Annotated in this window: 127 protein-coding genes (2 of these 127 running past the window's edge); 62 read left to right on the top strand and 65 right to left on the bottom strand. The window is 35.4% G+C overall.

Annotated elements, in window-relative coordinates:
• From ACKPCA_RS18540 to ACKPCA_RS18525, 4 genes are all read right to left on the bottom strand, one after another.
• On the bottom strand, positions 1-51 hold the 5' portion of the coding sequence (locus tag ACKPCA_RS18540) for an isoprenyl transferase (protein WP_321280370.1). Its footprint begins 696 nt before the window's first position; 51 of the gene's 747 nt are visible here — the first part of the coding sequence; the start codon lies at positions 49-51; its stop codon lies off the left edge, out of view.
• A 3-nt stretch (positions 52-54) separates the two neighbouring features.
• The gene (gene porG, locus ACKPCA_RS18535) at positions 55-720 is read right to left on the bottom strand and encodes a type IX secretion system protein PorG (protein WP_054714228.1); all 666 of its coding nucleotides are present in this window, start codon (positions 718-720) and stop codon (positions 55-57) included.
• Between the two features lie 208 nt (positions 721-928).
• Entirely contained in the window at positions 929-1,813 is an 885-nt protein-coding gene (locus ACKPCA_RS18530) for an NAD kinase (protein WP_054714225.1), read from the bottom strand.
• A 122-nt stretch (positions 1,814-1,935) separates the two neighbouring features.
• On the bottom strand, positions 1,936-2,601 hold the full coding sequence (locus ACKPCA_RS18525) for a CBS domain-containing protein (protein ID WP_306739919.1): 666 nt from the start codon (positions 2,599-2,601) through the stop codon (positions 1,936-1,938).
• Positions 2,602-2,707: 106 nt separating this feature from the next.
• Here ACKPCA_RS18525 and ACKPCA_RS18520 point away from each other — a divergent pair, with 106 nt between their 5' ends.
• A complete protein-coding gene (locus tag ACKPCA_RS18520) occupies positions 2,708-3,421 on the top strand; it encodes a pyridoxine 5'-phosphate synthase (protein ID WP_321280366.1) in 714 nt (237 codons plus the stop codon).
• Positions 3,422-3,504: 83 nt separating this feature from the next.
• The gene (locus ACKPCA_RS18515; RefSeq protein WP_321280364.1) at positions 3,505-4,314 is read left to right on the top strand and encodes an alpha/beta fold hydrolase; all 810 of its coding nucleotides are present in this window, start codon (positions 3,505-3,507) and stop codon (positions 4,312-4,314) included.
• Between the two features lie 242 nt (positions 4,315-4,556).
• Here ACKPCA_RS18515 and ACKPCA_RS18510 read toward each other — a convergent pair whose 3' ends face one another.
• The 3 genes from ACKPCA_RS18510 to udk all read right to left on the bottom strand — a co-directional run bounded on the left by ACKPCA_RS18510 (position 4,557) and on the right by udk (position 7,179).
• Positions 4,557-5,666 carry a hypothetical protein gene (locus ACKPCA_RS18510; RefSeq protein WP_321280363.1) on the bottom strand — a complete coding sequence of 370 codons (1,110 nt, stop codon included), beginning with the start codon at positions 5,664-5,666 and terminating at the stop codon, positions 4,557-4,559.
• Positions 5,667-5,755: 89 nt separating this feature from the next.
• Entirely contained in the window at positions 5,756-6,478 is a 723-nt protein-coding gene (locus ACKPCA_RS18505) for a 3'-5' exonuclease (RefSeq protein ID WP_321280361.1), read from the bottom strand.
• An 83-nt stretch (positions 6,479-6,561) separates the two neighbouring features.
• Entirely contained in the window at positions 6,562-7,179 is a 618-nt protein-coding gene (udk, locus tag ACKPCA_RS18500; RefSeq protein ID WP_054714207.1) for a uridine kinase, read from the bottom strand.
• An 88-nt stretch (positions 7,180-7,267) separates the two neighbouring features.
• On the opposite strand from udk, the gene ACKPCA_RS18495 reads away from it, so the two are divergent.
• The 14 genes from ACKPCA_RS18495 (at position 7,268) to ACKPCA_RS18430 (ending at position 18,828) form a co-directional block, all read left to right on the top strand.
• On the top strand, positions 7,268-7,570 hold the full coding sequence (locus ACKPCA_RS18495; RefSeq protein WP_321280360.1) for a Dabb family protein: 303 nt from the start codon (positions 7,268-7,270) through the stop codon (positions 7,568-7,570).
• Between the two features lie 50 nt (positions 7,571-7,620).
• Entirely contained in the window at positions 7,621-8,601 is a 981-nt protein-coding gene (locus ACKPCA_RS18490; RefSeq protein WP_321280359.1) for a type I phosphomannose isomerase catalytic subunit, read from the top strand.
• A 130-nt stretch (positions 8,602-8,731) separates the two neighbouring features.
• Positions 8,732-9,334, top strand: coding sequence for a ribosome biogenesis GTP-binding protein YihA/YsxC (gene yihA / locus ACKPCA_RS18485; RefSeq protein WP_321280357.1), 603 nt, complete (start codon positions 8,732-8,734; stop codon positions 9,332-9,334).
• 189 nt (positions 9,335-9,523) lie between these two features.
• Complete coding sequence (locus tag ACKPCA_RS18480) at positions 9,524-10,456, top strand: ribose-phosphate pyrophosphokinase (protein WP_054714198.1); 933 nt, start codon at positions 9,524-9,526, stop codon at positions 10,454-10,456.
• Between the two features lie 115 nt (positions 10,457-10,571).
• A complete protein-coding gene (locus tag ACKPCA_RS18475) occupies positions 10,572-11,150 on the top strand; it encodes a 50S ribosomal protein L25/general stress protein Ctc (RefSeq protein WP_054714195.1) in 579 nt (192 codons plus the stop codon).
• A gap of 192 nt (positions 11,151-11,342) precedes the next feature.
• Positions 11,343-11,918 carry an aminoacyl-tRNA hydrolase gene (pth, locus tag ACKPCA_RS18470; RefSeq protein WP_321280355.1) on the top strand — a complete coding sequence of 192 codons (576 nt, stop codon included), beginning with the start codon at positions 11,343-11,345 and terminating at the stop codon, positions 11,916-11,918.
• Between the two features lie 10 nt (positions 11,919-11,928).
• On the top strand, positions 11,929-12,306 hold the full coding sequence (locus ACKPCA_RS18465) for an RNA-binding S4 domain-containing protein (RefSeq protein WP_054714194.1): 378 nt from the start codon (positions 11,929-11,931) through the stop codon (positions 12,304-12,306).
• A gap of 56 nt (positions 12,307-12,362) precedes the next feature.
• Positions 12,363-12,902, top strand: a complete 540-nt coding sequence (locus ACKPCA_RS18460) for a DUF4924 family protein (protein ID WP_054714191.1) — start codon at positions 12,363-12,365, stop codon at positions 12,900-12,902.
• A 20-nt stretch (positions 12,903-12,922) separates the two neighbouring features.
• Positions 12,923-13,789 carry a DMT family transporter gene (locus ACKPCA_RS18455; protein WP_321280354.1) on the top strand — a complete coding sequence of 289 codons (867 nt, stop codon included), beginning with the start codon at positions 12,923-12,925 and terminating at the stop codon, positions 13,787-13,789.
• Between the two features lie 2 nt (positions 13,790-13,791).
• The gene (gene lnt / locus ACKPCA_RS18450) at positions 13,792-15,315 is read left to right on the top strand and encodes an apolipoprotein N-acyltransferase (protein WP_321280353.1); all 1,524 of its coding nucleotides are present in this window, start codon (positions 13,792-13,794) and stop codon (positions 15,313-15,315) included.
• 48 nt (positions 15,316-15,363) lie between these two features.
• Positions 15,364-16,407, top strand: a complete 1,044-nt coding sequence (locus ACKPCA_RS18445; RefSeq protein ID WP_321280352.1) for a hypothetical protein — start codon at positions 15,364-15,366, stop codon at positions 16,405-16,407.
• Between the two features lie 328 nt (positions 16,408-16,735).
• Complete coding sequence (locus ACKPCA_RS18440) at positions 16,736-17,305, top strand: hypothetical protein (protein ID WP_321280351.1); 570 nt, start codon at positions 16,736-16,738, stop codon at positions 17,303-17,305.
• Positions 17,306-17,455: 150 nt separating this feature from the next.
• Positions 17,456-18,415 carry a DUF4269 domain-containing protein gene (locus tag ACKPCA_RS18435; protein ID WP_321280350.1) on the top strand — a complete coding sequence of 320 codons (960 nt, stop codon included), beginning with the start codon at positions 17,456-17,458 and terminating at the stop codon, positions 18,413-18,415.
• A gap of 113 nt (positions 18,416-18,528) precedes the next feature.
• Positions 18,529-18,828 (top strand): two-CW domain-containing protein, encoded by a 300-nt coding sequence (locus ACKPCA_RS18430; RefSeq protein ID WP_321280349.1) that lies wholly within the window; start codon positions 18,529-18,531, stop codon positions 18,826-18,828.
• Positions 18,829-19,027: 199 nt separating this feature from the next.
• Here the strand turns inward: ACKPCA_RS18430 and ACKPCA_RS18425 are convergent, their stop codons facing one another.
• The 4 genes from ACKPCA_RS18425 to ACKPCA_RS18410 all read right to left on the bottom strand — a co-directional run bounded on the left by ACKPCA_RS18425 (position 19,028) and on the right by ACKPCA_RS18410 (position 24,800).
• Entirely contained in the window at positions 19,028-20,419 is a 1,392-nt protein-coding gene (locus ACKPCA_RS18425; RefSeq protein ID WP_054714172.1) for an NAD(P)/FAD-dependent oxidoreductase, read from the bottom strand.
• A gap of 180 nt (positions 20,420-20,599) precedes the next feature.
• The gene (locus ACKPCA_RS18420; RefSeq protein WP_321280348.1) at positions 20,600-22,597 is read right to left on the bottom strand and encodes a protein-disulfide reductase DsbD family protein; all 1,998 of its coding nucleotides are present in this window, start codon (positions 22,595-22,597) and stop codon (positions 20,600-20,602) included.
• 119 nt (positions 22,598-22,716) lie between these two features.
• Entirely contained in the window at positions 22,717-24,267 is a 1,551-nt protein-coding gene (locus tag ACKPCA_RS18415; protein ID WP_054714166.1) for an Rne/Rng family ribonuclease, read from the bottom strand.
• A gap of 248 nt (positions 24,268-24,515) precedes the next feature.
• Positions 24,516-24,800, bottom strand: a complete 285-nt coding sequence (locus ACKPCA_RS18410) for an HU family DNA-binding protein (protein ID WP_054714163.1) — start codon at positions 24,798-24,800, stop codon at positions 24,516-24,518.
• A gap of 150 nt (positions 24,801-24,950) precedes the next feature.
• Here ACKPCA_RS18410 and mutY point away from each other — a divergent pair, with 150 nt between their 5' ends.
• The 5 genes from mutY to ACKPCA_RS18385 all read left to right on the top strand — a co-directional run bounded on the left by mutY (position 24,951) and on the right by ACKPCA_RS18385 (position 29,122).
• A complete protein-coding gene (gene mutY, locus ACKPCA_RS18405; RefSeq protein ID WP_321280347.1) occupies positions 24,951-26,000 on the top strand; it encodes an A/G-specific adenine glycosylase in 1,050 nt (349 codons plus the stop codon).
• A 76-nt stretch (positions 26,001-26,076) separates the two neighbouring features.
• Positions 26,077-26,502, top strand: a complete 426-nt coding sequence (locus ACKPCA_RS18400; RefSeq protein WP_054714155.1) for a single-stranded DNA-binding protein — start codon at positions 26,077-26,079, stop codon at positions 26,500-26,502.
• Between the two features lie 125 nt (positions 26,503-26,627).
• The gene (gene gldE / locus ACKPCA_RS18395; protein WP_321280346.1) at positions 26,628-27,866 is read left to right on the top strand and encodes a gliding motility-associated protein GldE; all 1,239 of its coding nucleotides are present in this window, start codon (positions 26,628-26,630) and stop codon (positions 27,864-27,866) included.
• A 28-nt stretch (positions 27,867-27,894) separates the two neighbouring features.
• Positions 27,895-28,479, top strand: coding sequence for a gliding motility lipoprotein GldD (gldD, locus tag ACKPCA_RS18390; protein WP_054714148.1), 585 nt, complete (start codon positions 27,895-27,897; stop codon positions 28,477-28,479).
• Positions 28,480-28,492: 13 nt separating this feature from the next.
• Positions 28,493-29,122 carry a 4'-phosphopantetheinyl transferase family protein gene (locus ACKPCA_RS18385; RefSeq protein ID WP_321280345.1) on the top strand — a complete coding sequence of 210 codons (630 nt, stop codon included), beginning with the start codon at positions 28,493-28,495 and terminating at the stop codon, positions 29,120-29,122.
• Between the two features lie 467 nt (positions 29,123-29,589).
• Here the strand turns inward: ACKPCA_RS18385 and ACKPCA_RS18380 are convergent, their stop codons facing one another.
• The 4 genes from ACKPCA_RS18380 to ychF all read right to left on the bottom strand — a co-directional run bounded on the left by ACKPCA_RS18380 (position 29,590) and on the right by ychF (position 33,460).
• Positions 29,590-31,215, bottom strand: a complete 1,626-nt coding sequence (locus ACKPCA_RS18380) for an alkaline phosphatase family protein (RefSeq protein WP_321280344.1) — start codon at positions 31,213-31,215, stop codon at positions 29,590-29,592.
• A 198-nt stretch (positions 31,216-31,413) separates the two neighbouring features.
• Positions 31,414-31,764 (bottom strand): DUF190 domain-containing protein, encoded by a 351-nt coding sequence (locus ACKPCA_RS18375; RefSeq protein WP_054714137.1) that lies wholly within the window; start codon positions 31,762-31,764, stop codon positions 31,414-31,416.
• 57 nt (positions 31,765-31,821) lie between these two features.
• Complete coding sequence (gene crcB / locus ACKPCA_RS18370) at positions 31,822-32,199, bottom strand: fluoride efflux transporter CrcB (RefSeq protein ID WP_054714135.1); 378 nt, start codon at positions 32,197-32,199, stop codon at positions 31,822-31,824.
• 160 nt (positions 32,200-32,359) lie between these two features.
• Positions 32,360-33,460 (bottom strand): redox-regulated ATPase YchF, encoded by a 1,101-nt coding sequence (ychF, locus tag ACKPCA_RS18365; RefSeq protein WP_321280343.1) that lies wholly within the window; start codon positions 33,458-33,460, stop codon positions 32,360-32,362.
• A 183-nt stretch (positions 33,461-33,643) separates the two neighbouring features.
• On the opposite strand from ychF, the gene ACKPCA_RS18360 reads away from it, so the two are divergent.
• A complete protein-coding gene (locus ACKPCA_RS18360) occupies positions 33,644-34,687 on the top strand; it encodes a transglutaminase domain-containing protein (protein ID WP_321280342.1) in 1,044 nt (347 codons plus the stop codon).
• Here ACKPCA_RS18360 and ACKPCA_RS18355 read toward each other — a convergent pair.
• The gene (locus tag ACKPCA_RS18355; RefSeq protein ID WP_321280341.1) at positions 34,671-35,474 is read right to left on the bottom strand and encodes a DUF4412 domain-containing protein; all 804 of its coding nucleotides are present in this window, start codon (positions 35,472-35,474) and stop codon (positions 34,671-34,673) included. The genes ACKPCA_RS18360 and ACKPCA_RS18355 overlap by 17 nt on opposite strands.
• 129 nt (positions 35,475-35,603) lie before the next feature.
• Here ACKPCA_RS18355 and ACKPCA_RS18350 point away from each other — a divergent pair, with 129 nt between their 5' ends.
• From ACKPCA_RS18350 to ACKPCA_RS18330, 5 genes are all read left to right on the top strand, one after another.
• Positions 35,604-36,980 carry a vWA domain-containing protein gene (locus tag ACKPCA_RS18350; protein ID WP_321280340.1) on the top strand — a complete coding sequence of 459 codons (1,377 nt, stop codon included), beginning with the start codon at positions 35,604-35,606 and terminating at the stop codon, positions 36,978-36,980.
• Positions 36,981-37,138: 158 nt separating this feature from the next.
• Positions 37,139-39,202, top strand: coding sequence for a transketolase family protein (locus ACKPCA_RS18345; protein WP_321280339.1), 2,064 nt, complete (start codon positions 37,139-37,141; stop codon positions 39,200-39,202).
• A gap of 206 nt (positions 39,203-39,408) precedes the next feature.
• Complete coding sequence (locus tag ACKPCA_RS18340) at positions 39,409-39,963, top strand: RNA polymerase sigma factor (RefSeq protein ID WP_321280338.1); 555 nt, start codon at positions 39,409-39,411, stop codon at positions 39,961-39,963.
• Positions 39,964-40,031: 68 nt separating this feature from the next.
• Positions 40,032-40,421, top strand: a complete 390-nt coding sequence (locus ACKPCA_RS18335) for a hypothetical protein (RefSeq protein WP_321280337.1) — start codon at positions 40,032-40,034, stop codon at positions 40,419-40,421.
• A gap of 10 nt (positions 40,422-40,431) precedes the next feature.
• The gene (locus ACKPCA_RS18330; protein ID WP_321280336.1) at positions 40,432-40,917 is read left to right on the top strand and encodes a hypothetical protein; all 486 of its coding nucleotides are present in this window, start codon (positions 40,432-40,434) and stop codon (positions 40,915-40,917) included.
• A 58-nt stretch (positions 40,918-40,975) separates the two neighbouring features.
• Here ACKPCA_RS18330 and hisS read toward each other — a convergent pair whose 3' ends face one another.
• The 4 genes from hisS to ettA all read right to left on the bottom strand — a co-directional run bounded on the left by hisS (position 40,976) and on the right by ettA (position 45,207).
• Positions 40,976-42,337 (bottom strand): histidine--tRNA ligase, encoded by a 1,362-nt coding sequence (gene hisS / locus ACKPCA_RS18325; RefSeq protein ID WP_321280335.1) that lies wholly within the window; start codon positions 42,335-42,337, stop codon positions 40,976-40,978.
• 401 nt (positions 42,338-42,738) lie between these two features.
• Positions 42,739-43,080, bottom strand: a complete 342-nt coding sequence (locus tag ACKPCA_RS18320) for a hypothetical protein (protein WP_321280334.1) — start codon at positions 43,078-43,080, stop codon at positions 42,739-42,741.
• 4 nt (positions 43,081-43,084) lie between these two features.
• Positions 43,085-43,438 (bottom strand): DUF4870 domain-containing protein, encoded by a 354-nt coding sequence (locus tag ACKPCA_RS18315; RefSeq protein WP_054714111.1) that lies wholly within the window; start codon positions 43,436-43,438, stop codon positions 43,085-43,087.
• Between the two features lie 80 nt (positions 43,439-43,518).
• Positions 43,519-45,207, bottom strand: coding sequence for an energy-dependent translational throttle protein EttA (ettA, locus tag ACKPCA_RS18310; RefSeq protein WP_321280333.1), 1,689 nt, complete (start codon positions 45,205-45,207; stop codon positions 43,519-43,521).
• 209 nt (positions 45,208-45,416) lie between these two features.
• On the opposite strand from ettA, the gene ACKPCA_RS18305 reads away from it, so the two are divergent.
• Complete coding sequence (locus ACKPCA_RS18305; protein ID WP_321280332.1) at positions 45,417-45,932, top strand: response regulator; 516 nt, start codon at positions 45,417-45,419, stop codon at positions 45,930-45,932.
• A gap of 65 nt (positions 45,933-45,997) precedes the next feature.
• Here ACKPCA_RS18305 and eno read toward each other — a convergent pair whose 3' ends face one another.
• From eno to rpsL, 34 genes are all read right to left on the bottom strand, one after another.
• On the bottom strand, positions 45,998-47,281 hold the full coding sequence (gene eno, locus ACKPCA_RS18300; protein ID WP_054714105.1) for a phosphopyruvate hydratase: 1,284 nt from the start codon (positions 47,279-47,281) through the stop codon (positions 45,998-46,000).
• 202 nt (positions 47,282-47,483) lie between these two features.
• Positions 47,484-47,990 carry a 50S ribosomal protein L17 gene (gene rplQ / locus ACKPCA_RS18295; RefSeq protein ID WP_407660168.1) on the bottom strand — a complete coding sequence of 169 codons (507 nt, stop codon included), beginning with the start codon at positions 47,988-47,990 and terminating at the stop codon, positions 47,484-47,486.
• A gap of 6 nt (positions 47,991-47,996) precedes the next feature.
• Positions 47,997-48,989, bottom strand: coding sequence for a DNA-directed RNA polymerase subunit alpha (locus ACKPCA_RS18290; RefSeq protein WP_054714099.1), 993 nt, complete (start codon positions 48,987-48,989; stop codon positions 47,997-47,999).
• A 21-nt stretch (positions 48,990-49,010) separates the two neighbouring features.
• Positions 49,011-49,619 (bottom strand): 30S ribosomal protein S4, encoded by a 609-nt coding sequence (rpsD, locus tag ACKPCA_RS18285; RefSeq protein WP_054714097.1) that lies wholly within the window; start codon positions 49,617-49,619, stop codon positions 49,011-49,013.
• Between the two features lie 144 nt (positions 49,620-49,763).
• Positions 49,764-50,150 (bottom strand): 30S ribosomal protein S11, encoded by a 387-nt coding sequence (gene rpsK / locus ACKPCA_RS18280; protein WP_054714094.1) that lies wholly within the window; start codon positions 50,148-50,150, stop codon positions 49,764-49,766.
• Positions 50,151-50,160: 10 nt separating this feature from the next.
• Positions 50,161-50,538 carry a 30S ribosomal protein S13 gene (rpsM, locus tag ACKPCA_RS18275; protein WP_321280331.1) on the bottom strand — a complete coding sequence of 126 codons (378 nt, stop codon included), beginning with the start codon at positions 50,536-50,538 and terminating at the stop codon, positions 50,161-50,163.
• 36 nt (positions 50,539-50,574) lie between these two features.
• The gene (gene ykgO / locus ACKPCA_RS18270; RefSeq protein ID WP_054714088.1) at positions 50,575-50,691 is read right to left on the bottom strand and encodes a type B 50S ribosomal protein L36; all 117 of its coding nucleotides are present in this window, start codon (positions 50,689-50,691) and stop codon (positions 50,575-50,577) included.
• An 11-nt stretch (positions 50,692-50,702) separates the two neighbouring features.
• On the bottom strand, positions 50,703-50,924 hold the full coding sequence (gene infA / locus ACKPCA_RS18265) for a translation initiation factor IF-1 (RefSeq protein ID WP_054714084.1): 222 nt from the start codon (positions 50,922-50,924) through the stop codon (positions 50,703-50,705).
• Positions 50,925-50,946: 22 nt separating this feature from the next.
• Positions 50,947-51,708: a type I methionyl aminopeptidase gene (gene map / locus ACKPCA_RS18260; protein ID WP_321280330.1), complete on the bottom strand. Its 762-nt coding sequence runs from the start codon at positions 51,706-51,708 to the stop codon at positions 50,947-50,949.
• Between the two features lie 21 nt (positions 51,709-51,729).
• A complete protein-coding gene (gene secY / locus ACKPCA_RS18255) occupies positions 51,730-53,073 on the bottom strand; it encodes a preprotein translocase subunit SecY (protein WP_054714078.1) in 1,344 nt (447 codons plus the stop codon).
• A gap of 8 nt (positions 53,074-53,081) precedes the next feature.
• On the bottom strand, positions 53,082-53,528 hold the full coding sequence (gene rplO, locus ACKPCA_RS18250; RefSeq protein ID WP_054714075.1) for a 50S ribosomal protein L15: 447 nt from the start codon (positions 53,526-53,528) through the stop codon (positions 53,082-53,084).
• A gap of 29 nt (positions 53,529-53,557) precedes the next feature.
• Positions 53,558-53,734 (bottom strand): 50S ribosomal protein L30, encoded by a 177-nt coding sequence (gene rpmD / locus ACKPCA_RS18245; protein WP_054714072.1) that lies wholly within the window; start codon positions 53,732-53,734, stop codon positions 53,558-53,560.
• 10 nt (positions 53,735-53,744) lie between these two features.
• Positions 53,745-54,257 (bottom strand): 30S ribosomal protein S5, encoded by a 513-nt coding sequence (rpsE, locus tag ACKPCA_RS18240; RefSeq protein ID WP_054714068.1) that lies wholly within the window; start codon positions 54,255-54,257, stop codon positions 53,745-53,747.
• A gap of 5 nt (positions 54,258-54,262) precedes the next feature.
• Entirely contained in the window at positions 54,263-54,619 is a 357-nt protein-coding gene (gene rplR / locus ACKPCA_RS18235) for a 50S ribosomal protein L18 (protein WP_054714065.1), read from the bottom strand.
• Between the two features lie 18 nt (positions 54,620-54,637).
• Entirely contained in the window at positions 54,638-55,192 is a 555-nt protein-coding gene (gene rplF, locus ACKPCA_RS18230) for a 50S ribosomal protein L6 (protein WP_054714062.1), read from the bottom strand.
• A gap of 16 nt (positions 55,193-55,208) precedes the next feature.
• Positions 55,209-55,604: a 30S ribosomal protein S8 gene (gene rpsH, locus ACKPCA_RS18225; protein ID WP_054714057.1), complete on the bottom strand. Its 396-nt coding sequence runs from the start codon at positions 55,602-55,604 to the stop codon at positions 55,209-55,211.
• A 72-nt stretch (positions 55,605-55,676) separates the two neighbouring features.
• Positions 55,677-55,946, bottom strand: a complete 270-nt coding sequence (gene rpsN / locus ACKPCA_RS18220; RefSeq protein ID WP_054714054.1) for a 30S ribosomal protein S14 — start codon at positions 55,944-55,946, stop codon at positions 55,677-55,679.
• A gap of 4 nt (positions 55,947-55,950) precedes the next feature.
• Positions 55,951-56,505, bottom strand: a complete 555-nt coding sequence (gene rplE / locus ACKPCA_RS18215) for a 50S ribosomal protein L5 (protein WP_321280329.1) — start codon at positions 56,503-56,505, stop codon at positions 55,951-55,953.
• Positions 56,505-56,822, bottom strand: a complete 318-nt coding sequence (rplX, locus tag ACKPCA_RS18210; protein ID WP_054714048.1) for a 50S ribosomal protein L24 — start codon at positions 56,820-56,822, stop codon at positions 56,505-56,507. Before rplX ends, rplE begins: the two co-directional genes overlap by 1 nt.
• A 19-nt stretch (positions 56,823-56,841) precedes the next feature.
• Positions 56,842-57,207: a 50S ribosomal protein L14 gene (gene rplN / locus ACKPCA_RS18205; RefSeq protein ID WP_054714045.1), complete on the bottom strand. Its 366-nt coding sequence runs from the start codon at positions 57,205-57,207 to the stop codon at positions 56,842-56,844.
• 2 nt (positions 57,208-57,209) lie between these two features.
• The gene (gene rpsQ, locus ACKPCA_RS18200; protein ID WP_054714042.1) at positions 57,210-57,464 is read right to left on the bottom strand and encodes a 30S ribosomal protein S17; all 255 of its coding nucleotides are present in this window, start codon (positions 57,462-57,464) and stop codon (positions 57,210-57,212) included.
• Between the two features lie 7 nt (positions 57,465-57,471).
• Complete coding sequence (gene rpmC / locus ACKPCA_RS18195; RefSeq protein ID WP_054714037.1) at positions 57,472-57,669, bottom strand: 50S ribosomal protein L29; 198 nt, start codon at positions 57,667-57,669, stop codon at positions 57,472-57,474.
• Positions 57,670-57,671: 2 nt separating this feature from the next.
• A complete protein-coding gene (rplP, locus tag ACKPCA_RS18190; protein ID WP_054714034.1) occupies positions 57,672-58,103 on the bottom strand; it encodes a 50S ribosomal protein L16 in 432 nt (143 codons plus the stop codon).
• Between the two features lie 26 nt (positions 58,104-58,129).
• The gene (gene rpsC / locus ACKPCA_RS18185; RefSeq protein ID WP_054714031.1) at positions 58,130-58,840 is read right to left on the bottom strand and encodes a 30S ribosomal protein S3; all 711 of its coding nucleotides are present in this window, start codon (positions 58,838-58,840) and stop codon (positions 58,130-58,132) included.
• Between the two features lie 5 nt (positions 58,841-58,845).
• Positions 58,846-59,259 (bottom strand): 50S ribosomal protein L22, encoded by a 414-nt coding sequence (gene rplV, locus ACKPCA_RS18180; RefSeq protein ID WP_054714028.1) that lies wholly within the window; start codon positions 59,257-59,259, stop codon positions 58,846-58,848.
• Between the two features lie 37 nt (positions 59,260-59,296).
• Positions 59,297-59,566, bottom strand: coding sequence for a 30S ribosomal protein S19 (rpsS, locus tag ACKPCA_RS18175; RefSeq protein WP_054714025.1), 270 nt, complete (start codon positions 59,564-59,566; stop codon positions 59,297-59,299).
• A 19-nt stretch (positions 59,567-59,585) separates the two neighbouring features.
• Entirely contained in the window at positions 59,586-60,410 is an 825-nt protein-coding gene (gene rplB / locus ACKPCA_RS18170) for a 50S ribosomal protein L2 (protein ID WP_321280328.1), read from the bottom strand.
• A 6-nt stretch (positions 60,411-60,416) separates the two neighbouring features.
• Complete coding sequence (rplW, locus tag ACKPCA_RS18165) at positions 60,417-60,707, bottom strand: 50S ribosomal protein L23 (protein ID WP_054714020.1); 291 nt, start codon at positions 60,705-60,707, stop codon at positions 60,417-60,419.
• 10 nt (positions 60,708-60,717) lie between these two features.
• Positions 60,718-61,350, bottom strand: coding sequence for a 50S ribosomal protein L4 (gene rplD / locus ACKPCA_RS18160; RefSeq protein ID WP_054714017.1), 633 nt, complete (start codon positions 61,348-61,350; stop codon positions 60,718-60,720).
• A complete protein-coding gene (gene rplC, locus ACKPCA_RS18155; protein WP_321280327.1) occupies positions 61,350-61,967 on the bottom strand; it encodes a 50S ribosomal protein L3 in 618 nt (205 codons plus the stop codon). Before rplC ends, rplD begins: the two co-directional genes overlap by 1 nt.
• 39 nt (positions 61,968-62,006) lie before the next feature.
• The gene (rpsJ, locus tag ACKPCA_RS18150; protein ID WP_110361030.1) at positions 62,007-62,312 is read right to left on the bottom strand and encodes a 30S ribosomal protein S10; all 306 of its coding nucleotides are present in this window, start codon (positions 62,310-62,312) and stop codon (positions 62,007-62,009) included.
• Positions 62,313-62,340: 28 nt separating this feature from the next.
• The gene (gene fusA, locus ACKPCA_RS18145) at positions 62,341-64,455 is read right to left on the bottom strand and encodes an elongation factor G (RefSeq protein ID WP_321280326.1); all 2,115 of its coding nucleotides are present in this window, start codon (positions 64,453-64,455) and stop codon (positions 62,341-62,343) included.
• A gap of 31 nt (positions 64,456-64,486) precedes the next feature.
• On the bottom strand, positions 64,487-64,963 hold the full coding sequence (rpsG, locus tag ACKPCA_RS18140; RefSeq protein ID WP_054714007.1) for a 30S ribosomal protein S7: 477 nt from the start codon (positions 64,961-64,963) through the stop codon (positions 64,487-64,489).
• A gap of 126 nt (positions 64,964-65,089) precedes the next feature.
• Positions 65,090-65,467, bottom strand: a complete 378-nt coding sequence (rpsL, locus tag ACKPCA_RS18135; RefSeq protein ID WP_054714004.1) for a 30S ribosomal protein S12 — start codon at positions 65,465-65,467, stop codon at positions 65,090-65,092.
• Between the two features lie 408 nt (positions 65,468-65,875).
• Between rpsL and ACKPCA_RS18130 the strand changes: the two genes are divergently transcribed.
• Positions 65,876-68,032: an elongation factor G gene (locus ACKPCA_RS18130; protein WP_054714001.1), complete on the top strand. Its 2,157-nt coding sequence runs from the start codon at positions 65,876-65,878 to the stop codon at positions 68,030-68,032.
• A 468-nt stretch (positions 68,033-68,500) separates the two neighbouring features.
• On the opposite strand, the gene ACKPCA_RS18125 is transcribed toward ACKPCA_RS18130, so the two are convergent.
• The gene (locus ACKPCA_RS18125; RefSeq protein ID WP_321280325.1) at positions 68,501-69,859 is read right to left on the bottom strand and encodes a gliding motility-associated C-terminal domain-containing protein; all 1,359 of its coding nucleotides are present in this window, start codon (positions 69,857-69,859) and stop codon (positions 68,501-68,503) included.
• A 171-nt stretch (positions 69,860-70,030) separates the two neighbouring features.
• Between ACKPCA_RS18125 and ACKPCA_RS18120 the strand changes: the two genes are divergently transcribed.
• The 4 genes from ACKPCA_RS18120 to ACKPCA_RS18105 all read left to right on the top strand — a co-directional run bounded on the left by ACKPCA_RS18120 (position 70,031) and on the right by ACKPCA_RS18105 (position 75,281).
• On the top strand, positions 70,031-72,349 hold the full coding sequence (locus ACKPCA_RS18120; RefSeq protein ID WP_321280324.1) for an ATP-dependent helicase: 2,319 nt from the start codon (positions 70,031-70,033) through the stop codon (positions 72,347-72,349).
• 262 nt (positions 72,350-72,611) lie between these two features.
• Complete coding sequence (locus ACKPCA_RS18115) at positions 72,612-73,241, top strand: DUF4290 domain-containing protein (RefSeq protein ID WP_054713996.1); 630 nt, start codon at positions 72,612-72,614, stop codon at positions 73,239-73,241.
• A gap of 116 nt (positions 73,242-73,357) precedes the next feature.
• Positions 73,358-74,668 (top strand): UDP-N-acetylglucosamine 1-carboxyvinyltransferase, encoded by a 1,311-nt coding sequence (murA, locus tag ACKPCA_RS18110; protein WP_054713993.1) that lies wholly within the window; start codon positions 73,358-73,360, stop codon positions 74,666-74,668.
• A gap of 85 nt (positions 74,669-74,753) precedes the next feature.
• A complete protein-coding gene (locus ACKPCA_RS18105; protein WP_321280323.1) occupies positions 74,754-75,281 on the top strand; it encodes a TlpA family protein disulfide reductase in 528 nt (175 codons plus the stop codon).
• Between the two features lie 81 nt (positions 75,282-75,362).
• On the opposite strand, the gene ACKPCA_RS18100 is transcribed toward ACKPCA_RS18105, so the two are convergent.
• Entirely contained in the window at positions 75,363-75,806 is a 444-nt protein-coding gene (locus ACKPCA_RS18100; RefSeq protein WP_321280322.1) for a hypothetical protein, read from the bottom strand.
• A 347-nt stretch (positions 75,807-76,153) separates the two neighbouring features.
• Here ACKPCA_RS18100 and ACKPCA_RS18095 point away from each other — a divergent pair, with 347 nt between their 5' ends.
• The 8 genes from ACKPCA_RS18095 to hydF all read left to right on the top strand — a co-directional run bounded on the left by ACKPCA_RS18095 (position 76,154) and on the right by hydF (position 85,546).
• Positions 76,154-76,756 carry a nucleotide exchange factor GrpE gene (locus ACKPCA_RS18095; protein ID WP_054713985.1) on the top strand — a complete coding sequence of 201 codons (603 nt, stop codon included), beginning with the start codon at positions 76,154-76,156 and terminating at the stop codon, positions 76,754-76,756.
• Positions 76,757-76,788: 32 nt separating this feature from the next.
• Positions 76,789-77,937, top strand: coding sequence for a molecular chaperone DnaJ (dnaJ, locus tag ACKPCA_RS18090; RefSeq protein WP_321280321.1), 1,149 nt, complete (start codon positions 76,789-76,791; stop codon positions 77,935-77,937).
• 189 nt (positions 77,938-78,126) lie between these two features.
• Positions 78,127-79,050 carry an ABC transporter ATP-binding protein gene (locus ACKPCA_RS18085; RefSeq protein WP_054713978.1) on the top strand — a complete coding sequence of 308 codons (924 nt, stop codon included), beginning with the start codon at positions 78,127-78,129 and terminating at the stop codon, positions 79,048-79,050.
• A 16-nt stretch (positions 79,051-79,066) separates the two neighbouring features.
• A complete protein-coding gene (locus ACKPCA_RS18080) occupies positions 79,067-80,407 on the top strand; it encodes an ABC transporter permease (protein ID WP_321280320.1) in 1,341 nt (446 codons plus the stop codon).
• A 279-nt stretch (positions 80,408-80,686) separates the two neighbouring features.
• Positions 80,687-81,628 carry a Ppx/GppA phosphatase family protein gene (locus ACKPCA_RS18075; RefSeq protein ID WP_054713973.1) on the top strand — a complete coding sequence of 314 codons (942 nt, stop codon included), beginning with the start codon at positions 80,687-80,689 and terminating at the stop codon, positions 81,626-81,628.
• Positions 81,629-81,659: 31 nt separating this feature from the next.
• Positions 81,660-82,823 (top strand): sigma-54-dependent transcriptional regulator, encoded by a 1,164-nt coding sequence (locus ACKPCA_RS18070; RefSeq protein ID WP_054713970.1) that lies wholly within the window; start codon positions 81,660-81,662, stop codon positions 82,821-82,823.
• Positions 82,824-82,825: 2 nt separating this feature from the next.
• Entirely contained in the window at positions 82,826-84,274 is a 1,449-nt protein-coding gene (locus ACKPCA_RS18065) for a lyase family protein (protein WP_321280319.1), read from the top strand.
• A 51-nt stretch (positions 84,275-84,325) separates the two neighbouring features.
• Positions 84,326-85,546: a [FeFe] hydrogenase H-cluster maturation GTPase HydF gene (gene hydF / locus ACKPCA_RS18060; RefSeq protein WP_321280318.1), complete on the top strand. Its 1,221-nt coding sequence runs from the start codon at positions 84,326-84,328 to the stop codon at positions 85,544-85,546.
• 422 nt (positions 85,547-85,968) lie between these two features.
• On the opposite strand, the gene ACKPCA_RS18055 is transcribed toward hydF, so the two are convergent.
• Complete coding sequence (locus tag ACKPCA_RS18055) at positions 85,969-87,096, bottom strand: saccharopine dehydrogenase family protein (protein WP_321280317.1); 1,128 nt, start codon at positions 87,094-87,096, stop codon at positions 85,969-85,971.
• Between the two features lie 119 nt (positions 87,097-87,215).
• Positions 87,216-88,184 carry a hypothetical protein gene (locus ACKPCA_RS18050; RefSeq protein ID WP_321280316.1) on the bottom strand — a complete coding sequence of 323 codons (969 nt, stop codon included), beginning with the start codon at positions 88,182-88,184 and terminating at the stop codon, positions 87,216-87,218.
• 283 nt (positions 88,185-88,467) lie between these two features.
• On the opposite strand from ACKPCA_RS18050, the gene ACKPCA_RS18045 reads away from it, so the two are divergent.
• The 6 genes from ACKPCA_RS18045 (at position 88,468) to ACKPCA_RS18020 (ending at position 95,772) form a co-directional block, all read left to right on the top strand.
• A complete protein-coding gene (locus ACKPCA_RS18045) occupies positions 88,468-89,598 on the top strand; it encodes a DUF4369 domain-containing protein (RefSeq protein ID WP_321280315.1) in 1,131 nt (376 codons plus the stop codon).
• A 66-nt stretch (positions 89,599-89,664) separates the two neighbouring features.
• Positions 89,665-91,887 carry an APC family permease gene (locus ACKPCA_RS18040; protein WP_321280314.1) on the top strand — a complete coding sequence of 741 codons (2,223 nt, stop codon included), beginning with the start codon at positions 89,665-89,667 and terminating at the stop codon, positions 91,885-91,887.
• The gene (locus ACKPCA_RS18035) at positions 91,887-92,690 is read left to right on the top strand and encodes an ABC transporter substrate-binding protein (protein WP_321280313.1); all 804 of its coding nucleotides are present in this window, start codon (positions 91,887-91,889) and stop codon (positions 92,688-92,690) included. The genes ACKPCA_RS18040 and ACKPCA_RS18035 overlap by 1 nt, the downstream gene beginning before the upstream one ends.
• 34 nt (positions 92,691-92,724) lie before the next feature.
• Positions 92,725-93,204: a pantetheine-phosphate adenylyltransferase gene (gene coaD, locus ACKPCA_RS18030; protein ID WP_054713948.1), complete on the top strand. Its 480-nt coding sequence runs from the start codon at positions 92,725-92,727 to the stop codon at positions 93,202-93,204.
• A gap of 3 nt (positions 93,205-93,207) precedes the next feature.
• Entirely contained in the window at positions 93,208-94,344 is a 1,137-nt protein-coding gene (locus ACKPCA_RS18025; RefSeq protein WP_321280312.1) for a serine hydrolase domain-containing protein, read from the top strand.
• Between the two features lie 21 nt (positions 94,345-94,365).
• A complete protein-coding gene (locus ACKPCA_RS18020; protein WP_321280311.1) occupies positions 94,366-95,772 on the top strand; it encodes a TlpA family protein disulfide reductase in 1,407 nt (468 codons plus the stop codon).
• 36 nt (positions 95,773-95,808) lie between these two features.
• Here ACKPCA_RS18020 and ACKPCA_RS18015 read toward each other — a convergent pair whose 3' ends face one another.
• Positions 95,809-96,264 (bottom strand): OsmC family protein, encoded by a 456-nt coding sequence (locus ACKPCA_RS18015; protein ID WP_321280310.1) that lies wholly within the window; start codon positions 96,262-96,264, stop codon positions 95,809-95,811.
• Positions 96,265-96,399: 135 nt separating this feature from the next.
• Here ACKPCA_RS18015 and ACKPCA_RS18010 point away from each other — a divergent pair, with 135 nt between their 5' ends.
• Positions 96,400-97,098, top strand: coding sequence for a Crp/Fnr family transcriptional regulator (locus tag ACKPCA_RS18010; RefSeq protein WP_321280309.1), 699 nt, complete (start codon positions 96,400-96,402; stop codon positions 97,096-97,098).
• 457 nt (positions 97,099-97,555) lie between these two features.
• Here ACKPCA_RS18010 and ACKPCA_RS18005 read toward each other — a convergent pair whose 3' ends face one another.
• Positions 97,556-98,302, bottom strand: a complete 747-nt coding sequence (locus ACKPCA_RS18005; RefSeq protein WP_321280308.1) for a hypothetical protein — start codon at positions 98,300-98,302, stop codon at positions 97,556-97,558.
• Between the two features lie 439 nt (positions 98,303-98,741).
• On the opposite strand from ACKPCA_RS18005, the gene ACKPCA_RS18000 reads away from it, so the two are divergent.
• The 4 genes from ACKPCA_RS18000 to ACKPCA_RS17985 all read left to right on the top strand — a co-directional run bounded on the left by ACKPCA_RS18000 (position 98,742) and on the right by ACKPCA_RS17985 (position 102,598).
• Positions 98,742-99,878: a hypothetical protein gene (locus ACKPCA_RS18000; RefSeq protein ID WP_321280307.1), complete on the top strand. Its 1,137-nt coding sequence runs from the start codon at positions 98,742-98,744 to the stop codon at positions 99,876-99,878.
• 10 nt (positions 99,879-99,888) lie between these two features.
• Positions 99,889-100,662: a hypothetical protein gene (locus ACKPCA_RS17995; RefSeq protein ID WP_321280306.1), complete on the top strand. Its 774-nt coding sequence runs from the start codon at positions 99,889-99,891 to the stop codon at positions 100,660-100,662.
• Positions 100,663-100,762: 100 nt separating this feature from the next.
• Entirely contained in the window at positions 100,763-101,566 is an 804-nt protein-coding gene (locus tag ACKPCA_RS17990; RefSeq protein ID WP_321280305.1) for a hypothetical protein, read from the top strand.
• Positions 101,567-101,806: 240 nt separating this feature from the next.
• Positions 101,807-102,598, top strand: coding sequence for a hypothetical protein (locus ACKPCA_RS17985; protein WP_321280304.1), 792 nt, complete (start codon positions 101,807-101,809; stop codon positions 102,596-102,598).
• Positions 102,599-102,665: 67 nt separating this feature from the next.
• Here ACKPCA_RS17985 and ACKPCA_RS17980 read toward each other — a convergent pair whose 3' ends face one another.
• Together ACKPCA_RS17980 and ACKPCA_RS17975 are read right to left on the bottom strand one after the other, a co-directional pair.
• Positions 102,666-103,151, bottom strand: a complete 486-nt coding sequence (locus ACKPCA_RS17980; protein WP_321280303.1) for a hypothetical protein — start codon at positions 103,149-103,151, stop codon at positions 102,666-102,668.
• Positions 103,152-103,168: 17 nt separating this feature from the next.
• Positions 103,169-103,762 (bottom strand): NUDIX hydrolase, encoded by a 594-nt coding sequence (locus tag ACKPCA_RS17975; protein WP_321280302.1) that lies wholly within the window; start codon positions 103,760-103,762, stop codon positions 103,169-103,171.
• Between the two features lie 93 nt (positions 103,763-103,855).
• Between ACKPCA_RS17975 and pyrE the strand changes: the two genes are divergently transcribed.
• From pyrE to ACKPCA_RS17955, 4 genes are all read left to right on the top strand, one after another.
• Positions 103,856-104,488 (top strand): orotate phosphoribosyltransferase, encoded by a 633-nt coding sequence (gene pyrE / locus ACKPCA_RS17970; protein WP_054713928.1) that lies wholly within the window; start codon positions 103,856-103,858, stop codon positions 104,486-104,488.
• 86 nt (positions 104,489-104,574) lie between these two features.
• Positions 104,575-105,072, top strand: coding sequence for a hypothetical protein (locus ACKPCA_RS17965; protein WP_321280301.1), 498 nt, complete (start codon positions 104,575-104,577; stop codon positions 105,070-105,072).
• Between the two features lie 84 nt (positions 105,073-105,156).
• Positions 105,157-105,483, top strand: a complete 327-nt coding sequence (locus ACKPCA_RS17960; protein WP_321280300.1) for a hypothetical protein — start codon at positions 105,157-105,159, stop codon at positions 105,481-105,483.
• Positions 105,484-105,592: 109 nt separating this feature from the next.
• Positions 105,593-107,878, top strand: a complete 2,286-nt coding sequence (locus ACKPCA_RS17955) for a TonB-dependent receptor (protein ID WP_321280299.1) — start codon at positions 105,593-105,595, stop codon at positions 107,876-107,878.
• 74 nt (positions 107,879-107,952) lie between these two features.
• On the opposite strand, the gene ACKPCA_RS17950 is transcribed toward ACKPCA_RS17955, so the two are convergent.
• Positions 107,953-108,702 (bottom strand): biotin--[acetyl-CoA-carboxylase] ligase, encoded by a 750-nt coding sequence (locus ACKPCA_RS17950; protein WP_321280298.1) that lies wholly within the window; start codon positions 108,700-108,702, stop codon positions 107,953-107,955.
• Positions 108,703-108,916: 214 nt separating this feature from the next.
• Between ACKPCA_RS17950 and rsfS the strand changes: the two genes are divergently transcribed.
• The 5 genes from rsfS (at position 108,917) to ACKPCA_RS17925 (ending at position 113,596) form a co-directional block, all read left to right on the top strand.
• Positions 108,917-109,300: a ribosome silencing factor gene (gene rsfS, locus ACKPCA_RS17945; protein ID WP_054713913.1), complete on the top strand. Its 384-nt coding sequence runs from the start codon at positions 108,917-108,919 to the stop codon at positions 109,298-109,300.
• Positions 109,301-109,316: 16 nt separating this feature from the next.
• Complete coding sequence (ftsH, locus tag ACKPCA_RS17940) at positions 109,317-111,341, top strand: ATP-dependent zinc metalloprotease FtsH (RefSeq protein ID WP_321280297.1); 2,025 nt, start codon at positions 109,317-109,319, stop codon at positions 111,339-111,341.
• A gap of 224 nt (positions 111,342-111,565) precedes the next feature.
• Complete coding sequence (locus ACKPCA_RS17935; protein ID WP_321280296.1) at positions 111,566-112,390, top strand: phosphatidate cytidylyltransferase; 825 nt, start codon at positions 111,566-111,568, stop codon at positions 112,388-112,390.
• 85 nt (positions 112,391-112,475) lie between these two features.
• Complete coding sequence (locus ACKPCA_RS17930) at positions 112,476-113,252, top strand: SDR family oxidoreductase (protein WP_321280295.1); 777 nt, start codon at positions 112,476-112,478, stop codon at positions 113,250-113,252.
• 80 nt (positions 113,253-113,332) lie between these two features.
• The gene (locus ACKPCA_RS17925; RefSeq protein WP_321280294.1) at positions 113,333-113,596 is read left to right on the top strand and encodes an SEC-C metal-binding domain-containing protein; all 264 of its coding nucleotides are present in this window, start codon (positions 113,333-113,335) and stop codon (positions 113,594-113,596) included.
• An 82-nt stretch (positions 113,597-113,678) separates the two neighbouring features.
• Here the strand turns inward: ACKPCA_RS17925 and ACKPCA_RS17920 are convergent, their stop codons facing one another.
• Positions 113,679-114,233, bottom strand: coding sequence for a hypothetical protein (locus tag ACKPCA_RS17920; RefSeq protein ID WP_321280293.1), 555 nt, complete (start codon positions 114,231-114,233; stop codon positions 113,679-113,681).
• Positions 114,234-114,340: 107 nt separating this feature from the next.
• Positions 114,341-114,775, bottom strand: a complete 435-nt coding sequence (locus ACKPCA_RS17915) for a c-type cytochrome (RefSeq protein ID WP_321280292.1) — start codon at positions 114,773-114,775, stop codon at positions 114,341-114,343.
• A gap of 225 nt (positions 114,776-115,000) precedes the next feature.
• Between ACKPCA_RS17915 and ACKPCA_RS17910 the strand changes: the two genes are divergently transcribed.
• On the top strand, positions 115,001-115,343 hold the beginning of the coding sequence (locus tag ACKPCA_RS17910; protein ID WP_321280291.1) for an SCO family protein. It continues 440 nt past the right edge of the window; the window shows 343 of its 783 coding nt (coding positions 1-343); the start codon lies at positions 115,001-115,003; the stop codon falls past the right edge of the window.

Raw genomic sequence — 115,343 nt, 5'->3', positions numbered from 1 at the left:
TGCCAAATGAGAAGGCAACTTTTCTTTTATAATCTTTTCTTTGAATGACATATATTACTTAACAAATCGACCGTATGAATGACACTCTTCATTATCTGGAAATAGTTTGTAACTAAACATGATTCCAAAGAAGGATGCCCAATCGTTATTGTGCATTAAATTGCTTTCATTTAAACTATGGGGATCATCTAAATGATCCAAATTATCGGTAAATGTTTTCCTAAAACTCCACTCTAAGGCCGCAGTCCATCTTCCTCCCAGGTTATATTTAAATCCTGCTCCCATAGGAATAGTAAAAGATGATTCGGTACTACTTGGCGCAATATACCCGATACCTGCCGTTACATAGGGAACCAACTTTTTGGTTCTCGATTTTCCCGGTGCCCAAAATGGTTGAAAATTAAATTCTCCTTGCAAAGACAAATCAACCACATCAGTATCAAAAGAAGCACCTCTATTACGCTGATATTGATTCTTAAAATCACTATCCTCTCCTTTTAATCCGGAAAACAACATACTTGCTCTTAAAGAATATCTGGGATTAAAGTTATACCGATATATTCCCCCAATAGCAACAGAACTTGAATAAAAATGATAGGTATGATTAATATCCCCCATGTAATAGGCTGCTCCTCCAAAAAAACCTAATTCTGCTTTGGTTTGCGAAAATGCCGAATTACAAGCGACAAAAAAAAGTATACCAAAAATCAGTCTGCGCATAAAAACAAATTTGTTTTTCACCTGTAAATTTAATTTGAGAGCGTCACACATCGCTTTAATGCCCTGTTGAAACAGGATGTATTCTCCCAAATTTCATTCACAAGCTACAAAAGTAACATATAATCTTAAAAATCCTTATTTCAGGGGTAAAATATAATGCCTATCGAGTTAAATTTTGTTAAAATGAAAAACAGTACTACTTAGATTATTAATTACGTTTATCAACACCCCACATAAGCTTATTACGCAAGGTTCCGTAAAAGCTATGAGTTTTCAATTTTAAAACTCGAATTTTAAAATTTGATTTTTTTATTTTAAGTTCAATTGAAGAATCAAATGTACATGAGCGTGAATCCAAGGAAGCTAAATAGCTATCACTTCTCCCCTCTACCTTTAAAGTAATTTCATGATAATTTGGAACTACGATAGGACGAACCGTTAAGTTATGAGGAGAAATCGGAGAAATAATAAAATTCTGAGTATTAGGTATAAGTATTGGTCCTCCTACGCTTAATGAATATGCTGTCGAACCTGTTGGTGTAGCAATAATTAAACCATCAGCCCAATAAGAGTTCAAATACTCATTATTCAGGTAGGTATGAATGGTAATCATTGAAGCTGTATCCGTTTTATGCACAGTAAACTCGTTAAGTGCATAATTGAATTCTGGGAATAAACCATTTTTTGAGGTTTCTAATTGAAGCAAGCTCCTTTCTTCGATGGTATAATTCCCCTCAAAAATATCTGACAAGGCCTGCGGAATTTCATCCTGTGCAATATCTGCCATAAATCCCAATCTACCACTGTTGATCCCCACAATTGGAATTCCTGAATCCCGAACAATGGTTACAGCTTCTAGAAAAGTTCCATCTCCTCCAATAGAGAAAACAAAATCTACATCTTTATTCAAATCATCACACCCTTTGTAATATCCATTAACCGGTGGTTTAAAATTGATTTCACGAATTAAAAAATCGTAAAATGGTTCGTATATATCTACCTCCACATTGCGTTTGGCAAACTCGTCGAACATGAGTTTAAAGCTATCGGTGAAACTTTCATTAAAGAGTCGACCAAAAAGAGCTATTTTCATCTAGTTTGTTTTATTGATTTCCACAGATAATTGCACACATAAAATATTCAATATCTGTAAAAGCAAATATAAAAGTTTCTCCTATTCGGGAAACTCAAATCAATAAAGATTTGAAGATTTAATTAGATGTTCAGAAATCGCATGAAAGAATTGTAACGATCTTCCAACATGTCCTTCATATCATCTTCACGCACATAAGTAGTTTTTATCGTATAATCGTAACGCAAAAATGTTTGAATTATTGAGGTTAAATTACTACGGTTTATTTTTATGGTAAGTTCTATTTTCCTTGAATCAGTTGCAGACTTTACATACAAGCTTAATATTTTAGCATCATTACTCTCAACAATTCTTGAAATCTCGCTAAGAGAATAATCAATGGAATTAAGCTCCAACACAATAATTCCTCCTGGTTCTCTCACTGAAAAAATCCTTTCGATATACTGCATTAAATCATTAAGGGTAATTAGTCCTACATACGTTTTTTCGTCTTCCAAAACTGGAATTACAGTAAGTTTAAGTCGAGATATAATTTCAATAACATCATATATATGGTGATTTTCCATTACATATGGACTAAACAAAGACAGTTTCTGTTTTCCTATTGGCTCCTCAGCCTGATTTAGATCGTAGATATCATTATCCGAAATTAAGCCCAAAAACTCATCTCCTTTCACAATTGGCAAATGAGATACTCGAAAAATCTCCATCCAGTTTAGTGCCTGAATTCCAGTATCCGTTTCCCTTAAAACAGGAACTACATCAGAAATTAAATCTTTTGCGATCATAAATAGTTTTTCTAGGAATTACTTTTATTTTTGCCGATAGGTAAATGAGTTACGATTTTTAAACTGCGCTTACCTTACATTTTAATCAATTTAAGATTCTATTAAAATGACTAGACTTAGTGTAAATATAAACAAAATTGCGACATTACGAAATGCCCGCGGTGGCAATACTCCTAATGTTTGTGAAGCAGCAATTAACTGCGAACGTTTTGGTGCTGAAGGAATTACTGTTCATCCACGCCCAGATGAGAGACATATTCGCTACCAAGATGTTAGAGATTTAAAACCATTGGTAACTACCGAATTCAATATTGAAGGATATCCTTCGCAAGATTTTATTGATTTAGTTCTTGAGGTTAAACCAGAGCAGGTAACCTTGGTTCCTGATCCACCAGAAGCCATTACTTCAAACGCTGGCTGGGATACAGTAAAGAACAAGGATCTTTTAATTGATATTATTTCTCAATTTAAATCTGCAGGAATCAGAACCTCTATTTTTGTTGATACCAATTTAGATAATATTGAAGGTGCCGTGGCTACAGGAACTGATCGTATTGAATTGTATACAGAGCCTTACGCAACAGAATATCCAGAAGATAAAGAAGCAGCTATTCGTCCATTCGTTACTGCAGCAAAAAGAGCCCACGAGTTAGGTCTTGAAATTAATGCCGGTCACGATTTAAGTTTGGAAAATCTTCAATATTTCTATCAGGAAATTCCAAATTTGGCTGAAGTTTCAATTGGTCATGCTCTAATTTCTGATGCTTTGTACTTTGGATTAGAAAACACAGTACAGATGTATAAAAAATGTCTTAAATAATATTTCCAAGATATATTTTTAGAAGGGTGCCAACATGGTACCCTTTCTTTTTGCAATTTCAAGATCTGTTATATCTTTACTTTATGAAGTTGAATTATAGAAAAATCGGGAAAGGTTATCCATTAATCATTGTTCACGGATTATATGGCTCCTCGGATAACTGGTTGAGTGTTGCCAAAGAGTTAAGCGACAATTTCGAAGTATTTATTTTAGATCAAAGAAATCATGGTGCATCGCCTCATTCCGATTCTCATACCTACGAAAATCTTAAAGAAGATTTACTGGAGTTTATGGATGATCACAAAATTGAAAAGGCTAACCTTCTAGGTCATTCAATGGGTGGAAAAACCGTAATGTTTTTTGCTGCTGATTATCCTGAAAGAGTAAACAATTTAATCGTAGTAGATATTGCACCAAAAAACTACACGAAGATTTCTGATTACGCTCCACAAACAATCGATCATGAAAATATTGTTTCGGCAATGTTGAACTTCGATTTATCCAATTATAATAGCAGAACGGAAATCGATCAAAAATTAGCTGAAAGTATTTCCAGCGAACGGGTACGACAATTTCTTCTCAAAAATTTAAAACGAAACGATAATAAAGAGTTTGCCTGGAAACTAAACATCAAAACTATTAGTGAATATTTGCCGCAGATTATGGATGGTATGGATAAGGAGAAATTTCAGAAAGGGAAAGGGATTACAGGCTTTCCGGTTCTCTTTATAAAAGGTGACAACTCCAATTACATTACCGATGACGATCATCAGCTGATTCGAACCATATTTCCCTATGCTGAAATCACCTCAATTCCTAAGGCTGGTCACTGGGTTCATGCCGAACAACCTAAATTACTAGTAAAAACAATTGAGTATTTTGTATTGGATTAATTTTCCACAAAAAGATAAAATATACTATTAATCAATGATAGTCAGACATAAAATAAGCTCTTCCGTTAATGGGAGAGCTTATTTTATTTTTTGAAGACCTCTTACGCTGGCGGAACACGTAAATTATTTTTTCGATGATTCCGCACGCTGGCGGAAGAATTTATTTGCCAAAGAAGTATAAGAATCTAAAAATAGAAACCTCCACTAATAGCGAAGGCTTCATATCTAAAGTCTTTTTTATTCTACCAAACACCTGCCTTGAACACGTATCTGGTAACCGCCTGAATATTTATCTCTTTATTCGAGCTATTATCTGGATGAATATCATCTTCGTATTTAAAACCCGAAATCTTAACGTAGTAATCTTCTCCAACTTCCAATTCAGACAAAGCTTGTAATTCGTTGGCAGTTGTAGCATCAATTACAATTTCCTTCTCCTCACCTGCACTTGCAGTTTGTCTGGTACTTCTAAATTTTGGCAGATATTCATTTTTATTCTTGTCCAAGATTTCAACATAGTAGTAAATGTTATCCTCATCAATTGCTTTCCAGTTGATCGTTACAGTACCACTTTGACTTGCATGAGTTGCTGTAGTGGAAAAATTATTCAAAGCTTTAATTCCTGATTCGTAAAGCTGATCTTCCAATTTATAATTCTCTCCACCAGCCTTAACCACAAATTTCACAGTTTGATTTCCCGTAAAATTCTCAAGATAAGCTTCACGATCCGATTCTTTAAGGTAATAAACCTTCTCTCCTTTAAAGTCTGTAAATGCTTCCAAATCGAAACTTGTTGATTCATCAAGCAAAACCTTTGCTTGGCTTAATTGACCACCATAAACGGCATACTCCATTTTATAATCAGATTCATATGATCCATTAACCAATCTTAACTCATTCACCACATAGGCGTCAGCAGTAATATCATTAATCGCATCAATATCCGTATAAAACTCTCTAGAACCATTTGAACTGTTAAGTTTTAAATAATTACTTTTTGAGTTTGATTGAATGAACCATTCCTGACGATTATTTGGATCGATTGATTCATCTTCAATTATCAATTGATTATTTACTAGCGACCATTCTCCTACCACTTTATCACGACGCCCGCTAAATTCCTGTTTCTTCAAAACATTCCCACCTTCAAATCTGTAAACGATCAGCGCATCATCACGCTTATAGTCTCCCGATAAAAAAGGATTGGCATACCAATATTTATTGGTCAGGTCAGATGGTTTGAATTCAAATTCTTCCTCATCACCACCACTACTTCCACCACATGAACACAATGAAAGAGCCCCCAATAGAGCAAAGGCAAATGATAGTTTTTTATAAATTGAATGATTCATTCTATTAATATTTTTCAGGTTTAAATTATTACAACTCTAGAATTGTTAAACACGAAAAAAGTTAAATTATTGTACAATAACAAAGATTATTACAACAATATTCTTTCAAAATTTCCTTCCGGAATCAAATCTTCTCCTTGATATCGCAAAAACAGTTGGGCAGTTGCCAGAATATCCTTTTCACAATAAATTGCTATTCGCTCCAAATCTCCATCCTTCCAATACACTTCTCCAACCATCGATCCATCAATATCATCTTTTGGTGTAGGAATATTAAATACCTCGCAAAGTAAAGCCAGTGAAGTGTAATGTTTGTAATCACCAAATTTCCACAGTTCCATAGTGTCAATAAACTGCACTTCCCAAGGCTTTTTTCCAGCTATATCCAAAATATCTGGCAAGACTATTCCATTAATGAGCATCCGTCGGGCGATATATGGAAAATCGAATTCTTTCCCATTGTGAGCACAAAGATTTCTGTAAGGTTTACTGCAAAATCGAGTGAGCATATCTGCAAATTCTTCAAGCAACAATCGCTCATCATCTCCATAAAAAGACTTGGCCACAAATTTACGTCCGCCTTCTTTGTAAGTGATCATCCCTGTTGATATGCATACAATTTTACCAAATTCTGCATATATTCCAGCACGCTGATAAACATCAGCAGCTGATTCATCTTCTTTTCTAAAATAGTTGGATTTCTTCTCCCATAAATCCTGAAGTTTTGGAGATAATTGTTCAAAATCTTCAGTTCCTGAAACAGTTTCAATATCAATAAAAAGTAAACTGTCGGCTTTAATTTTATTAAGCATGGCAATGGCTTATCATAAACAAAGTGAAAAGTTATAAAAAAAGGAGACTCAAACAAAGCCTCCTTTCAATATATTATTAACAATTATAGTTTTACTATCAAATTCTTCTCAATAAAATGGGTAAGAATATTAATGGCAACTATATTATTCCCACCCTGAGGAACAATAATATCGGCATATCGTTTTGATGGTTCGATAAATTGCAAGTGCATTGGTTTTACCGTTTTTTCATAACGATCCAACACTTTATTTACCGATCTTCCACGTTCAATAATATCTCTTTTGATCACACGATTTAATCGATCATCAGCATCGCAATCAACAAATATTTTCAAATCCATTAAATCGCGAAGTTCCGGTTGTGTTAAAGCCAAAATTCCTTCAATAATCACAACTTCTTTAGGTTCTACCTTAATGGTTTCATCAGAACGTAAACAAGTTAGGTAAGAATAAATCGGTTGATCAATCGCTTCTCCATTCCTAAGTTTTTTAATATGCTCTACCAATAACTCAAATTCAACTGATCGTGGATGATCAAAATTTATTTCCTGACGCTCTTCCAATGGCATGTGAGCATTATCTCTATAGTAAGAATCCTGTGGCAACACAGCCACTTCGCCTTGTGGCAATTTCTCTATTATTTTTCTGACAACTGTAGTTTTACCTGATCCGGTACCTCCTGCAATTCCAATAATCAACATGTTGTATGATATTTAGATGTTTGCTGCAAAATTGATACTTTTGCAATAATTCGGCAAGCAAATTACTAATTATTTAAAAAGAACTGAAATGATCAAACACATTGCAATGTTTAAGTTCAAGACTTTCGAGTCTAAGGAGAAGGAGAAAATTTATCAGGAAAGATTAGTAAATGCCTTTGACGGTTTAGAGAATAAAATTCCCGAAATCAAATTTCTACAAATCGGCTTCGATCAATTAAAATCAGATGCTTCATATGATTTTATTGTTAATGTTGACATTGAAAATCTGGACGCCTTATCGGTATATGCTCAACATCCAGATCATGTTAAAGCAGCTGAAGTGGTTAAAGAAATGGCAATTGACCGAAAAGTTATTGATTACGAATTTTAGTAGTCCCAAAAGCCACATAAACATCAATCAAATTATTTAATTGTACAAAAATGAGTTTGTATCCTTTAAAATTTCAGCCAATCCTAAAAGATAAAATTTGGGGAGGCAACAAATTAAAAACAATTTTAAACAAAGATTTCGCTCCACTACCAAATGCTGGAGAAAGCTGGGAAATATCTGGAGTTGAAGGAGATATTTCTGTTGTTAGTAATGGTAATCTTACTGGCAATAATCTTGAAGAGCTTATTGAAATTTACATGGGCGACCTGGTGGGAGATAAAGTATACGATCAATTTGGAATGGAATTTCCATTGTTGATTAAATTTATCGATGCCAATGATGTACTATCAATTCAGGTACACCCAGATGATGAGCTTTCAAAAGAGAGACACAATGCCTTTGGAAAAACCGAAATGTGGTATGTAATTGAAGCCGATAAAGGATCTGAATTAATCGTAGGTTTCAATCGGGAAGTTGACAAGGCAAAGTATGTTGCCAAACTGGAAGAAGGCAAACTAGAGGAAATTCTGAACAACGAGCCTGTTAAAAAAGGAAGTTGTTTCTTTATTCCTGCAGGTAGAGTTCATGCCATTGGAAAAGGAATTCTATTGGCCGAAATCCAACAAACATCTGATGTAACCTATCGCATGTACGATTGGAACAGAACCGATGATCTGGGAAATCCAAGAGAATTGCATACTGAATTGGCTGTTGATGCTATAGATTATAGCTTTGAGAAAAAATACAGAACTGATTACGAAACAGAAATCAACAAGACTACAGAATTGGTTCGTTGTCCGTATTTTACAACCAATACACTTGAGTTCGATAAACAAATTGAGAAAGATTACTCTCAGTTGGATTCTTTTGTAATTTACATGTGTTTGGATGGTAATTTTACTATTGAAAGTGAAGATGGAATTACTACTGAAGTTACCAAAGGTGAAACTGTTTTAATTCCTGCGGCACTTGAAAATGTTATCCTATTCCCTAAGGGGAAAACTGAAATTCTTGAAGTTTATATCAAATAAAACTCTTAAAATAAAATTGCCTCTTCTCCGCTGATTGAGAAGAGGTTTTTTATTTTCATTGAAACAAGAATAAATTTATTTCGGAAAATTTAAGAATCTGTATACCTTTGCGCACGAAAACGGAGAACCAATGAATATTACTGCAGCAGAATTCGTAATGTCTAACTCGGATGTAAAAAAATGTCCGAAACCAGATAAGCCAGAGTATGCCTTTATCGGGCGCTCGAATGTTGGAAAATCATCATTAATCAATATGATTACCAACAATAAAAATCTGGCAAAAACATCTTCGAAACCAGGTAAAACACAGTTAGTAAATCATTTCTTAATAAATAAGGAGTGGTATTTGGTAGATTTACCAGGATATGGATTCGCAAAAGTTGCAAAAAACACTAAACAGCGTTTTTCAAGATTAATATTTAAATACATCGAGAGCAGACCAAATTTGGTAAACCTTTTTGTGCTGGTTGATTCACGTCACGAACCTCAGACAAAGGATACTGAATTCATGGAATGGTTGGGTATTAACGGAATTCCTTTTTCAATCATTTTTACCAAAGCTGATAAACTAACAAAACGAAAACTTGGTGAATGCATTGAAACTTATAAGAAAGTGATGCTTGAATCATGGGAAGAAATGCCTCCATATTTTATTAGTTCATCATCTAATGGTTTAGGTAAAGATGAAATTTTAAATTATATCGAAGAAACAATCAAGATGACACGGGATTAATACCGTAAAATAAATTCAAGGAAGATCTCTGCTAAAGATATCTTCTTTTTATTTTAAATAGGTGTAAACCCTATAGAAATCAATTGGTCAAAATATTTGCTGTTAAAGGATTTAATTCATTTTTTTGCGGCAATAATTTTTAAATTTGCACAATAAAACATATCTGATTTATAAACAAATAATACTTTAATGAAAGCCCCGATTAAAATCTTTGCTGGCTCGAACAGCGAACACCTAGCTGCTAAAATTGCAGAAGCTGCTGGTTTAAGTGTTGGAGAGTCTAGCATTATTAGATTCAGTGATGGAGAATTTGAAACTGCTTACGAAGAAACAGTTCGTGGAGCTCATGTTTTTATCGTTCAATCAACTTATCCTCCTACAGATAATTTGATGGAACTTCTATTGATGATTGATGCTGCAAAAAGAGCTTCGGCTTATAAAGTATGTGCAGTTATTCCTTACTTTGGTTTTGCTCGTCAGGATAGAAAAGATCGCCCAAGAGTAGCAATTGGAGCTAAATTGGTGGCAAACCTATTAATGGCTGCAGGTGTTGATCGTGTGATGACAATGGATTTACATGCAGATCAAATTCAGGGATTCTTTGATGTTCCAGTGGATCACCTTTATGGTTCTTCGGTTCTTCTTCCTTACGTTGAAGAATTAAAGCTTGATAATCTTGTGGTTGCTTCTCCTGATATGGGGGGTAGTAAGAGAGCACATGCATATGCAAAATACCTGCATGCTGATATGGCAATCTGTCACAAAAGAAGAGAAAAAGCAAATGTTGTAGGTGAAATGACAGCTATTGGTGAAGTTGATGGTAAAAATGTTGTGATTGTTGATGATATGATCGATACAGCTGGAACCATTACCAAAGCCGCTGACATGTTGAAAGAAAAAGGAGCAAAAAGTGTTAGAGCAATTGCTTCTCATGCTGTTCTTTCAGGTCCTGCTTACGAAAGAATTGAAAATTCTTCATTGGAAGAGGTGATTTTCACCAACTCAATTCCGCTAAAAGAAGAATCTAGCAAGATTAAATCATTAAGTATTGCTGATATTTTCGCAAAAACAATCTTGAATGTTTACAATTGCGAATCAATCAGTTCCAATTTTATTTTATAATTATTATCTTTGCGCCGATTTTAGGTAAAATTATTATAAACGTGTGATGGGATATCAATTGAACCTTTTTACCGGGTGAAGATATTGTTATTGAGTAGCACAAAAATAATTTGAAATGAGAACATTAGAATTAAAAGGTTCTTTAAGAACTGACTTAGGAAAAAAAGCTACTAAAGCTTTACGTAGAGAAGAATTGGTTCCTTGTGAATTGTACGGTGGTGAAGAAAACATCCACTTTGCAGTTAGCGAGAAAGACTTGAACAAATTGCTTTATACTCCAGAAACTTTCATCGTAAAATTCGATATTGAAGGTAAAAAGTTTTCTGCAGTTATGAGAGAAGTTCAATTCCACGCTACTTCTGATAAAGCTCTTCACGCTGACTTTTTCGAAGTATTCGAAGACAAAGCTTTCGAAGTTCAGATTCCAATTAAAGTTGAAGGATTTGCGAAAGGTGTTCAAGCCGGTGGTAAATTGGCAGTTAACTTGAGAAAACTTAAAGTTAAAGGTTTAATGAAAGATCTTCCTGAATTCTTACCTATCAATGTAACTGAATTAGGTCTTGGTAAGAGTACTCAGATTAGAGAACTTGCTTTCGATAACCTTGAACTATTGAATGCTAAGAATGCCGTAGTTGTACAAGTTAAGCTTACAAGAGCTGCTCGTGCTGCTGCTCAGGCTGCTGCTCAGGCTTAATTGCTTGTTTAGTAAAAAATATAACCTCCCGGCTATTTGCTTGGGAGGTTTTTTAATACCAAATATTCTGATATCAAAAACTCATCCCTAGTTTTAAACAATTATTCTAACTTTGGATTTGTTATGATACAGTTCCTTAAAAATATATGGGGAAAGATATCTTTCTCTGATAGTGATAAAAAATTTGATCCAATGAAATATCTGGTTGTAGGTTTAGGAAATATTGGTGCAGAATATCACAACACCCGACACAATATTGGTTTTAGCATTTTGGATGCACTTGCAGAAACTGCAAAAATTGAATTTAAAGATGCTCGCTACGGAGCGATGTGTGAATATAAATTTAAGGGCAGAACATATGTTCTTGTAAAACCAAGCACTTATATGAATCTTAGTGGGAAAGCTGTAAATTATTGGTTACAGAAGGAGAAAATTCCTGTTGAGAACATGATGATATTGGTAGATGATCTTGCGTTGCCATTTGGAACTTTGCGTTTGAGACCAAAAGGCAGTGACGCTGGACATAACGGCTTGAAGCACATTAATGAAACATTAGGACATCAGAACTATGCTCGCCTTCGATTTGGCATTGGTGATGATTTTCACAAAGGACAGCAAGTGGACTATGTTTTGGGAAAATGGACCGAAGAAGAATCTGAAAAACTAGCTGAGTTGTACAAAATCTGTATCAACATGATTAAAGGAATGAGTACAATTGGGATTCAAAGAACCATGACAGCTTATAATACCAAGAAAAACGGTAAATAGACCTCAAGATATGGACGATAAGGTAAGAGTTGACAAATGGATGTGGGCAGTTCGAATTTTCAAAACTCGCAGCATGGCCGCCGAAGCTTGTAAAAAAGGTAAGGTGACCATAGATGGAGTTACAATTAAGCCTTCAAGAGAAGTAAAATTGAACGAAAAAATCGATATTCGCGTTCCTCCCATTATTCGAAGTTATCGCGTTAAAGCAATATCTGGCAAAAGAATGTCGGCTAAATTAGCAGTTGATTTTGTAGAGGACATTACAGCACAAGAACAGCTGGATTTGCTAAATGCAACCAAAAATTTTGGCTTTGAACAACGCCAAAGAGGAACCGGTCGTCCTACAAAACTAGAACGTCGCTTGATAGACAAGCTGAAAAAAGGATAATAATACAACGAACAGTTTGCAGTAATAACTGTTAATTGTTAACTGATAATCATATCATGATAATAGCACAGGAAAAAAGAAAAACCAATTTGGCCGAGTACATTTTATACATGTGGCAAGTTGAAGATATATTAAGAGCTTATAAATTCGATATTGAAGCTGTAGATAAAAACATCATTTCTCAGTTCAAACAAGATGATGAAAAGCATCAGGAAATCAAAGCCTGGTACGAAAACTTGATTGAGATGATGAAAATTGAAAAAGTGGAAGAACGTGGGCATTTGCAAATTCTAAAAAACAATGTAAATGAACTATTCGATTTTCACTTGCATCTTTTGAACAACAAAAAGGACGCTGCTTACATAAGTCTATTCGAAAAAGCTGCAGGTAACATTGCCGAATTTCGCCAAAAATCGCAAGCTAAGGAAGAAAACAACGACATTGAAGTTTGCCTAACTGCTTTGTATGGCATTTTAATGCTAAAGCTTCAACAAAAAGAAATCTCGAAAGAAACAATTGCTGCTGTTACAACTTTTAGCCAGTTAATTTCAGATTTAACTGCTAAATACAAAGCTTTCGAGGAAGAAAAAGAATAACATCAAGCTCTTAAATATCTATGGAAGGATCAAACAAAAACAGCAACTGGTTTTTACTCTTATTGGTATCATTCATTTGGGGCAGCCCATATATTTTAAGGGAAATTGCCTTAAAAAGTTTTAGCCACGATCAGGTTGCTGCCTTTCAGGTTTTTCTGTCTTTTTTACTCTTTCTTCCATTAATATTTAAGAATATCAAAAAGCTTGGCAAGGATAATATTATTCCTTTGATATTATCAGGATTGACTGGTAATATTGGTCCCTCCTACTTTTTTGCCAAAGCTCAAACCTTAATCAGTTCCTCAATTGCTGGTATGCTAACTGCCATGCTACCAACAATCACTTTATTAATGGCGATCCTATTATTTAAGAACAAAACCAACATAAAAATAATTGGAGGTATTTTACTTGGTTTCGCAGGAACATTAATCATCATCTTTTCTGGTGAGTCTCATGGAACGACCCATTTACTTGGGATTTTCTATGTTTTTATGGCAATGGTTTCGGTTGCTACCAGTATTAACATTATTAGCTTTGCCTTACCAAAACTTACAGGTACTGAAATTGCATCTTTAGCATTCCTTTTTGTTGGACCTATGGCAGGTTCTTATTTGGCATTTACGGATCTTAGTGCACCATTAGCGGCCGAAAATTTCACCAATAGTGCTTTAATGCTTACCCTGTTGGCCTTACTAACTTTTGCTGGAGTGATATTCTACAATCGCCTCATCAAACAGTCGTCGCACGTTTTTGCAGCTTCCATTGCCTATCTTATTCCAATAGTGGCAATTTTCTGGGGAATTGTAATCGGAGGAGATCAAATTACATTGGCACAAGTCGCATCAATTATCATTATCTTAGTGGGAGTTAACCTAACACACCGATAATTGTGAATAAAAACATTCCACTTGCCTTAAGTTCAGGAATCCTTCTTGGAATTCCTTTTTGTATTCCTTCACTCTTTTTCCTGATACTATTTGCATGGATTCCATTACTGTTTCTGGAAGAAAAACTTAAAGATCATCACAATCCATATTTACTTTTCAACTACACATTTCTAAGTTTTACAGTCTGGAATGTAATGGCTTATTGGTGGGTAGCACAAGCACATATTTTAGGAGTAATTCTAATCATTTCAATAAATTCTATGTTGCTGGCACTGATATTTTGGTTGATCAGTAAAGCCAGACAAAGCTTGCACATTTCCATACTTCTTCCATTTATAATTATTTGGTTAGGCTTTGAATATTTTCATACACAGTGGGATTTAGCCTGGCCATGGTTAAACCTGGGCAATGCATTTGCCTCTGCTCCTTCCTGGATACAATGGTATGAATTCACCGGAACCAGAGGTGGTAGTTTGTGGGTCATCCTCATCAACTATAGTATTTTTGAAATCATCCGACGAGAAAGGGATTTTAGCTATTCACAAGTATTCATTTTGTTGGTCTTGTTTGGAATTCCTCTTCTTTATTCTTCCGTCGGAAATGATATCAAGCCCGAAAACACTTCAGCCAATCGCACATTTGCATTAATTCAACCCAATCTCGATCCTTATACTGAAAAGTTTGTCCCTGAAAGTGAGAAAAAATATTTTAATGATTTCATCAAGTCGGCTGATTCCATTTGTAATGTAGATGCTCCAGATTTCTTATTTGGTCCTGAAACTTTAATCCTTCAATCAATAGACGAAAAAAATCCGAATACCTCGGAATACTACCAACAGCTATCCGCCATGAAGGAAAAATATCCTAAAACCAATTTTCTAATTGGAGTGCACAGTAAGATTGATGATGAATCCTTCAATTCGGCACTTTTAATCGGTGATTCTGTTCCACAGTTCTACCACAAAACCAAATTGGTACCCATGTTCGAACGAATACCTTTCGACAAATATTTGGGATTTCTGAATAAATATTCGCTCGAAATAGGAGGATACAATGGGACCTACAGCAGTAGAAATGAAACCAATTACTTTATGGCCGATTCAACTGCAATTGTTCCCGTGGTTTGCTTTGAATCTATTTTTGGTGATTACTGCGCAAAGCGTATTCCTGAATCGAATGGATTTATATGCATGATAACCAACGATGGCTGGTGGAAAAACACTCCTGGCTATATGCATCATTTTAACTTTAGCCGTATTAGAGCCATTGAAACTCGTCGCGATTATATTCGTGTAGCCAATAATGGAATTTCTGCTCATATCAACTCCAAAGGCACGATAATTGCTAAAACAAGTTGGTGGAACAAAACAATACTTAGTGGAAATCTGAGTTTATTAAGTGGAAGAACTTTTTATTCTGAGCATGGAGATTACATTGGCCGAACTTGCCTGTTCTTTGCCTTGCTTCTCTTAATCTTTGTTAAAATTCGCACTTATACACTTCGATTATCAGGAAGAAAGTTTTAATTCCATTAATTTTGACGGAACTATTTTAAAACTAAAATTACACACAATATGTATCGATTATTACTTGCCTTACTAACTGTTTGCATGATAAGCGGAACTCTTAGCGCAGCAAAAAACAAGAAAATTGACAAGACATTCAAATCAATTGAAAATCTGAAAATAGATGCCCATTACGGAAAAGTTCAGGTTAAAAATTGGGATAAAGATGAAATTCATTTCGAAATTTTAATCACGGTTGACGGATCAAACGAAGACAAGAACGAAACCATGGTTGAAAACATCAATATCGATTTTACCGAGGGAGGTCAACAGCTGGTAGCTCAAACGGTTTTGGGAGATTTCTTTTCCCTTAAGAAATTGACTAACTCTTTGTTCAACAAGGGTAAAATTAAAATTTCGTACACAGTTCACATGCCTGCTTCTGTAAATCTTGAAATTATTCAGAGAAATGGTGATGTGTTCCTGGATGATCACAATGCCAAGTTTAGCTTGGATCAAAACAATGGAAACTTCACCGCCAATAGCTTAAATGGCAACAACAACTTAAAGCTTTCCAATGTAAATGTAAAAATCAATCAGCTTGCTAACACACAACTGGATGCTGCTGGTTCTGAATTTAAAATTGAGAATGCCAATAAAATCTCAGGAGAAAGCCGCGATTCTGAATACACCATTCAGGTAATCGACAACCTAAACATTAAATCGGCACGCGATAAATTCGATATAAAAGAGATTGAAACACTTTACGGAACTTCGAACTTTACCAAATTTGAAATTGCACAATTGGGTGATGAAATAGACTATGAATTAAAATTCGGTCACATCAATGTTTTCAACATTAACAACATGTTCTCATTCATTAAGCTTGATTCTAAATATGGCCACATTGGCTTAAGCTTTATGGAAGGTTGCAACATCAATTACGAAATCAATCACAAATCAGTGAAATTCGATAACTCGAATGATTTTACTTTAAAGAATGAAGAAACAGCCGATAAAAACACCTATGTAGCCAAAGGTAAAATTGGTTCGAAGAAATCAATCTCGAAATTGAATATTCGCGCTAACAATTGTAAGATGAGATTAGAATAAACTCCTCAAAAGGATATATAAAAACGACCAATTACTGCTGGAATTGGTCGTTTTTTTATGCTTTTTACTGCCCCAGATAGCAATAGACTACAAAAACTCGCAACTTGTAAACACTTTTATAGCAAAAGGGAAACGATTTGTAGCTTAAATGAATGCATCGGATTTTGTGTCAATCCGTTCATATGAATGGCAAAAATTCTACTGACCAAAGCTCAACTAGTATATCTATATTGACGAAGCTTTCTCTTCTAAATTAGCATTTTAACATCTTTTAAGTCCTCTGCAAGTTCCTTTTTATTATATTCAAGCGAATTAAAAACATTACTATATGAAAAGAATACTCGCAATAACAATACTATGTCTGCTTTTAACCAGTGCATTTGCACAGAAAAACCTAAAGAGTACTTTCGAAAAAGATTTAATCAGTTATACCACTGCTTTTAACAACAAACAATGGGACGTTGTAACTGAAATGATGTATCCTCGCATTTTTGAGATGATGAGCAAGGACAATATGATCATGGTCATGCAAGGAATGGACAATATGGGCGTTAAAATGACTACCGATTTTAAATCCATCGATAGAATTTCAAATGTAGTTGAATCGGGCACCCAGAAATACTGTAAAATCCATTACTATGGCATTGTAAAAGTAAAACTCTCAGGATTAATGTCGCAGGGTTCTTCGCTTGTTCAACCTAAATTTGAACAAGAGTTTGGTAAAGAGAATGTGAAGTATAACGAGGAAAGCAATTCTTTTACCATACAGGCTCATCGATCAATGCTTGCCATTGCCAATAAAAAATCCTGCGATTGGAAATACATCGATATCAATTCGCCTCAAGCTAAAGGATTACAAAATTTGATTCCAGAACATGTGAAGAGGCAGTTGAGGTAAGATTCGTACCTCATCCCGATAAATCATTTTAAAGGAGATTTATCCTGCAGAAATCATACTTTAATAAATATTGAACTATTGGAATATATACAGATTTCAATTATATTAGAATTACACGAAAGAAATACAAGAACAATCTAAAAACACACTATGAAAATATACTTCTCAGGATCGATCCGAGGTGGCCATGAGGACGCTGAAATCTACAAACAGATTATCGATGAATTAAAAAAATATGGCAATGTGCTAACAGAGCATATTGGCTCAAAAGTTCAGGATACCAATTTATCTGATGAAGAAATTCACGACCGAGATTTAAAATGGGTCATGGAAGCAGATGTTGTAGTAGCTGAGGTAACTACTCCTTCGCTTGGTGTCGGTTACGAAATTGGTCGCGCAGCCGAATTCAATAAACCAATTATCTGTTTGTATCGAAAAGATGGCAAAAAACAGGTTTCAGCAATGATAGCAGGTTGCTCTCAGGTGAAAAGTTTCGAATATTCAAAAATTGAGGATACCAAACAAATACTAGCTGAACAATTTCGCGATATCAATAAAGACTGGAGAAATATCAATTACTTAAAGGATGGATCGCCAGTGCAGGTAAAAGCATATAACTGCCTTACCAAGCTAGGGATTTTAGATTCTTTGGCAGAATACAATCCAACTTTAACAGGTACCATTCCAATTGGCATATCTGTAAAAGAAAGCGATTTGGATATTGCTTGTAGATTTTTTGATGCCGACTGTTTTGAACGTGTTGTGGAATCAATTTACGGAAAGCAAAAAGATTTTAAAATTGAGCAAAAAGAAAAAGCGGGTTATTGGGTAGTAGTTGCCAACTTTAATTACGAAGGTTTCGATATTGAAATTTATGGTTCAGCATATCCGGTTGTGGCACAGAATTCTTATCGACACATGTTGATTGAAGATCGCATTTTAAAACTTTTAGGTGAAGATTTTAATAAAGAAGTGGTAAAATTGAAAGAAACAGGTGTTAAAACAGAACCTGCTTTTGCTGATTTGCTAAATCTGGAAGGAGATCCTTTTAATGAGCTATTGAAGCTTGAATCCTACAGTGATCGAGAAATCAAAAAACTTTGGAAGTAAAAATTCAAATTCTTAAACCAGAGATTGGTTTACCCTAAAATAAGTATCCTTTATCAAATCGATATCCGAGTTAATGCAAGGATATTTATTTTTGGTTGGGGGAATAGATGAAGATGGCAAAATTAAATTGTTGGGAATATTTTAAGTGTGGGAGAGAAATTGGAGGTGTTAATACCAATGAATTAGGTATTTGTCCTGCAAGTATAAAATTTGAAAACACTGGAGTTAATAACGGATTAAAAGCAGGAAGAAGCTGCTGGACAGTGGAAGGAACTTTATGCAATAAAAGCATTCAAGGCGAAATTGAAGAAAAGCTTTTAGGATGCATCAATTGTAGCTTTTTTAAGATGGTTGACAATGAAGAAAGTCGTGCTTTTGTTTTATTAAATAAGGAACTTATTAAAAAAAAGTAAAAGGAATGTTTAAGTTTTGTTGCGTAATTTTTCAAGAACCTTGTTAGATTACTATGCTGCACTAAATGCAACTCATCTTTTCCAATCCAAATAATCTTTAAAAATCAATTGAAGGAATTGGTTTAGGACTTTCTAAAAAGCATAAAAAAGCTTGGCTACATATTAGTAGCCAAGCTTTTTGCATTATACTATATTCGATTTAGAGCTTTTTAAGCAACTCTCTTGCAATTACAACTCCATTAACCGAAGCTTGCATTAAACCTCGTGTAATACCTGCTCCATCACCACCTAAGTATAGATTCTTCACCGATGTTGATTGAAAGCTTTCGTCCACTTTCGTGATATTGCTATAAAATTTTACTTCTACACCATACAGTAAAGTTTCATCAGAAGCCAAGCCAGGCGTTACTTTATCCAAAGCGTAAATCATTTCCTCGATATCCTTTAGGATACGATGTGGCAACACCAAACTCAAATCACCTGGCACTGCATCTTTCAAAGTTGGAATAATGTTATTTCGATACAATCTATTGGAGGTCGTTCTGCGTCCGCGAACCAAGTCACCAAATCGTTGTACCAAAATTTGGTTATTGGTTAGCATGTTGGCCAATCTGGCAATGTGCTTACCATACTCAATGGGTGCTTTAAAAGGCTCGGTAAACTTTTGCGATACCAATAAGGCGAAGTTGGTATTATCACTCTTCAGGTCCTTGTAACTATGTCCATTTACAACTGCCAAATCACCATCGTAATACTCCGAAGAAACAAATCCTCCGGGATTACTACAGAAAGTTCTCACCTTGTCATCAAAAGTTTGAGTATAGTGAATTAATTTTGCCTCGTAAAAGTTCTCATTAATATCCTGCATGATTTCGTTTCTGCACTCAACACGCACACCTATATCAACAACCCCCACCTCGGTAGAAATACTTTCTTTGCTACACTCTTTCATTAGCCAATCCGCACCATCTCTACCAACCGAAACCATTACCAAATCGCCATAATAGCTTCCTTTTCCATTCTTAACTCCCTGAATTTTATCTCCTTCTAGAATTAAGCTTTCCACAGCACAATTAAACTGTACCTCAACTCCTTTTGATGTTACATACTCGTACAAACGCTTGTACAAATCCTGAGCTTTTTCGGTTCCCAAGTGACGAACCGGACAGTGAACCAATTTCAAATTCGACTCAATGGCTTTGCGACGAATATTCTCCATAGCAGGAGTTAATTTTTCACCATGAATATCAGTTGCTGCACCAAATTCCAGATAAATCTTATCGGTATAAGCAATCAAATCAATGGTTTCTTCAACTCCCAAATAATCAGGAAGAGTTCCACCTACTTCGTGCGATAAAGACAATTTCCCATCAGAGAATGCACCTGCACCTGCCCAACCAGTAGTAATGCTGCAAGGTTTACAGTGCACACAGGTTCCACCATTGGTGTGTTTCGGACAAGACCTTTTGTCCATTCCCCTACCCTTTTCAAGAATTAAGATTTTTAAGTCGTCTCGATTTTTTACTAATTCGTAAGCACAAAAAATACCGGCTGGACCGGCTCCGACAATAATCACATCGTATTTTTCCATACGTTATTTAAATTTTTAAAAGATTAAAGCGGCTTACCATTTTTTTCGAAAGGCAAACTTTCAAAAATAGGAATTCTTTTTAAATGAGAGAATGGTTTAAACTTATAATGAGTATAAATATCAGCCAAATAAAAACCGGAACATATTGATGCTCCGGTTCTTTATCATTCAATTCTTATTTTATCTTTTGGTAAACTCTTTTTTCCCGTTCTCTAGGAACTCAAGGAATTTGTCTGCATTCAGGTCGTATGCTCGTGGCTCTACCAACGTATTTTCATCATGATCTAAAAGCACATAATAAGGTTGTGCATTTACACCGAATCTTGTAATCTGAAAATCGGCATATTTTTTTCCCAATGTCTTTTTAACTTTTCCATCATAGGTGGAAGTTGCCCAATCTTCCTCCGGTAATTTCTGTTTGTCATCCACATATAATGCAATAATCACATAATCTTCCCTCAGCACTTTTTGCACTCGGGCATCCGACCAAACATTGGCTTCCATTTCACGACAGTTCACACAACCGTGTCCAGTAAAATCGATAAAAATAGGCTTATTTTGCTCCTTTGCACAAGCCAATCCTTGCTCAAAATCAAAATAACCTTTTAAGCCATGTGGTAAATGCAATTTATCTGCGTATTTTGGTGTTCCACAAATCTCATTTTTGCCATCTTTAAAACTGGCTCCAGATTGATCACGCACTATGGCAGAGATATCAAAATCTTGTGTGGTTTGTGGTGGCAAATAACCTGAAATGGCCTTTAAAGGAGCTCCGAACATTCCCGGAACCATGTATACTACAAATGAAAATGAACAAATTGCTAGCATTAATCTTGGTACCGATATGTATTTTAAATCACTATCGTGACTGAACTTTAATTTACCAAGCAGGTAGAATCCCATTAAAGTGAATATTACGATCCAGATTCCCAGATAAACTTCTCTATCCAAAATTCCCCAATGGTAAGTTTGATCGGCAATACTTAAAAATTTCAGACCTAAAGCAAGTTCTAAAAAGCCTAAAACTACCTTAACCGAATTCAACCACCCACCAGATTTTGGAAGGTTATTCAACCATGAAGGGAAAATGGCAAAAAGTGTAAAAGGCAATGCAAATGCCAATGAGAATCCAAACATCCCAACAATAGGCTCCAAAACCTCTCCTCCTGCCGATTGCACCAAAATAGAACCTACAATTGGCCCTGTACAAGAAAATGAAACCAATACAAGTGTAAATGCCATAAAAAATGATCCTGCGAATCCTCCCTGATCCTCTTTTGCAACAGATTTGTTAACCAACCATGATGGCATAGTAATTTCAAACATTCCAAAGAATGAAAAAGCGAATACGAAGAAAATGGCAAAGAAGATGACATTAGGAACCCAATGCGTACTCAACCAATTGGCAAAATCAGCCCCCAAAGTAATGGCTACAATGGTTCCAATAATGGTATAAATACCAATGATCGAAACTCCATAAAACACAGCATTGAAAATAGCTTTTTTTCTATTCTCTGAACTGTGCATAAAGAATGAAACAGTCATGGGAATCATTGGAAACACACATGGAGTAAGTAAAGCTATCAAACCAAAGGTAAAAGCAATGAAAAACAATGACCACAAGGAAGCGTATTCCTTTCTTGGATTTTTCATTGCATTAATTTTTTCCTTTTCTGCTTTTACAGGTGTTCCATCAACTCGACTTGATACTGTACTACCCTCATTAATGGAAAACTCGAAGTCAGGAGTAAACAACACACACTCCCCTTCTCTACAAGTTTGATATTCCATCTCGCCTGTAATGGTAAATGCTGCATCGGATAGGACTTTGATTTTTTGCTTTAAGATTGCTTCATGCTCAAAATATTCGATATTCATTTCAAATATTTCGTCGAAAGATTTTTTGGCTTTGGTAATTTCTTGTACTTCTCCAATGCGTTCATAATTTTCCGATTCTTCAAAAGTAAAAGTCAAACGAACCGGTCCTCCATCTTCGAAATGTTGCGAATACAGATGCCAATCCTGATCTATTTGTGCTTTAAAGACAAGATTAAATTCCGTATCACTTAATTTTTCAGTAGTAAATTCCCAGGAAACAGTTTCTAAAATTTGTGCTTGTGCGCTTAAGAAACCTGTAAGGAGTATTCCCAGAAGTAAGGTGAGAATTTTTTGCTTCATATGGTTTAGTTTTTTACTATAATGCATATAAAATTAGCATTATAAGCAAATTACACCAAACCATATTATCCTCTTAACAGTTATTTAAGAGGATTTTGAAATTTGTATTTATAGAATGATTATAGTTCGATTTCCTGATTATTGTCATCGAAAATCTTAAATCCCAATAAATCGTATGAAGGAATTTCTATTACCGCCAATTTAATTCCAAGCTTTGATTGCCATTCACGACGTAATGTCTTCCAGAAACCTTTGTTGATATATGCAGCAACAAATGGATGAACTTTTAGTGTTAGCTTCTTTTCACCACTATCTGCAACCGACTTTAACTTTTCTTCAATTTGATCAGTTAATAAAACTGCTGGTGATATTTTTCCTGAACCAAGACAAGTAGGACAAGTTTCCTGTATCTCGATGTTCATTTCAGGGCGAACGCGCTGGCGAGTAATTTGCATCAAACCAAACTTACTTAAAGGCAAGATATTGTGTTTGGTTCTGTCTAGTCCCATCACCTCTTTCATGCGTTCAAAAACCTTCTGGCGATTCTCTGCTGAATGCATATCGATAAAATCGACAACGATAATTCCACCCATATCGCGTAGACGAAGCTGACGAGCAATTTCATCTGCTGCAGCAAGGTTCACCTCAACGGCATTTGTTTCCTGATCGTTTCCTGCTTTCGAACGGTTTCCACTATTCACGTCAATAACATGGAAAGCTTCGGTATGTTCAATAATAAGGTAAGCTCCGTTTTTAAAAGAAACAGTTTTACCAAATGAAGATTTAATTTGTTTATCAACACCCAACTGGTCAAAAATTGGCATATCACCAGTAACATGCTTTACAATTTTTGATTTTTCAGGAGCGATCCCTGCAATGTAGTTTTTAATATCCTTGGCAGCACTTGCATCATTTACATAGATATTTTCGAATGATGAATTCAAAATATCACGCAAAATAGCAGTGGTTCTATCCATTTCACCCAAAATCAATTTTGGAGGATGCATATCTCTGATATGTTGGAAACTTCCTTCCCATTTTTCTACCAAAGATCGAAGTTCTTGATCCAATTCAGCAACGCGTTTCCCCTCAGCAACAGTTCTTACAATAATCCCGTAATTTTTAGGCCTTATGCTTTGAAGCAGCTGACGCAAACGGCTTTTCTCTTCGGTTGACTTGATTTTCTGAGAAATAGATACTTTATCCGAAAAAGGAATCAGAACAATATTTCGTCCTGCAATGGATATCTCCGAGCAAAGTCTCGGTCCTTTTGTAGAAATTGGTTCCTTGGCAACCTGCACCAGAATGTATTGTCCCGACTTAAGAACATCGGACATTTTACCATTCTTATCAATGTCCTGTTCCAATCTCATTTTCGAGATGGACAGATTACGACCTTTCCTTGCCAAGGCCTGTTGTAAGAATTTATTTAGTGAACGGAATTGATGTCCCAGATCCAGATAATGCAAAAAAGCATCTTTCTCATACCCAACATCAATGAATGCAGCATTCAACCCGGGCATAATCTTCTTTACTTTTCCCAAATATATATCTCCTACCGCAAACTGAAGATTACTTTTTTCTCTGGTTAGTTCAACCAATTGTTTGTTGCTAAGCAGAGCAATTACAATTTCATTAGGGTTTACATCAATTACAAGCTCGTTACTCACTATTTAAATTCTTCTTATTTTTATTAAAGGTAATCAGTTCTTACAAATAGATAAACCTAAAGTACTAAAAAGTTCTTTAGGTTTATTTATTTTGTTCTTACAAACAAGCTATAAGAAAACTATTTCTTCTTCTTATGACGATTTTTTCTTAGTCTTTTCTTACGCTTGTGCGTAGCCATCTTATGTCTTTTTCTTTTCTTTCCGCTAGGCATAACTTCGAATTATTTAATGAATTTAAAAATCTAAAACTACTTTACGTTAGTCTTCACTTTACTTACGAAAGTTTTCGCAGGCTTGAAAGCTGGAATAAAGTGTTCAGGGATTATAATTGTAGTGTTTTTAGAAATGTTTCTTGCAGTTTTCTCTGCTCTTTTCTTAACGATAAAACTTCCGAAACCTCTCAAATACACATTCTTTCCTTTTACTAATGAACCTTTAATTGTATCCATGAAAGCTTCTACAGTTTTCTGAACTGTAATTTTCTCAATTCCTGTGTTTTTAGAAATCTCGTTAACAATATCTGCTTTAGTCATCTCTTAAAAAATCTTTAATTATCAATTATTTACAACATCATTTCCTCAAATCAGATTGCAAATATATAAGATTTCCAGTTATTAACGAAATCGAAAACAAATATTTTTACGCATTTTTGAAAAAAATTGAATCATACATTTTTTTTCGAGATGCTTAATAACCAAATCATAAACTGGTATTGCGATAACAAACGCGACCTTCCTTGGCGAAATACAAGGGATCCATATCTAATATGGATTTCTGAAATCATGTTACAACAAACCAGAGTTGTCACAGCAATTGACTATTATTACAAATTTACAAAAAGGTTTCCAACTGTAATAGATTTAGCATTAGCAGATGAGCAAGAAGTTTTGAATTTATGGCAAGGTTTGGGTTACTATTCCCGAGCCAGGAATCTTCATTATGCAGCAAAAACAATTTATACCATATATAAAGGTGTATTTCCAAACACTTATAAAGAAATTCTTGCTTTAAAAGGCGTAGGCACATACACTGCTGCTGCAATCTCATCTTTTGCATTCAATTTGCCTTATGCGGCAATAGATGGTAATGTATATAGAGTACTTGCCAGATTGTTTGGTATAGAAACTCCCATTGATAGTACTGAAGGGAAAAAATTATTTCAAAATATTGCTACTGAAACTATGGGCAATGCAAGACCTGAAATTTACAATCAGGCAATGATCGAATTTGGTGCATTACAATGCACTCCTAAGCCGCCCAACTGTAGCAATTGTCCTTTAAATTCTAATTGTTTTGCGCACAATTCAAATATGGTAGATCAATTGCCTGTAAAGAGCAAACAAATTAAGTCTAAGAATCGATATTTTTACTATTTGTTCCTATCTTGTTCGGGTCGTTTTGCCATTGAAAAAAGAGAGGGAAAAGATATTTGGAAAAATATGTATCAATATCCCCTTATTGAGAGTAATACTGAACTTTCAACGGAGCAATTGTTACAATCAGATCAATGGAAAGAGATTTTTGATTCTTCCAATTTGGTAATACAATCAATTAGTGATAATATCGTGCACAAATTAACGCATCAGAATATCAATACCAAATTCATCCATATTGATATTGGTGACAAGGAAATCAAAAATTTCAAAAGGTTTATTTTTATAAATAAAATGGAATCGGAAAAATACCCATTCCCTAAATTAATTAACAATCACATTTTAAATGTTGATTTTTAAAATAAGGCTTAAATATATTATGATACAACATAAAAGTTTGTAACTTTAAAGTATTGCTAACTAAAAATTTAAACATATGTCAGTAAACAAAGTAATTCTAGTAGGTAATGTAGGAAAAGATCCTGAAGTAAAATACTTTGACAATGATGTCAGTGTTTGTAATTTTCCTCTTGCTACAAGTGAAACCTATACCAAAAATGGTGAAAAAGTTACTCAAACCGAATGGCATAACATTGTTCTTTGGCGCGGATTGGCAAAGGTTGCTGAAAACTACGTAAAAAAAGGTATGCAATTGTATATTGAAGGTAGCTTAAGAACCAGATCTTGGGAAGATCAGGATGGAAATAAAAAATACATCACAGAAGTTATGGCTTCGAACATGCAAATGTTGGGTAGAAAAGGTGATAATGAAAATGTTCCACAAGCAAGTCCTGAAATGGCTCAACCAACAGCTGCTGCTGATAGTTCTATGGAGGAAGAAACTGATGATCTTCCATTCTAAATTACACGAGTGTTAACTAACTTGAGAAAAAATTGGAAACAGACAGTTTTTCAACACTATTTTTAAACAATTCTGATATTGTTTTTCACACTTTAGATATAAGTACCATTATAAGTTTGCTTGTAATGGTACTTCTTTTATTTTGCTCCGCTTTGATTTCAGGTTCTGAAGTTGCTTTATTTTCGTTATCCCCACAGCAAATAAGTGATATCGAGGCAGAAGAAAATCACAAAAACCGAAAGTTGTTAAAACTTTTAAGAATGCCTGAGGAGCTACTGGCAACTATTCTAATTGGGAACAACTTTGTAAATGTTGGAATCGTTATTCTTTCCAGCTTTATTACCAATTCGATAGTAGATTTCTCAAATACACCAACCATTGGATTTTTGGTTCAGGTGGTAATTATTACTTTCCTGTTATTGCTTTTTGGTGAAATCATTCCAAAAGTTTATGCCACGCAAACTGTAGTTAGATTTTCAAAATTCATGGCTTTTCCTTTGTTCTATATGGAAAAGATTTTCAGACCCATGTCGGTAATTCTAATTAAATCCACTTCGATTGTTAACAAACGAATTTCCAAAAAGCAAAATATTTCCATGGGTGATTTATCGCAGGCGCTTGAATTAACTGCCGATGAAATCAGTGAAGAAATGGAAATTCTGGAAGGAATTGTAAATTTTGGAAATATTAATGTGGTGGAAATTATGAAATCGCGAGTGGATGTGGTTGCCATTGATGTAAGAACTGGTTTTGGAAAACTAAAATCGATTCTAATCGATTCGGGTTATTCAAGAATTCCTGTGTATGATGGGACTTTCGACAACGTGCGAGGTATTTTGTATGTGAAAGACCTGTTGCCTCATCACCATAAACCAAACACTTTTCGTTGGCAATCTATAATCAGGCCGCCATTTTATGTGCCTGAAACCAAAAAGATCAACGATTTGTTGGAAGAGTTTCAAACTCAGAAAAACCACATGGCCATTGTTGTTGATGAATATGGGGGTACATCCGGAATTATTACCATGGAAGATATCCTGGAAGAAATTATTGGAGACATTACCGATGAGTCGGATGAAGAAAAGGACACTTATACGCTTGAAAAAGATGGCACTTACCTGTTCGAAGGAAAAACTCTGCTAAACGACTTCTTTAAAATAACTGACGTAGATTCTGATATATTTGAAGATATAAAAGGTGACGCCGATACTTTGGCAGGTCTTTTACTGGAAATGAAAGGTGAAATTCCTCAGAAGAAGGAAGAATTCTCGCACCAGAATTTTAAATTTATTGTAGAAGCCGTTGACAATAGACGAATCAAAAAAATTCGTTTTCTGCCTCCTAAAGCGAAATTAGCCAAATAAAAAACATTACATCTGAATACAGTACAAAATGAAGTTAACTCAGTTCGTTTCATACACTCTTATTGCCTTTCTTGCACTTGGTTTTATATCCTGTAAAGAGAAATACACACCAAAACCTAAAGGCTATTTTCGTATTGATTTGCCAGAAAAACAGTATGAAAACTGGAGCAATAATTACCCATACAGTTTCGATAGATTGTCGATTGCCAATGTGAGCGTTGACAAGAGTAAAGGAGCCGAAAAATATTGGTTAAACATTCAGTATCCCGATTACAAGGCTACGATTCATTTAAGCTATAAAAGTGTAAATGGAAATGTGGAGGAGTACCTTGAAGACTCGCGAAAAATGGCATACAAACACAGTATTAAAGCTGATGCCATTGGTGAGCAAGCATTCCTAAATCAGGATAAAAATGTATATGCGCTGATTTATCGAATCAAAGGAAATGCTGCCTCATCGGTGCAATTTGTTGCAACTGACAGTACCAAGCATTTTTTGCGTGGTGCACTTTACTTTAAAGAACATCCAAACCAAGATTCATTGGCTCCGGTAATTCAGTATATCGATAAAGATGTGGTAAAGTTGATAGAAAGCTTAGAGTGGTCAAAATAATATTCTGAAACGAATGCCTCTATATAAACACCTACATATTAGCGAGGACTGTAATCTATACATCTGGAAAATTGATGAAGAGATAGATTACCTCAAAAATCAAGTTAAATTAGACGATAAAGAGCTTGAAAAATACAATGGTTTTGGCAGTGAATCAAGGAAAAAAGAGTATTTAGCTACCCGATTGCTGGTTCAGCAATACATTTCTTCTGATTTAAGAATTGAGAACAACGAACATGGAAAACCGTTTTTAGTTGGTTCCGATTTAAATATTAGTGTCAGTCATACCAAGAATTTTGCTGCCATATTTGTATGCAAGCAATCCATTCCTGCCTTAGATATGGAATACCTATCAGATAGGGTTCATAGAATTGCAAAGCGATTTCTTTCTGAATCGGAGCTGGAAAATATTTCAGATCAAGATCGAACTTTCCACCTATACCAACACTGGTGTGCAAAAGAATGTCTAATTAAATTCTATGGCAAAAAGGATGTGCATTTAATTGATGAGTTGAAGATTCATCCTTTCACACCTGGTCAGGATACATTCACAGGGGAAGTTTGCCGTGATGATTTTTCTGAATCCTACACTTTCCAATACATCCAGTTTGATGAATACTTGCTGGTTTATTCTTTAAAATAAATCAGCATAAAAAATGATCAAGAAACACAGGTTTTAAAAAAATAATAAGCCTTTCATCATCATTTTAGATCTCTCTACCAAAGTAGAAGGCTATAAAATCATCGTAAAAGCTCCATATAAAAAAAACAATAGACCTCCTGGTATCATTATCCCCCTTTCTGAAAAAAAAGAAGAGTATAAAATTATAGCTAAATACTAATCTCAAAAAAGCAATTACCTCGCCAAAAACATTTTATGCCCTTCTACCAAAGTAGAAAGTGACAAAACCAATATGCAAATGGAATCCTAAAAAAACAAATGCTTTATCAGCATGATAAAGCATGCTTCTATAAAAATTAATTGAGGTATAGCCACCATTACATATGTATTTTAAAAAAAATATTGCTTTGGCAGTATAATCTTATGTACTTCCTTAAAAATTTATTGGATATAAGCCTAATCAAATCTGTTCCTTCAAAAAATCTTGATTACTGCGTCAACTCCTCAATAGGATTACCGTCGCAACCTGCGGGGATCGAAATGTTCAAGAAATTAGAAATTGTTGGAACGATATCTTCTACATAAACCGTGCGAGATACTGTACCACGTTTGATTTTCCATCCATACCAAAACAGTGGAACCTGGTTTGTGTAACTGTATTGAGCAATTTCATCTCTCTCATCCTTAGTCTTGTGCATCCAACCTGGTTCAAGGGTAATCAATACATCTCCTGATCGTTTTTGATTGAACGAACGCTGCACTTTCTGCATCACCCCATGCGTATAGTTTGCAGTAATTAAACTGCTGGCTGGAATGGTACTGGCCACTCCCGTAAACTGAATTAAAAAGTTGGCTGCTTTTAACTGCATCTCCTCCAAGGATAGTTTCGAATCTTCAATCAACTGATGATTTAAATAAACCTGTTGAGAATCGTATCCTAAAATCCAATCACCACTCCCATACAAAACATTCAAGTATGATTTTAGTAATGCCATTGCGTTGTAGGAGCTAAAATATCCGTTAGGAATATTTTGTGCTTTTAAATTTTCAGGCGTGTAGTTTGCCGATTGATCTGCAGTTAGGAACACAAGCACATTTTCTAAGCCGATCTGCTCATCAAGGAAATTCAGAAAGTGTTCTATTTCTCTATCCAATCTGATAAAGTTATCAATCATTTCGGCAGAAAAAGGAGAAAGTTCCCTGTGTTTGTAATCCAAGCATGAAAAGGTTATGGCAAGAAAATCGGTATCATCATCGCGCCCTAAGTTTTCGTTTATTATGGCAGAAATGGCAAAATCTTTTACCAGCATGTTTCCAAACGGAGTTGCCTTGATGGCTTTGTATCCGTAAGTTCTCTTCTCCTTATTCAAATCGTAATAGAAATCTGAAGATAGTCCAACTTTACCCAAAATCTTTTCTGAAATTCCAGGTTTGTCTTGTCCATCAAATGGCGTCCAGATACGATCCATATAGAAATCGGCAAAATTCTTATTATTGAACTCACTTACCCAATTGTAAAGAGTATCCTGATAGTGAGAAGATGTAACAAACTTTCCTGATAAATCATCCATCCAGTAGGCTCCATCAGCTCCATGACCTGCAGAAAATAATGCAGATTCGGCATTTAAACCAACTCCAATTACCCTGGAGTGATGATTGAATAGTTTAATTTCATCGCCAACGGTTGGTGCCAATAAGTTTTTGGGGGATTTGCCTTTTTCTTTGGTTTCAATGCCAACAATTTTAGCATCCCCATCATCTTTGGCCAAGTTTAGTTCGCCTGATAATCTATCGTACCAGCCATGTGAAATTACTCCATGATAAGATGGCGGCGTTCCGGTAAATATGGTTGCATGATCGGGACCCGTTTGTGAATACAAGTAGCTAAACTTCGCATTTTTACAGTAGGTTCCCTGGTTCATTAAACGCTTAAACCCTTTTTCACCAATCAGGTTTGAAAATCGGAAATAATAATCAGGACGCAAATGATCTACTACGATTCCTACAACCAGTTTAGGTTGTTCAGAAGGAATTTTTCGAGTTCGTTGAGCGTGAGCTAATGATAGGTTGGCAATAAAAAATATCAGTAATATAAATCCGATTCGTTTGTTCATCCTTATTAAGTGTTGATGTTATACCGATTAGTTGCTAGATCTACTCACTTATTTCGCTAAGCTCATAACTGAGTGTTAGCAATCTATCGGCATGATCTCCATTTGTATATTAACAACTAAAATGGTATCAAAAAATTGTCCGCAACAAATATAATGGATTCACTCTGATTTATGGAACTGTTGTGCAGTATTGCAATATTATTTAGATTGAGCTTGATAACGGATCACATCAACCTGCTCCATGGTAATCAGTCCTCCACCACCCGATTTCTCGATTAACAGTTCCAGGATATGAAGGAAACCTTCTACTTTTTCGGTGGAGTCAACAATCTCAACAATTATTGGCAAATCATCGGCAAGCGCAAATATTTTAGAAGTATGAATTCTTGAACTGGCTCCAAAAGACATGATTCCACGATGAACTGTAACGCCAGCCATGCCGTATTTTTTTGCTCCATAAACAATGGATTCATACAAAGGACGCTGGTACACCCTGTCAGCTTCACCAATAAATACTCGAAGTAATTTTGCCTTGCCCTTTAATTTCATCGCTTCAGATATGAGATGTCAGATCGTAGAACTGAAACTCTCATTCTAAAATCTGAACTAAAACAATTTATAAATCTGGGTGCCTAAATATACTGCCAATAAACCAAGAAAAACGCTTCCTCCCAGATATAGAGAAAGATACAAAAATCCACTGTCTTTTAAAAGATTCAGTTTATCGAATGCAAAGGATGAGAATGTGGTAAAGCCCCCACAAAAACCTACGGCAAGAAACATCCTGATTTCAGGACTAATTAAATTATCGCGTTCGGCAAGCGAGTATACAACCCCGATGATAAAACTACCTACAATATTAACAGTCATGGTACCAATAGGAAAAACGGTATCGAAAAAGCGGTGCAATGCCTGACCAACTAAAAAACGGGAAATACTTCCCAAAAAACCTCCCATGCCGATTAGCAATAGTGTACGTAACATCTTAAATCAATTAATAATGAATAATTAGCAATGAATCAGATAAATTCATTGTCAGTGGCAAAGATACTGTTATTGTTTGAAATTATTTATACTTCGTGAGTATGCAAAAAAATGGCCACTCAAAACTGAATGGCCATCATCTATATTTTTACTTTGGTTTTTATACATTAAAACGGAAGTGCATGATATCACCATCCTGTACAACGTATTCTTTACCTTCAACATTCATTTTTCCAGCTTCTTTACAAGCATTTTCAGAACCAAGTTCTATGTAGTCGCTGTATTTAATTACCTCTGCTCTAATGAAACCTTTCTCAAAATCAGTGTGAATAACACCTGCAGCTTGAGGAGCTTTTGCACCTTTAGGATAAGTCCATGCACGAACTTCTTTTACACCAGCGGTAAAGTAAGTTTCCAAGTTCAATAATTTGTATGCAGTTTTAATCAACTTGTTCACTCCTGGTTCTTCAAGACCTAAATCTTCAAGAAACATTTGTTTCTCTTCATAAGTTTCTAATTCTGCGATATCCGCTTCAATTGCAGCTCCGATCAGCAAAATCTCCGCATTCTCATCTTTTATAGCTTCTTTTACTGCATCAACATGTTTGTTACCTTCTTTTACCGCAGCTTCATCAACATTACAAACGTAAAGAATTGGCTTAGTTGTAAGTAAATAAAGATCTTTTGTGACTTCTTCTTCCGATTCAGTCAGCTCAACTGTTCTTGCTGATTTACCTTGTTCCAAAGCTTCTTTGTAACGGTTTAACACCTCTACTAATTTTTTAGCTTTAGGATCTTTACCAGTTTGAGCAATTTTTGCAGATTTCTGAAGACGAGCTTCAACTGTTTCCAAATCTTTCAATTGCAACTCCGTGTCGATTGTTTCTTTATCGCGAACCGGATCAATATTACCATCTACGTGTGTAATATTATCGTTATCGAAACAACGTAATACATGAATAATAGCATCAGTTTCACGAATGTTGGAAAGGAATTTATTTCCCAAACCTTCACCTTTGCTCGCACCTTTTACCAAACCTGCAATATCAACAATCTCAACGGTTGCTGGCTGCACTCTTTCAGGATTAACCAAATCTGAAAGTTTAATTAATCTATCATCAGGTACTGTAATTACTCCCACATTTGGTTCAATTGTACAAAATGGAAAGTTAGCCGATTGAGCTTTTGCATTCGATAAACAATTAAACAAAGTCGATTTACCAACGTTTGGTAATCCTACAATTCCGCACTGTAATGCCATGGCAATTCTATATTAATTTGATTTGCTTTTTATTCTATTTTTTTAAAAATCTGTGCAAAAGTACATTTAAATTTCCGATGTGCCAATTTTCCTTATGATCTCCTAAAAAAATGTTAATCGATTAAAAAGAATCTTACGATATGAACTATTTAACTTATATTTTACTAGTTTTATATCACAAGTATGAATCGAAAATTAATAGTCATATTACTTCTGTCCTTTATTCCTTTTGCATTGATAAATGCTCAGGAGTCTCGAAATATTAAATTCAGTCATATCGACAGGCATGTTAGAAAAACACCTGATAGTGTTGCCAATAACATTATTAATCTCCATAATTATTTAATCGAACCTACCACCAATCAAACCGAAGCTGTTAGAGCCTTCTATTTTTGGATTATTAAAAACATCAAATACAAAAATCAAATTGAGCTATTGTATGATCCCAAGGTGTTATTCTATATTGGTTCAAACAATTGTTCATCTCCAGTTTGTGTTTTAAAGCGAAGAAAAGCTGTGTGCGAAGGATTTTCGCGTTTATTTCAATATTTCTGCGATCAGTCTGGAATCGAATGTTATTCAATTAGTGGATATATTACTAAAAATGGAGCATTGCAGGATCGTGCCACACATGCATGGAACGTGGCAAAAGTTGATGGAGTTTGGTTTTGTTTCGATTTAAGTTGGGCCAATGCGATTTTAGAGTATACAGGAATAAAAAGCCAAGCCAATGAATTTTTTATGGCTATGCCAGAAGAATTTATTAATACGCATTTGCCATTAATACCAATGTGGCAATTTTTAAAAAATCCTGTCCCTTTGGAGGTATTCAATGCTGGTGAAGTAGCTATCATCAAACATTTGAATGAAGCACCTGAAAACTATAATTTTACTGACAGTATTTTGGAGTATAACAAACTAACGAATGCCAAACGAAGATTAAAAACTGCAGATGAAATTTATCGTGTAAATCCAGCTAACAAATTCAATTTGGCAATGGAATATTATCGATTTGCAAGAATTATTTTAAACTACGAAGGAGATATTGACGCATTACAGTATTATTACTTCATCAAAGCAAGAAAAAAACTAACAAAAGCTATTGAATTATTTAGTGCTTCAACCGATATTTCTTCTAAAATTATGAGGTTGCAGAGTATAGATAATTTGAGAATTGTAGAGCGGATTATAGAGCAGGAAAGTGAAAACTTTATCTTTTTGGATTGATTAAGATACCTAATTCAACCTTTTCATATCCATTACCAACTTCAAAAATAGAATCCGAAAGTTTCTTTTTAATCAACTGCTTCACTTCTGTTTGTGTAATGGAATTACCACCATACATTGTTATTTTCATTGGAAATCCATTTTCGATTACATCCATAAATAATTCCAAATGCAAATACAGTTTGGACTCAGTATGTTGAAGTAAACTTGCCATATAATCATTGTACAAATCCAGGTTCAGATCATAGTTAATGTAATGCTTAAGATTCTCAGCAATCCAAACTTCTTCTACTATTTTATTATTTTGCTTTATCAGGTATTTTCTTGAAGCAAATCCCGCAATCGAGCAGTAGTCTGGCGTTCTCTTGATTTCACTTAGTGGCTGTTGTTCATTTTGTTTGCCAGATATTCCTTCCAGAATTTTTTTTACATTGCTCAAGTCTAGTTTTTTCAAACTCTTCTCAAAATAATTATTTCTGGCAATCACCTGAATATCTGAACCAAACCTGGAATCTAACAAACATTTATTAAATTCTTTAATGCTGCCGCTCCAATACTTTTTCTTCCTTGTATCCAGCAACCTTAGCTCATCTTTCGAGAAAATTATCGAATTATTCTCTGTAACTACTTTAAATTTATCCTTATATAAATAATAAATATTTCTAAACTCTGTTCCATTCTTATTGATATTCATTTTTACGATCAAGCCATCGTTTCTTGAAAAGAAAATTACAATTCCAATCAAACAAAAAAGAAAAATTAAAGTATACAATAGGGATTTACTCATATAATATCAATAGTATTATAATTACAGATTTATCAAATTTAAAAATAAATATTGATAAATATTACTTCTTTATATTTTATTGAATAAATGGTTTCGTATTTTTGTCATGTAAATTATTAATATTTTGTTTTGAAACGATATACCCACATTACCATCGCCCTGTTATCTATAATTTTTGCCAGTAAATTATTTGCGCAAAACCAAGTTTCCCAAGCTGAAGAAAAAACAAGAATTCTTTTCATTTTCGATGCCTCGCAAAGTATGAATGGCTATTGGGAAAAATCAAAGAAAATAGATATTGCCAGAAAGTTTCTAATCAGAATGGTAGACAGCCTGGAATGCGAAAATAATGTGGAAATGGCATTAAGGGTATACGGCCATCAAAGTCCGGTTCCACCTCAGGATTGTAACGACACCAGGCTTGAAGTTCAATTCTCGTCCAATAATGCTGGAAAAATCAGGCAAACTTTACGATACCTTATTCCAAAAGGAACCACTCCAATAGCACATTCATTGGAATTGGCAGCCAATGACTTTCCGGTTACCGAAGATGGAATTCGCAATGTTGTAATTTTAATTACCGATGGTGTAGAAGCTTGTGACGGTGATCCATGTCTGGTATCCGACAAACTGCAAAAAGCTGGCATCATTCTAAAACCTTTTATTATTGGGATTGGACTAGATGTAAATTTCAAAAGTAGTTTTGAATGTATTGGAAACTATTTGCAAGTTGAACATGAAGAAAAGTTTGGTGGTACATTGGAATATGTAATGTCTCAAGTTTTAAATAAAACATCTGCCCAGGTAAATTTGATAGATGCCAATGGTTCTCCAACAGAAACTGATGTTGCGATGACTTTCTACAACAAAGTTTCAGGAAAGGTTCGCTATCAATTTATGCACACTCTTAATGCAAAAGGAAATCCGGACACCTTATATATTGATCCTCTTTTAACCTACAACATTACCATCCACACCATTCCAGAACTTCACAGGGATAGTGTTACCATTCAACCGGGAAAACATAACAAAATTGGATTTGATGCACCACAAGGATTTCTAAAAATAGAGTCGAACAGATCAAATATGTATAAGGATTTAGAAACTCTTGTTAAAATCGATACGCAGATTATCAATACACAAAAAGTAAATCAAAGTATTAAATACATAACCGGTAAGTATAACTTAGAAATTCTTACCCTTCCAAGAATTACAATTCCGAATATAAAGATTGCCCAAAGTACTACAACCAGTATTAAAATTCCTCAACCTGGCTTGGCTACCATTTTTAAACCATCGAGCGGGCCATGCAGTCTTTTTGTACAACGCAAGGGTAAACTGGAATGGATTTATGACATTGATGATAAAAAGTTAAGGGAAACCCTAACCTTGCAACCGGGTGTTTATCATGTAATCTACAGGAACAAGAATGCTTCACTATCTCAAAACTCTAGAAAAACAAGCTTTGAGATATTTCCGGGAAAGTCAAGATCTGTAAGATTCTAAATGTATTGATCTACAGTTTTATAAAAAGTCTTACTTTTCTCTAAGTATCTATTATTTAGATCAGATTCGCTCATGTAGGAAAACATTTTTGTATATCTTTGCATCCATTAAATAAAACCTTACCAAGTTTTTATCATTAAAATCTCATTTAATTTCAAATGGATCTAAAAGAAATGAACAACCAAGTGGATCTTACAGTAACTGATAAGGCGTCGGATAATATCCGTATTCTTGCAGCTGCTATGGTAGAAAAAGCAAAATCAGGTCACCCTGGAGGTGCCATGGGCGGTGCTGATTTTGTAAACGTACTTTACTCCGAATTTTTAAACTTCGACCCAACCGATAAACTTTGGATTAATCGTGATAGATTTTTCCTTGATCCGGGTCATATGTCTCCAATGTTATATTCTATTCTTGCATTAGTAGGAAATTATAGCATGGATGATCTGAAAAACTTCAGACAATGGGGTTCTCCAACTCCAGGTCACCCTGAAGTAGATTTCGAAAGAGGTGTTGAAAATACTTCTGGTCCATTAGGACAAGGTCATACAATGGCTGTAGGTGCTGCAATTGCTGAGCGCTTCTTAGCAGCTCGTTTTGGCGATTGGATGTCTCATAAAACTTATGCTTTTATTTCTGATGGAGGTATTCAGGAAGAAATTGCACAAGGTGCTGGTAGAATTGCAGGAACTCTTGGTTTAAGTAACCTTATCATGTTCTACGATTCAAACAACATTCAGCTATCTACTAAAGTTGAAGAAGTTACAACTGAAGATACAGCTAAAAAATACGAAGCTTGGGGATGGAACGTAATTACCATTGATGGTAACAACGCTTCAGAAATTCGCGTAGCTTTGCTTGCTGCTAACAACGAAACAGAACGTCCTACTCTTATTATTGGTGAAACCTTAATGGGAAAAGGTGCTGTGGATGCTGAAGGCGCTAGCTTTGAAAATATGGTATCAACTCACGGTCAGCCATTAGGTGCTGCTGGTGCTTCTCTAGATAAAACCATCGAAAACTTAGGTGGTAATCCTGAGAATCCATTCCAGATTTTCCCTGAAGTTGAAGAATACTACAACGAAGTTCTTAAAAAGAAACAAGAATATGCTGCTGCTAAAAAAGCTGAACAAGCTGAATGGGCAAAAGCAAATCCTGAACTAGCTGCTAAATTGGAAAAATTCTTTAGCGGTGATGCTCCAGAAATTGATTATGCTGCAATTGTACAGAAATCAGGAGGTGCAACTCGCGCTGCTTCTTCTGCTGTATTAGCTGAGTTAGCAAAGAATGTTGACAACATGATTGTTTCATCTGCCGATTTGAGTAACTCGGATAAAACAGATGGATTCTTAAAAGAGACAAAAGCAATTGTTAAAGGTGATTTCTCTGGTGCATTCTTGCAAGCGGGTGTTGCTGAGTTAACAATGGCTGCAATTTGTAATGGTATTGCTCTTCATGGTGGTGTTACTGCTGCATGTGGTACATTCTTCGTATTCTCTGATTATATGAAGCCTGCGGTTCGTTTATCTGCTCTTATGGAAGTTCCTGTGAAGTACATCTGGACTCACGACGCTTTCCGTGTAGGTGAAGATGGACCAACTCACCAACCAATCGAGCAAGAAGCTCAAATTCGTTTGTTGGAGCAATTGAAAAATCACTCAGGTGAAATGAGTTTATTAGCTCTTCGTCCTGCGGATGTTGATGAAACTACGGTTGCATGGAAAATGGCGATGGAGAACACTAAAACTCCAACTGCATTGATTTTATCTCGTCAAAACATTACAGATCTTCCTGCTGTAAGCGGAAACAGATATCAAGAAGCTTTGGCTGCTGAAAAAGGTGCTTACATTGTTGAAAAACCAGAATCTACTCCTGATGTAATTCTATTGGCTAGTGGTTCTGAGGTTTCTACTTTGGTTGCTGGTGCTGAAATTTTGAAGGCTGACAAAGGTTTGAAAGTACAAATTGTTTCAGTTCCTTCTGAAGGTTTATTCAGACAACAATCTACAGAATACCAAAACGAAGTAATTCCTGCTGGAATTCCTGTGCTTGGTTTAACTGCTGGTTTGCCTGTTACTCTTCAAGGATTGGTTGGCGCTAACGGAAAATCTGTTGGTTTAGATCATTTTGGTTACTCAGCTCCTGCTGGAGTTCTTGATGAAAAATTTGGTTATACTGCTGAAAATGTTGTGAAAGAAGTTGAAACTCTTCTTCAAAAGTAATTCACAATTCAAGATATGAATCCGGAATCAAATTGATTCCGGATTTTTTTTGTCTTGCTATTAAACCTTTTCAAAAGAATTGAGTCTTACCTTTCGTGATACAGTTGCAAATCGTTACTTTTATCATGCATTTATCGCTTTAAAACCAATGTGCTTTGATTAATACCGAGCAATATTTAATGGTATAAAAAACAGAATCAGAATTGATGAATCAAAAAACTGACGAAGAAATTTTACAACTTTTTCAGGATAAGAAAACTCAAAGTGAAGCATTTTCCCTTTTGGTAAAGAAATATCAGGAAAGATTGTACTGGCAAATCAGGAAAATTGTATTATCGCACGATGATGCCGATGATGTTTTGCAGAACACTTTCGTGAAAATTTGGAAAGGCTTGCTTAACTTTAGATACGATGCAAAGCTTTTTACCTGGATGTATCGAATTGCAACCAACGAATCGTTGACATTTCTGAAAGACAAGCAAAGAAGAAGTATTGCCTTTGCCAATAAAGAGGTTGAAGACATGCTGATTGCAAATATGGAAGCTGATGAATATTTTGATGGAGATCAGGCACAAATAGAGTTTCAAAAAGCAATATTACAATTGCCAGAAAAGCAACGCTTGGTATTTAATATGAAGTATTTTGATGAAATGAAGTACGAAGATATGTCTGAAATTCTTGAAACTTCGGTTGGAGCTTTAAAAGCCTCCTATCATCATGCTGTAAAAAAAATTGAATCTCTGCTAAAATTGGAATGTTAGCAATATCAATCTAAAAATTAATTGATTAAACCAAACAGAACTTTGACAGTCTAAGAAATATACGAATCATGAATAATCTGTCGGATATGAAAAAAGATCAACCATTTAAAGTTCCTGAAAATTACTTCGAGAACCTAAGTGATCGAATTAGTGAAAGAATAGAACAGGAAGAGAATCCAAAGGAAAAGAATTTGGTTCAAATTCTGAAACCCTATATGTGGATGGCTGCTAGTGTTCTTGTATTTGTGTTTGTAGCCAAACTTATTTTGACTACTGCTGTGCCTACTGATTTCCAAAATCAACAAGTTTCACAAATAGAAGACAGTAGTAATGTTAATACTGAAAATGTAGAATCTGACTTTTTCTTTGACAGCATGTCAGAAACTACATCTGATGAAATTATTGAATATCTTTCGGATTACGATATCGAAACCGATGAATTATTGGCGAACTTATAATTATTGAAATATGAACCGAATAATCCTATCAATATCTATATTACTGGCATTTTGTTTGTCGGCAAGTGCACAACATGGAAATGGAAAAGGTGAAGGCCATGCCCAAATGCACAAAGAAATTCAAGCACAGAAAATATCATTCATAACTCAAAGATTGGCTTTAACTCCTGAGGAAGCACAATTATTCTGGCCTGTTTACAATGAATTGGAAAGCAAGAAAGAACAACTAAGAAAGGAAGGTAGAGTATTGTTTCGCAAAATTAGAAATGGCTTAGATAGCATTCCTGATAAAGAGCTGATTCAAATTAGTGATAAGATGATTGAGTATCGAATTAAAGATGCGCAATTGATTAAAGAATATCATGAGAAGTTTAAAAAGGTACTTCCTATAAAAAAGGTCTTGGAACTTTATCATACCGAGAAAAAATTCCAAGGCATGTTACTTCGAAAAATTAAAGAAAAAGGCCGTTATATGGAACGACGAGAGAGAAATTAAATAAATACAAAAAAGGGCTGTCAATCGACAGCCCTTATATATTTTCAACCATTTTAGATTAGGCTAATTTTTCAATCAATTGTTCTGGAGTTAATTTTTCCTGATCGCCGGTTTCCATATTCTTCAAGCTCACAAGGCCTTCTTCCATTTCACTTTCTCCAACCATAATCACGTAAGGGATGTTCTTATTGTTGGCATAAGTCATCTGTTTCTTCATTTTGTGAGATGTAGGATAAATCTCAGCATTTATCCCATTAGCACGTAATTGGGATAATATTGGCAAGCAGAACAACTCCTCTCTTTCGCCAAAGTTGATAAATAACACCTTGGTAGTTGCAGCAGTTTCTTCCGGAAATTTATTCATTTGCTCCAGCACATCGTAAATACGATCGGCACCAAAAGAAATACCAACGCCCGACACATCTTTCAAGCCAAAAATACCAGTTAAATCGTCATAACGACCACCTCCTGTAATACTACCAAACTCCATATCCTTCGATTTTACTTCGAAAATGGCTCCGGTGTAATAGTTCAAACCTCTGGCAAGGGTTAAATCCAATTCAACTTCTGTTTTCACATCCAGTTTATCAAGATAGTTGAATACAGTCTCCAATTCCTCAATACCCTTCATTCCAACTTCCGAATCTGCCAAAAGCTCTTTTAATTTTGCCGCTTTTTCAGCATTGGTTCCCGATAACAAAATAATTGGTTGCAAAGTTTCAATTGCTTTCACAGATACTCCTTTTTCTTCCAACTCTTTGTTTACATTATCCAAACCTATTTTGTCAAGCTTATCAATTGCAACAGTAATATCGATGATTTTTTCCGCTTCGCCAATAATCTCTGCAATACCAGCCAGAATCTTACGATTGTTTAGCTTCACAACCACATTCAATTGTAAGCGGCGATATACTTCATCAACAATCTGAATCAATTCAACTTCGTTTAAAAGTGAATTACTTCCAATTACATCAACATCGCACTGATAAAACTCACGGTAACGTCCTTTTTGTGGGCGGTCGGCTCTCCACACCGGCTGAATTTGGTATCTCTTAAAAGGGAAGTTAATATCATTGCGATGCTGCACAACGTAACGCGCAAATGGTACGGTAAGGTCGTAACGCAGACCTTTTTCACTAATCTTGGTTGTAAGTTTAGCTGAATTACGTTCCTGTAATTGTTCATCGCGCACTTTCGAGATAAAATCTCCCGAATTCAACACTTTAAAAAGTAGTTTATCCCCTTCTTCTCCATATTTTCCCATTAGAGTAGAAAGATTTTCCATTGATGGTGTTTCAATCGGCATAAATCCATACAATTGAAAAACCTCTTTAATGGTATCGAAAATGTAATTTCTCTTCACCATTTCAACTGGTGAAAAATCTCTCGTTCCTTTAGGAATAGACGGTTTTTGAGCCATTGTTTATTCTTTATTTTGGTTTTTTATCAGATCTACAAAAATATACAATATTTCGATAGTAGCACGGTTTGTAGCTTAAGTAGAGTATCATATGTGAAAAAATCTTTTTGAAGCTTCGCTCAAAATCGGAATGCTCGAAATATCTTTGTGAGGCTTCTCACAAAATGAGAAGCTTGAAAATATCTTTTTGAGGCTTCTCACAAAATGAGAAACTTGAAAATACCTTTTTGAGACTTCTCACAAATTGGAAAAGCTTGGAAATATCTTTTTGAAGCTTCTCACAAAATGGGAAAGCTTGAAAATATCTTTTTGAGTCTTATCACAAAATGAGAGGCTTGAAAATATTTTTTTCAGGCTTTGGGAACACGAACAGCGTCTATTAAACCAAGTTTGATCAAAACTTAAACAGGTTGTTTGCTTATTCTTTTTAAAATATTGGAGAAGAAATCAATCAACAGACCTAATATAAATGGATAATACCACTCTTGTAAATTCAATATCAACAATAGAATGATTGATATCAAAAACAATACATTCACAGCAAGTTTAAGGTATTCAAAAAGTTTCCAATCAGATAATGATTTGAAGAATAACAAGAATACTTGAACACCAGAATAGCAAAGAATACCTGCAGAAAACAACAGATCGCCGTACGAAAGATTCTTAAATAATCGGTAACCACCAACAAAAATTAAGACAACCCCTAAAAAGTAGATTGTCTTATATAATGAGAAAGATTTCATTTCATCAATTTAATATTTTTATACTGAGCGGATATTGGTAATCCTCACCATTGAGTGTTTTTACAACCGCCATCACCACAAAAATAAGATTTATTAATCCAAGTGCAATTAGTAGCAATATCCCGACACCAATTATAATTAAGAAAGCAGAAACAAAAAGATAGATACTCATGGATATCTGAAAATTCAAAGCCTTTTTTCCTTCTCGATCTACCAAGGCTGAATGCTCTTTTTTCATCGACCAAAGAATAAGTGGTCCGATAATATTTCCGAAAGGTATAATTAAACCAGAAAACGCAGATAGGTGGCAAAACATTGCCCAATTTCTCTCATCGCTAGGTGTTGCAAATTCGTTCATGATATTTTTATTAAGAATAATATTAGCTTAAGTTACAAAAAATAAGGGAAGATTCTTTTTAAAACCTTCCCTCATTTGCCTTAATCCGCGATTAATTTTTTATATCTGATACGCTTAGGTCCTTCATCGCCCAAACGTTTTTTGCGATTGATTTCATAATCGGAATAACCTCCTTCGAAATAGTGTACCTCCGAATTTCCTTCGAATGCCAAAATGTGAGTTGCAACACGATCAAGGAACCAACGGTCGTGAGAAATAACAACTGCACAACCTGCAAAGTTCTCTAAACCTTCCTCCAATGCACGAAGTGTGTTTACGTCTATATCATTGGTAGGCTCATCAAGCAATAGCACATTGGCTTCTTCCTTTAAAGTTAATGCCAAATGCAAGCGATTTCTTTCACCACCTGAAAGCACTCCGCATTTCTTTTCCTGATCGGCACCAGAAAAATTGAATCGACTCACGTAAGCACGAGCATTTAACTGTCTTCCTCCAACAGAAATCAAGTCTCCACCACCCGAAATTACTTCGTAAACGGTTTTCTCAGGATCTATATCGGCATGTTGCTGATCTACATATCCAACTTTTACGGTTTCACCAACTTCGAAAGTTCCTTTGTTTGCTTGTTCCAATCCCATAATCATACGAAACAAGGTAGTTTTACCCGCACCATTAGGGCCAATAACACCAACAATTCCTGCAGGTGGCAACTCAAACTCCAGGTTTTCGAATAACAATTTGTTTTCAAATCCTTTGGCAACCTCTTTGGCTTGAATCACTTTATTCCCCAATCGTGGCCCATTCGGAATGAAAATCTCCAGTTTCTCTTCCTTTTGTTTCACATCCTGGTTCATCAAAGTATCGTACGCTTTCAAACGAGCCTTATTTTTCGCCTGACGGGCCTTAGGAGCCATATTCACCCATTCCAACTCTCGCTCAAGAGTTTTTCTTCTCTTGCTTGCCACTTTTTCTTCCTGAGCCAATCGTTTAGATTTCTGATCCAACCATGAAGTATAGTTGCCTTTCCAAGGAATTCCTTCACCCCTATCCAACTCAAGAATCCATCCAGCAACATTATCCAGGAAGTAACGGTCGTGAGTGATACAAATTACGGTACCGCTATACTGGTGAAGGTGTTGCTCTAACCACTGTACTGATTCAGCATCCAAGTGGTTGGTAGGCTCATCCAACAACAAGATATCTGGTTCCTGAAGCAACAAACGACACAATGCTACACGTCTGCGTTCACCTCCCGATAGATGCTTCACAAGCGCTTCACCATCAGGACAACGAAGTGCATCCATTGCTCTTTCCAATTTTGTATCCAAATTCCAGGCATCAAATCGGTCAATCTTTTCCTGAAGTTCAGCTTGCTCATCCATAACGGCTTGCATCTTATCAGGATCTTCCAACACTTCCGGATCTGCAAATTTTAAATTTACTGCTTCATAGTCGGCCAAAACCTGCACGATTTCCTGAACACCTTCCTGTACAATTTCTTTTACCGTCTTGGTATCATCCAACTGAGGTTCCTGTTCCAAATATCCAATGGTATGTTCCTTAGGCCAAACCACATGTCCATCGAATGATTTTTCTAATCCTGCTATAATTTTTAGAAGGGTAGATTTACCAGAACCATTCAAACCAATGATCCCAATTTTAGCACCATAAAAGAAAGATAGGTTAATGTTATTCAATACTTTTTTCTGAGGAGGAAAAATTTTACTCACCCCCATCATCGAAAATATAATCTTCTTATCGTCTGACATTATTGTATGTTTTTAATTTATCTAACTCAATTACTGCAAAAATAGAAAATTTGCTTATAGTTCATCATGATTAAAATTGATTAGCATGTAATACATTAAGAATTCTTGTGGGGATTAAAAGTGTTTTATGTTGATTAATTTACGAGAACATTTTTTTAATTGTACATTAATTTTTCTATTTTTAAATATTAATCATTGGGGTATCAGATATGCAAAAAACGGTAAATGAAAGACTAGCTGCATTGCTGGAAGAAATAGGCATTGAGACTAAAAGAAAGATATATTGGGAAGAAACTATCGAATCGATTCAAATTGTTAAAACTCATCCAAACAAAACCAATAAAGACATTAAAGATGTAAAAGTTTTATTGGTTGAAGATCAACCAAGCAACAGAAAAACCCTTGAGGTGTATCTGAAAAACAAGGTTGGTAGAATTGACATTGCAGAGAATGGAAAACAGGCTGTAGAAAAGTTTCAAAAAGAGGAATACGACATTATTCTAATGGATTTACAAATGCCAATTATGGGTGGTATAGAAGCTTCTTTAAGAATCCGAAAAATTGAGGAAGATAGAGGGGTTGAAAGACCAACTCCTATAATTGCGTTTACTGCCAATTATTATTCTGCCGATAAAGATATCTCGATAGAAATAGGAATGGATGTATATTTGTCGAAACCATTCCAGTGCAAAACTATTTACGAGCTAATTCAAGAGTATGTTTAAACTCTAAATATTTCAATAAAAAAGGGATCCAATTGGATCCCTTTTCTTTTATATACTTAATTGGATTAGCATCCGAATTTAGCGTTAGCTCCCAATTCTTCTTCAATACGAAGTAATTGGTTGTACTTAGCCATACGATCTGAACGGCTCAAAGAACCAGTTTTGATCTGACCAGAGTTAGTTGCTACTGCGATATCAGCAATAGTAGCATCTTCAGTTTCACCTGAACGGTGAGAAGTTACTGAAGTATAACCTGCACGGTGCGCCATTTCAATAGCATTCAATGTCTCAGTTAAAGTACCAATTTGGTTTACTTTAATCAAAATTGAATTAGCAGCTTTCAACTCGATACCTTTTGACAAGTACTCAACGTTAGTTACGAATAAATCGTCACCTACTAACTGACACTTATCACCGATCTTAGCGTTCAAAGCAACCCATCCGTTCCAGTCACCTTCGTCCATACCATCCTCGATAGAATCGATTGGGTATTTTTCGATCAATTCAGCAAGGTAAGCAGCTTGCTCTTCAGAGTTTCTCTTAACTCCGTTTGGCTCGAAAATGCTGTAATCATATACACCATCTTTGTAGAACTCAGATGAAGCACAGTCCATAGCGATAGAAACATCACCACCATCTTCTTTACGACCTGGCTTGTAACCAGCGTTTTCGATAGCAGTTAAGATACACTCAATAGCCTCTTCAGTACCGCCTAACATTGGAGCGAAACCACCTTCATCACCAACTGCAGTAGAAAGACCTTTACCTTTCAATACTTTTGCTAGAGCGTGGAATACTTCAGCACCCATTCTTAATGCTTCACGGAATGAAGGAGCACCAACTGGACGAATCATAAACTCCTGGAATGCAATAGTAGCATCAGAGTGAGAACCACCGTTGATGATGTTCATCATTGGAACAGGAAGTACATTAGCGTTAGTACCACCGATGTAACGATATAATGGCATACCTGAGTAATCAGCAGCAGCTTTTGCAGTTGCCAAAGAAACACCTAACATAGCGTTAGCACCTAAATTCGACTTAGTTTTAGTACCATCAAGCTCTAACATTTTAGTATCAACAGCAACCTGATCAGTAGCGTCCATACCAACTAAAGCTTCAGCAATAACAGTATTTACGTTTTCAACAGCTTTAAGCACACCTTTACCTAGGTAACGAGCTTTGTCACCATCACGAAGCTCCAATGCTTCATTTTCACCAGTAGAAGCTCCTGATGGAACTGCTGCGCGTCCCATTACACCGCTTGCTAATGTTACTTCAACTTCGATAGTTGGGTTTCCACGTGAGTCTAGAATCTCACGACCGTGAATCTTTACAATTTCAGACATAACTTACGTATTAAATAATTATAATAGCAAATAATTTTAACTTCTTAATTTTCAACCCTAAATTTCGACATTTTCAAGCAAATTATAATGCTTTTTGCATATAAAACCCATTAAGAATCTACGCAAACGTTACAAAAATTTTTAGGGCATTAAAAAAGGGATAAAGCCAAACTTTATCCCTTTAGTATTATTTAAAGGTAGACTATTCTTCTCCCTTTTCTTCTTTTGTTTCAGTAGCTTCTTCAGCCTTAGCTTCAACAGCAGCTTCCTCAGCTTTAGCAGTAGCTTTACCACCACGTCTTCTTCTGGTTGACTTTTTAGCCTCTGCTTTGTTGTCAGTTGTGTAAGTTTCGTTGAAATCAACCAACTCTACAATACACATCTCAGCGTTGTCGCCTAAACGGTTACCAGTTTTTAAGATTCTAGTATAACCACCGTTTCTATTAGTAATTTTTGGAGATACCTCTCTGAACAATTCAGTAACAGCTTCTTTTTGTTTTAAGTAGCTAAATACAATACGTCTTGAGTGAGTTGTATCGTTTTTACTTTTGGTGATTAATGGCTCAACATACATTTTTAAAGCTTTAGCTTTAGCAGTAGTAGTTGAGATTCTTTTATGCAAAATCAAGGAAGCAGCCATATTTGAAAGCATAGCTTTTCTATGAGCTGTCTTTCTTCCTAAGTGATTAAATTTCTTTCTATGTCTCATTTTACCTTATTCCTTATCTAATTTGTACTTAGAAATATCCATACCGAAAGTAAGATTCAATGATACTAATAGATCATCTAATTCGGTTAGAGATTTCTTACCAAAGTTTCTAAATTTAAGAAGATCGTTTCTGTTGTACTGTACTAAGTCTCCTAAAGTATCAACATCGGCAGCTTTCAAACAGTTCAAAGCACGAACTGAAAGATCCATGTCAACCAATTTGGTTTTCAATAACTGACGCATGTGTAATACTTCTTCATCAAATTCTTCATTCGCAAATTTCTCATCAGAATCAAGAGTAATCTTTTCATCAGAGAATAGCATAAAGTGATAAATAAGAATTTTAGCAGCTTCTTTCAATGCATCCTTTGGGTGAATAGAACCATCAGTAGTAATTTCGAAAATTAACTTTTCGTAGTCAGTTTTCTGTTCTACACGATAGTTTTCAACTTCGTATTTTACATTCTTAATAGGAGTGTAAATAGAGTCGATTGGAATAACACCAAATTCAGCATCAACAGGTTTGTTCTCAACAGAAGGTACATAACCTCGACCTTTATTAATAGTTAAATCTAACTGCAATTTAGCAGAGCTATCCATTCTGCAAATTACAAGCTCCGGATTTAACACTTCGAAACCGGTAAGGAACTTGTTAATATCGCCTGCTGTAAAAGTTTCCTGATCTGAAATGGTAACAGTCACCAATTCATTGTCCACTTCCTCAACTCTTTGTTTAAACCGTACCTGTTTCAAGTTCAGGATCATCTCAGTTACATCTTCGATAACTCCTGGAATAGTTGAAAACTCATGGTCAACTCCCTGAATCTTGATAGTTGTAATAGCGAAACCCTCTAATGAAGAAAGAAGAATTCTTCTTAATGCGTTACCTATTGTAATACCATATCCAGGCTCTAATGGACGAAATTCGAATTTTCCGAATTTATCGTCTGCGTCGAGCATGATAACTTTGTCCGGTTTTTGGAAAGCTAAAATTGCCATAAATTACTTATTAACTATTTATTACTTAGAATACAATTCAACGATTAACTGTTCCTTGATATTTTCAGGAATTTCTGTTCTTTCAGGTACGTTAAGAAACTTACCGCTAAGAGAGGTTTGATCCCATTCCAACCAAGATGCTTGGTTATATCTGGCAGTTGATAAAGAATCGGTAATAACTTCTAAAGATTTCGATTTTTCACGAATTCCAATAATATCTCCGGTTTTTACCGTGTACGAAGGAATGTTACAGATCTGTCCGTTTACAGTTACGTGTTTATGGCTAACCAACTGACGTGCAGCTGATCTTGTTGGAGCAACACCTAATCTGTAAACTACATTATCTAAACGACATTCAAGAAGTTGTAACAAAACTTCACCGGTAATACCCTTACTTCTTGCGGCCTTTTTAAATAAGTTCGAGAATTGTTTCTCCAATACACCGTAAGTGTATTTCGCTTTTTGCTTTTCTTTCAATTGAACCCCATATTCAGACATCTTTTTTCTACGACGGCTGTTACCGTGCTGTCCTGGAGGGTAATTTTTATTTTCAAATGCTTTATCAGGTCCAAAAATTGGCTCACCAAATTTTCTAGCAATTTTTGACTTTGGTCCTATATATCTAGCCATGTTATTTAAAATTTAAATTTTTCTAATAATAGAAACTTTGTTTACTCGGTATTGAACTACAAAAATGCCGCGATTTTTTTGAGAGGATTCAAAAAAAATAATTCAGATACCTAAGTTAACATTTTTTATTAAACCTTATACTTATTAAACTCTACGTCTCTTTGGAGGACGACATCCGTTGTGTGGAAGTGGAGTAACATCTACAATTTCAGAAATATCGATTCCACATGCATTGATTGCACGAATTGCAGATTCACGTCCGTTACCTGGACCTTTAACAAATACTTTTACTTTTCTCAACCCCAAATCGTGAGCTACCTTTCCACAGTCTGTAGCAGCTTGCTGAGCAGCGTAAGGAGTGTTCTTCTTAGAACCTCTAAAGCCCATTTTACCTGCTGACGACCAAGAAATAACTTGTCCGTTGTTATTGGTTAAGGAGATAATAATATTGTTAAAAGACGAGTGGATATGAGCCTGTCCTACAGCCTCAATCTTAACAACTTTTTTCTTTACTGTTGACTTCTTTGCCATAACTCAATTATTATTTACCTGCTTTCTTTTTATTTGCAACTGTTTTTCTCTTACCTTTTCTGGTACGTGAGTTGTTTTTGGTTTTTTGTCCACGTAATGGAAGACCAATACGGTGACGAACACCACGATAACAACCAATATCCATCAAACGCTTAATATTCAATTGAGTTAAAGAACGCAACTCCCCTTCAACTTTAAAGTTTGCATTAATCGCCTGACGAATCTTAGCAGATTCATCATCTGTCCAGTCTTTTACCTTAGTATCATGCGAAACACCAGCTTCGTCCAAAATCTGACGAGCAGCGCTACGACCGATACCGAAGATATAAGTCAAGCTAATTACACCTCTCTTATTTTGAGGCAGATCAACTCCAACAATTCTAGCCATAAATTAAATATTTATCTTATTATAAAATTAATCAAATTATCCCTGACGTTGCTTGAACTTAGGATTCTTTTTATTAATCACATACAAACGTCCTTTTCTTCTTACGATTTTACAATCTTCAGAACGTTTCTTTACAGATGCTCTTACTTTCATTTTTATCGAGTTTAATTTTTGTATCTAAAAGTAATGCGCCCTTTAGTAAGATCATAAGGTGACATTTCTACTTTAACCTTATCACCAGGTAAGATCTTAATGTAGTGCATTCTCATTTTACCGGAAATGTGAGCTGTTATCACATGACCGTTTTCAAGTTCTACACGAAACATAGCATTTGATAATGCTTCGGTAATAGTACCGTCTTGTTCTATTGAAGGCTGTTTAGCCATAAGCTCTTTTTATTTTATTAGTTTATTCTTCAATAAATTCAAAACCGGACAGGATTTGAGCCTTTCCCTTACGAACAACAATTGTATGTTCAAAATGCGCGGATGCTTGTCCATCGGCCGTTACAATCGTCCATCCATCATTTTCTTGGTAGATATCTTTCTTACCAAGATTTATCATGGGTTCGATTGCAAGTACTAATCCGTCTCTCAATTTTAATCCCCGTCCTGGTCGTCCGAAATTCGGAACCTGAGGATCTTCATGAAGACTTTTTCCTATTCCGTGCCCCACCATTTCTCGAACAACCGAGTAATCATTCTTCTCAGCATGCTTTTGAATGGCAAAACCGATATCTCTTAGATGATTACCTTCGACAGCTTTTTCTATTCCTTTATAAAGAGCTTCTTTGGTAACCTTCAATAACCGTTGAATTTCCGGTTTAACTGTTCCAACAGAAAAAGTGTATGCCGAATCGCCATAAAAGCTATTCAACAAAACACCACAATCACAGGATACAATATCGCCTTCTTTCAACTCATAGGAAGATGGAACTCCATGAACCACCTGATTATTAACTGAAATACACAGGGTATTTGGGAATCCATCGTAACCAAGAAACGCAGGTTTCGCACCATTGTCTCTTATGTACTCCTCTGCAATTTTATCTAAGTACAAGGTTGAAATACCTGGAGCTATGGCCTTAGATATTTCACCTAAGGTCCTAGCCACCAGATTATTACTTTTCGACATTAAGTCTATTTCTTCCTCTGTCTTATAAAAAATCACTGCAAAGAAAGCAAAAATATTTTAATAAGCAGCAGCTCCTCCCGGAGTTTTACCTTTTATTCTACCCGACTTCATCAATCCGTCGTAATGACGCATTAATAAATGAGACTCAATTTGCTGTAATGTATCAAGCACTACACCAACCAAAATCAACAATGAAGTACCACCGTAAAATTGTGCAAACTGATTATTCACTCCAGCAATCATCGCAAAAGCTGGTAAGATAGCTACCAAACCTAAGAAAATTGATCCTGGTAAAGTAATACGTGACATCACAGTATCAAGGAAATCGATAGTTTTCTTTCCTGGTTTAATACCTGGGATAAAACCACCATTTTTCTTCATATCCTCAGCCATTTGCGTTGGATTTACTGTAATTGCTGTATAGAAATATGTGAATAACACAATCATTACAAAAAACAGTGCATTGTACCAAAATCCGGTAAAGTTAGATAAGGCTGCGGCTACTCCTGTTAATGCATCGGAACTAGCATAGTTAACAAACGCCATTGGCAAGAACATAATTGCTTGAGCAAAAATGATTGGCATAACACCAGCAGCATTCACTTTTAAAGGAATATACTGACGAACTCCACCATATTGTTTGTTCCCTACGATTCTTTTAGCATATTGTACAGGTATCTTTCTTGTTCCTTGTACCAACAAAATTGTTAGTGCAAAAATGATGAATAGAACAACAATTTCCAGAACCAAAACGATTAAACCACCGCCATGTCCTTCAATTCTTGATCCTAATTCCGCAATGAACGAGAATGGTAATCTTGCAATAATACCGATCATGATGATGATTGAGATACCATTACCGATTCCTTTATCAGTAATTTTTTCACCCAACCACATAATGAACATTGATCCTGCCGCAAGAATTACCACAGAAGATACCGTAAAGAATGTACCTTTTAAAATAAAGGCAGCTTCTGGCAAAGTTGTATGTAAGTTTAATAAATATCCTGGTGCTTGAAGAACAAGGATAATAACGGTTAGGTAACGTGTGATCTGATTGATTTTTCTACGTCCACTTTCTCCTTCACGCTGTAATTTTTGGAAATAAGGAACCGCAATTCCCATTAACTGAATTACAATTGAGGCAGAAATGTATGGCATGATACCGAGAGCAAAAATAGAGGCGTTAGCAAACGCACCTCCCGAAAACATGTTCAACAATCCTAAAACCCCATCCGCTGTTTGAGATTTTAACGCGTCCAAATGTGCCGGGTCAATACCTGGCAAAACCACCTTAGCACCTAAACGGTACACTAAAAGAAGACCAATTGTAGTTAAGATACGAGATCTTAAATCTTCAATCTTCCAGATGTTCTTCAATGTTTCTATTAAACCTTTCATATTTAATCTTACAATTTAACAACTGTTCCTTCTACTGCTTCAATCGCTGCTTGAGCAGATTTCGAGAATGCATGAGCTTTTACTTCTAACTTAGCAGTAACTGTTCCATTACCTAAAATCTTAACATTATCGTTCTTTGATGCTAAACCAGCATTTACTAAAACTTCTACGTCGATAACAGTAATGTTATTCTTTTCTGCCAAGGCTTGTAAAACTTCAACATTAATAGCTTTGTATTCTTTTCTGTTGATGTTCTTAAATCCAAACTTAGGAACTCTACGTTGCAAAGGCATTTGACCCCCTTCGAAACCAACTTTTTTAGAGTATCCAGATCTTGACTTCGCACCTTTATGTCCTCTTGTTGAGGTACCGCCTTTACCTGATCCTTGACCACGACCGATTCTCTTTCTAGATTTAGTCGATCCTGCAGCGGGTTTTAAGTTACTTAAGTCCATATCTATTTATTACTAAATATTTACAATGATTATTCTTCTACGGAAACCAAGTGTTGTACTTTAGCCACCATACCTTTAATTTGAGGTGTAGCTTCATGTTCAACAGTAGCATTGATTTTATTCAAACCTAATGCTTCCAAGGTTTTTTTCTGGCGATCGGTACTACCGATTTTGCTCTTGATTTGAGTAATTTTAATCTTAGCCATTTTCCTTAAATTATCCGTTAAACACTTTATCTAATGAAACACCTCTGTGCTCAGCAACTGTATGAGCATCTCTCAATTCAGCAAGTGCATTGAAAGTAGCCTTTACAAGGTTGTGAGGGTTTGATGAACCTTTTGATTTAGCAAGTACGTCGGTTACCCCAACACTCTCTAATACGGCACGCATCGCACCACCGGCTTTAACCCCGGTACCGTGAGAAGCAGGCTTAATGAAAACCTGTGCTCCACCATATCTTGATAATTGTTCGTGAGGAATAGTTCCTTTGTAAACAGGTACTTTAATCAAATTTTTCTTAGCAGCCTCTACTCCTTTTGCAATAGCAGTGGTAACCTCGTTTGCTTTACCAAGTCCCCATCCTACTAATCCATTCTCGTTTCCTACAACAACAATTGCAGAGAAACTAAAAGTTCTACCACCTTTTGTTACTTTAGTAACACGATTAATAGCAACCAGTCTGTCTTTCAATTCTGCGTCGCTGGTCTTAACGTTTTTGATATCTGCCATAATTATTAAAATTTAAGGCCACCTTTACGAGCAGCGTCCGCTAATGATTTAACTCTACCATGGTATAGATAACCATTTCTATCGAAAACAACACTAGAGATACCTGCTGCAGTTGCTTTTTCAGCAATTGCTTGTCCTACTAGTTCAGCTTGTTCAATTTTATTTACTGATTTTTCAGCGATTTCTTTAATAAGTGAGCTAGTCGCTAATAAAGTTTTACCTGAAAGATCATCGATCAATTGTACTGAAATCTGCTTATTTGAACGAAAAACTGACATTCTTGGTCTTTCAGCAGTTCCAGAAACAGACTTACGAATTCTTCTTTTAATTCTTAGTCTTCTTTCTTGCTTAGTTAAAGCCATAATTTACTGTTTTAGAAATTATTTACCTGCAGATTTACCAGCTTTTCTTCTAAGCTGTTCTCCAACAAATTTAATACCTTTACCTTTATATGGCTCAGGTTTTCTGAATGATCTGATTTTAGCAGCTACTTGTCCTACTAATTGCTTATCGCAACTCTCAAGAGTGATAATTGGATTAGCACGCTTTTCAGTTACAGCAGTTACTTTAACCTCAGGAGCAATTTCCATGTGGATTAAGTGAGAGTAACCAAGAGCCAATTCCAAAATCTGACCATTTGAAGTTGCACGGTAACCAACACCCACTAGTTCTTGCTCAATTTTATAACCTTCAGTTACACCGACAACCATGTTGCTCACTAATGAACGGTACAAACCGTGCATTGCTTTGTGTCTTTTCTCTTCAGAAGGACGTTCAAGAACGATAGTATTTTCTTCTACAGAAACTTTGATTTCGGCATTAATTTGTTGTGTTAATTCACCTTTAGGTCCTTTAACAACTACTGAATTATCTTTATTTACCGTTACGCTTACTCCGGCAGGCAAATTGATAGGTAATTTTCCAATTCGTGACATTTCTAATCCTCCTTAATTAATAAACGTAACACAATATTTCACCACCAACATGCTTCTGACGAGCTTCCTTGTCGGTCATAACTCCCTGAGAAGTAGAAAGAATCGCAATTCCTAAACCGTTAAGTACGCGAGGTAATTCTAAAGCTCCACAATATTTTCTCAAACCTGGTTTTGATACACGCTTAAGATCTTTGATTGCTGGAATTTTGGTTTCAGGATGGTATTTCAAAGCAATTTTAATTACTCCTTGAAGTCCATCGTCTACAAATTTGTAGTTAAGGATATAACCTTTATCCTTAAGAATCTTTGTCATTTCTTTTTTCACGTTCGATGCTGGCACTTCAACCACTTTGTGGTTTGCCATGATCGCATTTCTTAAACGTGTAAGAAAATCTGCTATTGGATCTGTCATTATAATAAAAAATTAAATTGATCCCGATTGCTCGGGACAATATTTAACAATATTCTGATAAGCAATTTTTGATTACCAACTTGCCTTTTTTACTCCTGGGATCAAACCAGATGAAGCCATTTCACGGAAAGTGATACGACTTATTCCGAATTGTCTCATGTAACCTTTCGGACGTCCGGTTAACTTACATCTGTTGTGTAAACGAACAGGTGAAGAGTTTTTTGGCAAACGACTAAGAGCGATGTAATCGCCTTCCTCTTTAAGTTTAGCTCTTTTAGCTGCGTATTTCTCAACTAATTTCTGACGCTTAACTTCGCGAGCTTTCATTGATTCTTTAGCCATCGTCTTATTTTTTTAGATTTTTAAATGGTAATCCAAATTCTCTCAATAGAGCATAAGCTTCTTCGTCGGTATTAGCAGTAGTAACGAAAGTAATGTTCATACCCATGATTTTGTTAATGCTATCCAAAACAATCTCTGGGAAAATGATTTGTTCTTCGATACCTAAAGTATAATTACCTCTACCGTCTAATTTGCTCTTGATACCTCTAAAGTCACGAATACGTGGTAAAGCAACACGAACTAATTTTTCAAGAAATTCGTACATACGCTCACGACGAAGAGTAACTGTAGTACCAATTGGCATACCTTTACGAAGCTTAAAGTTCGAAATATCCTTTGATGAGATAGTCTGAACTGCTTTCTGACCTGTAATGGCAGTCAATTCGTTTACAGAGAATTCAAGTAATTTTTTATCAGCAATTGCCTGACCAACACCTTGGTTAATTACTATCTTCGTTAATTTAGGTGCTTGCATTACAGTTTTGTAATCGAATTCCTTCATTAAAGCAGGAACGATCTCTTCTGCATACTGTTTTTTAAGAGTCGGTGTATAGCTCATTACTTAATCTCCTCCCCTGACTTTTTAGAGTATCTAACTAATTTATTGTTGTCGCCCATTTTTCTACCGATACGGGTAGCTTTTCCTGTTGAAGGATCTTTCACATTCAAATTAGAAATGTGAATTGGAGCTTCTTTTTTAACGATACCACCTTGAGGATTCTCAGCGTTTGGCTTGGTGTGTTTAGAAATCATGTTAACACCTTCAACGATCGCACGTTGCTTGTCAACAAGAACCTCTAATACTTTACCTTCCTGTCCTTTTGATTCCCCAGCGTTTACAATAACGGTATCACCCTTTTTAATATGTAACTTCATTGTTCTAGGTTTACAAAGATTATAAAACTTCTGGTGCTAAAGAAACGATCTTCATGTTAGTTTCACGTAACTCTCTTGCAACAGGTCCAAAAATACGGGTTCCTCTCATTTCACCAGCAGTGTTCAACAAAACACATGCGTTATCATCGAAGCGAATATAAGATCCGTCTTGTCTTCTAATCTCTTTTTTGGTGCGAACAACAACTGCTTTTGTTACTGTTCCTTTTTTCATATCGGAACCGGCGATAGCGTTCTTCACGGTAACCACAATTTTATCTCCAATTGAAGCATAACGTTTTTTGGTACCGCCTAACACGCGGATACAAAGTACTTCCTTTGCTCCACTGTTATCAGCTACTAATAGTCTACTTTCTGTTTGTATCATGATTACTTAGCTCTTTCAATAATTTCCACTAATCTCCAACTCTTATTTTTACTTAAAGGTCGGGTTTCCATGATTTTTACGGTATCACCTTCGTTACAGGTGTTTTCCTCATCGTGAGCAGTGAATTTTTTGGTTTTGTTCACAAATTTACCGTAAATCGGGTGTTTTTCCTTTGTGTGAACTGCAACAGTAATGGATTTTTCCATTTTGTTGCTAACCACAACCCCGATACGCTCTTTTCTAAGATTTCTTTCCATCACTTTTTTACTTTTCAGTTAATTGTCTCTGACGTAACTCTGTCATTAATTTGGCAATGTTGCGTCTCGTTTCCTTAATTTGCAAAGGATTTTCCAAAGGTGAAATAGCGTGATTTAGTCTGAAGCGAGTTAATGATGCTCTTTCAGCATCCAACTTTTCTACTATTTCCTGTGTTGTTAACTCTTTAATTTCTGAATTCTTCATGATTAATCATTTGAACTTTCAACATAATCACGTCTTACGACAAACTTTGTAGTAACAGGTAATTTTTGAGCTGCAAGACGCAATGCTTCTTTAGCTACTTCGTAAGGAACACCCTCACATTCGAATAACATTCTTCCTGGTGAAACAGGAGCAACGAATCCTTCTGGAGAACCCTTACCCTTACCCATACGTACCTCTGCAGGCTTCTTAGTGATCGGCTTATCTGGGAAAATACGGATCCAGATTTGACCTTGTCTCTGCATATATCGGGTTACTGCCACACGAGCAGCTTCAATTTGACGACCAGTAATCCACTTTTCTTCAAGTGACTTGATCCCAAAAGATCCAAATGCTAACTCAGTACCGCGATTAGCGTTACCTTTCATTCTTCCCTTTTGTTGTCTTCTAAATTTTGTCCTTTTTGGTTGTAACATCGTACTAATTCTTTAAAATTTAAAGACTACTTCTTTTTTCTTCTATTAAAACCACCTTTTCCTTTTGGACCACGGCTATCTTTCATGCCTGCGTTTGGTGTAAGATCACGTTTTCCGTAAACTTCACCTTTACAGATCCAAACTTTGATACCGATCAAACCGTAAGTAGTCAAAGCTTCAGCTTGACAGTAATCGATATCAGCTCTTAAGGTATGAAGTGGGGTACGTCCTTCTTTATACATTTCAGCACGCGCCATTTCCGCTCCATTCAAACGGCCAGAAATCTGAACTTTGATTCCTTCAGCACCCATTCTCATAGTAGAAGCAATAGCCATCTTAATTGCTCTTCTGTAGGCGATACGGCCTTCAATCTGACGAGCAATATTATTAGCAACGATTACAGCATCCATTTCTGGACGTTTAATCTCGAAGATATTAATTTGTACTTCCTTATCTGTAATCTTCTTCAACTCTTCTTTCAACTTGTCAACTTCTTGACCACCTTTCCCGATAATGATACCTGGACGAGCAGTGTTGATAGTGATAGTGATTAATTTAAGAGTTCTTTCGATAATGATTTTAGAAATACTTGCTTTAGCTAAACGAGCATTTAGGTACTTTCTAATTTTGGTATCTTCAACAAGCTTATCGCCGTAGTTTTTTCCGCCAAACCAGTTAGAATCCCATCCTCTGATGATTCCTAGTCTATTTCCTATTGGATTTACTTTTTGTCCCATTCTAACTATTCTTTTGTATTATCGGCAGTTTTGCTACCCAATAATATAGTTACATGATTTGATCTTTTTCTAATTCTATGTGCTCTCCCTTGTGGAGCTGGTCTTAGACGTTTAAGTATTCTTGCTGAATCAACACAAATTTCTTTGATGTATAATTCATTTTCCTCAATTCTTTGACCTTCGTTCTTTGCTTGCCAGTTGGCAATCGCAGAAAGCAATAGTTTTTCTACGCGAATCGATGCTTCTTTCGGACTGAAACGAAGTACATCTAAAGCTCGGTTCACCTCCATACCTCTTACCATATCGGCAACAAGTCTCATTTTTCGAGGCGAAGTAGGAACATTTTTCAAGCTAGCAAATGCTTTGCTCTTTTTTTCCTCCTTTATTTGGTTTGCTCTTATTCTTTTTCTTGCACCCATTTTTACAAATTCAAAATGTTAAATTAAAACGACCCGCTTATTTTTTCTTCTTATCAGCGTGTCCTCTAAAAGTACGAGTTGGGGCAAATTCACCTAATTTATGACCTACCATGTTTTCAGTAACATAAACAGGAATGAATTTGTTTCCGTTGTGAACGGCAATCGTGTGACCTACGAAATCTGGAGAGATCATAGAACGACGTGACCAGGTTTTAATCACAGATTTTTTACCTGATTCGTTTTGCTCCAATACACGTTTCTCCAATTTGAAATCGATAAAAGGGCCTTTTTTTAATGAACGACTCATAACAATCTAATTAATCAAATTACTTTTTCCTTCTTTCAACAATATACTTATTAGAAGCTTTCTTCTTAGCACGAGTTTTGTAACCCTTAGCTAATAGACCTGTTCTAGAACGTGGGTGTCCACCTGAAGATTTACCTTCACCACCACCCATTGGGTGATCAACCGGGTTCATTACTACACCACGAACACGAGGTCTTCTTCCTAACCAACGAGTACGACCAGCTTTACCGCTTCTTTCCAACGCATGGTCAGTATTAGAAACAGTTCCGATAGTTGCTTTACAAGTTACTAGGATCATTCTAACTTCTCCAGAAGGTAATTTGATCATTGCATATTTGCCTTCTCTTGAAACAAGTTGAGCATATGCACCAGCGCTACGAGCCATCACAGCACCTTGAGAGGGTCTTAATTCAATATTATGAATTATTGTACCTAATGGGATATCAGATAATGGCATTGTGTTTCCGATTTCTGGAGCTACCTTTTCGCCAGAAAGCAAAGTTTGTCCAACTTCAAGTCCGTTTGGAGCGATGATGTAACGTTTCTCACCGTCAGCATACACAAGCAATGCGATGCGTGCAGTACGGTTTGGATCGTACTCAATCGAAACAACTTTTGCTGGAACATTGTCCTTGTCTCTTTTGAAATCAATAACTCTATATCTTCTCTTGTGACCACCACCTATATATCTCATTGTCATCTTACCAGTGTTATTTCTACCACCAGTTTTCTTCATTGGTCTTAACAATGATTTCTCAGGTTTGTCTGTAGTTACCTGCTCAAAGGTATTTAAGATCTTATTTCTTTGACCAGGAGTTACAGGTTTTAATTTACGTACAGCCATTTTCTATTAAATATTGCTATAAAAATCTATATTATCACCTTCAACTAAAGTAACGATCGCCTTTTTGAAAGACGCAGTTCTTCCTGCAATTACACCAGCTTTAGTGTAACGGCTCTTCTTCTTACCTTGATAATTCATGGTATTTACAGCCGCAACTTTTACATTGTACATTGATTCAACTGCTGCCTTAATTTCGATCTTTGTCGCTCTACGATCCACAACAAAACCAAAGCGATTGAATTTTTCGCTTTGATCAGTCATTTTCTCAGTAACGATTGGCTTAATTAAAATATCCATTTTTTTAAACTTAGTTTAGTTTAAACATTTCATCAAGTCCTTTTACAGAACTTTCTACAAACACCAAAGTTGAAGCTTTCATAATGTCGTAAGTTGCAAGGTCAGAAACACGAACAACGTTAACATTCTTCAAATTACGAGAAGACAAATATATGTTTTTATTATCTTCAGATAAAACTAAAAGCACTTTTTTATCAGCTACTTTCAAGCTATTCTGAATATTAACAAATTCTTTTGTCTTTGGAGCTTCGAAATTGAAGTCTTCAACTACCATTAATGCATCGTTTTGAGCTTTGATCGTTAAAGCAGATTTACGAGCCAATTGCTTCAGTTTTTTATTCAATTTGAAACCGTAGTTTCTTGGACGAGGACCGAAAACGCGTCCACCTCCTCTGAAGACAGGTGACTTGATGCTACCAGCACGTGCTGTACCAGTACCTTTTTGTTTCTTTAGTTTGGCAGTACTACCAGAAATCTCAGCTCTCTCTTTCGATTTGTGAGTTCCCTGACGTTGGTTCGCCAAAAATTGTTTAACGTCTAGGTAAATAGCATGCTCATTTGGTTCGATGCCAAAAACTGAATCATTTAATTCAATTTTTCTACCAGTATCTTCTCCAGCTGTGTTTAAAATCGCTAATTCCATTACTTCTCAATAATTACGTATGAACCTTTAGACCCTGGAAGAGATCCTTTAACTAACAATAGGTTATTTTCTTTGATAACCTTAAGAACTTGAAGGTTTTCAACCTTCACAGTTTTGTTACCGTCGCGTCCAGCCATTCTCATGCCTTTAAATACGCGAGCTGGGTAAGATGCAGCACCAATAGAACCAGGCGCACGTAAACGGTTATGCTGACCGTGTGTCGCGCCACCTACTCCGCCAAAACCATGACGTTTTACAACACCTTGGAAACCTTTACCTTTTGAAATACCGGTAACATCCACGTATGGAGTGTTTTCGAATAAATCAACATCGATAATGTCTCCTAATTTGTATTCGTTTTCAAAATCTGAAAACTCAACTAGTTTTTTCTTAGGAGTTGTGTTTGCCTTTTTAAAGTGCCCATCTAGCGCCTTAGTTGTTCGCTTTTCTTTCTTTTCATCAAAAGCCAACTGAAGTGCTTCGTAACCATCAGTCTCAACAGTTTTGATCTGGGTTACAACACATGGACCTGCCTCAATGACAGTGCATGGAATACTTTTTCCCTCGGCACTGTAAACGGAAGTCATTCCGATTTTTTTTCCAATTAATCCTGGCATTTCTCTTTACTTTTTTAAAAAATAAATCTTACTAGATTATCAAACTTTAATTTCAACTTCTACACCGCTAGGCAACTCTAGCTTCATCAAAGCATCAATTGTATTTGCAGTTGAACTGTAAATATCAATCAAACGCTTGAAAGAAGAAAGTTGAAACTGTTCTCTTGATTTCTTGTTCACGAAAGTAGAACGAAGAACAGTAAAAATTCTTTTGTGTGTTGGAAGTGGAATTGGACCACTAACAACCGCACCTGTAGCCTTAACTGTCTTTACGATTTTCTCAGCCGACTTGTCAACCAAGTTGTGATCGTAAGATTTCAGTTTAATTCTAATTTTTTGGCTCATCTTATTTAGATATTATACGATGATATAATTATAATAATTCAACTTTACCCTTTGCATTCTCTACAACTTCTTTAGCAATACCTTTAGGTACTTCCGCGAAGTGAGCGAATTCCATAGAAGAGTTTGCACGACCTGAAGACAATGTTCTTAACACAGTTACATAACCGAATTGTTCCGCCAAAGGTACTTTAGCATTTACAACACGTGCACCATGTTTCGATTCCATTCCTTCAACCTGACCACGACGCTTGTTCAAGTCACCGATGATATCACCCATGTATTCTTCTGGAGTAATAACTTCAAGTTTCATGATTGGCTCAAGCAACACTGGAGATGCTTTAGCACACGCAGCCTTGAATCCCATCTTAGCAGCCATCTCGAAAGACAATTGATCCGAGTCAACAGGGTGGAAAGATCCATCAAACAATGTTACTTTCAAAGTATCAACAGTGTAACCTGCCAACACACCATTTTTCATAGCTTCTTGGAAACCTTTTTGTACAGATGGAACGTATTCTTTAGGAATGTTACCACCTTTGATTTCGTCAACAAACTGCAATCCTTCACCTTCGAAATCTGCATCAACAGGTCCAATGCGGAATTGAATATCAGCAAATTTACCACGTCCACCAGACTGCTTTTTGAATACCTCACGATGTTCAACAGTTGCAGTAATAGCCTCTTTGTAAGCAACCTGAGGTGCACCTTGATTACACTCTACCTTAAACTCACGTTTCAAACGGTCGATAATAATATCCAAGTGAAGCTCACCCATACCTGAGATTACAGTTTGACCTGAATCTTCGTCAGTTTTAACCTGGAACGTTGGATCCTCTTCAGCTAATTTACCAAGAGCCATACCCAATTTATCAACATCTTTTTGAGTCAATGGCTCAACAGCGATACCGATTACTGGATCTGGGAAATCCATAGATTCAAGCTCGATTGGAGTTTCTCTCTGACAAAGGGTATCACCAGTACGAACATCTTTAAAACCTACACAAGCACAAATATCACCAGCTTCTACACGATCAATAGCATTTTGCTTATTTGAGTGCATTTGGTAAATACGAGAAATACGCTCTTTGTTACCTGAACGAGTATTAAATACATATGAACCAGCATCGATGAAACCTGAGTAAACACGTGTAAATGCCAGACGACCTACGAATGGGTCAGTAGCAATCTTAAATGCTAAAGCTGCCAATGGTTCGTCAACATCTGGTTTACGTGTTACTTCTTCGTCAGTACCAGGAACAGTACCTACGATAGCATCGATATCAAGTGGTGATGGCATAAATGAGATGATTGCATCCAATAAACGCTGAACACCTTTGTTTTTAAATGCAGATCCACAAAGCATAGGAACGATTTCCATAGCAATAGTTGCTTTACGGATAACCGCCAACATCTCTTCTTCAGTAATTGAATCTGGATCTTCGAAGAAACGCTCCATCAACTCCTCATCTTGCTCAGCTACTGCTTCCACCAACTTCTCTCTCCACTCGTTAGCATCAGCAACCAAGTGATCTGGAATTTCTTCTAGAGTATAGTTTGTTCCATTCTCATCATCGTACCATACAATAGCTTTCATAGCGATCAAGTCGATCACACCTTTAAAGCTCTCTTCTGATCCGATTGGAATCTGAATTGGAATAGGATTAGCTCCTAATTTTTCTTTTACCTCACGTACAGCTTTGAAGAAGTCAGCACCTGAACGGTCCATCTTGTTTACAAAACCCATACGAGGTACTTTGTACTTATCAGCTTGTCTCCAAACTGTTTCAGACTGTGCCTCAACACCACCTACCGCACAGAAACATGCAACAGCACCATCAAGAACACGCAAAGAACGCTCTACCTCTACAGTAAAGTCAACGTGACCTGGGGTATCAATAATATTGATCTGATACTTATCGCTATTGTAGTTCCAGTAACAAGTAGTAGCAGCAGAAGTAATTGTAATACCTCTTTCCTGCTCTTGCTCCATCCAGTCCATTGTAGCAGCACCATCGTGAACCTCACCAATCTTGTGAGAAACACCTGTATAATACAGAATACGCTCGGTAGTTGTTGTTTTACCGGCGTCGATGTGTGCCATAATACCAATGTTTCTGGTAAATTTTAAATCTCTCTTAGCCATTTTCTTTTTCCTCTAATTGCTTATACAATTATTAAAATCTAAAGTGAGCAAAAGCACGGTTAGCTTCAGCCATTCTATGAGTATCCTCTTTCTTCTTATAAGCACCACCTTCTTCATTGTAAGCAGCAACAATTTCTGCAGACAATTTTTCAGCCATAGATTTACCAGATCTCTTACGAGCAAAAAGAATCATATTCTTAATAGAAATAGAAACTTTTCTTTCTGGACGAATTTCCATTGGAACCTGGAAGGTTGCACCACCAACACGACGAGACTTAACCTCTACAGCCGGAGTAATGTTTTCCAAAGCTTTTTTCCAAATCTCAAGTGGAGATTTTTCTAGCTTTTCAGTTTTAGACTTAACGATCTCTAATGAATCGTAGAAAATTTTGAACGCAAGATTTTTCTTACCGTCCATCATCAAGTCATTTACAAATCTTGTAACCAAAACATCATTAAATTTTGGATCTGGCAACAAGATTCTTTTTTTAGGTCTTGATTTTCTCATTTCTTTTAGTTTACGAGTTATTCGTATGTCAGCTGCCCAAGTGCGTCTTCAACAGTCTCGCGACTATTTACTCAACCAAGTGGGAACAACACCTAAACTATAACTCCTACAGTTACAAACTAGATTTTACTTTTTCTTTGGTCTCTTAGTACCATACTTAGAACGACGCTGCATACGACCTTCTACCCCTGAAGCATCAAGAGCACCACGAACAAGGTGATATCTTACCCCTGGAAGATCCTTTACACGACCACCTCTAATCAATACGATAGAGTGCTCTTGCAAATTATGTCCTTCTCCTGGAATGTAAGCATTCACTTCTTTTCCGTTAGTCAATCTAACACGAGCAACTTTACGCATTGCTGAGTTAGGCTTCTTAGGTGTAGTGGTATACACACGCACGCAAACCCCTCTTCTTTGAGGACAAGAATCCAACGCTGGAGCCTTGCTCTTCTCTTGAAGCTTGGTTCTTCCTTTTCGAACTAACTGTTGAATTGTAGGCATATTAACAATTACTTTTTAATTAAATATATTTTAACAAATTGGTTTGCAAAGGTATTATTTATTTACTAAAAACAACAATCGTTATGTTGATTTTTGCAAAAATCCCCTTGAAATCAGCGCACAAAGGTAAGAAAAGCCTTTTAAAAGTCAAATAGTGATCAAATAAAAAAATCAACTGATTTTAAATTAGTTCCAACTCACCTCTGCCAATCTTAGAAAAATAGCGCGATAAAGATAAAAATACGACCAAAATTCCTGCATGTCAATTATTTTCCACAAATAGACCTAATGCATATTGTATCTTATTAAAAAGTTAATTAATTTGGTAAGCCTTAAAACCTAAAGCCGGGCACTAACCTAACCCCCGGTTTTGATACTTATTTTATATAAACCCAAAAAAATACGATTATGAAAGTGTATCAATCAAACGAAATTAAGAACATCGCCCTCATTGGCAACGCCGGCTCGGGTAAAACTACCCTTGCCGAATCTATGTTGTTTGAAGGCGGTGTTATTACAAGACGCGGAAACGTGGAAGATAATAACACCGTTTCTGATTATAATCCTGTAGAACATGAATATGGCAACTCCGTATTTTCAACAGTTTTGTATACAGAATGGTTAGGAAAAAAAATCAATTTTATTGATACCCCGGGTGCCGACGATTTTTCCGGAGGTGTAATTTCTGCCTTAAATGTAACCGATACAGGTTTAATGCTTATCAATGCACAGCATGGTGTTGAAGTTGGTACTGAAATTATTGGTAGAAGAGCTGCAGCATTAAACACTCCTCTTATTTTTGTAGTGAATCAACTGGATCATGACAAAGCAAATTTTGAACAATCGATAGAATCATTAAAGACTAATTTTGGCAACAAAGTTTCAATTGTACAGTATCCCGTAAACGTTGGCGCAGATTTTAACGCTGTTGTGGATGTGCTAAAAATGAAAATGTACCAATGGGGACCTGAAGGTGGAAAACCTGAAATTTTAGATATTCCTGATTCAGAAAAAGAAAAAGCGGACGAACTACACAATGAACTTGTAGAATCGGCTGCAGAGAATGAGGAAGCTCTTATGGAATTGTATTTCGATAAGGGAACTCTTACCGAAGATGAAATGCGCGAAGGGATGAAAAAAGGCATGATCGCTGGTGATCTGTTTCCGGTATTCTGTATTTCAGCTAAAAAAGACATGGGCGTGCGCCGTTTAATGGAATTCATTGGCAATATCGTTCCGTTCGTTACAGAAATGCCTGCCATTCCAACTATAAGTGGAAGAGAAGCTAAATGTGACGTTAATGCACCTACTTCGCTATTTGTGTTTAAAACATCAATGGAACCACATATTGGTGAAGTAAGTTACTTTAAAGTAATTTCTGGTAGTGTTAAAGAAGGTGATGATTTGAACAACATCAATAATGGCACTAAAGAAAGATTATCGCAATTATACCTGGTAGCAGGACGAAACAGAGAAAGAGTTTCTGAACTTGTGGCAGGAGATATTGGAGCAACCGTTAAATTGAAGAATACTAAAAACAATCATACTCTAAATGGTAAAGATTGTGATTTCACATATAAAGAAATTAAATTCCCTGAACCAAAATACAGAACTGCTGTTAAGGCTGCTGAAGATGGTGATGAAGAAAAATTAGGTGAATTACTACATCGCATTCACGAAGAAGATCCTACCATTATTATTGAATATTCAAAGGAATTGAAGCAAATCATTCTTCACGGACAAGGAGAATTCCATATGAATACTTTGAAATGGAGATTGCTGAACAATGACAAGATGGAAATTGAATTCCTTAATCCTAAGATTCCTTATCGTGAAACCATCACTAAAATTGCTCAGGCAGATTATCGTCACAAAAAGCAATCCGGTGGTTCAGGACAATTTGGCGAAGTGCATATAATTATTGAACCTTACACTGAAGGAATGCCAGATCCTGTAATGTACAATTTGGATGGCAAGGAATTAAAAGTGAATTTAAGAGGTACGGAAGTACATGAACTAGCCTGGGGCGGTAAATTAGTATTCTGCAATTGTATTGTAGGTGGTGCTATTGATACCAGATTCCTTCCTGCTATTCTTAAGGGTGTAATGGAAAAAATGGATGAAGGTCCATTAACTGGTTCATATGCACGTGATATACGCGTTATTGTTTACGATGGAAAAATGCATGCAGTAGACTCTAATGAAATTTCATTTAAATTGGCAGGTCGTCATGCATTTAGTGCTGCATTTAAAAATGCCGGACCTAAAATTCTTGAACCTATTTACGATGTAGAAGTATTGGTTCCTGAAGACAGAATGGGAGATGTAATGAGTGATCTTCAAACTCGTAGAGCTATGATTATGGGTATGGAAGCTGAAAAAGGATTCCAGAAGATTTTGGCCAAGGTTCCGCTGAAAGAAATGAACCGTTACTCAACTTCGTTGAGCTCTTTAACTGGTGGTCGCGCCCAATTCACCATGAAATTTGATAAATACGAAAAAGTTCCTGGTGATGTTCAAGAAGAATTACTAGCTGCTTACCAGGAAGAAATAGCTGAAGCATAATTGTATTTTAATTATATACCTAGAACCGTCTCACTTTCGAGACGGTTTTTTTGTAACCATTATTCAATACATTATCAGGCAGAAAAAGGTTTTGACCTTATAAAAAATCTTTCTATATGGAATATAGTGAGTACATTTAATGAACACAATTACATGTGCTCAGAATCTTACCAAATAATATGAGATGGTCTTCACAAGTAAGTGTGAACAGTCTTCACAAGTAAGTGTGAACGGTCTTCACAGGTAAGTGTGAATGGTTTGTACTTCCAATGCTCACCAATCCCGTTCGAAGAAAGCAGAAAGCATTTTTTAACTTCTAGACTATATAACTTTATAAACTACCCACTCCAAATCATACAGAGCAAAAAAGTCAAGACCTTTTTGAAAAACATCAAGACCAGATAAAAATAAAGTCTAGACCTTTTTTATCGAAAGTCTAGACTTTTAATTCAACAATTCAAGTATTTTCTATTTCCTAATCAACATAAAGGATCCTTTCTTGGTATACTTTTTGGTTTTCTCCTCTCTTCCAACTGCAGTAATCACATAAAAGTAGGTACCAGGTGTAGCCATTTTGCCATTTACTTTTCCATTCCAACCTTCTTCAGGATTTCTCCATTCATAAACAACTCTTCCCCAACGGTTAAAAACAATAGCATGAAAACTCTCTAAAGATTGAGATTTAATTCTCCAAACATCATTCCTACCATCTCCATTTGGTGTAAATACATTTGGAACTTGAACTAAAGAAGTGTCTACCACAATTGGGGTACTTAACGTCATACTATCCTTACAAACCTCAGACCCTTTATCAGACTTAACAATTAGTTTAACCAGATACTTTCCTGGGTGCTCATAGGTAAAATCAAACGGATCTTTATCATCTGCCAATAAAATACCATCCGTCAACAAACGATCTTCATCTTTAGTTGCTTCCTCAGGTACTCTTTCAACATCCTGATACAAGTACCACTCATATTCTGTAGCATTAATAGAGTTATTTGTAAATTTCACCTCTAGTGGCGCCTCTCCCTTCTCTGGCACAACCGAAAAATCAGCTTTAACTTTATAGGTTTTAGATACAATTGGCTTGGATGTAAAATCACATCCATATTGATCAGTAACAAGCAACTGGTACGTTTTATCCACTTCATTTGCTTCCTCATCGATAAAACTCTTATTAACATTATTGAAAGGTAAAGTGTTTAAAACTTCACCTGCAGTTAATAATTCCTGATTATCTCTTATCAAAGAAAACTTTAATTCTACACCTCCATCAACCAAATTTGAAATCACATTCTTCTTATTGGGCACATTATCGATATCTGTATATTGTAAATTCACAGGCAAAAAAGAAGCCGTAAAATATACTCCAATACAATCCAATTTATCTAAATTCAAACTGCTAGTATTGACATTATTCAAAACCCAAGCTTGATCAGAAACATCAGACTCCCCACTTTTTGAAATAACAACTCTATAAAGACCATCATCTCTCATTGGTAAATACGACTCAGTCTGATTCGTTTCCGTAGTAATAGGCATCGTAAAATCAGAAGTATTAACATCCCACTTGGTCCACTCAAAAGTCCAACCATTTGTTCCATCCGGAGATGATGCTTTTAATTCTCCTACTTTTATATCACCAGGATCACAAAACACAAAAATTGAATCGTTTGCTGAACTGCTATACTCAGTTAGAGTTCTGTAACTAGCCTTTTCGGCAGATATCTGAGCATTTACATTCTCGGCAAAAATTGCAGAAAATATTACAATAAAAGTCATAACAAACTTAACGGAATATCTAAAATCGGATTTGATTATCATCTTTATCTGGGACATTTAATTTTCATATCTTAATTTACAATATTAAAAAAAATTAAGCCGTTTTTTCCATATTAATGAATTAACTTGTGCCTTAATTTGCAAAAAGAATTCAATATTAACACACAAGTGTTATTTTTGACACTCGAAATTTACAGATAAAGAATTGTTAGAATGGAATATTTGAATGAGTTAAATCCTGTTCAGAAAGAAGCTGTTGAAAATTACACCGGACCATCGCTAGTTATAGCTGGTGCCGGATCAGGGAAGACCAGAGTACTTACCTATAGAATTGCTCACTTGTTGAATCAGGGTGTTCGTCCTTATTCGATTTTGGCCTTAACATTTACCAACAAGGCGGCTCGCGAAATGAAAGACAGAATTGCCAATGTGGTTGGACAAGAGCAGGCACAAAGCTTATGGATGGGAACATTCCACTCTATTTTTTCTAAAATTTTAAGGTATGAAGCTGAACATTTAGGATTCGATTCGAACTTTACCATTTACGACACTCAAGATTCTCGTAATCTTTATCGTGCCATAATCAAAGAAATGCAGCTAGATGATAAAGTATACAAACCTAATGAGGTACAGAATCGAATTTCATCGGCTAAAAATAACTTGGTTACATCTGCAGCATACGCTAACAATGCTAAAGCTCAAAAAGCTGATGCCGAAGCAAGAAAACCTCGAATCTCAGAAATTTACAGTAGGTATGCACAAAGGTGCAAACAAGCCAATGCAATGGATTTTGATGATTTGCTTTTGCAAACCAACATCTTATTCAGAGATTTTCCAGAAATATTAGCCAAATATCAAGATAAGTTCAAATACGTTTTGGTGGATGAGTACCAGGATACCAATTACGCGCAATATTTAATCGTGAAAAAATTGGCAGAACAACACAAGAATGTTTGTGTTGTAGGCGACGATGCTCAGAGTATTTACTCTTTCCGCGGTGCTAAAATTGAAAACATACTGAATTTTAGAAACGATTATCCAAACTACCAGTTATACAAACTGGAACAAAATTACCGCTCTACTCAGAATATTGTAAACGCTGCCAATAGCATTATTCATAAGAACAAAGGCCAAATACAAAAGGAATCATTTTCGGATAATGAAGAAGGTGATAAAATCAGAATTATAAAAGCCTTAACCGACCATGAAGAAGGTTACTTGATTACGAATGATATTTTCGAAACCAGAATGCGATCGCATTGTGCTTATCAGGATTTTGCAATTTTGTATCGCACCAATGCTCAATCGAGAATTTTCGAGGAATCGTTACGAAAACTAAACTTGCCTTATAAAATTTATGGCGGCCTGTCTTTCTATCAGCGCAAGGAGATTAAAGACCTTTTGGCCTACTGTAGAATGGCTGTAAATCCGCACGATGAAGAGGCAATAAAAAGGGTGATTAATTATCCAAAACGCGGAATTGGCGCTACTACCATTACAAAACTGCAAGATGCAGCAGCTCAAAATATGCTTAGCATGTGGGATATTATTTGCGGTTTACATGAGCGTCCTTATGGATTAAACGCTGGTACAATCTCCAAAATCTCAAAGTTTGTCAATTTGATAAAAGACTTTCAAGCTCAATTGGAAACTGAAACAGCTTTCGATTTGGCCAACAATATCGCCAACTCAACTGGTATCATTAAAGAATTGTACAACGACAGATCTCCGGAAGGAGTTTCCAGACATGAGAATATCCAGGAATTGCTAAATGGTATACAAGAATTTACGCAAAATGCATTGGAAGAAGGACGCGAATTACACTTGCCAAACTTTTTGGAAGATGTGGCCTTGCTAACCGATCAGGATAATGAAAAAGATGAAGATCGCGATAAGGTTACCTTAATGACCATTCACTCCGCAAAAGGTCTTGAGTTCCCATACTTGTATATTGTTGGTTTAGAAGAGGAATTATTTCCTTCACAAATGGCTACAAGCACCCAACAAGAGTTTGAAGAAGAACGAAGATTATTTTATGTGGCATTAACTCGTGCAGAGAAAAAGGCAACTCTTTCGTTCGCAAAATCGAGATACAAATGGGGAAATATGAGTTATCCCCGTCCAAGTAGGTTTATACGTGAAATTGACGAAAGATTCGTGGAGTATACATACGAACAAGAGCCAGAATTTTCAGGAAATGGTCGCGACAATTACCAAAGTACAACCGAATTCGAAGTTCCTAGTTCGCCAAGTAGGTTTCAACAAAAAAGAAGTTTTTCGGCTAAACCCAAACTAAATCAAACAGTTTCACGCATCAAGCAAAGTAATAACCAGAGCGTTGATCCAAACTTTACACCTTCCGATCCCAATTCAATTCAACCAGGAATGGTAGTTGAACATCAGCGATTTGGAAAAGGTAAAGTGTTGCAAATGGAGGGAACCAACCCAAACATTAAAGCAACTGTATTTTTTAAAACAGTTGGACAAAAGCAATTACTACTTAAATTTGCGAAACTTAAAATTGTAGGATAATTCACTCACAATTTGTAATGATTAAAGAAAACATATACATTTGCAATGAGTTCTAAGACTTTCTAAGTTTGTCGATTACCAAAAACGAAACATTTAAAATTCTTATTTACTTCATTAAAATAAGCGGCAAATCAGAAATAGTCACTACGAATTATTAAGAAACAGACTTCAATTTTATTTTGGTATGTATTGTATTGAACCAATACATTTTATCCATGATATAAATAAAAAATTGATTACCGTAATTAACACAACTGAATAAATGGATTACAATTCAAACAGGAAACACCTTGTACTTCCTGAATATGGGCGAAACGTTCAGAAAATGGTTGACTTTGCTCTAACTGTGGAAGACAGAGAAGAAAGAAATAAAGTAGCCAAAAGCATTATCGCTGTTATGGGTAACATGTATCCACACCTAAGAGATGTTAGCGATTTCAGACACAAACTTTGGGATCACCTTGCCTTGATGTCGGATTTTAACTTGGATATTGATTCTCCTTTTGAAACTCCAACTAAAGAGAAATTGTCTGAAAAACCAGAAAAAGTTCCTTACAAAAATGAGCGAATTAAATATCGCCACTACGGTAAAACAATTGAATCCTTAATTGCCAAGGCAATCGAAATGGAAGATCAGAAAGAAAAAGAGGCTTTGATTTTAATGATTGCAAACCACATGAAAAAATCTTACATCAACTGGAACAAGGACAGTGTACCTGATGATAAGATTTTTCAAGATATCGCGGAACTTTCGAATGGAGAGCTTATTGTTCCGGAAGAATTAAAATTGCGCGAAGCCAGAGATAAAGATTTCGCTCAGAAAAATAAGCCACGCAAAAAAAATACTGGCGGACATCGAAACGATCATCGCAAACACAACAAAAATAGATAATTATAGAAAGCCGGTTTTTTTACCGGCTTTTTTATACAACATGCTTAATATTTCCATTTTTTCCTTCACTTTTATGGTTATCTTTAGGCTATCATTCACACCAAAACACATTCCAAATGAGCACTTTTGAAATAGTTGGAGGTCAACCACTAAAAGGTGAACTAACTCCACAGGGAGCAAAGAATGAAGCTTTACAAATTCTTTGTGCGACATTATTAACCAACGAAAAAGTAACAATTCACAACATACCTAATATTCTTGATGTAAATAAATTAATAGAGCTTTTATCTGATTTAGGAGTTCAGGTATCTCAAGAATCAAAGAACAGCTATACTTTTAAAGCCGAAAATGTAAATCTAGAATATCTAAATTCGCCTGAATTTGTAAAAAAAGGATCTTCTCTTCGTGGTTCCATCATGATTATCGGTCCTCTTTTGGCTCGATTTGGTAAAGGATACATTCCTCGCCCCGGTGGAGATAAAATTGGGCGCAGAAGGTTAGATACCCACTTTATTGGTTTTCAAAAATTGGGTGCAGAATTCAATTTCAATCAGGGAGAAAACTTCTACCGAGTTGAAGCTAAAAGGTTAAAAGGCACTTACATGCTTCTTGATGAAGCTTCGGTTACCGGAACTGCAAATATTATTATGGCAGCGGTGTTGGCCGAAGGAACCACAACAATTTACAATGCAGCCTGTGAGCCATACATCCAACAATTGTGTAGAATGTTAATTTCCATGGGAGCAAAAATAACAGGAGTTGGCTCTAATCTTCTTGAAATTGAAGGTGTTGAAAAACTAGGTGGATGCGAACACAAAATTCTGCCAGATATGATTGAAATTGGTAGTTTTATTGGATTGGCTGCCATGACAAAATCTGAAATCACCATTAAAAATGTTGCCTATAAAGAATTAGGTATGATTCCAGATGCATTTCGCAGATTGGGAATTAAAATGGAACTTCGAGGCGATGACATCTTCATTCCGAGACAAGAAAACTATGAAATCGAGACTTTTATTGATGGTTCAATATTAACTATTGCTGATGCTCCTTGGCCAGGATTAACCCCAGATTTATTGAGTGTATTTTTAGTTGTAGCTACTCAAGCCAAAGGAAGCGTATTGATTCACCAAAAAATGTTCGAAAGTCGTTTGTTCTTTACGGATAAGTTAATTGATATGGGTGCACAAATTATTCTTTGTGATCCTCACCGTGCAACGGTTATTGGTTTAAACCAAGAAAATCAATTGCGCCCAACCGTCATGGTTTCGCCTGACATTCGTGCAGGTGTTGCCTTGCTAATTGCTGCTTTATCAGCCGAAGGAAAGAGTACAATTCACAATATCGATCAGATTGATAGAGGTTACGAAAACATTGATTTAAGACTGAATGCCATAGGTGCAAATATCAAACGAATTGTTAATTAACTATTCCTTAACAGTTTAAATAATTGGATATATCTATTTTGGATTTACAAATTAGACAGATTATTAATAGTTAACTAAAACGCATATGAAAAAGTTTAAATATACATTTCTACTGTTAGCATTTTTGTTCTCAATTTCAGCCTTTGCAGGAAATAAAACTAAAGAAGGTTTTAATGTTGGAGATAAGCTTCCTGATATTGTTGCCAAATCAGTTAATGGAAAGAATTTGAAATTAAGTGATTTAAAAGGAAAAGTTGTCTTGGTTGATTTTTGGGCATCATGGTGTCCTCCATGTAGAGCGGAAAATCCAACACTTGTAAATGCATACAATCAATTTAAAAATGCTGAGTTCAAAAATGGCAGTGGATTCGAAATCTATAGCTTTTCTTTGGATAAAAAGTTAGCGAGCTGGAAAGCAGCCATTTCAAAAGATCAATTGAATTGGAAATATCACGTTAGCGAATTAAAAGGTTGGCACTCTCCGACTTCAAATCAGTTTGGAATTAATTCAATCCCAGCAAATTTCTTAATTGATGGTAATGGAATTATTCTTGCAAAAAACCTTAGAGGAGAAAACTTGGACCATTTTCTGCATCAATACAGAAAAAAATAATAACAAAAAACTGCATAAACTAAAGCCGATAATCAATTTGTGATTACCGGCTTTTTTATTCTCCTGTATGTTAACAAAAGTTTAGTTCGATTGAATCATTAAAAATTCCTTTAACTCATCAGTTTGATATCCTTTCTCATCCAACCAGCGAATAGCTTTAGGAACGTCTCTAAACACTTGCGTTTGCACATTGGTGTTATTCATATAAAAAGAAAATATATAGGCTTGAACAATTTGTAAAAATCTAGGCTGAATAATTACCGCATTGTACTCGTAATGAAGTGAATTACTAATTCTTTTTATGGCTTCATTTACCTGTCTGGCTAGTTTTGGACTAGAAAGAATTAACTCCGTAAGATCACAAATTGAGGAAAAGTGATCATGCGGATACTCTTCAAGCATTTCATCAATGGTTTTGATAAAAAAATCAACGGCTTCCTGATCCTGCATTCCTTTCACCTTCAAGTATGCAACATCCTTGTGTAACCGAATACAAAAGTCGCTTGTGTCAATTTTAATTTCCATACACATAGAATAACTCTACTAAATATAATTAAAAGATATCTTTTATGAAAATCCATTATGAATTAAACTTCTACTATTGACTGACTCCTATGTCCTAAATTTTATTTCCATTTTAAATGTCCAAACTGAAAAAATGCACTTTCCCTGCACTATTTTTCCCTGCAAGTTGAAATTTTTCCTTTTTCATATCATCTAATTGTATAATTATCTGCATGAAAAGACATGAAAAAGGAAATTATTACAGTTTCAAATTCTATCTTTGTGCCAATTTGTCGTAAAGACACAGATTGGCAGATTATTTGTTTATTATTGCCGTGTTTAATTAGAACGCTAAAAATCATTGAAAAATGACAAAAGATACAAGCAAATCAAAAAAAGAAGAATTGGAAGAAAAGGATTTGGAAACTAAGGTAGAACAGCCTGTTGAAGAGAAAGAGGTAAAAGAAGAACCAAAGGCTGAAAAGAAAGAAAAAAAGAAATCGGCTAAAGAGAAAAAGGCTGACGAAATAGAAGAACTTGGCGCAAAACTTCAGGATATCAACGACAAGTACATGCGTTTATCCGCTGAGTTCGACAACTATAGAAAAAGAACCTTAAAAGAGAAAATGGAGCTTACCAAATCGGCAGGCGAAAAAATCCTTGTTAACGTTCTTCCTGTAATGGATAACTTCGAAAGAGCATTACAATCTATAGATGAAGCAAAAGATGTAGAAGCTTTAAAAGAAGGTGTTTATTTGATTTATAACAATTTCAAAGATTTCATTTCGCAAAATGGAGTTAAAGAAATTGAGGCTATTAATAAAGAATTTGATACCGACATTCACGAAGCAATCACAAAAATTCCTGCACCATCAGAGGATTTGAAAGGTAAAGTTGTTGATTGCGTTGAGAAAGGATATACTTTGAACGAAAAAGTGATCCGTTTCTCAAAAGTTGTTGTAGGAGAATAGTTCTCCGAATCCTAATTCTAAGTTGAAAAAAGATGTCGAAAAGAGATTATTATGAGGTATTAGGGGTTTCAAAATCTGCCTCGGAAGCCGAATTAAAAAAAGCATATCGTAAAAAAGCGATTCAGTTTCATCCTGACAAAAATCCAGATAATAAGGAAGCTGAAGAAAAATTCAAGGAAGCTGCTGAAGCATATGAAGTTTTAAGCAATCCTGAAAAACGTCAACGTTACGATCAATTTGGCCATGCCGGAATGGGCGGAGCTGCCGGAGGTGGTTTCGGTGGCGGAATGAACATGGAGGATATTTTCTCGCACTTTGGAGATATTTTCGGTGGCGGATCTTTCTTTGGTGGCGGATTTGGCGGCGGTGGCCGCAGTTCGCGACGAGTAAACCGTGGCAGCAACCTTAGAGTAAAAGTAAAATTGACCTTAAAGGAAATTGCCGAAGGTGTTGAGAAGAAAATTAAAGTTAAAAAATACGTTGAGTGTAACTCATGTAACGGCTCGGGAGCCAAAGATGGTTCTTCTTTCTCAACTTGTTCAACTTGTAATGGTTCAGGACAAGTTACCAGAATACAGAATACCATTTTAGGACAAATGCAAACCTCATCTACGTGTCCTTCATGTAACGGCGAAGGTAAGATGATTACCAACAAATGTACTAGCTGTGCCGGTGAAGGTATTGTTCGTGATGAAGAAATTATCTCAATTAACATTCCAGCTGGTGTTGCAGAAGGCATGCAACTTTCGGTTAGTGGAAAAGGTAATGCAGCTCGTCGTGGTGGAATTAATGGTGACCTGTTAATTCTGATTCAGGAAGAAGAGCATCCAGAATTGGTTCGCGATGAAAATGACTTACTTTACAACTTGTTTATTAGCATTCCTGACTCGATCTTGGGAACTGCAGTTGAGATTCCTACAATCGAAAACAAGGTGAAGGTGAAAATTGATGGAGGTACTCAGCCTGGTAAGATTTTACGATTGAGGGGAAAAGGTCTTCCTGATGTAAATGGATACGGCAGAGGCGATCTGTTGGTTAAGATTAACGTTTGGGTTCCAAACAATGTGAGCAAGGAAGAGAAGAAGGTTTTGGAGAAACTTCAAAACTCTGAATCATTCAAACCACAACCAACATCACAAGAAAAAAGCTTCTTCAAGAAAGTAAGAAACTTCTTCGAATAGATGTAAAAAATAATGATCAACCCCGGCAGAAATGTCGGGGTTTCTTTTTATCCGAAAGTTACATCGATAAAAAAACAAGTTAAAACTTGTACCATCTTCTTTATATCGATTTTTTATGTAGACATCATTATAAATTGTGTATTTTAGATTTCAGTTCTAATAGAGTGTCACTAACCAAAACTATAATTCATGACATTTTTCGAAGCAAAAGATCTTGTTAAGCAATATGCAGGACATAAAGCACTTAACAAGGTAAGCATATCTGTTCCGAAAGGCAGCATATTTGGTTTACTTGGTCCGAATGGAGCGGGTAAAACAACACTGATTCGTATTATTAATCAAATCACGGGTCCTGATGCAGGACAAGTGTTTTTTAACGGCCAGCCATTAAAACCTGAAGATGTAAAACGCATTGGTTACCTACCTGAAGAAAGAGGTTTATACAAAAAAATGAAAGTTGGCGAGCAAGCTGTTTACCTTGCTCAGTTAAAAGGCATGAGCCAAAAAGAAGCCACCAAGAAATTAAAAGCCTGGTTTGATAAGTTTGACATTTTACCTTGGTGGGATAAGAAAGTAGAAGAGCTTTCAAAAGGGATGGCCCAAAAAGTACAGTTTATTGTTACCATTCTTCATGAGCCTGAATTATTGATTTTTGATGAGCCTTTCAGTGGTTTTGACCCGATTAATGCCAATTTGTTGAAAAAAGAAATCCTTGAATTGAGAGATAAGGGAGCTACCATCATATTTTCAACTCACAATATGGGTTCGGTTGAAGAGATCTGCGATCATATAGCTTTAATCAACAAATCAGAAAAAATTCTTGATGGTCCGGTGGAGCAAATCAAGAAGAAATACAGGACCAACACCTACGAGATTAATTACATCGGTGAATTCGACAAGTTGGATCAGGTTCTTAAGAGTGATTTCGAGATTATTGACCAGCAAAAAGGAATTGAGTTCAACACACTTAAGATCAAATTGAATAATGGATCTACTTCCAATGAACTCTTGGAACAAATTCTGCCCTATTTGAACATTGTTTCCTTCCGTGAAATCATTCCAAACATGAATGATATTTTCATTAGAGTAGTAAAAGAAAGCAAAACTATCTAACCACAAGATTTATAAAATGAACAAGATATTTATCATTATACAAAGAGAATACCTTTCTCGCGTAAAGAAAAGGTCATTCCTGATTCTTACCTTTCTTACTCCATTGTTGATTGCAGGAATTTATGCTTTCATGATTTGGATGATGTTGAAAGATGATACTGAAAAGAGAACTATTGCGGTTTTAAACGAATCGGAATTGGTTGAACCTGTTCAAAGCAGCGAATTTACAACATACAGCTACTTACAAAACACTACTTTCGAAGATGTAAAAAGCAGTATGGAGAAAAATGGATATTATGCCATTTTGGTAATTCCTAAAAACATTCTACAAACTAAAACCGCTGAATTATTTTCGCACAAACAGGTAACTATCGAAGTCAAGTCAAGTGTTGGCAGTCAAATCAGGCAACACATCGAAAAGCTGAAACGAGCAAAAATTATCGCTGAAGCTAATATGCCCAATTTGGAAGAAAAATTAGCTGCAACCAAAACACCTATCTCTATGCGAACCATTAAGTTCGGAGAAGATGGCGAAATTAAACAAAGTTCTACCGAGATTGCCATGGGAATTGGTTTCGCTGCCAGCTTCATTATTTACATGTTTATTTTCATGTATGGAGTACAGGTAATGAGAGGTGTTATCGAAGAAAAAAGTAATCGTATTGTTGAGGTAATTATTTCATCCGTTAAGCCATTCCAACTAATGATGGGAAAAATTGTTGGCGTTGCAATGGTTGGATTGACCCAATTCATTATGTGGGTTGTATTAACTGGCATCATAATTACGGTTGGTTCAGCATTGGTTCTGCCAGGCGTTGACATGGAAGCATTGCAACAAGCAAAGACGGTAGCTGAACTACCTGCAGGTGCAGCTTCTTTAGATGCTGGTCAGTTAAAAATGGCTCAGGATATTCTAGGAACTTTCGACTTTGCCTATGTTGCGGGTATAATTGGTGCATTTATTTTCTTCTTTTTAGGTGGATATTTATTGTACTCAGCATTATTTGCAGCAGTTGGTAGTGCAGTTGATAATGAAACCGAAACACAGCAATTTATGCTACCTATTACAATTCCTTTGATTCTTGCTTTGTACATAGGTTTTGCCGTGGCAAAAAATCCAGAGAGTAGTTTGGCCTTTTGGGGATCTATTATCCCATTTACCTCGCCAATAGTAATGTTGGTTCGAATTCCTTTTGGGGTTCCTATTTGGGAATTACTCCTATCCATGTTAGTACTAATCGGAACATTCCTATTAATCACATGGATAGCCGCCAAAATATATCGAACTGGTATATTGATGTATGGAAAGAAAGTTTCCTACAAAGAAATTTGGAAGTGGTTGAGATATCACAACTAACAAATGTTGTATCCCATTTAAATTTCAGTCCCGATATTTATCGGGAGAGTTTTTAGCGAAACTGTCAAATATTAAATTGAAATGCCTCTTTTGAGGCATTTTTCATAAATTTGAAGTTAGGCACAATTTTTGAAGGTGATGAATCGTGTCTTTTATCAGTATTTACTAGACATTGACAAAAGTTATTATTCTTAAACAAAGATTTTACTATCTTCGATAATGAATCTAATCCTAAGACCTAGGTTAGATCGCTTTCACTTAAAACTTTAACCTTAATTTATGCAAAAGAAACGGATTTCTGTAATTGATTTAGGAACCAATACATTTAATTTATTGGTAGCAGAATGGAGCGAAGGGAAGCATCCTAACATCCTACACCGTTCGAAGTACCCTACCAAAATTGGCAAGGGAGGAATTAATCAAAATAAAATAACCGACGAAGCGATTCAAAGAGCGAAAAATGCTTTTGAAGAAATGAATCGCATTTCAGAAGAATATAATTCTAGCGAAAAAATTGCATTCGCCACTTCAGCCATTCGGTCAGCGGAAAATGGAGAAGAATTCGTCCGATTAATAGAAGAAAACTATCAAGTAAATATTGAAATCATTTCGGGAGAACGCGAGGCTGATTTAATCTATTCAGGCACAAAAAATGGTGTTGCATTAAATCACGAAGCTGTTGCTATTCTTGATATTGGAGGTGGTAGCAATGAAATTATTATTGCCAATAACGAAAAAGTATTCTGGAAAAAAAGTTATCCATTGGGAATGACCCGATTGCTTGAAATGTTTACGCCTTCGGATCCTATGACAAAAGGAGATATTGCCAAGGTAGATGAGTACTTAAAAGAGCAATTGCCCGACTTATTTGAAGCACTTGAACTTCACAACGTAAAAACCTTAATCGGTTCATCTGGATCATTTGATACTTTCAAACAAATCCTTATGGCTGATGGCTATTCAACAAATGGATTGCCAGAATCTCAATTCGAAATCAAGCTAAAAGATTTCTTCCGCTTGCATCAAAGTTTTTTAAACTCAAGCCTGGAAGAAAGAAAAAATATGAAAGGTATGGATCCAGTTCGAGTTGAGTTAATGGTGATGGCAAGTATTTTTATTAATCATCTGGTAAAAGAAGCTGGTTTTAGTAAATTGTACCAATCTTCATATGCTTTAAAAGAAGGTGCTTTGTTTGAGCACATTGAAAAAAACACTAATTAACAGCTGCAGCTGTAGAATCAAAAAAATAGCTATGTCTAAAATTCTGATCATTGATGACGAAAGAAGTATTCGCAATACTTTGAAAGAAATTCTAAGTTATGAAAGCTACGACATCAGCCTTGCCGAAGATGGCATTGCTGGTTTGGAAATGGCCAAAAATGATGAATTCGATGTTATTTTATGCGACATTAAAATGCCACAGATGGATGGTATTGAAGTGCTGGACAAAATACAGGAATTGGCCATTGACACTCCAGTCATCATGATTTCGGGTCATGGAAACATCGATACTGCAGTTGAAGCAATTAAGAAAGGAGCATTCGATTTTATTGAAAAGCCTCTTGATCTAAATAGAATTCTGATTACCATCCGTAATGCGATGGACAAATCAAAGCTGATTACGGAAACCAAAGTTCTGAAAAGAAAAGTCAGTAAAAAATATGAAATGATTGGTGAGGCTGATGCAATTCAGGATGTAAATCAGATGATTGATAAGGTAGCACCAACCGATGCCAGAGTTCTAATCACAGGACCAAATGGAACCGGAAAAGAATTGGTTGCACATCGAATCCACGAACAAAGCAATCGCTGTAAAAGTCCATTTATCGAAGTAAATTGTGCTGCTATTCCTTCAGAACTGATCGAAAGTGAATTGTTTGGCCATGAAAAAGGATCTTTTACTTCTGCGATTAAACAGCGAAAAGGCAAATTTGAATTGGCCGATGGAGGTACTCTTTTCCTTGATGAAATTGGCGATATGAGTTTATCTGCCCAAGCAAAAGTATTAAGAGCTTTGCAGGAAAATAGAATTACCCGTGTTGGTGGTGATAAAGAAATTAAAGTAAATGTTCGTGTAATTGCCGCAACCAATAAAAATTTGAAAGAAGAAATCGAGAACAACAATTTTCGTGAAGACTTGTATCATCGCTTAAGTGTGATTTTGATTGAGGTTCCTTCTTTGAACGACAGAATTGATGACATTCCTCTGCTTGCAAATCATTTTATTGATATGATTTGTGGAGAAATGGGATTGCCTGTTAAAGGAATTGATGAAGCTGCAATTGAAGAGCTAAAAAATATCAATTACACGGGAAATATTCGCGAGTTTAGAAACATTATCGAACGATTAATCATCCTGGGACAGGATAGCATTAGTGTTGACGATGTGAAAGCATATACCAAATCAGCAAATTAATCATGAGAATTGAATCAGATTTTATTGGTAAAAGAGAGATTCCCAAAGATGCACTTTGGGGAATTCATTCTCTTCGTGCAAAGGAGAATTTTCCGGACAACACCCAATTTCATAAAGAATGGTATATGGCTGTTGGGGTTGTAAAACAAGCCTGTTACAAAACTTACCTTGATTTTCTGAAGGGAATCGATCGTAAGTTTCCAAATCAGGAATTTCCTTTTCAATTGTTGGCTAAAAATCTGATTGAAAACTTAAGTAATGCCGCAGATGAAATAAATCTGGGTGAGCATTTTGATCATTTCATTGTGCCTGCCATACAAGGTGGTGCTGGAACCAGCATCAACATGAATGTGAATGAAATTATCGCCAACAGGACTTTGCAACAAGCTGGTGAAAATTGTGGTGATTACGATAAAGTGGATCCATTCGAGCATGCCAATGTGTTCCAATCTACCAATGATGTAATTCCAACATCGCTAAAAGTTGCAGCAATTCGTTTGCTTCAGGAACTGGAAGAGTCGATAAACAACTTGCGTTTACAGGTCGAAAAAACAGAAAGTAATTACCGAAACGTATTGCGCATTGGATACACACAAATGCAAGCTGCTGTTCCATCCTCATACGATAAACTGTTTAGCACATACAACAATGCTTTGTCGCGAGATTGGTGGAGAGTTTCCAAATGTTTCGAAAGAATTAAGGAGGTGAATCTTGGTGGTGGAGCAATTGGAACGGGTTTATCTATCCCACGATTTTTTATTATGGAAGTAGTGCCAAATCTGCGCAAGCTGACAGGTTTACCAATTACGCGTTCAGAAAACTTATCGGATGCAACTGCAAATCAAGATGGATTTGTTGAAGTTCATGCAACACTGAAAGCACATGCTGTAAATTTGGAAAAAATGGTTGCCGATCTTCGACTTTTAGGTTCTGATCTTTTTAAGAACAAAGAACTTCACTTGCCTCAAAAACAAGTTGGTAGTTCCATTATGCCTGGAAAAGTAAATCCGGTCATTCCTGAATTTGTAATCAGCACCGCTCATAAGGTGTATTCTAACGATGTAATGATTAGCAATCTGTCAGGACAAGGCTGCCTGGAATTAAATGCGTATTTGCCTTCTATTGGTCATGCCTTGCTAGATAGCATCAAATTACTGATTGCTGCAAACAATACACTTACCCAGAATCTATTCAAAGAACTAGAGATACAGTCAAATTTAACTGAAGAAAATGTGCTTTATAATCCTTCGGTAGCCACAGCCCTTTCTCCATACATCGGATATCACAAGGCTGCTAAACTGGCTAAAGAGATGAAGAAAAACTCTTGTACAATACTAGAAGCCAACAACAAGCTTGAAATGCTTTCGAATGATAAAATAAAAGAGCTGATTACTCCTGAAGAATTATTAAAATTAGGATTCATTTTAAGCGAAACAATTAATACTAAATAACTGATAACTGTTCATTGGTAACTGTTTACTGATAACTGATCACTTTAAAACATGGGAAGAGAACGTCGTCCGCATATTGGAATTTTTGGTAGAAGAAATAACGGGAAAAGTACATTAATCAACTTCCTTGCTGGTCAGGATATTGCTATTGTTTCTGATGTAGCAGGAACTACCACTGATCCAGTTAAAAAATCTTTTGAAATTACTGGTTTCGGACCTGTTATTTTAATTGATACAGCCGGGATTGATGATACTGGTGAATTGGGAAAAAAGCGAATCCTTAAAACCAACCAGGCCATAAAAACCATCGATTTGGCCATTCTGGTCATTACCAAAAATACGTTTGGCGATTTTGAAGAAGGTTTGATTGAAAAGTTCAAGAAACAAGATGTTCCTTTTATTGCCGTTCATAATAAAGAAGATTTAGAGCTATTGCATCAGGAAACTTTAGGGAAACTAAATGAAGCAGGAGCTAAAGAGGTTTTGCATTTTAATTCGCTTAACGGTGACATTGAACCTATCGTAAAAAGCATCAAGAAAACCATTCCTGAGTCAGCATTTACAACACCATCGCTTCTTGGCGATTTGATTTCCTATGGTGATATTGTTTTATTGATCACTCCTATTGATATCGAAGCGCCTGAGGGAAGATTGATTCTACCTCAAGTGCAAGCCATTCGTGATATTCTGGACAACGATGCAATCTGTATCGTTTTGAAAGAACGTGAAGTGGATGCATTTCTACGTAAAACCGGAATCAAACCCAAACTCGTAGTTACCGATAGCCAGGTATTCCTGAAAGCTGGAGCTTCTATCCCTTCTGATATTGCCCTGACCAGTTTTAGCATTATGCTGGCGCATTTCAAAGGCAATTTTTCTGCTTATCTTCAAGGAACACCAAAAATTTCGGAGCTGAAAGATGGTGACAAAATTCTACTTCTGGAAAGTTGTACTCACCACACTTCGTGCGATGATATTGGAAGAGTAAAGATTCCTCGCTGGATCTCGAATTACACGGGTAAACAACTTGAATTTGTTGTGATAGCTGGTTTGGATGAAATCCCAGGAGAGATATCGGACTATGCATTGTTAATTCAGTGTGGTGGATGTATGATTACTCCTAAACAATTGGGCAACCGCTTGCAACCTGCCATAGATGCCGGAATTCCGGTTACCAACTACGGTATGGCCATTGCCTATGTGCAAGGAATCTACAACCGAGCAGTTGCTCCTTTTGCCAAAATTGAAGATTCTTCATTGGATTATCTGTAATATTTGAACCGTTTCAACATCAACTTTTAATATTAAAAGTTAAGCTTTCCACGTCTTAACATGAAGTTTCAGTATTAAAAGCTGAGGTTTTAACGTTAAAACTTGAGGTTTCAACATTGGCAGCTGATGTTTTAATGTTGAAACATGAAGTTTCAATATTGAAAGTTGAGCTTTCAACGTTTTTTGCTGTCATTTTAGCTCAATGGGACATCATTTTTCATTAAAAGTTGAAGTTTTAACGTTAAAACATCAACTATCAACATTACAAGTTCAGGTTTCAAGACTGAAAGCTTAGCTTACGATATTAAAACCTGAACTTTTCACATTGAAATATCAACCTGCAACATTAAACAGACAGGATTCAACATTAAAAGTTCAATTAAAAAAGTGAAATGATGAATTTTCAACGGAGCCATTCAAACTCATTCATTTATATTGATTTTATAAACAACTCCTCTTTCTTTCAAATATTGAAATACGAAATTAAAGCAATCAGGATCTTTCCCTAGAAATTCAGGAGGATTGATTCCTTTGCGAGAGTATTTGCCTTTCAGCAAAATATTGGCAACTGCAGTACAGGTATATCCTGTAGTTCTCGCCATGGATGTAAATCCTTTTTCTTCATCAAACTGATCGAACAAATCATATACAATGGTTTTATTTAAGCCATTTTGAAATCCTTCTACCTCTACCCTCATCACCGTAAACTCTTTCTCGCCTGGTTTCAACTTCCATTTTGAAAATAGCAACTTTGAAGTTAAATCAATTGGCTTGATTTTCACACCATCAATATTAATCTTCTCGTGAGAAAAATAGCCAGTATCTCTCAACACTCTCAAATACTCAATGGTTCCTGGATAACGCAATGTTTTTTCAATCATATTGGGAACATTCATGGTTTTAATCAAACTGCGCAATCCGTCAGAATTCCATGCCTCCAGTGTTCCTATATTTTCAAAATAGATCAATTCCGGATCCGACAAAGCCTCCCGTATAACAATATCACCATTTTGAACATATCGAGCGGGCCTGGTATATTCCTCAATCACATCAATCGGAGAAAAAACTGCCCGATACTCCCAGGGCCACTCTCTCTTAAATGGTAAACCGCCCACCAGACATCTAAAACTTTGCACCCTCATTTTTTCATTGTGGTAACCTAAAATCAAGTTACCCATTCCAGGAGCAACACCACAATCCGTAACAATGCAACAGCCATTATTTTTGGCGAGGTCATCCAATTCAAAAGCATCTTCGGCGAAAAAGGAGATATCCACCATATTTTTTCCAGCCTCAATTACTTCCCGAACTACACTATACCCCATATTTCCAGGAACAGCACCAACTACCAAATCAGAATCTGCCACTAAGTTCCGAACCGTGCCAGCAACCGAAAAATCAGCCTTCTTGGTCTTAATTTTAGAATGCCTGGCCAATTGTTCCAATGCATTCGCATCATGATCAACCGTGGTTACAGCAAAAGATTCACTTAAATCAATAGCAATTAGTTTCCCAACCAATCCAGCTCCTAATACAGTTATTTTTTTCATGCTATGATTATTTAATTATAATGATTACTAATGAAGTTATTGTCTAACAAGTTCGATGTCATCCAATACACCTGGAAACAAACCAATATCATATGATACAATTATTGTTTATTTCATTTTCATACTGATTTAGGATCCAGATTATTAATATATGAGAGATATAAGGTAAGGCTATAGAAAAAAACAAATAGAGAAAAAAAAATTTCAAAAATTTCAAAGCCACCAAACATTGAAGAGATTAGGAGAAAAAAAACAAATGGAAAAAGGCTTGGATATGGAAATATGAGTTTGAATCTCGGTGTTCGAAAACTACGACGTGGAATCCACCCAAATAAACACAATGTGAATAATACAATTGCAGATAAAGGATAAACTATAGGAAAATAAAGATTGAATATGTTATGCAAATTCAATTCAGATTGATAGTTTACCTCTCTAATTGCCATTGGAGTTTCCACATTGAAAATCCTCTGCCCCCAGCTTATTTCTTCAAATGCTATAAATAAAATTAAAACAGAAAAGACCGCAAAAAGAGTATTAGTAGCTTTTATTGGAAGCTTGTACTTGATTCTTCTTAGGTAAAAGACTAGAATAAGAATCAGTCCGGAAAAAAATAGCAGAAAAAAAGTAAAATACTCAAAAAGTCCATCTTCATCCAACAAAAGATTAACCAAATAGCTTTTCTCTAAATAGGTCATCATTAACAATGGGAATCCAATAATTGCAGATGCTATTATTAAGTTTCGATGGTATTTTGCAAGTACATTTTTTTCATAATTCTCTCCCAGAAAAAAAATCCTCATCCTTGTGGGAAAAAAAACACATTCTAACCTGGATCCTAATTTCGTATAGATTAATACAAAAACACTAAACCATAAACCAAAACCAATATTTAAATATGCCTGAATTATATTATTCAACCCCAACAATCCAGTGCGTATATAACCATCAGGTGATAAATTTGCTTCTACAAAAGAAAAGGATGCCTCAGCAATTTCAAGAGAAAAGATGCGCAATAAAACTAATATTACAAGACAAACAACCATTATTGTATTCTTCACATTTAAATAATTTCTTCTTGTATTCATCACCTAATCTCCTTTTACAATAACACTTTTCAATAATAATTTACAAAGATTTTAGAATAGGTGAATAAAAATCTTGAATATTTACAGCACACAATCACTATTTAAATCTTAAACTTCCATAGTATTAGACTAAATATTTTCAATCAAAACTGAATATTCTCCTTCGCGGTAAACCGTTACATAATTCAAATTGGTATATTTGATTATAAATTTTCATAAAAAAATCTAACTTTAATTAGAACTGGATTTACACAAGAATCTCTAACATCTTAATACTTATACAATGAACAAAGTAATTTGTCTTTTTCTGCTTTCTATCACTTTAACAATTCCTATACATGCTCAACAAAAAACTTTCACCCTTCAAGGAATGATTGGGGGGCTTCAGGAAGAATATATTTACCTCTACAAGCATGATGGTGAAACCAAAGAATTAATCGATTCTGTTAAAACCAAAAATGGAGAATTTAAATTTGAATCACCCTGTGAACAAGCCTTTGTTGCTGAATTCATGGTAGCAGGCCGAAAAGCTGGAAAAGCATTCCTGTCTCCAACAAAAATGAGCTTATTTGTTCACAAGAAGGATATGAACCACAAATTTTTGATTGGCAAACTAAAAGGTTCTCCAGCGCAAGACAGATATAAAGATTTTCAATCAAAACTAGCCGAAAACAATAAGCAAAAATTAAAAATTGCTGAAAACCTGGAAATTCCGGAAATACAATCGGATTCGATTAAAAAAAATCAATTCATGAAGGAATATGCCAGATTAAATCAATTCAAAGATGAATATTACTACAAATATGCATCTTCACCAGTTATTGCTTACCTGATATACCAGGAATACTTTGCTGCAAAACGAAGCCTGGAATATATAAAAGAGCAATTGAAAACCTTAAAGTTGGCTAATCCCAATGGAATGTATGTTAACAACTTACAAAAAAGGGTTAATATCATTGAAACACTTCAAAACAAAGGACAATTTCCTGAAATAAAGACTAAGACCCTGGATGGTAAAGAATACCAACTCTCACAGCATAAAGGGAAACCTATATTGCTATACATTTGGAGATGCTGGTTCCCTGATCGAGCTCAAGAATATTATAATGGAATTAAAGATATCACAAACACTTTTCCTTCATTAGAAGTTGTTAACATCATTAGATATTCATCATTTGCAAGAGTAAGGATTCCTGGAACCACTAAAAGCAAAGCTTGGCATCCCGAATCCAGACCTGAATTAAATTGTATAGAAATTGGAAGCTTAGACCAGAACGTTGAAGTAGTGCGATACTTGGATAGAGGTTTCAATGCATTCCTACTTGATAAAGATGGTAAAATCATATATCATCAAGATGAGCTGAATACTGAAGTACTAAAATCTCAGATCTTAAAACATCTTTCAAACCTATAGTATTTATTATCAATTTCGATTAACTATATTTAGCACTTTGATAAAAGAGACTAAAGAAATTTAACTATGCCCGATAATTTACTGAAAAACAAAGCCAATTTTGGCACCATGCCAGTTTTCCTAACTGCCATTTCAACCATTTTAGGGGCAATTTTGTTCCTTCGTTTTGGTTGGGCTGTTGGTAATGTTGGATTTATTGGAGTAATTGGAATCATTATTTTAGGTCATTTAGTTACCATTCCTACGGCCATGGCAGTTGCTGAGATTGCAACCAACCAAAAAGTATTAGGTGGAGGGGCCTACTATATCATTTCCCGATCGTTTGGTTTAAATATTGGCGCTGCAATTGGAATTACCCTCTATCTTTCTCAGGCAATCTCGGTGGCCTTCTATATTATTGCTTTTGCCGAAGCTTTTGATCCAGCAATTCAGTGGCTGGCTGACAATTATGGCATTTTAATTTACGATAAAAGAGCCATTAGTATTCCAACTATGACTATTTTGGCTGGTTTATTTCTTTATCGCGGAGCAAACATGGGAATGAAGGCTTTGTATGTTGTAGTAGCAACTCTAGGTCTTTCCTTATTCATGTTTTTTATCGGAACTCCAGAAAATGCGCCTACCGAAATGGTTTTAGACGCCACCATTGAAAACCCAAAGGGTTTCTTTTATGTGTTTACCATTGTTTTTCCAGCATTTACAGGCTTAGCAGCTGGCTTAGGTCTATCTGGGGATTTAAAAAACCCCAGAAAATCGATCCCAAGAGGAACCATTTGGGCGACCGTTGGTGGATTATTGATTTACATTTGGGCAGCGTACAAATTTACTGTGTCTGCAAGTCCTGAAGACTTGGCTAGCGATCAATTGATCATGAGAAAGATTGCCATTTGGGGCCCAATTATTCCTATTGGATTGGCTGCAGCATCACTTTCTTCGGCATTGGGTTCAATAATGGTTGCTCCAAGAACCCTTCAGGCAATTGGTTTAGATGATATTTTCCCTCAAAAGGGACTAAATAAATGGTTAAAATCAGAAAGTAAAAAAAATAATGAACCTATTAATGCTTCGGTGATTTCCATAGCCATTGCATTCGTTTTTGTTTTTATTGGCGATGTTGATTTTGTTGCTCAGATTATTTCCATGTTCTTCATGGTAACCTATGGCGCCATTTGCATCATCTCCTTCCTTGAACATTTTGCAGCAGATCCTTCATACCGTCCAACCTTCCGTTCTAAGTGGTATTTATCCTTAATGGGAGCAGTTCTTTCGGTTTGGATCATGTTCCAGATGAATATGACTTATGCCATATTATCATTAATGATTATGGGCGGTATCTACTATGGAATAAATGTAAGCACAAAAGAAAACAGAGGTTTAGCGAAACTATTCCGGGGTGTAGTTTTCCAGCTAAGTCGCCACTTGCAAATATTCGCACAACGAGCCGAAAAAGGAGATCGTGAACTAAGCTGGAGACCTTTTGCCATTTGTATTTCGCAAGATTCTTTTAAGCGCAGGTCAGCATTCGATTTGTTAAGATGGATTTCCTACAAATATGGTTTTGGAACCTATATTCATTTCCTGGAAGGATTCTTAAATGAGAAAACCAATGAAGAATCGAAACAGGTAATGAACAAATTGATTAACCTTGCTTCTGGCAGTAAAAATCGAGTTTATCTGGATACGATTATTTCTCCATCCATGACTTCGGCAATTGCCCAGGTAATGCAGTTGTCTGGAATATCCGGACATGGGTACAACACCATACTGTTCGAATTTTCGAGAACAGAATCAGAAAGATTGAATTATGTGATTGACAATTACAAACTGCTGGAATCAACTCATTTCGATGTTTGTATTTTGAATACATCCTATAAAGGATTTGGCTACCAAAAAGAAATACATGTTTGGATTGGTGCCAACGATTTGGAAAATGCAAACTTGATGATTCTTCTGGCCTATATCATTCAAGGACATCCTGATTGGAAGAAAGGAACCATTAAGATTTTTGCAATCTATCCGGAAGATCAGCTAGAAAATCAGAAGGAAAAACTACTGGCCTTGATCAAATCGGGTCGATTACCAATCTCTCCTAGCAATATCCAGTTGATTAATGCCAACTACGCCAACAAAAAACAGGTAATCATGTCGAAATCCATGGATGCTGATTTAAGTATTCTTGGTTTTAACCATGAAGAAGTAGTCGAAGAAGGTGTTGATTTGTTTACTGGCTTTGAAGATATGGGTAACATACTTTTTGTGAGTTCATACAAAGAAATTAAAATTAAGTAATGACTGATTTTATAAAAGTTACCGATGATTTGGGTCGAGAGGTAAACATTCCCTTTCCGCCCAATAGAATCATTTCTGCAGTTCCATCAACAACTGAGTTTTTATTCGATTTGGGATTGGAAGGCAAAGTAATTTCTCGCACCAAGTTTTGTAGATATCCGAAAGAAAAGATTGAAAAATTACCTAATATCGGAGGCCCTAAAAACTTGTATGTTGATAAAATCAACCTCCTGAATCCTGATTTGATTCTGGTTAACGAAGAAGAAAACAACAAAGCACAGGTTGAAGCTTTAATGGAAGATTTTCCCGTGTATGTTAGTAAGGTTCGAAACTACGAAGAAGCTCTACAAAATATTTTAAACACGGGTAAGATAACAGGTACAGAGCCTAAGGCTTTCGAAATTACAAATAAGATACGAGCTGGTTTTGCTAAAATTCCTAAGAATGAAAATCCGTTAAAAGTTTTATACCTGGTATGGAGAAAGCCTTTCATGGGAGTGGGCAAAAATTCTTTTATTAACTCAATGTTGGAAATGTGTGGATTTGAGAACATTCTACCTGATCCACAAGAAAGATATCCAAACCTGACAGCGGAAGAGATAAAAGAACTAAATCCTGAATTGGTACTGCTTTCTTCAGAACCATATCCATTCGAGGAAGCCAACATCAAAGAAATTAGAGACATTCTACCCAATGCTAAAATTGAATTGGTAGATGGAGAGATGTTCTCATGGTATGAATCACACATGCTGCAAGCAGCAGATTATTTTATAAACTTGATTAAAAAAATTAAAGCAGAATAATTCTTTCTATTTTTGCTTTAAAAATTACATTTAAATGGAACGCATTGCTATTTTTCCCGGATCATTCGATCCTTTTACTATCGGACACGAATCTATTGTGACCCGGGCATTACCTCTATTCGATAAAATTATTATTGCAATAGGATATAACTCTGAAAAGAGACAGTTTTTCCCAATCGAAAAACGCATTCAATGGATTAAAGAAGCTTTTCAAAACAATCCAAAAATTGAAGTAGAAACTTTCGAAGGACTTACCGTTGAGTATTGCAAATCGAAAAATGCACAATTTATTTTAAGAGGTTTGAGAACCGCTGCCGACTTTGAGTACGAGCGTGCCATTGCTCAAATCAATAAAAAAATGGTTTACGAGTTGGAATCGATCTTCTTGTTAACCACTCCTGAACATACCATGATTACATCAACCATTGTTCGCGATATTATTCGTCATGGCGGCGATGCTTCTCAGTTTTTACCAGAAGTAACAGATCCTGATGCATACAAACTAAATCTATAAACCATGTCAAGAATAAGCAAAACTGTTTTAATTCTCGCTTTATTAACGGCACTTTGGATGCTTTTAGCTCCTAATTATTTGCGAACAAGTCTTATTTATTGGTATGCCAATATCGATGATTACAAGATTTTCGAAAATAAAGACGTTAATGTTGCCGATGGCATAGAATGGAAAGAATCCGATGCATACAATAAATATGAATTAGACAGTTCGGATAGAGAGTATCTGGAAAACCACGAAACAGTTGCTTATTTGATCATACAGGACGGTAAAGTTTTATACGAAGAATATTGGGATGGATACGATGCCGATTCACATTCCAATATTTTTTCTGCGACAAAAAGTATCGTAAGCCTTTTAATTGGAATTGCCATTGACGAAGGAAAAATCAAATCGGTTGATGAACCAATTGGGAATTACCTGAAGGAATTTGCCAATGATGTACGTGGTAAAATAACCATTAAAGACCTGCTTACCATGAGTTCAGGTTTAGATTGGGACGAAGCTTATAGTAGTCCTACATCTGTTACCACAAAGGCATACTATGGTAAGAAACTAAGAAAGGTCAGTACAGATCAGCAATTGATCGAAAAGCCAGGAGTTCGTTTCAGATATCAAAGTGGAAATACACAGCTATTGGCTTTTATTGTGGAAGAAGCAACTGGCGAAACCATTGCAAAATACGCCGAGCATACCCTATGGAAACCAATGCATGCTGTAAATACTGCACTTTGGAGTTTGGATAAAAAAGATGGCGACGAAAAATCGTTCTGTTGTTTTAATACCAATGCTCGCGATGCAGCTCGTTTTGGTCAATTGGTATTGAACAAAGGTTCCTGGAACGGAAAACAATTGGTATCAGAACAATATATAACCGATGCAACTAGTGCAGCCGATTATTTATTGAATGAAGAAAAAACAGCAGCACTAGACTTCTATGGATATCAATATTGGATTCTTCCTTACAAAAACATGAACATTCCATACATGCGTGGTCATCTCGGACAATACATTTACACTATTGCGGAGAAAAACGCAGTTGTGGTTCGCTTTGGTAAAGCAAAAGATGAAATTAAGCAAGGACAAATTACCATGGATATACCAAAGTATATTGACATCGCTCTAAAAATTCTGAAATAGAAAACCTCTGAAAGTTTCACTATGAAAAATCTGTTTTTTATTGCCTTTTGCTTGATCATTTCCTTTACTACCAGCGCCGAAAAAGTAGTTCTGTCAGGAACAGCAAAATCTTATGCAGGAAGTACTATTAGTATCATGTATCATACTGATGCATTTACTTATACAAGCAAGAGAATTACCGATTTTAAAGTGGATGAAAATGGTGATTATTCTGTCGAGTTTGATATAGATAACACTCAACTAATTTATCTTCCTTTGGATGTATACAAAGGTTTCTTGTATGTTGAGCCAGGTAAAAAATATGAGCTAAGCTTACCTCCTAAGCAAGAGTTAAGTCCAGCGCAAAAGCTAAATCCTTTTTTCGAAGCCGATGAGTTAATGCTTGGAGTTGCCAACGCAAATTCAAACGAATTGAATAGAATGATTCGTACACTGGATGACAAAATGGATTCCTTTATCAATCAGAACTTTTACAAGATTTACAGAAAAAAAGAGAAATCGGAAGGGATTCAATTCTCCGAACAGCTAAAACAGGAATTTGGCAGCATAAAAGATGAGTATTTTACTGAATATTTTCGCTATCGATTGGGATTTTTGGAGTTCTTATCGAACCCAAATGATTTCCTAAAAATTGAGAATGATTTTTTCAAGAATCAGAAAATTCAACTGAATAATCCCGCCTATATGAGTCTGTACAAAAAGCAGTATGGAAACTTTTTTAACGGATATTTTAAGCAGAAAGAAAGTTTGGCATTAAGCAGTGCTTACCAAGCCCAAAACACATATGCCAAAATCAAGGAATTAATGCAAAAATATCCAGCCTATGTAAATACTCAATTGCTGGATATGATCATTGCAACATCCACCTTTGATTCCTATACCAGGAAATTTATTGGAAAAGCAAAAACACTTTCTATCCTACAAGAGATCATCAAAGCATCGAACAACAATTACAACAAAAACCTTTGCCGCAACTACATTGCCAAGATTACTCACCTGCAGAAAAACTACCCTGCTCCCGATTTTAATCTGGGCGGAGTTCAGTTGGCCGATTTCAAAGGAAAATACCTGTACCTGAATTTCTGTAACACACAATCTTACCCTTGCTTGCAAGATTTTAAAGAGATTGAAAAACTAAAACAACAATTCGGACAACAGATTGAGTTCTTAAGCATTGTTTGCGATTGGGATGTGAAAAAATGGATGGAATTCTCTAAAAACAACAAGTATTCCTGGAAATTTGTGCCTATTGGTAATCAGCATCAATTAATTCATGAGTACAAAGTGAAAGCTTTTCCAAGCTATATTCTAATCGATCCGAAAGGAAATATTGTAAAAGCTCCTGCACAGGCACCAAAAGAATACATCCATTTGGAGTTCATTAAAATTGCTAGGGATGCTGCCAGAAAATCACAAAAAAAGAATTAAAAAACCACCACTTTAAAAAGTGATGGTTTATATCCTTTAAGCTTTAACCAACTTTTTGGTTTTTAATTTCAACTCAACTGGTGTTATATTTCTTAGATTATCTGAAACCGGACATCTGTCCTCGATTGCTTCCATCCATTTTGTCAACTCTTCTTCACTAGCATCACAATCTGGCTCAATCGATACCTCTATTGCCTTGTATCCGGCTCTATCCGCAAAAGATTTACCAAATAATCTATTAGGATTTAGCTCTCCTGCCATCTTAATTTTCACCGAACGCAATTCAATGTTCATTTCATTGGCAATAACATGAGCCATTACATTAATACATCCACAGAAAGCTGCCAGGATATACTCCACTGGATTGGCTCCGTCATTGGTTCCACCTAATTCTGCTGGTTCATCAATAACAATCTCAAACCCTCGTGCTTTTACAACCGTTTTGGTAGGGTTTTCACTATGAGCATTAACTCTAAATTTTAAATCTGACATCTTGTTCTATACTTATTTAAATTGTTCCTCAAAAATGCTCCATCTCTGCAATACAGAAAATTATTAGTCGATGTATAGTTTCACTATATTTGGTGCAATTTAATATCAATTTTAGCCAGTAAATTCCTTGAAAAAATGAATATTGAATATCTAACCAAAGGGCAACAAGATAAACATGAGTCAATTAGCGCAAAAGACTGCTTTAACGCTTTAACTCCTGATCAAAAAAAGATGGTGGAAAATTCCACCACACTACTTCAATTTGCCAAAGGTGAGACCATAATCAAACAAGGATATGTAGCTTCGCACATCCTTTTTTTGGAAAAAGGCATCACCAAAGTTGATGTAAGCAACGATTCAAAAATTTTCACAGTCGGAATATTGGGAAGTGGTTCTTTTATAGGCTTACCCTGTAGCTTTGCTTGTAAAAGTTTTGATTTTTCGGCAGTTGCCTTGGAGGAAGCAAGCATTCAAATGATAAATATGGATGTTTTCCAAAGCTTGTTAAAGGAGAATGGAGAATTTGCGCTAAAACTCGTACGCCACATGTCCTTAAGCACAAGTACGATGTTGCATCGAACTTGTCGAATTTCCGGGAAAAATGTTGAAGGATCATTGGCTTTTATTCTTCAGGAACTAAGCAATATTTATGCTAGTCCAAGCTTCACATTGCCAGTAACTCGTATTGGACTTGCATCATTGGCTGGTTGCTCTAAAGAAAGTGTTATCAATTCACTCACCAGGTTTCATAACGATGGTATTATTAAAATTGCAGAGAAAAGAGTATCAATACTAAAACCAGATCTACTTGATTTGATTGTGAAGAATGGATAATTGATTTTCATGAGCGCTGCCCAAAAATCACATCGGCCTTCGCATTTTCAAAAGGCGCTTTTCAAAAATAAGCTCCGCTGCGGAAAATTTTCTCAAATCTGCGCATTTTTTTGGCATGATTGAAGATTTTAAGCAATGCCTACTCATTTTGAAGCCACGCTGCGCAAAAATATGTCCCGCTGCACACTTTTCTCATCGCGCTGCGGTTTTTTGAGGTCCGCTGCGGCAAAATATGCCAAATCTGCACACTTTTAAGCTGCGCTTCGTCAAAAGTTGCCACGCTGCGGACTTCTAAGCTGCGCTGCACCAAATTTAGGTGCGCTGCGCTTATTTTGCCCGCGCTGCGCATTTTTGCCTAGCCTGCGTGGGGCTTTCAAAGGATTTTATAAAAAATCCCGGCTACACTTTCATGCAACCGGGAGTACAAAAGGTTATTTGTAAGAAGACATCATTTAAACTATTTTGTAATACTTTCTTCTTGTTCCTCTCTTTCCTCTCTTAATTTGCGGAAATATGCAGAGGAGTATTTCTCCAATCGTTCCTCATCTTCCCAGAATACATATTTACCGTATTCACATATCTGGTCAACTGCCTCTTTAAGATATACGTAAGCACGATCTCTCATCTCTTTGCTTGGTTTATCGTTCTCGTCTCTCTCTCCATTAATGGCACTAAGCAATGGCCCCATGCTGTTGGACAATTCCAAAGCCTTTTCCAGTTTTGTATTGTCAAAACCAATATCGAGCAAAGCTTGGGAGCTGGCTGTTCCTAATACATGCAAATCACTAAAATCCTGAACCATATCACCATATCCACTACCCTCAGCAATTTTATCTACCACCTTTTTTCCTTCTTCATCATTGCGATAAGCAAATTTAAAATCATGAATCAATACCCTGTGTAAGGCTATGGCATCTTCCGATAGCAATTTCCAATCTTTTTCAGCTATGCTTTTGGCTTCCGACTCTTTGGTCCATAACGATTGTGCATGACGCAAAGCTCCTATTCTAATTGGTAGGCTGTTAATGTATTCTTCCTTTAAACCTGCTGCTACAAGCTTGTCTTTATCTTGTGTAGCATAATGTTTTTTGTCTTCTGCTTCTACAATATAAGTATTAACAGGCATTCCAGGTTTGCTAACTTCATTTGCAGATATAGCAAGTAAACTTTCTTTAATCGATTCGTAGTTTTCTTGATTAGTCATTGGTTTATTATTTTAGATTTAAAAACATAAAACACTTAGAATTTAAACCTTTAAACGTAACTTTACAAATTTTAAATAAACATTACGTTTATTTTAAAAATAAACTATAAACAAAACTTAAGTATAATGGGCGATAGCTAAGATTTATTGATGAAAATGTTTTACAACACATAGCAAACGCGGGTTACTTTTTAACTATAAAATGAATAAAGAGATGTAACGATCATTTAAAAACCAAATTATTATGAGAAAAGTATTAATTATTGCTATGACTTTAATATTTGTTTGGTAATGTAGCAAAGATCAAGATGAACTAATCCCATTAAACTCTAACGACTTTTTTGCGTATTCAAGTATTGATAATCCAGTACTTGATAATGTAGTATCATTCCTACAAAAAAGAAATGAAATTGAGAATTTTACTTCAGATTTTTCCATCATGTATGGAAATGTTATTTGGGATGAAAATATTACCATTAAAAATGAGGAAGGATTTGTTATGCTGATTCCAACCTTATTGAACCAAGAGGTTGAAGGTATATGGTTGTTCGATTGTTTTAAAGGGACAATAAATTATGCTGTAATTGTTAACGATCAGGAAATAAGACAGGATAAAAATATGGATTATAATTTTGCTTATTTTGAACAAACCCTTTTAAATAAAAATCACAAATATAAATTTGTTAAACCAGACCAAAAGGATCATAACATTCGCACCAAAGAAGGAGCCCATATTATTGAGCATTGTAATATGATTTTTACTGGTAATAACACAATTGGATATGAATTAACAGATTATCATTGTTGGGATGAATATGTGCCAGGAACAGTATCTGGCAGGTACATATATGATAACTATACAGACCAAGTTGGTGGAGGTCAAGGTGACCTTAGCGATGGTGGAGGTGGGGCTAATTCTGGTTCAGATCCGAATCCGAATCCGAATCCGAATCCTCTACCACCAATAGAGGTAACACAGGATTTTCTTAATAATGAAAAACTAAATTGTATTTGGGGAAAAATCAATAACATTTTAGTTAACCAAAACAATTCTTTAATTACTTCTGTTTTTGCAAATTTTTCTGGAGTTAGTTATAATCCTCAGGATATAACTATAACACTACAAGATAATTTAAGGAACAAGGATAATGAAGAAATTTATGGTAATTGCTTACTTGTTAAAAACAACTTTTTGATAACATTAAATGGAAGTTATATTGAAAATAGAGCTCCAATTGAAATATTCAAAACTATTATTCACGAAATGCTTCATGCTCATTTAAAAAGAATGTATAATGTTTCACCAGATACATTTAAGTCATTATTTTCTATGCATATAAAAAACACAAAAGGAGTAACTCTATCAGAACACGATATTATGCAACAATATTATATACCTGTCATGATTAATGCTCTTAAGTCATTTGATGATCTTAATGGCTATTCCGATGATAATTACGTTTACGAAGGAATCATTATAAATGGTCTTGATTTAAATCCTAATATTGATACTCAACAACATGTTGTATTTTCTGAAGAATATTTCAGATCACGAAATTTAAACTGTGAAAAATAAACATACTAGTATGAAAAAATTAAACCTAATCATAATTTTACTACTTTCTATTACTGCCTGTACCAAAACATATGAGCAGAAGAATATAAAAATGGAGAAATACACTCCAATAAAAACTTCTCAAAAAATCTATGATTCTTTACATTCTGCAATAACGAAACATGATGAAAGAGCCTTAAGAAGAATATTTAAAGAGTGGCAAGCAAGTTTTCAATCCAATAATAATGAACAAATCTCAAAACATGAGATAACAATTGAAGTATTTGATCTATTCCTAAACTTTTATGGCACAACTAGTAAAATATTTTACGAAAAAGAAAAGAGTGAATATTACATTATTCAAAACAAGCTACAATATGGCATTACAGAATCAAGAAACCTAAGAAATATTAATCCTGAAACTATTAAGTTATATACAATTTCGAACTTCAGACCAAAAATTAACATTGATGAATCAAAAGTTTTATACCTAACACCTGAATATAAACATGTTTTTCACACATTTTTAAATATGCAAGATAGTGTAACACTAAAGCATAAGGTTATGAGTGATGAAAAACAATTTAAAATGTTAACAGAACTCTGTCCTATTAAAAGCAACATGGTAAATCATAAATATAGTTTGAGTATCGATCCTTATGTGAGTAGTATCATATTCAATAAAAATTTACGGAAAGCAAGGGTTGATTGTATGATTCAAAATCACATTGGATATGCTTTAATCTACATTAAAAAAGGTGATCAATGGATATTAAACGAATCTTTTGAAACCTGGATTTCATAATTAGAAAAAGAATAGGTAGACATTAATATTGAAGTCTGGAGAATTTTATCATACAAAAATCAATTACACTGCAAATAAGATTACTAGCAAGATAAACAGAATGCTAAAATTTATTTTAACAATATACCTCTTAATCATTTCATTTGATTCTTTTTCACAAAATGAAACAAAGAAGAACATTGATTATAGGCGAATATATTCTAAATTATTCTTTGAAGAATGGCATACAAATAGTGAGTTTACTCCATTATCTAATGATACGCTTAAAACTCTACAGGAAATAATAGAAATACTGCAACCTTATCCTTATAAAAACAGAAATGAGGCTTCTGATCATGTAGAGATTCATACTAAACTGGACGAAAATGGAGTTGCTTTGACTGAAGAGCAAATATTGGAAGAATGCAACCAACTAAGTAATCCTGTTAGAGAAATTGCAGACTCTCTAAAGTTTCTTTTTTACGACAGTAGGTTAACTATCATTTTTGTAGACTCAATTAGTCAGCCAATGAGTGGTAGGCATAGAAAAATTATTTTTAAACCTCAACTCCGAGGTAAAGTATTATTTATCGATAATAAAAACTCTCATGTATTTGATAGTATTTTAAGAGCAATTAGAATCGATAATCCAAATGCTGCTGGTCAGGTTGAAAATATAAGAGGAATTTGGTATGGTTATTACCATTGGAATGCACCATTTAACAGGCACATGCAGGAACTTATTTCTAATAAATGCTTAAATTATTCATATGACTATGGGGAACTTACACCTATTGATCCAATTAGAACAATAACACTTACAAAAGACTTAAGTGAGGCAATTGTTTTTCAAAAGCCCTATGAATATTCGCCACAGATGGTTCGTTTAAAAAAAATTTGTGGCAAATGGGTAATCTTTGAATAAAATTTAAACAAGAGAGGGTATCCAAAACAAGTACCCCCTCTTTTAACAAGATCTTTAATATATCTTAATTAGAACTTCAATTCCTTATCAATCCTAGAAATTAATTCCTGCTTTTCCTGTAAGGATTTTTGAAATTTTTGAATTGCTTTTTGATTACTTCTCGATAAAAAACATACGAAGGAAGGAAATACAAACCAAAATGACATAGACTAGAATATTACTCTCAAATAAATCTTGATTGTGAAAAATAGAACTTTAATAATATTATTTCTGTTTCTTTCTGTGTTTTCATGCAGAAGTAAGTCTTCTAATGAAAAATTAACGATAGTACCAGAAAAATCTGAATTTTATATAAACAAAGATTCTTTGTTATTTCAATTGAATAGAAGCATTGGTAATGAGGATGAATCATTGTATTCCAATTTCTTAATTGAATGGAATCAAAAATTTCAACCCAATGGCCTTAATTTTATAAATCAGAACGAAGTTACCAAATCTATTTTCGAAATTTTTAAGGAATTATACTATCCAAAGAGCTTAAACGAATTAGGTTCTTGGCAAAAGGATTATAGTCGTTCTCAAAATTACTATGTAATTCAAAATACCATTAAATTTTGCATTGCAGATTCTCCAATTGATACGATTGTTAATTTTAGGCCTCCTGTCATCCTACCACAATCAACAATTTTATATACAAGTAAAATTCATAATGAAATATATAATGAATTTCTTAAGCAACTAGGTAAAAAAGCAGTTATTGATTTGACGACAGAGGTTAATCCTAATGCACAATTGACTGGTAATGACAAAAAAATTGAACTAATAGAAAAATACTTTCCTATTAGTTTAGATTCTAACCTTTCAAATTGGAGTATTCTCTCATTTCCTTACATTAATCTTATTACCTTTAATAAAGATATGAATAAAGCAAAAGTTAATTTTGTAGTTGGTTCTCAAGGTGGAGTTGCAGAGTTAAAGAAAAAAAATGAAAAATGGATAATAATAGAAAGTAATGCAACTTGGATAGAATAATTTTGCATCAAGAGGGGCTGTTCAATTTAACTTTTTGGGCAGCCTCTTTCAACATTAAACATCTTCATTAAAACTTCAACTCTCGCTCAATCTTAGAAATTAATTCCTGCTTTTCATTTAAGGATTTTTGAAATTTTTGAATTGCTTTTTGATTACCTCGCTTGATAAAAAGCATACGAAGGAAGGAAATACAAACTAAAATGACATAGACTAGAATATTACTATCAAATAAATCATCCAACTTAATAAAGCCTTGTCTGCTGTACCCAAATGTGAGCAAAACAGCCAACATTGTGCAATAAAAGAATTCTCTTATCACATTTTCCTTAATGATCTCTGAATGATTTTTTCCATGCTTTTTCAAAAATGCAGCATTAATGGTATCCTTAAGCGTATTCTTTATTCTCACCAGTTCAACAGCATTGTATCCCCTTTCGAATAATAAGTTACCAGCATATATCTGAGGATCGATATTAATTCTTTTGCACTCTTGAAATAAATCAAGCAATTCCTTATTGCTCTTTTTATTGAGATTGTTTCTCCAATTAAGCATTCTTCAATTTTTATAACTTATCCGATCACTTCCAGTATAGAAGCATAAGTATTGGCTTTAAACTCCTGCAAATTATCTTCTGCCAACCATTTTACTTCCTGAATGTCCTCCTCGGTTTGAGGAACCAACTCTTCAGATCCCGAATAAGTCATTTGATACCAGTAGGTACGTTTCAAAACAAATTTGTCTTTCATCCAGTAGGTATGATAGGTTGAGTTGAGTTCCTTTTCGATCTTAACGCCGGAGATTCCACACTCCTCCTCTACTTCGCGAATGGCAGCTTCGGGAATTTCTTCACCTTCCTCTACTTTACCTTTTGGCAAATCCCATTTGTCTAGTCTGTAAATGGCCAAAATTTCATTGTTAGAATTGTAGACCTTTCCGCCTGCGGCTTCGATATATTTAAAGCACGATTTAAAGTGGGCAAAAAGCGCTTCAAGATCGTCGGCAACCACAAAAATTTGCTCTCTGTGCTCTTCCTCATCAAACTGAAGAATTAATCCTTCAAGCGATTCTTCTTCCGTCCATGCATAAACCATTCCGTCAAAATTCACACTTTCGTTTTTATCACCTAAAAAAATCAATCGATCTTTAAAAAATACTTTATACATTTGCGGTAGATTTTTAAAATACATCGGAAAAACATAATGATTTGAATTTCCGTGTTTTGAATTCACTTAACAATCCATAAATCCAGAGAAAGTATGCAAAATACTGCTAAACAAGTCGCTGAATATTTGCTACAAATTAAGGCAATTAAACTAGAACCAACAAACCCATTTACCTGGGCATCGGGATGGAAATCTCCTATTTACTGTGACAACCGTAAAACACTTTCTTACCCAGAGGTTAGAACCTATATCAAGAAAGCTTTTGCTGAAGTTGTAATGGAAAAATATCCTGAAGTAGAAGTAATTGCAGGGGTAGCAACAGGTGCTATTGCTCAGGGAGCTTTGGTTGCTGAAGAAATGAACAAGCCAATGGTTTACATTCGTTCATCGGCGAAAGCTCACGGAATGACCAACTTAATTGAAGGTGAAATTAAGCCAGGACAGAAAGTTGTGGTTATCGAAGATTTAATTTCGACTGGTGGTAGCAGTTTAAAAGCTGTTCAAGCTTTAAGAGAAGCTGGTTGCGAAGTATTGGGTATGGTAGCTATTTTTACTTATGGTTTCCAAAAAGCAGTTGATAATTTTACTGAAAACAACTGTAAGCTTGATACTTTAAGTGAATACAACATCATGATTGATCGTGCTCAAGAAATTGGATACATTAAAGCTGAAGATGTTGATCAATTGAAAGAATGGAGAAAAGATCCGGCAAGCTGGGGAGTTTAATCTCTAGTTCTCCGATTAAAAAATAATTTTAGAAAAGAGAGTATTCCCATGGAGTACCCTCTTTTGTATTCTTAATACGAAGACTAATGTCGACAACAAAAATTGTAAGTGAAGTACATAAGATTCCGCATCTGGTAGGCGATGTATACGGTTTCTTATCAGATTTTAGAAAAATTGCCAAAGTTTTTGAATTGGCAGCAGCAAATCCTCAGATACAAGAGCAAATTGAAGCTCAAACCAAAAAGAAGATGAATATTAAAGAACACATCGAACATTGGGAAGCAACTGAAGACAACTGTACATTTGTGATTAAAGGATTCGGTGAAGCTGGATTACAATTTGTCGAAAAAGAAGAAAATAAAACCTTAAAATTAACTGGATACGGAAGAAGCCCATTCGAATTTTATTTATGGATTCAATTAATTGATAAGGGACCTTACGACACTAGAGTGCGACTTACAGTGCATGCTGAATTAAATGCCATGATGAAAATGATGCTGAAAAAGAAGTTGGAAAAAGGCATCAATCAATTGGCTGAGGGATTGACACAAATTCCTTTCAGTGCACTTCAGAATATGGAATAGTTCCAAAAACTATTAAGAAAAGCTGTTGAAAAAACTCAACGGCTTTTTTTGTGCCTTGCTATTTTTTAAATAGCTTTGGTTTGAATGAATCTAAATAAAGAAAATAGAATTATTGGTTTTTTGCTTGCTTTGGCATTTGTATTGCCAATTGTAATTAAAGTCCAACATATGGTGTTCCCTAATCACGAACATCATTGTCATTCTTGTACAAATCACACTACTGATGTAACTGATATTTGTGCAATTCAAGATTTCGACTACTTCTATTTTGATTCTGCTGATATGGTTCATATTCCTGCTATAAGTAGTATTGAACTCATATCCCACAAAGCAAAACAAACCATTAAAATTCAAACTCCTCCAAGGTTTGATTTTAGCTTGCGTGCTCCTCCAGAGTTTTTTGAAATATAAATGCCTTAAAAAACAAGTTTTAATTAATACATGTGAAGTGAATCTATGTGGATATCGCTTATTGATTTGTACATGTATTTTTTCCAAATCAATAAACTCTTTTTATATCATGATCAGATATTTTCTGGCAGTATTATTACTATTGCCTTTCTATGCTTTCTCTTCTGTAGAGCTAAGCAACAACAAAGTGAGTGGAATCGTTAAAGATCAAAAAGATGGCATTCCCCTGCCTGGAGTAAGTATTTTTGTTCCTGAATTACAAAAAGGAGCAGTTAGCAATTCTGATGGTACTTATGTATTGGAACACTTACCCCAAGGGAAGTTAACGGTTCAGTTTTCTTTTGTTGGATACGAATCAATTATTAAAACAATTAACATTCAATCCGAAAACACTCAACTCAATGTTGATTTAGAGTTTACCTCAGTAACCACACAAGATATCGTAGTGTCTGGTGGTTTTCCTTCGGCTCAGCATGAAAATTCAATTAAAATTTCAGTTCTTAAAAAAGAGAAATTGGAACAATTGGTCAGTCCTTCTCTTGGAGAAAAGCTTTCCAGCATACCAGGTGTTGATATAATCTCAAGAAGTCCGGCGGTAAGTACACCAGTCATTAGAGGATTATCTTTAAACAACATCATTTTTCTGAATAATGGAGTTCGATTAGAGAATTTCCAATTCTCAACCGATCATCCGTTCTTGGCTAATGAACAAGGAGCCGATCATATTGAGGTAATTAAAGGCCCTGCCTCGTTACTTTACGGATCGGATGCAATGGGAGGTGTGATTAATATTCTTCGCGAAAAACCGGCTCCAGCTAATTCAATTCAAGCAGATGTTTCTTCTGAATTTCATTCTGTATCTAGTGGATGGAATCACAATATTGGTGTAAAAGGAACTTCGAACAGTTTGTTTTGGATGCTAAGAGCAACAAAACAATCTCATCGCGATTACAAAGATGGCAAGGGTGACTTTACACCAAATACCCGTTTCAATTCAGAAGGCTTACAATTGGGATTAGGTTTGATCAAAGAATTTGGCAGCTTTAAACTTTATTACGACTATCTACAGCCTAAGTTGGGTATGATAAACGATGAGGCTATAGAGGTAGTAAGGGAAGGAAACCGAAAAAATCACTATTGGTTTCAAGATTTAACTCAGCATCTTGTTTCGTCAAGAAATCGATTATTTTTGGGAAACTACAAACTGGAAGTCAATGCTGCCTATCAATTCAACAACCGACAATTAAAAGGTAATCCTAATTCTACCTACTTCCGTTTGGTGGATATGGATTTAGAAACTTTTACCTACGACAGTAAATTGTATTTTCCAGCAGGAGAAAGCTCAGAGTTTCTGATGGGAATTCAAGGTATGCATCAATCAAACAAAAATCAGGGAGCTCCGAATAGAATTATTCCTGATGCAAAAATTGATGACTTTTCATTGTTCTCTTTGCTGAAAAAGGAATTTGGAAAAGCCGATATTCAATTGGGAGTTAGATATGATCACAGATCTCTTTACGTTCCTGAACAGGAAGCAGGTGGACATTCTCATGGAGAACCCGAAAATGAGCTTCATGAAGAGGAAGGAGAACATGAAGAAGAAATGGTACATATCAATCGTAAGTTTGATAACCTGAATGCTTCCTTAGGCGCAACATTTCACCTTTCTGAATCCTTATTAATGCGAACTAACTTTGCTACAGGATACCGCGTACCAAATTTGGCTGAACTTTCGCAACATGGTCTTCATGGTAACAGATTCGAGGAAGGAAATGCCTACCTTGATGCTCAAAAAAGTTTTGAAACCGATTTGGGTCTGCATTATCATACAAGTAATCACAATATCGATTTTTCACTTTTCTACAATAAGGTTTATGATTTTATTTACCTTGCACCAACTGACGAACCTGCACCTGAAGGAGATGGATTTGTTTATGCTTACGATCAACAAGATGCGAAATTGTATGGAGGTGAAATCGCTATTAATGTAGTGCCTGTAGATTACTTAAAAGTTCATTCCGACTATTCAATGGTAATTGGTAAGCAAGATGATAACGGAAGGTTGCCATTTATACCACAGCACAAACTGAACACAAGCATCGAATTATTTGGCAAAGGCAAAAAACAATTTAAGAATCCTTTTATAAAATTTGAATGGAAATATGCTTTGGATCAAAACCATCCTGCTCAGTTTGAAACCAAAACTGCAGCCTATCACCTATTTAATATTCAAACAGGAACTTCTTTTAAACTTGGAAGTTGTAACGCAAAACTATTGGCTGGTGTAAGCAATTTGTTCGACAAAACTTATACTGATCATTTATCGAGTATTAAACCATTAGGGTTTTACAATCCGGGACGAAATGTGAATGTGAAATTATCATTTAATCTATAGATAAGATATAGAAACCTGATAGATAAGAGATATCTGTCAGGTTTTTTATTTTGATTGTGAAGCTAACTTTTTAGTTATTCAATAAAACTAACCTCTTTAAAATTATAGATTCTCTCCTCTCCTTCTGCTACAATTCTCAATTGTCCCCATTCTGTAATTCCTATAATTTCCCCTTCAAACAAACCATTTTTATCCTTATAGGAATGTGTTTCATTCATCCAGTAAAGAGTATTCAAATAATCTCTTTCCAACTGCTTTTTATCACCATCCTTAAGTTGAAAATATCTATTCTCAATTTTTTCCAACAACTTTGAAAGCTCTGTCTCTAAATCATACTCCTGATTTGTACAATTTGATAGTGAAATCGGATTCGGGGCATCCGATACAAACTTGGTTTGGTTAATATTTAATCCAATCCCGCATATCGATGTACTCAATACAGACCCCATTATGGAGTGCTCAATTAGGATTCCTGCAATTTTTTTATCTCCTACATAAATATCATTTGGCCATTTAATAAATACATCACCCAAATATTCTTTCAAATAATCATACACACCAAGAGAAATTACCATCGAAATATTAAATTGCTGAGAAATTGGCAGAAATTCAGGTCTGAAAATTATACTAATGGTAAGGTTTTTGCCACTTTCACTTTCCCAAGAATTTGTTTGCTGTCCACGGCCTTTTGTCTGATTTAATGTCAAAACGACAGTTCCGTCTGCAGGATTTGCGGATTTTATCAGTTCCAAGGCAAAATTATTTGTGGAATTTATTTCGTTTTTGCGTACAATTAATTGGGGAGTAAATAATCTTTGCTGCATGTAATTGCTTGTTGGTTTATGATTTGTGGAATTACTATCTTTAAAAATTGAGATATTCCTGATCGACAAAAATAAGAAGAAAGATTAAACAATTATAACCGTTTTAAGCTTATCAAAACTGTAGATTGGTAAATTATAACACTTTCGGTAAGCAATGTAGAAAAGGAAGTTATTGAGAATAAAAAAAAATTATCTTTGTAAGTAAAATTAAAATATGACAAAAAAGCAGGAGTATAAATCAGAAGAGCTGGTAGAGACAATTATTGAAGGATTGCAAGAGAGGAAGGCAGAAGATATTGTAAAAATAGATTTAAGAAATATCGACAGCTCGGTATGTAAATATTTTATAATCTGCAACGGAACATCTTCCACACATGTCACAGGTATAGCTGATTCCGTTGAAGATTATGTGAGAGAAGAAATTAACGAAAAAGTATGGAAAAAAGAAGGATTACAAAATGCACAATGGATCCTTTTAGACTATGCAGATGTTGTAGTTCATGTTTTCCAAAAAGAATATAGAGATTTTTACCAATTAGAAAGTTTATGGGCAGATGCTCCGGTAACCAGAATTGAGGATGCTCAGCCTAATCAATAACCTTTAACTATTAAGAATGACAGAAAATAATAATCAAAATAAATCTCCTTTTTCAAAAGGGAAAAATGGGAACAACATGATTAAACCTCCTAAATTCAATGCTTATTGGATTTATGGTTTAATCGCAGTAGCCCTTATTGCATTTAATTTGGTAGGATTGGGAAAGAGTCCAAAAGAAACCAGTTGGCAAAAGGTGAAAAATGAAATGATCCGCAACCAAGATGTTGAACGAATTGTTGTAATCAGAAACCTTTTAGAAGTTAACGTTTACCTAAGAGAAGAAAGCTTAGATAAATATCCTGATCTTTTTGAATCTAGTTTTGAAGCTCCTTCTAAGGCGGGACCTCATTACACATTCCCGATTGGTTCCATTGAGCAGTTTGCAGAGCAATTGAATAAAGCTCAGGAAAAAATTTCCGAATACGACAGGGTTGAACCTGAATATACGACTCACGAAGACTATTTTGGCAATTTTATTGGTTGGATATTGCCTTTTGCTTTAATTATAGGGATCTGGTTTTATGTATTCCGTAGAATGAGCCGTGGTGCCGGTGGCGGTGGCGGAGGTGGTAACATCTTTAATGTTGGTAAATCGAAAGCTAAAGTGTTCGACAAAGAATCAAATATCAATGTTAATTTTAATGATGTTGCAGGTCTTGCCGAAGCTAAACAAGAAGTTGAAGAAATTGTGGAATTCCTTAAGCATCCACAACGATACACAAAACTAGGGGGTAAAATTCCTAAGGGTGCATTACTTGTAGGACCTCCGGGAACTGGTAAAACCTTATTGGCTAAAGCTGTTGCAGGTGAAGCAAATGTGCCTTTCTTCAGCATGTCAGGTTCCGATTTTGTTGAGATGTTTGTAGGTGTTGGTGCAAGCCGTGTACGAGATTTGTTCAAGCAAGCTAAAGAAAAAGCACCTTGTATTGTATTTATTGATGAGATTGATGCCATTGGTCGTGCTCGTGGTAAAAACCCAAATATGGGATCTAACGATGAACGTGAGAATACCTTGAACCAGTTATTGACCGAAATGGATGGTTTCGATACCAATTCAGGGGTTATCATTTTAGCCGCAACCAACCGTGCTGACATTCTTGACCGCGCATTAATGCGTGCTGGTCGTTTCGATCGTCAGATTCATGTTGAATTGCCTGATTTAAATGAGAGAAGAGAAATCTTTAATGTTCACTTAAAACCACTAAAACTTGATCCAAACATTGATCAGGAATTTCTTGCAAAGCAAACACCTGGTTTCTCAGGTGCAGATATTGCCAATGTTTGTAACGAATCTGCATTGATAGCGGCAAGAAAGAAAAAAGATATTATTGAAAAACAAGATTTTCTTGATGCGATCGATCGTATCATTGGAGGTCTTGAAAAGAAAAACAAGATAATTTCTGTGGAAGAGAAAAAAACAATTGCTTATCACGAAGCTGGTCACGCAACAATTTCTTGGTTGCTTGAACATGCACATCCATTGGTAAAAGTTACCATTGTTCCTCGTGGTAAAGCACTTGGTGCAGCCTGGTATCTTCCTGAGGAAAGAAGCATTACTACCAAAGAGCAAATGCTGGACGAAATGTGTTCTACCCTTGGAGGTAGAGCTGCCGAAGAAATTACTTTTGGTAAGGTATCAACAGGAGCTCAAAACGATTTGGAGAAAGTAACCAAACAAGCAATTGCAATGGTATCGATCTTTGGTATGAGCGATAAGGTGGGTAATGTAAGCTACTATGATTCTTCAGGACAATCTGATTACTCTTTCTCAAAACCTTACAGTGAGAAAACAGCTGAGTTAATTGATCAAGAAGTAAAAACTTTGATCGAAAGCAGCTATGAAAGAGCAAAGCAAGTTCTTCGTGACAATGAAGAAGGTCACAACAAATTGGCTGAACTTCTTTTAGAACGTGAGGTAATCTTTAGTGAGGATCTTGAAGAAATTTTTGGAAAAAGAAATTTTGGCAAAGAAACAGAGGTAGAAGAAAAAAAAATAATTCCTCCAACCACTGAAAATGATAATGAAAGCAAAGCAGTTTAAACTGCATTAATAGAATATTTAAAAGCTGGATGACCGATGGTATTCCAGCTTTTCTTTTTGACACATCGTAGAAATATAATGACAAACTTTAGTCAAGGTGCTGTTAAAACTTCATATCAGAAAATCTAAGCTCAAATAAGTCGTGAAAAAATACTACTTTTGAGGGCTGAAAACTAACGGAACAAATTGATGCTTGCATCAAAGGAACTATTAATTCATTTCACGTGGGGAACTTTTTAACAAGAACATTCTTTGGAGCAATATTCGTAATTGTACTAATAGCAGGAATAGTTATTCATCCCATTGCATTTTTTGCAGTATTTATGGGCATAACAATTCTATCTAGCTTTGAATTTTACAAACTCATTCAAAAAAACAATTGCGTTCCACAGATTGCTACAGGATTAATTGGTGCGGCACTCTTGTTCACTTCATGCTTTGCTTATACCTATTTCAACAGCTCTTCATTATTTGCATTATTTATTCCTTTATTGGTACTTATCCCAATATTTGAAATGTACCGCAAAAAAGAAAATCCGTTTGGAAATATTGCCTATACATTTATGGGATTGCTTTATGTAGCTTTGCCATTTTCTCTTTTGAATTTCATGGTGTTCCCTTTTGGGAATAATGAATTTCATTGGGAGATTTTAATGGGTATTTTCGTTTTAATTTGGGCAAATGATACTGGAGCATATTTGGTTGGAGTGAATTTTGGCAAACACCGTTTATTCGAAAGAATTTCTCCTAAAAAATCATGGGAAGGAAGTATTGGAGGTGCTGTAATTACACTTATCATTGCATACTTAATTTCTCTATATTCAAAGGAATTAACTTCCGTACAATGGATTATTACCGGTGCAATTGTTGTGGTGTTCGGTTCAATGGGGGACTTGGTAGAATCCTTATTAAAAAGAAGCATCAACATTAAAGATTCAGGAAGCTTAATACCTGGTCATGGTGGATTGTTAGATCGATTTGACGCACTATTACTTGTTTCACCAATGATTTTCGTTTTTCTTCAAATCATCAACGAGTTCTTCCGTTAAAAAACTCCTAATATTAAAACTCAAGAATAAAATCCAAAAAGAAAAAGTTATTTTTAGTAGAAATTCAAACTAAAATAATTTCTATATGGATTTGAATATTAAAGATCAACTTTTTGTAGTCTGTGGTGCAACTTCTGGTTTTGGTGCTGCTGTATTAAAATACTTAGTTCAAGATGGAGCCAAGGTAATTGCAATAGCACGTGGCAGAAATAAACTTATCGAATTAGAGAAAGCTTATCCTAACTCAATTGAAAGTTTTTGCGCAGATATTACTGTGTCGGAAAACATTCAACTTTTACTCGATAAAATTGATAACAGGAAACTTTCTGGTGTATTTGTTAATGCCGGTGGTCCACCGGCAATGAAAACCTTAGAAACGAAAATTGAAGATTGGGATAATGCCTACCATCAGCTATTGCGTTGGAAAGTAGAACTTACCCAAGCTCTGGTACCATTAATGATTAAAGAATCGTATGGAAGAGTGGTATTCCTTGAAAGTTCGTCAGTAAAACAACCTATTGATAATTTGGTTCTAAGCACATCTTTAAGACTTGCAGTAGTAGGATTTGTAAAAACCTTATCTCAAGAAATTGCTGATTCGAGAGTTACCTTAAATATTATTGGACCTGGTTATCATGAAACTCCAGCCATCAATCGTTTATTGGACAAAAAAGCTGAACAGGAAAATATCACGGTGCAGGAAGCCAAAAACAAAATTGCATCAGGAATACGTATGAAAAGAATGGGAGATCCTGATGATTTAGGACAATTGGCTGCATGGCTTCTTTCTCCTGCTTCGGGATACATCTCAGGCCAAACCATTAGCGTTGATGGTGGACAAATACTAAGCGTACACGGATAAATTTATAATTTCATTTGTTTCCAATTAGGATATACATTAACTTAATAGAACCCAAAATGTAATCCTAAAACTCTTGTACAATGAAGAATTTACTCGACAACATTTTAAACTTCTTCAACTCAACTAATGAGGAAGAATTTTACTACGTAAAAATGGAACGCAATGAAAAATGTTACTGCGATAGTGGCAAAAAATACAAGTCTTGCCATTATCCTGATCATCAAAAAAGAAGCAAACTTGCGGTTCGAAAGATAAATGAAAAAACAGGAGAAGAAGAAATTAAAATCTTATCGGTAAAAAAACTTAGAAAAGAACATTTTAGAGTAAGAACCTCTGTTGGTTAAATCATAAGTCTTTACCAAAATACAAAAAAGTCATTCGGGAACATCGAATGACTTTTTTACATTATATGTAAGGAACAAAATTCTACTCCTTATTTTTCTTTTTTGATACATCAAATATCAATACTCCACTAGTTTTAATGTAATTTTCTTTATCTACTCCCGAGTATCCCTTCAATTCCGCTTGTTTCTTCAACTCCTGGTATCGCATAGCATCTTTTTTTAGTTTCCTCCTAAAAGATACGTCATCATATTTTGCATTGAAATGCATTTGTAATTCTTCTTGAGCATCTCTCGTTACAATCGATTCATTCTTTTTGGCCTTTGAGTTTTTCATGTATAAGTGATATGCCAATAACTTTTCGACATTGGTGTGATATTCTTTTAATTTCTCAATACTGACCTTGTCATTATTCATTTTATCATTAAGAGTATACTCAAAATAATATTGATCTCCATTCATTTTCACTTGTCCAGATTGAAAACCCTTATTGTCAATTTCTGGGAATAATAAATAGGTATTCTTCTCTGTTAAATCAATGGTATCTCCTAAAATTGGGTGCAAACAAATTATTTTTTGTTGTGCATTTACCAAGCTAGTAAAACAACATGCAACTATGATAAAAAAAATGTTCTTCATAAGTAAGTATTTTCACAAGTGATTTTATATTACATTTTAAATATTCCGTTAAATTTAATTAAAATCAATATCATTGACAATATTTCCAAATAAAAACATTTTCAACTTTAACGCTTTATTGCCTTAACCTGATCAAGGGTAACACTACCATAATCATTCCCCCAAGAGTTAAGTACAAAGTTGAATACCAAAACCAGCTCCTCATCGGTTAATCCCGATGCCGGCATAAGACCATTGTATTTAACTCCATTTACTTTAATGGGTTTATTACTTCCAAACTTCACCATATGAATGGCATCTTCTAAATTATCTCTTAAATAATCAGAGCCTGCCAAAGGTGGATAAAATTTTTCAATTCCTTTCCCCGACTGCATATGACAATTCATACACTTCGCTCGAAATAAAACCGCACCTTGCTCTAAATCCTTTTCCGATAATGTTATTTTTTTATCTGTACTTATAGTCTTTTTTTTATCAGATCCTCCACAAGCAGATACTAGAAAGAATGAGAAAAAGACAAATATTAGGTTTATTAATTTCATGCTTCAGATTCTTGTTTAGACCTAATAAAAATAATCAACACAAGTGATATTATCAAAATAAAACTACCATATAAATAGCTAAGTGTCGTAAAAAAAGATAGTTAAGCATAAAAAACCACAAAATTATTTTATATATTTATATAGAACCACTTAACCGGACGAGAATAATTTTATTGGATTATTGCCCATTTTCTCTCCTTAACCTTAAAATTTGGAGGAATAACTATGAAGTTAAAATTTGCTATTTGCCTTGCCTTTCTTCTTCAGTCTTTTATTTCGATTAGTCAAAATGTTAAAGAATTGTATTATGACTTTGAAGTAGGAATAATAGAACATCTTGGCGAGTATATCCCTGAGGATATAATGATAACCAATGAAGCCGGACAATTGGTTAATTTGAAAAAACAAATCGATAAACCTACTGCATTAATATTTGTTTACTTCAGATGTCCTGGCATTTGCAGTCCTTTAATGGATGGATTGGCCGAAGTAATAGAAAAGAGTGATTTAGAACTTTCGAAAGATTACCAAGTCATAACAATCAGCTTTGATCCTAATGAGAGCATTG

Origin of the sequence: Marinifilum fragile (assembly GCF_963677365.1) — a bacterium.
Taxonomy (GTDB): domain Bacteria; phylum Bacteroidota; class Bacteroidia; order Bacteroidales; family Marinifilaceae; genus Marinifilum; species Marinifilum fragile.
Note: the sequence above shows the minus strand (reverse complement) of the source record. Positions and strands in the feature narration are given on the sequence as shown.

Bases quoted from the DNA above. Each gene is read 5' to 3' on its own strand.
- ACKPCA_RS18065 (WP_321280319.1), top strand. From the start codon at position 82,826: ATGAGAATTGAATCAGATTTTATTGGTAAAAGAGAGATTCCCAAAGAT.
- ACKPCA_RS17920 (WP_321280293.1), bottom strand. From the start codon at position 114,233: ATGAAGAACATTTTTTTTATCATAGTTGCATGTTGTTTTACTAGCTTG.
- ACKPCA_RS18080 (WP_321280320.1), top strand. From the start codon at position 79,067: ATGAACAAGATATTTATCATTATACAAAGAGAATACCTTTCTCGCGTA.
- hisS (WP_321280335.1), bottom strand. From the start codon at position 42,337: ATGGCTCAAAAACCGTCTATTCCTAAAGGAACGAGAGATTTTTCACCA.
- ACKPCA_RS18460 (WP_054714191.1), top strand. From the start codon at position 12,363: ATGATAATAGCACAGGAAAAAAGAAAAACCAATTTGGCCGAGTACATT.
- ACKPCA_RS18435 (WP_321280350.1), top strand. From the start codon at position 17,456: ATGAAAATATACTTCTCAGGATCGATCCGAGGTGGCCATGAGGACGCT.
- yihA (WP_321280357.1), top strand. From the start codon at position 8,732: ATGAATATTACTGCAGCAGAATTCGTAATGTCTAACTCGGATGTAAAA.
- ACKPCA_RS18480 (WP_054714198.1), top strand. From the start codon at position 9,524: ATGAAAGCCCCGATTAAAATCTTTGCTGGCTCGAACAGCGAACACCTA.
- ACKPCA_RS18045 (WP_321280315.1), top strand. From the start codon at position 88,468: ATGAACAAAGTAATTTGTCTTTTTCTGCTTTCTATCACTTTAACAATT.
- pth (WP_321280355.1), top strand. From the start codon at position 11,343: ATGAAATATCTGGTTGTAGGTTTAGGAAATATTGGTGCAGAATATCAC.
- ACKPCA_RS17915 (WP_321280292.1), bottom strand. From the start codon at position 114,775: ATGAAATTAATAAACCTAATATTTGTCTTTTTCTCATTCTTTCTAGTA.
- rplQ (WP_407660168.1), bottom strand. From the start codon at position 47,990: ATGAGACATAGAAAGAAATTTAATCACTTAGGAAGAAAGACAGCTCAT.
- infA (WP_054714084.1), bottom strand. From the start codon at position 50,924: ATGGCTAAACAGCCTTCAATAGAACAAGACGGTACTATTACCGAAGCA.
- rpsN (WP_054714054.1), bottom strand. From the start codon at position 55,946: ATGGCTAAAGAATCAATGAAAGCTCGCGAAGTTAAGCGTCAGAAATTA.
- eno (WP_054714105.1), bottom strand. From the start codon at position 47,281: ATGTCTGAAATTGTAAAGATTCACGGTCGTGAGATTCTAGACTCACGT.
- ACKPCA_RS18520 (WP_321280366.1), top strand. From the start codon at position 2,708: ATGACTAGACTTAGTGTAAATATAAACAAAATTGCGACATTACGAAAT.
- ACKPCA_RS18085 (WP_054713978.1), top strand. From the start codon at position 78,127: ATGACATTTTTCGAAGCAAAAGATCTTGTTAAGCAATATGCAGGACAT.
- ACKPCA_RS18515 (WP_321280364.1), top strand. From the start codon at position 3,505: ATGAAGTTGAATTATAGAAAAATCGGGAAAGGTTATCCATTAATCATT.
- murA (WP_054713993.1), top strand. From the start codon at position 73,358: ATGAGCACTTTTGAAATAGTTGGAGGTCAACCACTAAAAGGTGAACTA.
- ACKPCA_RS18130 (WP_054714001.1), top strand. From the start codon at position 65,876: ATGAAAGTGTATCAATCAAACGAAATTAAGAACATCGCCCTCATTGGC.
- ACKPCA_RS17960 (WP_321280300.1), top strand. From the start codon at position 105,157: ATGAATCTAAATAAAGAAAATAGAATTATTGGTTTTTTGCTTGCTTTG.
- rplN (WP_054714045.1), bottom strand. From the start codon at position 57,207: ATGATACAAACAGAAAGTAGACTATTAGTAGCTGATAACAGTGGAGCA.
- ACKPCA_RS18355 (WP_321280341.1), bottom strand. From the start codon at position 35,474: ATGAGTAAATCCCTATTGTATACTTTAATTTTTCTTTTTTGTTTGATT.
- ACKPCA_RS18120 (WP_321280324.1), top strand. From the start codon at position 70,031: ATGGAATATTTGAATGAGTTAAATCCTGTTCAGAAAGAAGCTGTTGAA.
- rpsS (WP_054714025.1), bottom strand. From the start codon at position 59,566: ATGAGTCGTTCATTAAAAAAAGGCCCTTTTATCGATTTCAAATTGGAG.
- ACKPCA_RS18095 (WP_054713985.1), top strand. From the start codon at position 76,154: ATGACAAAAGATACAAGCAAATCAAAAAAAGAAGAATTGGAAGAAAAG.
- ACKPCA_RS18360 (WP_321280342.1), top strand. From the start codon at position 33,644: ATGAATCGAAAATTAATAGTCATATTACTTCTGTCCTTTATTCCTTTT.
- rpmC (WP_054714037.1), bottom strand. From the start codon at position 57,669: ATGAAGAATTCAGAAATTAAAGAGTTAACAACACAGGAAATAGTAGAA.
- ACKPCA_RS18455 (WP_321280354.1), top strand. From the start codon at position 12,923: ATGGAAGGATCAAACAAAAACAGCAACTGGTTTTTACTCTTATTGGTA.
- ACKPCA_RS18015 (WP_321280310.1), bottom strand. From the start codon at position 96,264: ATGTCAGATTTAAAATTTAGAGTTAATGCTCATAGTGAAAACCCTACC.
- ACKPCA_RS18385 (WP_321280345.1), top strand. From the start codon at position 28,493: ATGCCTCTATATAAACACCTACATATTAGCGAGGACTGTAATCTATAC.
- rpsL (WP_054714004.1), bottom strand. From the start codon at position 65,467: ATGCCTACAATTCAACAGTTAGTTCGAAAAGGAAGAACCAAGCTTCAA.
- rplD (WP_054714017.1), bottom strand. From the start codon at position 61,350: ATGGAATTAGCGATTTTAAACACAGCTGGAGAAGATACTGGTAGAAAA.
- rplV (WP_054714028.1), bottom strand. From the start codon at position 59,259: ATGGGTGCAAGAAAAAGAATAAGAGCAAACCAAATAAAGGAGGAAAAA.
- coaD (WP_054713948.1), top strand. From the start codon at position 92,725: ATGGAACGCATTGCTATTTTTCCCGGATCATTCGATCCTTTTACTATC.
- ACKPCA_RS18040 (WP_321280314.1), top strand. From the start codon at position 89,665: ATGCCCGATAATTTACTGAAAAACAAAGCCAATTTTGGCACCATGCCA.
- gldD (WP_054714148.1), top strand. From the start codon at position 27,895: ATGAAGTTAACTCAGTTCGTTTCATACACTCTTATTGCCTTTCTTGCA.
- ftsH (WP_321280297.1), top strand. From the start codon at position 109,317: ATGACAGAAAATAATAATCAAAATAAATCTCCTTTTTCAAAAGGGAAA.
- udk (WP_054714207.1), bottom strand. From the start codon at position 7,179: ATGTTGATTATTGGAATTGCAGGAGGTACCGGATCAGGTAAAACTACA.
- ACKPCA_RS18340 (WP_321280338.1), top strand. From the start codon at position 39,409: ATGAATCAAAAAACTGACGAAGAAATTTTACAACTTTTTCAGGATAAG.
- ACKPCA_RS18525 (WP_306739919.1), bottom strand. From the start codon at position 2,601: ATGATCGCAAAAGATTTAATTTCTGATGTAGTTCCTGTTTTAAGGGAA.
- ACKPCA_RS18035 (WP_321280313.1), top strand. From the start codon at position 91,887: ATGACTGATTTTATAAAAGTTACCGATGATTTGGGTCGAGAGGTAAAC.
- fusA (WP_321280326.1), bottom strand. From the start codon at position 64,455: ATGGCTAAGAGAGATTTAAAATTTACCAGAAACATTGGTATTATGGCA.
- ACKPCA_RS17950 (WP_321280298.1), bottom strand. From the start codon at position 108,702: ATGCAGCAAAGATTATTTACTCCCCAATTAATTGTACGCAAAAACGAA.
- rpsH (WP_054714057.1), bottom strand. From the start codon at position 55,604: ATGACAGATCCAATAGCAGATTTTCTTACACGTTTAAGAAATGCGATC.
- ACKPCA_RS18490 (WP_321280359.1), top strand. From the start codon at position 7,621: ATGAGTTTGTATCCTTTAAAATTTCAGCCAATCCTAAAAGATAAAATT.
- pyrE (WP_054713928.1), top strand. From the start codon at position 103,856: ATGCAAAATACTGCTAAACAAGTCGCTGAATATTTGCTACAAATTAAG.
- ACKPCA_RS17925 (WP_321280294.1), top strand. From the start codon at position 113,333: ATGAAGAATTTACTCGACAACATTTTAAACTTCTTCAACTCAACTAAT.
- rplB (WP_321280328.1), bottom strand. From the start codon at position 60,410: ATGGCTGTACGTAAATTAAAACCTGTAACTCCTGGTCAAAGAAATAAG.
- ACKPCA_RS18420 (WP_321280348.1), bottom strand. From the start codon at position 22,597: ATGAAGCAAAAAATTCTCACCTTACTTCTGGGAATACTCCTTACAGGT.
- ACKPCA_RS18330 (WP_321280336.1), top strand. From the start codon at position 40,432: ATGAACCGAATAATCCTATCAATATCTATATTACTGGCATTTTGTTTG.
- ACKPCA_RS18305 (WP_321280332.1), top strand. From the start codon at position 45,417: ATGCAAAAAACGGTAAATGAAAGACTAGCTGCATTGCTGGAAGAAATA.
- rplF (WP_054714062.1), bottom strand. From the start codon at position 55,192: ATGTCACGAATTGGAAAATTACCTATCAATTTGCCTGCCGGAGTAAGC.
- ACKPCA_RS18115 (WP_054713996.1), top strand. From the start codon at position 72,612: ATGGATTACAATTCAAACAGGAAACACCTTGTACTTCCTGAATATGGG.
- ACKPCA_RS18465 (WP_054714194.1), top strand. From the start codon at position 11,929: ATGGACGATAAGGTAAGAGTTGACAAATGGATGTGGGCAGTTCGAATT.
- ACKPCA_RS18050 (WP_321280316.1), bottom strand. From the start codon at position 88,184: ATGAATACAAGAAGAAATTATTTAAATGTGAAGAATACAATAATGGTT.
- ACKPCA_RS18440 (WP_321280351.1), top strand. From the start codon at position 16,736: ATGAAAAGAATACTCGCAATAACAATACTATGTCTGCTTTTAACCAGT.
- ACKPCA_RS18320 (WP_321280334.1), bottom strand. From the start codon at position 43,080: ATGAAATCTTTCTCATTATATAAGACAATCTACTTTTTAGGGGTTGTC.
- ACKPCA_RS18505 (WP_321280361.1), bottom strand. From the start codon at position 6,478: ATGCTTAATAAAATTAAAGCCGACAGTTTACTTTTTATTGATATTGAA.
- ACKPCA_RS18315 (WP_054714111.1), bottom strand. From the start codon at position 43,438: ATGAACGAATTTGCAACACCTAGCGATGAGAGAAATTGGGCAATGTTT.
- rplC (WP_321280327.1), bottom strand. From the start codon at position 61,967: ATGCCAGGATTAATTGGAAAAAAAATCGGAATGACTTCCGTTTACAGT.
- ACKPCA_RS18075 (WP_054713973.1), top strand. From the start codon at position 80,687: ATGCAAAAGAAACGGATTTCTGTAATTGATTTAGGAACCAATACATTT.
- ACKPCA_RS17975 (WP_321280302.1), bottom strand. From the start codon at position 103,762: ATGTATAAAGTATTTTTTAAAGATCGATTGATTTTTTTAGGTGATAAA.
- rpsQ (WP_054714042.1), bottom strand. From the start codon at position 57,464: ATGGAAAGAAATCTTAGAAAAGAGCGTATCGGGGTTGTGGTTAGCAAC.
- rplX (WP_054714048.1), bottom strand. From the start codon at position 56,822: ATGAAGTTACATATTAAAAAGGGTGATACCGTTATTGTAAACGCTGGG.
- ACKPCA_RS18400 (WP_054714155.1), top strand. From the start codon at position 26,077: ATGTCAGTAAACAAAGTAATTCTAGTAGGTAATGTAGGAAAAGATCCT.
- secY (WP_054714078.1), bottom strand. From the start codon at position 53,073: ATGAAAGGTTTAATAGAAACATTGAAGAACATCTGGAAGATTGAAGAT.
- ettA (WP_321280333.1), bottom strand. From the start codon at position 45,207: ATGTCAGACGATAAGAAGATTATATTTTCGATGATGGGGGTGAGTAAA.
- ychF (WP_321280343.1), bottom strand. From the start codon at position 33,460: ATGGCATTACAGTGCGGAATTGTAGGATTACCAAACGTTGGTAAATCG.
- ACKPCA_RS18430 (WP_321280349.1), top strand. From the start codon at position 18,529: ATGGCAAAATTAAATTGTTGGGAATATTTTAAGTGTGGGAGAGAAATT.
- rplR (WP_054714065.1), bottom strand. From the start codon at position 54,619: ATGGCTTTAACTAAGCAAGAAAGAAGACTAAGAATTAAAAGAAGAATT.
- ACKPCA_RS18025 (WP_321280312.1), top strand. From the start codon at position 93,208: ATGTCAAGAATAAGCAAAACTGTTTTAATTCTCGCTTTATTAACGGCA.
- mutY (WP_321280347.1), top strand. From the start codon at position 24,951: ATGCTTAATAACCAAATCATAAACTGGTATTGCGATAACAAACGCGAC.
- crcB (WP_054714135.1), bottom strand. From the start codon at position 32,199: ATGTTACGTACACTATTGCTAATCGGCATGGGAGGTTTTTTGGGAAGT.
- ACKPCA_RS18055 (WP_321280317.1), bottom strand. From the start codon at position 87,096: ATGAAAAAAATAACTGTATTAGGAGCTGGATTGGTTGGGAAACTAATT.
- ACKPCA_RS17980 (WP_321280303.1), bottom strand. From the start codon at position 103,151: ATGCTTAATTGGAGAAACAATCTCAATAAAAAGAGCAATAAGGAATTG.
- hydF (WP_321280318.1), top strand. From the start codon at position 84,326: ATGGGAAGAGAACGTCGTCCGCATATTGGAATTTTTGGTAGAAGAAAT.
- rplO (WP_054714075.1), bottom strand. From the start codon at position 53,528: ATGGACTTAAGTAACTTAAAACCCGCTGCAGGATCGACTAAATCTAGA.
- ACKPCA_RS18070 (WP_054713970.1), top strand. From the start codon at position 81,660: ATGTCTAAAATTCTGATCATTGATGACGAAAGAAGTATTCGCAATACT.
- ACKPCA_RS18425 (WP_054714172.1), bottom strand. From the start codon at position 20,419: ATGGAAAAATACGATGTGATTATTGTCGGAGCCGGTCCAGCCGGTATT.
- rpsG (WP_054714007.1), bottom strand. From the start codon at position 64,963: ATGAGAAAATCAAGACCTAAAAAAAGAATCTTGTTGCCAGATCCAAAA.
- ACKPCA_RS17930 (WP_321280295.1), top strand. From the start codon at position 112,476: ATGGATTTGAATATTAAAGATCAACTTTTTGTAGTCTGTGGTGCAACT.
- ACKPCA_RS18375 (WP_054714137.1), bottom strand. From the start codon at position 31,764: ATGAAATTAAAGGGCAAGGCAAAATTACTTCGAGTATTTATTGGTGAA.
- rsfS (WP_054713913.1), top strand. From the start codon at position 108,917: ATGACAAAAAAGCAGGAGTATAAATCAGAAGAGCTGGTAGAGACAATT.
- porG (WP_054714228.1), bottom strand. From the start codon at position 720: ATGCGCAGACTGATTTTTGGTATACTTTTTTTTGTCGCTTGTAATTCG.
- ACKPCA_RS17965 (WP_321280301.1), top strand. From the start codon at position 104,575: ATGTCGACAACAAAAATTGTAAGTGAAGTACATAAGATTCCGCATCTG.
- ACKPCA_RS18335 (WP_321280337.1), top strand. From the start codon at position 40,032: ATGAATAATCTGTCGGATATGAAAAAAGATCAACCATTTAAAGTTCCT.
- rpsK (WP_054714094.1), bottom strand. From the start codon at position 50,150: ATGGCAAAGAAGTCAACAGTAAAGAAAAAAGTTGTTAAGATTGAGGCT.
- ACKPCA_RS18530 (WP_054714225.1), bottom strand. From the start codon at position 1,813: ATGAAAATAGCTCTTTTTGGTCGACTCTTTAATGAAAGTTTCACCGAT.
- ACKPCA_RS18290 (WP_054714099.1), bottom strand. From the start codon at position 48,989: ATGGCAATTTTAGCTTTCCAAAAACCGGACAAAGTTATCATGCTCGAC.
- ACKPCA_RS18380 (WP_321280344.1), bottom strand. From the start codon at position 31,215: ATGAACAAACGAATCGGATTTATATTACTGATATTTTTTATTGCCAAC.
- ACKPCA_RS18125 (WP_321280325.1), bottom strand. From the start codon at position 69,859: ATGATAATCAAATCCGATTTTAGATATTCCGTTAAGTTTGTTATGACT.
- rpsJ (WP_110361030.1), bottom strand. From the start codon at position 62,312: ATGAGCCAAAAAATTAGAATTAAACTGAAATCTTACGATCACAACTTG.
- ACKPCA_RS17990 (WP_321280305.1), top strand. From the start codon at position 100,763: ATGCTAAAATTTATTTTAACAATATACCTCTTAATCATTTCATTTGAT.
- ykgO (WP_054714088.1), bottom strand. From the start codon at position 50,691: ATGAAAGTAAGAGCATCTGTAAAGAAACGTTCTGAAGATTGTAAAATC.
- ACKPCA_RS18100 (WP_321280322.1), bottom strand. From the start codon at position 75,806: ATGGAAATTAAAATTGACACAAGCGACTTTTGTATTCGGTTACACAAG.
- ACKPCA_RS18005 (WP_321280308.1), bottom strand. From the start codon at position 98,302: ATGACTAATCAAGAAAACTACGAATCGATTAAAGAAAGTTTACTTGCT.
- ACKPCA_RS17955 (WP_321280299.1), top strand. From the start codon at position 105,593: ATGATCAGATATTTTCTGGCAGTATTATTACTATTGCCTTTCTATGCT.
- ACKPCA_RS18020 (WP_321280311.1), top strand. From the start codon at position 94,366: ATGAAAAATCTGTTTTTTATTGCCTTTTGCTTGATCATTTCCTTTACT.
- ACKPCA_RS18410 (WP_054714163.1), bottom strand. From the start codon at position 24,800: ATGACTAAAGCAGATATTGTTAACGAGATTTCTAAAAACACAGGAATT.
- ACKPCA_RS18105 (WP_321280323.1), top strand. From the start codon at position 74,754: ATGAAAAAGTTTAAATATACATTTCTACTGTTAGCATTTTTGTTCTCA.
- ACKPCA_RS18510 (WP_321280363.1), bottom strand. From the start codon at position 5,666: ATGAATCATTCAATTTATAAAAAACTATCATTTGCCTTTGCTCTATTG.
- rplP (WP_054714034.1), bottom strand. From the start codon at position 58,103: ATGTTACAACCAAAAAGGACAAAATTTAGAAGACAACAAAAGGGAAGA.
- gldE (WP_321280346.1), top strand. From the start codon at position 26,628: ATGGTACTTCTTTTATTTTGCTCCGCTTTGATTTCAGGTTCTGAAGTT.
- dnaJ (WP_321280321.1), top strand. From the start codon at position 76,789: ATGTCGAAAAGAGATTATTATGAGGTATTAGGGGTTTCAAAATCTGCC.
- ACKPCA_RS17995 (WP_321280306.1), top strand. From the start codon at position 99,889: ATGAAAAAATTAAACCTAATCATAATTTTACTACTTTCTATTACTGCC.
- rpsM (WP_321280331.1), bottom strand. From the start codon at position 50,538: ATGGCTAGAATTGTTGGAGTTGATCTGCCTCAAAATAAGAGAGGTGTA.
- ACKPCA_RS18345 (WP_321280339.1), top strand. From the start codon at position 37,139: ATGGATCTAAAAGAAATGAACAACCAAGTGGATCTTACAGTAACTGAT.
- rpmD (WP_054714072.1), bottom strand. From the start codon at position 53,734: ATGGCTAAGATTAAAATTACTCAAATCAAGAGCAAAATCGGTAGTACC.
- rpsD (WP_054714097.1), bottom strand. From the start codon at position 49,619: ATGGCTAGATATATAGGACCAAAGTCAAAAATTGCTAGAAAATTTGGT.
- ACKPCA_RS18010 (WP_321280309.1), top strand. From the start codon at position 96,400: ATGAATATTGAATATCTAACCAAAGGGCAACAAGATAAACATGAGTCA.
- rplE (WP_321280329.1), bottom strand. From the start codon at position 56,505: ATGAGCTATACACCGACTCTTAAAAAACAGTATGCAGAAGAGATCGTT.
- rplW (WP_054714020.1), bottom strand. From the start codon at position 60,707: ATGGATATTTTAATTAAGCCAATCGTTACTGAGAAAATGACTGATCAA.
- ACKPCA_RS18000 (WP_321280307.1), top strand. From the start codon at position 98,742: ATGTATGGAAATGTTATTTGGGATGAAAATATTACCATTAAAAATGAG.
- ACKPCA_RS18495 (WP_321280360.1), top strand. From the start codon at position 7,268: ATGATCAAACACATTGCAATGTTTAAGTTCAAGACTTTCGAGTCTAAG.
- ACKPCA_RS18445 (WP_321280352.1), top strand. From the start codon at position 15,364: ATGTATCGATTATTACTTGCCTTACTAACTGTTTGCATGATAAGCGGA.
- rpsE (WP_054714068.1), bottom strand. From the start codon at position 54,257: ATGGCAGATATCAAAAACGTTAAGACCAGCGACGCAGAATTGAAAGAC.
- rpsC (WP_054714031.1), bottom strand. From the start codon at position 58,840: ATGGGACAAAAAGTAAATCCAATAGGAAATAGACTAGGAATCATCAGA.
- ACKPCA_RS18475 (WP_054714195.1), top strand. From the start codon at position 10,572: ATGAGAACATTAGAATTAAAAGGTTCTTTAAGAACTGACTTAGGAAAA.